60 protein-coding genes and 3 pseudogenes are annotated in these 86402 nt (G+C 68.7%); 31 read left to right on the top strand and 32 right to left on the bottom strand.

Going from position 1 to position 86402, the window contains the following annotated elements:
* Nucleotides 1–584 precede the first annotated feature (584 nt).
* On the top strand, nucleotides 585–3704 hold the full coding sequence (locus tag OG422_RS31790; RefSeq protein WP_331757264.1) for a Helicase associated domain protein: 3120 nt from the start codon (nucleotides 585–587) through the stop codon (nucleotides 3702–3704).
* Between the two features lie 255 nt (nucleotides 3705–3959).
* On the opposite strand, the gene OG422_RS31785 is transcribed toward OG422_RS31790, so the two are convergent.
* Nucleotides 3960–4553 (bottom strand): transcriptional regulator, encoded by a 594-nt coding sequence (locus OG422_RS31785; protein WP_331757267.1) that lies wholly within the window; start codon nucleotides 4551–4553, stop codon nucleotides 3960–3962.
* Complete coding sequence (locus OG422_RS31780) at nucleotides 4553–6130, bottom strand: helix-turn-helix domain-containing protein (RefSeq protein WP_331757269.1); 1578 nt, start codon at nucleotides 6128–6130, stop codon at nucleotides 4553–4555. The genes OG422_RS31785 and OG422_RS31780 overlap by 1 nt, the downstream gene beginning before the upstream one ends.
* 796 nt (nucleotides 6131–6926) lie before the next feature.
* On the opposite strand from OG422_RS31780, the gene OG422_RS31775 reads away from it, so the two are divergent.
* The 3 genes from OG422_RS31775 to OG422_RS31765 all read left to right on the top strand — a co-directional run bounded on the left by OG422_RS31775 (nucleotide 6927) and on the right by OG422_RS31765 (nucleotide 8874).
* On the top strand, nucleotides 6927–7490 hold the full coding sequence (locus tag OG422_RS31775; protein ID WP_405748214.1) for a hypothetical protein: 564 nt from the start codon (nucleotides 6927–6929) through the stop codon (nucleotides 7488–7490).
* Nucleotides 7487–7960, top strand: coding sequence for a winged helix-turn-helix domain-containing protein (locus tag OG422_RS31770; RefSeq protein ID WP_143941733.1), 474 nt, complete (start codon nucleotides 7487–7489; stop codon nucleotides 7958–7960). Before OG422_RS31775 ends, OG422_RS31770 begins: the two co-directional genes overlap by 4 nt.
* A 620-nt stretch (nucleotides 7961–8580) precedes the next feature.
* Nucleotides 8581–8874, top strand: coding sequence for a hypothetical protein (locus OG422_RS31765; protein ID WP_331757391.1), 294 nt, complete (start codon nucleotides 8581–8583; stop codon nucleotides 8872–8874).
* A gap of 191 nt (nucleotides 8875–9065) precedes the next feature.
* Here OG422_RS31765 and OG422_RS31760 read toward each other — a convergent pair whose 3' ends face one another.
* From OG422_RS31760 to OG422_RS31750, 3 genes are all read right to left on the bottom strand, one after another.
* Entirely contained in the window at nucleotides 9066–9899 is an 834-nt protein-coding gene (locus OG422_RS31760) for an AAA family ATPase (RefSeq protein WP_405748212.1), read from the bottom strand.
* On the bottom strand, nucleotides 9893–10081 hold the full coding sequence (locus tag OG422_RS31755) for a hypothetical protein (RefSeq protein ID WP_331757385.1): 189 nt from the start codon (nucleotides 10079–10081) through the stop codon (nucleotides 9893–9895). Before OG422_RS31755 ends, OG422_RS31760 begins: the two co-directional genes overlap by 7 nt.
* 128 nt (nucleotides 10082–10209) lie before the next feature.
* Nucleotides 10210–11316, bottom strand: coding sequence for a tyrosine-type recombinase/integrase (locus tag OG422_RS31750; RefSeq protein ID WP_331757383.1), 1107 nt, complete (start codon nucleotides 11314–11316; stop codon nucleotides 10210–10212).
* A 270-nt stretch (nucleotides 11317–11586) separates the two neighbouring features.
* Here OG422_RS31750 and OG422_RS31745 point away from each other — a divergent pair, with 270 nt between their 5' ends.
* Together OG422_RS31745 and mihF are read left to right on the top strand one after the other, a co-directional pair.
* Nucleotides 11587–11790 carry a helix-turn-helix domain-containing protein gene (locus OG422_RS31745; RefSeq protein ID WP_405748210.1) on the top strand — a complete coding sequence of 68 codons (204 nt, stop codon included), beginning with the start codon at nucleotides 11587–11589 and terminating at the stop codon, nucleotides 11788–11790.
* A gap of 80 nt (nucleotides 11791–11870) precedes the next feature.
* The gene (gene mihF / locus OG422_RS31740) at nucleotides 11871–12185 is read left to right on the top strand and encodes an integration host factor, actinobacterial type (RefSeq protein WP_331757378.1); all 315 of its coding nucleotides are present in this window, start codon (nucleotides 11871–11873) and stop codon (nucleotides 12183–12185) included.
* Between the two features lie 202 nt (nucleotides 12186–12387).
* On the opposite strand, the gene OG422_RS31735 is transcribed toward mihF, so the two are convergent.
* From OG422_RS31735 to OG422_RS31700, 8 genes are all read right to left on the bottom strand, one after another.
* Nucleotides 12388–12726, bottom strand: a complete 339-nt coding sequence (locus OG422_RS31735; RefSeq protein WP_331757375.1) for a MerR family transcriptional regulator — start codon at nucleotides 12724–12726, stop codon at nucleotides 12388–12390.
* A 1160-nt stretch (nucleotides 12727–13886) separates the two neighbouring features.
* The gene (locus tag OG422_RS31730) at nucleotides 13887–15293 is read right to left on the bottom strand and encodes a transposase (RefSeq protein ID WP_331757397.1); all 1407 of its coding nucleotides are present in this window, start codon (nucleotides 15291–15293) and stop codon (nucleotides 13887–13889) included.
* Entirely contained in the window at nucleotides 15290–16222 is a 933-nt protein-coding gene (locus OG422_RS31725; RefSeq protein WP_405748207.1) for a hypothetical protein, read from the bottom strand. Before OG422_RS31725 ends, OG422_RS31730 begins: the two co-directional genes overlap by 4 nt.
* Nucleotides 16156–16848: a DUF4158 domain-containing protein gene (locus tag OG422_RS31720; protein ID WP_405748205.1), complete on the bottom strand. Its 693-nt coding sequence runs from the start codon at nucleotides 16846–16848 to the stop codon at nucleotides 16156–16158. The genes OG422_RS31725 and OG422_RS31720 overlap by 67 nt, the downstream gene beginning before the upstream one ends.
* A 487-nt stretch (nucleotides 16849–17335) precedes the next feature.
* Nucleotides 17336–17656: a hypothetical protein gene (locus OG422_RS31715; RefSeq protein ID WP_405748203.1), complete on the bottom strand. Its 321-nt coding sequence runs from the start codon at nucleotides 17654–17656 to the stop codon at nucleotides 17336–17338.
* Between the two features lie 690 nt (nucleotides 17657–18346).
* On the bottom strand, nucleotides 18347–18751 hold the full coding sequence (locus OG422_RS31710; RefSeq protein WP_143941731.1) for a DUF6009 family protein: 405 nt from the start codon (nucleotides 18749–18751) through the stop codon (nucleotides 18347–18349).
* A complete protein-coding gene (locus OG422_RS31705; RefSeq protein WP_251076614.1) occupies nucleotides 18748–20268 on the bottom strand; it encodes a phage/plasmid primase, P4 family in 1521 nt (506 codons plus the stop codon). Before OG422_RS31705 ends, OG422_RS31710 begins: the two co-directional genes overlap by 4 nt.
* A complete protein-coding gene (locus tag OG422_RS31700) occupies nucleotides 20265–21386 on the bottom strand; it encodes a bifunctional DNA primase/polymerase (RefSeq protein ID WP_331757356.1) in 1122 nt (373 codons plus the stop codon). The genes OG422_RS31705 and OG422_RS31700 overlap by 4 nt, the downstream gene beginning before the upstream one ends.
* A 1764-nt stretch (nucleotides 21387–23150) precedes the next feature.
* Here OG422_RS31700 and OG422_RS31695 point away from each other — a divergent pair.
* Complete coding sequence (locus tag OG422_RS31695) at nucleotides 23151–23579, top strand: ATP-binding protein (RefSeq protein WP_331757353.1); 429 nt, start codon at nucleotides 23151–23153, stop codon at nucleotides 23577–23579.
* 516 nt (nucleotides 23580–24095) lie between these two features.
* On the opposite strand, the pseudogene OG422_RS31690 reads toward OG422_RS31695, so the two are convergent.
* A pseudogene (locus tag OG422_RS31690) lies at nucleotides 24096–24384 on the bottom strand (DUF4158 domain-containing protein); the annotation flags it as partial.
* A 185-nt stretch (nucleotides 24385–24569) separates the two neighbouring features.
* Nucleotides 24570–25154, bottom strand: coding sequence for an IPT/TIG domain-containing protein (locus OG422_RS31685; RefSeq protein ID WP_331757347.1), 585 nt, complete (start codon nucleotides 25152–25154; stop codon nucleotides 24570–24572).
* 1275 nt (nucleotides 25155–26429) lie between these two features.
* Here OG422_RS31685 and OG422_RS31680 point away from each other — a divergent pair.
* From OG422_RS31680 to OG422_RS31645, 8 genes are all read left to right on the top strand, one after another.
* Nucleotides 26430–26687: a DUF5988 family protein gene (locus OG422_RS31680; RefSeq protein ID WP_331757342.1), complete on the top strand. Its 258-nt coding sequence runs from the start codon at nucleotides 26430–26432 to the stop codon at nucleotides 26685–26687.
* A 132-nt stretch (nucleotides 26688–26819) separates the two neighbouring features.
* The gene (locus OG422_RS31675) at nucleotides 26820–28142 is read left to right on the top strand and encodes a beta-ketoacyl synthase N-terminal-like domain-containing protein (protein WP_331757338.1); all 1323 of its coding nucleotides are present in this window, start codon (nucleotides 26820–26822) and stop codon (nucleotides 28140–28142) included.
* 231 nt (nucleotides 28143–28373) lie between these two features.
* Entirely contained in the window at nucleotides 28374–34679 is a 6306-nt protein-coding gene (locus OG422_RS31670) for an SDR family NAD(P)-dependent oxidoreductase (RefSeq protein WP_405748217.1), read from the top strand.
* A 614-nt stretch (nucleotides 34680–35293) separates the two neighbouring features.
* A complete protein-coding gene (locus tag OG422_RS31665; protein WP_405748201.1) occupies nucleotides 35294–36013 on the top strand; it encodes a hypothetical protein in 720 nt (239 codons plus the stop codon).
* A 133-nt stretch (nucleotides 36014–36146) separates the two neighbouring features.
* The gene (locus OG422_RS31660; RefSeq protein WP_331757330.1) at nucleotides 36147–36962 is read left to right on the top strand and encodes an IPT/TIG domain-containing protein; all 816 of its coding nucleotides are present in this window, start codon (nucleotides 36147–36149) and stop codon (nucleotides 36960–36962) included.
* A gap of 159 nt (nucleotides 36963–37121) precedes the next feature.
* Nucleotides 37122–38621: an IPT/TIG domain-containing protein gene (locus OG422_RS31655; RefSeq protein WP_331757327.1), complete on the top strand. Its 1500-nt coding sequence runs from the start codon at nucleotides 37122–37124 to the stop codon at nucleotides 38619–38621.
* A gap of 38 nt (nucleotides 38622–38659) precedes the next feature.
* A complete protein-coding gene (locus tag OG422_RS31650; protein ID WP_405748199.1) occupies nucleotides 38660–40132 on the top strand; it encodes an Ig-like domain repeat protein in 1473 nt (490 codons plus the stop codon).
* 276 nt (nucleotides 40133–40408) lie between these two features.
* A complete protein-coding gene (locus OG422_RS31645; RefSeq protein WP_331757322.1) occupies nucleotides 40409–41422 on the top strand; it encodes an IPT/TIG domain-containing protein in 1014 nt (337 codons plus the stop codon).
* Between the two features lie 381 nt (nucleotides 41423–41803).
* Here OG422_RS31645 and OG422_RS31640 read toward each other — a convergent pair whose 3' ends face one another.
* Complete coding sequence (locus tag OG422_RS31640; protein ID WP_331757320.1) at nucleotides 41804–49012, bottom strand: Ig-like domain repeat protein; 7209 nt, start codon at nucleotides 49010–49012, stop codon at nucleotides 41804–41806.
* Nucleotides 49013–49709: 697 nt separating this feature from the next.
* On the opposite strand from OG422_RS31640, the gene OG422_RS31635 reads away from it, so the two are divergent.
* The 4 genes from OG422_RS31635 to OG422_RS31620 all read left to right on the top strand — a co-directional run bounded on the left by OG422_RS31635 (nucleotide 49710) and on the right by OG422_RS31620 (nucleotide 54550).
* Nucleotides 49710–51551: an Ig-like domain repeat protein gene (locus OG422_RS31635; RefSeq protein WP_331757318.1), complete on the top strand. Its 1842-nt coding sequence runs from the start codon at nucleotides 49710–49712 to the stop codon at nucleotides 51549–51551.
* Nucleotides 51552–51821: 270 nt separating this feature from the next.
* A complete protein-coding gene (locus tag OG422_RS31630) occupies nucleotides 51822–52001 on the top strand; it encodes a transposase (RefSeq protein WP_331757316.1) in 180 nt (59 codons plus the stop codon).
* 432 nt (nucleotides 52002–52433) lie between these two features.
* Nucleotides 52434–53879, top strand: coding sequence for a hypothetical protein (locus OG422_RS31625; RefSeq protein ID WP_405748197.1), 1446 nt, complete (start codon nucleotides 52434–52436; stop codon nucleotides 53877–53879).
* Between the two features lie 83 nt (nucleotides 53880–53962).
* Entirely contained in the window at nucleotides 53963–54550 is a 588-nt protein-coding gene (locus OG422_RS31620; protein WP_331757312.1) for a hypothetical protein, read from the top strand.
* A 392-nt stretch (nucleotides 54551–54942) separates the two neighbouring features.
* On the opposite strand, the gene OG422_RS31615 is transcribed toward OG422_RS31620, so the two are convergent.
* From OG422_RS31615 to OG422_RS31605, 3 genes and pseudogenes are all read right to left on the bottom strand, one after another.
* On the bottom strand, nucleotides 54943–55209 hold the full coding sequence (locus OG422_RS31615; RefSeq protein ID WP_331757310.1) for a hypothetical protein: 267 nt from the start codon (nucleotides 55207–55209) through the stop codon (nucleotides 54943–54945).
* 104 nt (nucleotides 55210–55313) lie between these two features.
* A pseudogene (locus tag OG422_RS31610) lies at nucleotides 55314–56161 on the bottom strand (IS5 family transposase).
* A gap of 114 nt (nucleotides 56162–56275) precedes the next feature.
* Nucleotides 56276–56389: pseudogene (locus OG422_RS31605) on the bottom strand (aminoglycoside phosphotransferase family protein); the annotation flags it as partial.
* Between the two features lie 742 nt (nucleotides 56390–57131).
* Here OG422_RS31605 and OG422_RS31600 point away from each other — a divergent pair.
* Both OG422_RS31600 and OG422_RS31595 read left to right on the top strand, forming a co-directional pair.
* Nucleotides 57132–57845, top strand: coding sequence for a tectonin domain-containing protein (locus tag OG422_RS31600; RefSeq protein ID WP_331757308.1), 714 nt, complete (start codon nucleotides 57132–57134; stop codon nucleotides 57843–57845).
* A gap of 392 nt (nucleotides 57846–58237) precedes the next feature.
* Nucleotides 58238–58537 carry a hypothetical protein gene (locus tag OG422_RS31595; protein ID WP_331757306.1) on the top strand — a complete coding sequence of 100 codons (300 nt, stop codon included), beginning with the start codon at nucleotides 58238–58240 and terminating at the stop codon, nucleotides 58535–58537.
* Nucleotides 58538–58697: 160 nt separating this feature from the next.
* On the opposite strand, the gene OG422_RS31590 is transcribed toward OG422_RS31595, so the two are convergent.
* From OG422_RS31590 to OG422_RS31565, 6 genes are all read right to left on the bottom strand, one after another.
* Nucleotides 58698–59858, bottom strand: coding sequence for an IS701 family transposase (locus tag OG422_RS31590; RefSeq protein ID WP_405748194.1), 1161 nt, complete (start codon nucleotides 59856–59858; stop codon nucleotides 58698–58700).
* 210 nt (nucleotides 59859–60068) lie between these two features.
* Nucleotides 60069–60836: a hypothetical protein gene (locus OG422_RS31585; protein WP_331757304.1), complete on the bottom strand. Its 768-nt coding sequence runs from the start codon at nucleotides 60834–60836 to the stop codon at nucleotides 60069–60071.
* Nucleotides 60836–61846: a hypothetical protein gene (locus tag OG422_RS31580; RefSeq protein WP_405748192.1), complete on the bottom strand. Its 1011-nt coding sequence runs from the start codon at nucleotides 61844–61846 to the stop codon at nucleotides 60836–60838. Before OG422_RS31580 ends, OG422_RS31585 begins: the two co-directional genes overlap by 1 nt.
* 101 nt (nucleotides 61847–61947) lie before the next feature.
* Complete coding sequence (locus tag OG422_RS31575; RefSeq protein ID WP_331757301.1) at nucleotides 61948–63765, bottom strand: hypothetical protein; 1818 nt, start codon at nucleotides 63763–63765, stop codon at nucleotides 61948–61950.
* A 323-nt stretch (nucleotides 63766–64088) separates the two neighbouring features.
* Nucleotides 64089–64862 (bottom strand): DUF721 domain-containing protein, encoded by a 774-nt coding sequence (locus OG422_RS31570; RefSeq protein ID WP_331757299.1) that lies wholly within the window; start codon nucleotides 64860–64862, stop codon nucleotides 64089–64091.
* The gene (locus OG422_RS31565; protein ID WP_331757297.1) at nucleotides 64859–66133 is read right to left on the bottom strand and encodes a hypothetical protein; all 1275 of its coding nucleotides are present in this window, start codon (nucleotides 66131–66133) and stop codon (nucleotides 64859–64861) included. Before OG422_RS31565 ends, OG422_RS31570 begins: the two co-directional genes overlap by 4 nt.
* A 1290-nt stretch (nucleotides 66134–67423) precedes the next feature.
* On the opposite strand from OG422_RS31565, the gene OG422_RS31560 reads away from it, so the two are divergent.
* The 4 genes from OG422_RS31560 to OG422_RS31545 all read left to right on the top strand — a co-directional run bounded on the left by OG422_RS31560 (nucleotide 67424) and on the right by OG422_RS31545 (nucleotide 69643).
* Nucleotides 67424–67609: a hypothetical protein gene (locus tag OG422_RS31560; RefSeq protein ID WP_331757295.1), complete on the top strand. Its 186-nt coding sequence runs from the start codon at nucleotides 67424–67426 to the stop codon at nucleotides 67607–67609.
* Nucleotides 67610–67690: 81 nt separating this feature from the next.
* Nucleotides 67691–68008, top strand: coding sequence for a hypothetical protein (locus OG422_RS31555; RefSeq protein ID WP_331757293.1), 318 nt, complete (start codon nucleotides 67691–67693; stop codon nucleotides 68006–68008).
* A gap of 177 nt (nucleotides 68009–68185) precedes the next feature.
* Complete coding sequence (locus OG422_RS31550) at nucleotides 68186–69025, top strand: hypothetical protein (RefSeq protein WP_331757292.1); 840 nt, start codon at nucleotides 68186–68188, stop codon at nucleotides 69023–69025.
* A gap of 9 nt (nucleotides 69026–69034) precedes the next feature.
* On the top strand, nucleotides 69035–69643 hold the full coding sequence (locus OG422_RS31545; protein ID WP_331757290.1) for a hypothetical protein: 609 nt from the start codon (nucleotides 69035–69037) through the stop codon (nucleotides 69641–69643).
* 294 nt (nucleotides 69644–69937) lie between these two features.
* On the opposite strand, the gene OG422_RS31540 is transcribed toward OG422_RS31545, so the two are convergent.
* Both OG422_RS31540 and OG422_RS31535 read right to left on the bottom strand, forming a co-directional pair.
* The gene (locus tag OG422_RS31540; protein WP_331757288.1) at nucleotides 69938–70981 is read right to left on the bottom strand and encodes a ParB/RepB/Spo0J family partition protein; all 1044 of its coding nucleotides are present in this window, start codon (nucleotides 70979–70981) and stop codon (nucleotides 69938–69940) included.
* Nucleotides 70978–72195, bottom strand: a complete 1218-nt coding sequence (locus OG422_RS31535) for a ParA family protein (RefSeq protein WP_331757286.1) — start codon at nucleotides 72193–72195, stop codon at nucleotides 70978–70980. Before OG422_RS31535 ends, OG422_RS31540 begins: the two co-directional genes overlap by 4 nt.
* A gap of 239 nt (nucleotides 72196–72434) precedes the next feature.
* On the opposite strand from OG422_RS31535, the gene OG422_RS31530 reads away from it, so the two are divergent.
* Both OG422_RS31530 and OG422_RS31525 read left to right on the top strand, forming a co-directional pair.
* On the top strand, nucleotides 72435–73460 hold the full coding sequence (locus OG422_RS31530; protein ID WP_331757284.1) for a restriction endonuclease fold toxin-2 domain-containing protein: 1026 nt from the start codon (nucleotides 72435–72437) through the stop codon (nucleotides 73458–73460).
* 27 nt (nucleotides 73461–73487) lie between these two features.
* Nucleotides 73488–73859 (top strand): hypothetical protein, encoded by a 372-nt coding sequence (locus OG422_RS31525; RefSeq protein WP_331757282.1) that lies wholly within the window; start codon nucleotides 73488–73490, stop codon nucleotides 73857–73859.
* Nucleotides 73860–74144: 285 nt separating this feature from the next.
* Here the strand turns inward: OG422_RS31525 and OG422_RS31520 are convergent, their stop codons facing one another.
* Entirely contained in the window at nucleotides 74145–75113 is a 969-nt protein-coding gene (locus OG422_RS31520) for a LysR family transcriptional regulator (protein ID WP_405748187.1), read from the bottom strand.
* Nucleotides 75114–75241: 128 nt separating this feature from the next.
* Between OG422_RS31520 and OG422_RS31515 the strand changes: the two genes are divergently transcribed.
* Together OG422_RS31515 and OG422_RS31510 are read left to right on the top strand one after the other, a co-directional pair.
* Nucleotides 75242–76402, top strand: a complete 1161-nt coding sequence (locus OG422_RS31515; RefSeq protein WP_331757278.1) for an iron-containing alcohol dehydrogenase — start codon at nucleotides 75242–75244, stop codon at nucleotides 76400–76402.
* 161 nt (nucleotides 76403–76563) lie between these two features.
* A complete protein-coding gene (locus tag OG422_RS31510; protein ID WP_405748185.1) occupies nucleotides 76564–76809 on the top strand; it encodes a hypothetical protein in 246 nt (81 codons plus the stop codon).
* Nucleotides 76810–77337: 528 nt separating this feature from the next.
* Here the strand turns inward: OG422_RS31510 and OG422_RS31505 are convergent.
* The 3 genes from OG422_RS31505 to OG422_RS31495 form a co-directional block, all read right to left on the bottom strand.
* Nucleotides 77338–77775, bottom strand: a complete 438-nt coding sequence (locus OG422_RS31505) for a hypothetical protein (protein ID WP_331757275.1) — start codon at nucleotides 77773–77775, stop codon at nucleotides 77338–77340.
* A 429-nt stretch (nucleotides 77776–78204) separates the two neighbouring features.
* On the bottom strand, nucleotides 78205–78678 hold the full coding sequence (locus OG422_RS31500; protein ID WP_331757274.1) for a hypothetical protein: 474 nt from the start codon (nucleotides 78676–78678) through the stop codon (nucleotides 78205–78207).
* Complete coding sequence (locus OG422_RS31495; protein WP_143940109.1) at nucleotides 78675–79259, bottom strand: hypothetical protein; 585 nt, start codon at nucleotides 79257–79259, stop codon at nucleotides 78675–78677. The genes OG422_RS31500 and OG422_RS31495 overlap by 4 nt, the downstream gene beginning before the upstream one ends.
* Nucleotides 79260–80282: 1023 nt before the next feature.
* Between OG422_RS31495 and OG422_RS31490 the strand changes: the two genes are divergently transcribed.
* Together OG422_RS31490 and OG422_RS31485 are read left to right on the top strand one after the other, a co-directional pair.
* The gene (locus tag OG422_RS31490; RefSeq protein ID WP_331757269.1) at nucleotides 80283–81860 is read left to right on the top strand and encodes a helix-turn-helix domain-containing protein; all 1578 of its coding nucleotides are present in this window, start codon (nucleotides 80283–80285) and stop codon (nucleotides 81858–81860) included.
* Entirely contained in the window at nucleotides 81860–82453 is a 594-nt protein-coding gene (locus tag OG422_RS31485) for a transcriptional regulator (protein ID WP_331757267.1), read from the top strand. Before OG422_RS31490 ends, OG422_RS31485 begins: the two co-directional genes overlap by 1 nt.
* A gap of 255 nt (nucleotides 82454–82708) precedes the next feature.
* Here OG422_RS31485 and OG422_RS31480 read toward each other — a convergent pair whose 3' ends face one another.
* A complete protein-coding gene (locus OG422_RS31480) occupies nucleotides 82709–85801 on the bottom strand; it encodes a Helicase associated domain protein (RefSeq protein WP_405748216.1) in 3093 nt (1030 codons plus the stop codon).
* Nucleotides 85802–86402 lie beyond the last annotated feature (601 nt).

Below are 86402 nucleotides of genomic sequence, written 5' to 3'. Positions count from 1 at the left end.
CGGAGGACACGACGCACGATCCTACGGATCGTAAAGACGATAAACCCCTCCGTTTAAACAATTCCTCCGAATTGTTTCGTAAATTCCTCCGGACTTACCGCCCGAGCTGGTCTCGGGGTGTGTGGTCGGTCCGGCGAGCACAGGGGAGGTTCCTGATGCGACTTCAAGCAGGCGGCCTATGGGAGTGGTGAGGGGATGTCTGCTTCTGACGGGGCGGTAGCGGGCAGTCGATGGGCCATCGGGTTCTGGCCGGTCATCACTCAACGTCCAGGCCACCTGATTCCAGTGTCTTGCGAGTCGCACCCTACCAGAGTTCGCCCCCCGGGTCCGCTTCCTTCCACCCCCCTGCATCACTACGTGATGCAGGGGTAGAATTTGTGAAACGAAGGCACCACCCCAGGGTCGGCAGACCCCTGGGTTTCCCTGCACAACATTTTCCCTCCAGTACCGGAGGGAAAACACCGAATCTCACTCCCGGCCGTCCGGTGTTTTGGTCAGCTCCGGAATGTCCCTTGATGCAGGGGGGGAATCCACGGTGTCTTTCGAGCGGTTTATTGTTGCGTTGATTTTCCTTCAGGGCGGAAATGGAGGGGCAGGGGATGGGAAACAAGATGGGTGAGATTCCGCTTTTCCCGCATCAGGTGGAGTTTGTTGATGCGGTTGTCCGGGGGCTTTCGGGGCCTCTGGATGGGGTGTTGTCTGCCCGGGGGTTGCGTGGGCAGGTGGTGTCGGCGACCGGTACGGGCAAGACGATCTCGGCGGCGACGGCGGCACTGCGGATGGTGCCCCGGGGGCTGGTGGGGGTGTTGGTGCCGACGCTGGATCTGCTGACGCAGACGGTTCAGGCGTGGCGTGCGGTGGGGCACAAGGGTCCTGCGGTGGCGGTGTGTTCGTTGGGGGCGGATCCGCTGCTGGAGGCGTTGGATGTGCGGTGCACGACGAATCCGACGCAGTTGGCGCTGTGGGCGCGTCAGGGGCCGATGGTGGTGTTCGCGACTTACGCGAGCCTGGTGTCTCAGGGTCTGGAGGACGACCAGGACGGCGACGGCGAGGGTGTGGCCGACGAGGAGCGTGCGGGGGCTCCGGGGGTGCTGGAGCAGGCGCTGCGCGGTTCGTACGGCCAGCGGATGAGTCCGTTCGACCTGCTGGTGGTGGATGAGGCGCACCGGACGAGCGGGGCGATGGGTAAGGCGTGGGCGGCTGTTCACGATCAGGAGCGGATTTCGGCGGCGCGGCGGCTGTACATGACCGCCACGCCCCGCCTGTGGGCGCCCGCTGCGGCATCCGGCGAGGCATCCGGTGGGGAGGGCGCGGAGAGCGGCTCTGAAGGCCGGTCAGAGGCGTTGGGCGGGCGGTTGGTGGCGTCGATGGACGACGTCGAGTTCTATGGGCCCGTCTTGTACGAACTCGGGCTGATGGAGGCTGTGGAGCGGGGCATCCTCGCGTCGTTCGAGGTGGATGTGCTGGAGATCCGCGACCCCGAGGCCCCGGGCGAGGGCGCCGTTGCGGAGGAGGTGCGGGGCCGGCGGCTTGCCGCTCTGCAGGCGGCGTTGCTCAAGCACGCGGATGCCACCGGGGTCCGGAATCTGATGACGTTCCACTGGCGCACGCTCGAGGCGATGGCGTTCGCGCGGGCGCTGCCGGAGACGGCCGCGGAGCTGCACGAGACGGATCCTGCGGTCTACCCGAAGCGGGTGGGGGCCGAGTGGCTGTGCGGGGAGCATTCGGCAGCCCACCGGCGGGTGGTGCTCGACCGGTACGCGAACGGGCTGGACGCCGACGGCTGGGTGACCGACCTGGGCATCCTGGCGTCGTGCCAGGTGCTGGGTGAAGGGGTCGACATCCGCGGCAGGCGCGGTGTCGACGGCGTGGTGTTCGCGGACACGCGCAGTTCGCCGGTGCAGATCGTGCAGATCACCGGCCGGGGGCTGCGGCAGGCCCCCGGTGAGGGGAAGGTCGCACGGCTGGTCGTGCCGGTCTTCCTGCAGGCCGGGGAGGACCCTGAGGACATGATGGCCTCCGCTTCCTACCGGCCCCTTGTAGCGGTGTTGCAGGGGTTGCGTGCCCATGACTCCCGGCTCATCGAGCGCATGGTCCTGCGCACCGCCAGCTCCCGTGGCAAGGCCACCTCGGTGGTGGCCCTCGATCCCGGACGCGAGGAGGACGAGCACGACGAGGGCGAGGACGGGCAGTCCGAGGAGGAGCAGCCGGCCTCCGACGGCGGCGCCGGGGAGGGCGCGGAGCAGGACGGCCGGGAGACGGACGCGGCGGCCGAGGCCGCCGGCGGCGAGGACGGGGGCCAGGAGGACGAGGACGGCCGCGGGGGTGTGCCGTTGCTGCGGTTCTCCCTGCCGCGCAACCCCGACGTCATCGCCGCGTTCCTGCGCACCCGGGTGCTGCGGCCGGACTCCGAGGTGTGGCTGTCCGGGCTCAACGCCCTGCGCAAATGGGTCGCGTCGCAGGGGCATGCCCAGGTGCCGATGGACACCGTCGTGCCGCTTGGGACGACCGAGAGCAACGGTGATGGCGGCAACGGCGGGACGTACGCGCTGGGAGCGTGGGTCAGCGAGCAGCGCCGGGCGTTTCGTGCGGGGACGCTGAAGGCATGGCGGGCTCAGTTGCTGGACGAGCTGGGCATGGTCTGGTCAGTCGTCGATGCCCGCTTCTACAAGAACCTCGCCGCCGCCCGGGGCTACTTCGCCGTGCACCGTACGCTCGCTGCGCCCAAGGACGCGTCCCTCGACGGAGTGGCGGTCGGTCAGTGGCTGGCCAACTGCCGCAAGGCGGGCGGGTTGGGCAAGGACGAGGAACGCGCGGCGGAGCGGCGCCGGGCGCTGGAGCGGATCGACCGGGACTGGAATCCGCCGTGGCCGCTCCAGTGGCAGCAGCGGTATGCCGCGCTCGCCGCGGTCCTCGACGACGGGGCCACCCTTCCCGAGATCCTGCCCGGCGTCACCGTGAGCGGCCAGGACATCGGCACCTGGCTCCGCGCGCAGCGGGAGGGGTGGCAGCAGCTGGGCGAAGGGCAACGCAAGCGGCTGGCCGAGCTCGGTGTCACGCCGCTGCCGGCCGCCGTGGAGCGGGCCCGGGCCAGGGCCGCGGAGGGCGGCTCTGCGGCCTTCGATCGGGGGGTTGCGGCCTTGGTGCAGTACAAGGCCCGTACGGGCTCTGTGACGGTGCCCAGGGCCCATGTGGAGACCGTGGTGGTCGACGGTCAGGAGCACGCGGTGAAGCTGGGGGTGTTCTTGTCGAACAGCAAGAGCCGCCGCGCGAAACTGCATGCGGACCGGCTCGCCGCGCTCGCCGCCCTCGCACTGGAATGGGCCGGACCACCACCGAGCTCACCCGGCAGCACGGAGGCGGCCGGCGACGTGCCCGGCCCGCCCGCGCCGTCAGACGCTCGGGTGCCGTCAGACGCTCGGGTGCCGGCGGCCGACGGAAACGGCGCCGGGGCAGAGGAAGAGCACAGGGCCCGGGCGGCGCGGAGCGGCAGGCGGGCGCAGCGCCTGCGTGAGCTCATGCGCAAGCACACCAAGACGGAACTGCTGCGCATGGCCTACGCGCGCGGTCTGGTGCCCTACAACTCCCCCGAGAGGTGGCGCAAGGACGAGATCGCCTCGACCCTCGTGGACCTCGAAGCCCGCGCCCAGCAGGACGAGAACCCTGCGCCGCCGGCCGAAGACCGCGCCCTCGGCACCACCTGACCCGTGGCTGCACCGGCCCGGGGAGGTTGCCCCGGGGCCGGGCGGCGCGTCCGCCCGGCCCCGGGGGGGTGATCGCAGTGGCCATTCCGGCGCCCCGAGGCCTGGCAGCTGGCAGCGCCGGCTCCGGCAGGCCGAGCGGGGCAGGTGAACGACCCAAGCAGTACCTCGTAGATCAGCGCGGGCGGGTGCGGGTTTACGGTGACGGTGAAGGGCCCGGAGTCAATTGGAGTGACTCCGGGCCCTTCGTTCGTGTGGTCAGGCGGCCCAGCCGACGGAGGAGACGTGGGTGTAGGCGTCCCAGTCGGTGCCGAGGCCGCTGCTGATGATCTCGTCCCAGATCGCGTCGAGTTCGTCGGTGTTGCCGTCGATCCAGGCGTCGACGGCGCGGTCCCACACGCCGCCGCGGACGTTGATGGAGCGGGTTTGAAGGTCGCGCTGGTGGCGGCGTTCGACCTGGGACTGGTCGACGGGGTCGATCTCGATGCGGGTGCCGCGGCCGCGGTTGTTGAGCCGGCGCTTGAGGTCGGGGACGGTGTTGCGGCGGCGCAGCTGCCAGTAGGCGGCGTCCAGGCGGGCGAGGTTGGCTTTGCTGGGGGTCTGTTCCTCGGCGAGCCAGGCGATCAGGGTGCGGGGGCGGACGTGGATGCCGGCGCGGTCCATGGCCTCGTAGCCGGCGTCGGAGGCGGTCAGGTAGCGCAGGCGGGCGGCCAGGCCGCGTGCGGTGCCGACGGGTGACTCGATGCCGGTGACCATGCGGTCGAGGCCCTCGGCCAGGGCGACCCAGCCGGGCAGGCCGCGGGCCCGGTAGGCGCCCAGGTCCCGCCAGCGGCCCGCTTCGGTGCCGGCCATCAGCGGGTCACCTTGCCGAGGGTGTACTCGCCGGAGGCCTTGGCGTCACCGTGCTTGATCTTCATCTGGGCCACGCCGCGGCCTTCGGCGAAGACCTGGCGCCAGTCGCCGGTGACGTGCAGCTCGTCGGTGCCCATCATGGCGACGACGTCGAGGCCGGCCTGGTGGGCTTTGTAGGCCTTGGCCCACAGGTTGGCGTAGGCCTGGCTGTGGATGTTGTGCATCCAGTCCGGGCGGATGACGTCGCGGTTGTGGATCGACTCGCCCATGGTGGAAACGAACTTCGAATACATCGCTTTGACGTACTCGGTGGTGACCGTGTCGTCTTCCTCGATCGCTTTTTCCCGCGCGGCGGTGAGAATCTTGCGGAGCGCGTCGAGGAAATTCTCTGTCGCGCCGGACGTCCACGATTCGTGGATTTCTGGCGCGCTGGTAAGGCCGTATTTCGGTCCGGCCAGGCGCGATAGCAGCCTGAGAGTGGCGTCGGTGACCCACAGTGCCCCGTCGGTGTCGCGGTCGCCGAGGGGGTTGGGCAGATGCGGGTGGCGCCATGGGGCGGGGGTGATCAGGTGGACTCCGGAGCGCTTGGGGTCCACGCCGTCGGCGCCGGTGGTGTGCTCCAACTTGCCGATCGGCAGCCAGCACTTGAGGGCGGAGAGGTAGGCCGCGTTGGCGTCGAGGGCGGTGACCTGGACGCTGCCGGGCAGCTTGAGGGAGAAGTCGGGGTGGTGGAAGGCGGGGCGGGCCTCCCAGATCTGGTCCGGCTCACGCTTCGAGGGCTTCTTGAGAATGTCCGGCAGCGCCGGATAGGCGGTGAACTGGTAGCGGGCGGTGGCCCGGGTCTCTTCGAACAACGTCATGACGTCCGGGATGGCGCGCTTGATCAGCGCCTTCAGTGCGGCCTCGGTGTCGCCTTCGGCGCGCTCCAGCTCCTCGTGCACGGCGCGGGTGATCAGGGTGTGGGTCTCGGCCTGGGCGCGGGCCGCGGACTTCGCGCGGCGCTGGGGACGGGTCGGCACCGGTGCCGGTACGGGCGAGGCCGTGGCGGCGGGTGCGGGAGCCGGTGTGGGGGCGGCTGTGGGCTGGGTGGCGGCCGTGGGCTGCGGGGCCGTGGGAGCCGCTGGGGGCTTGCACAGGGCGCCGGCGTGCAGGGGACGGCCGTCGGTGGACCGGTGCGGTGTGACAACGCCGCACCGGATGCACGGGCCCGGCTCCCCCTGGACGGCCAGCCCGTCGACGCCCCACGCAGTCTGGGCAGCCTGGGCGGCCTGTGGCGCGACGAACGCGGGCGCCACCGGCTCCGGGGCGACCGGGGCTGCTGCGCGGGCGGGATGGAGTCGGGCGAGGCCCTCCAGGAGGCGGAGGTACTTGCCCCGCGCGGGCGGTTGCGGCGTGCTGGAGCCGTCTTCCCAGTTGGCGACGGTCTGACGACCCACCCCCACCGCCGCAGCCACCTGCGCCCGGGACAGATCAGCGGCCTCACGCAGACGACGACGCTCCGCCGGCCCGGGCATACCCGCCGTCAACCGCGCTTCCTCCAACAAGGCTTCCACACCATCGAACTGGTCATCACTCATACACCCAACATACCGAAAATTGGACGCAAAATGGAAGCAGATTTGACATCCACTAGACACCAATTTGTCGTTCGATGAGGCGGACACAAGAAGGGCGCTGAGCGTGGCCCCTGGACAGAGGAGCAGACGGCGGACTGAGGACCGCAGGGCTAGGCACCAACCGAAGTGCCCAGGGACCCGACCTTCTTCGCCGTCAGAGCCGGACACTCCACCCCGGCCTGCACCGACGAACTCGCCCACAACCCCGGAACCTCAACCCTCGAACAGCACCCCCGACCAGCGCAACATAAACCTCCGACAATCGGAGGCACCGAAGTCGCCCGGCCCCCAGGCCGGGCAACGAAACCCACCACCCACACCAACCCCGCCCGCCCTTACAACCCACACCACCCACACCACCCCCCAACCCCACCAACACCCCCTACAACCCACAAACCACCACCAAACCACACACAAAACAGCACCAGCTGACCCCAGGCAGGCCGGTAGCTGCTGGCCCGGTCCATCACGCGGTGTGCCCAACCGATTGGTGCGGCTGAATTCCCGAGGTTGGTGTGGTGGCACCGAATTGAGGGAGAGCCAAAAAGATCAGATAGGCGCAACGCTCTGACCTGCGAAAACGAGGCCGCCGTATGCACCCTGTGCGCATACGGCGGCCTCGCAGACGGGGAGTCGTATGCATGTAGACGCATACAGGGTGACTGTCCAGGCGACACGCCCGAGCTATGCATGGATCAAGGAATAAGATATCGCTGCTGGTATGTTATGCGGCGTCAAGTTGATCAAAGGAGAACCCGTGGCCCAGCCCCAGCGGCGCAGTGCCCAGCCGCCCGCGAAGGCCGCGGTCGGCCTGACTCCTGCACCGGCGCCGCAGGACACTATTGACGGTGTCGAGTCCGCACGACAGCTGCTGACGAAACTTGAGGAGCTCGCTCGCAAGGGCGGAACGTTCAGCACCAACGCTCCGATCAAGCCGTACGCCTTCTATGGCGGCAAACACATGAGCACGTCGCAGGCCCTTCAGGAAAACCTGTGGAAGTTCGGGTTCTCTGAGACCGCCCGCAACGTGCTGGACCACCTGACGGTCCACCACGACGAAGACGCGCTGACGAAGATGACCCAGAAGACCCTGGCCTCCAAGTTCGGCTGCTCGCAGTCGAAGATCTCGCGTTCGATCGGGCAACTGACGAAGCACAACTTCGCCTGGAAGGAACGCCCCGGCCTGTACCGGCTCCACCCGCTCTACTGCTACCGGTGGGGCAGCGTGAAGCAGCGGCGGCTGCTGACGAAGCTCGGGAAGGGCACACTGACCAAGTACGAGATCGTCATCCCGACCGTCAGGAATGAGGCATCGCGGTGAACCACGACAACGTCCCCGGCTTCCACAACCCTGAGATCTGGGAGACACTGCCGAACGCGCGTCTGTCCCCCACTGCCCGAGACGTGCTCGATGTCCTCACCACCCGCCAGAACGCAGGTGGCCTCGTCGAAATCCGACAGCACGAAATCGCCAAACGCCTCGGGATCAGCCAGGCCGCCGTCTCCCGGGCCATCGGCCAGCTGAAGGACAAGGGCATCCTGGATGGCCGACACCGCCAGGGCGCGGTGCTCATCCACCCGCTGCTGGCCGGCTACGAGTCGATGACGCACATGATCAACCACCTCCAGGACCCGAGTACCTTCGTGTGGCCGTTGAACTTCCCCACCGGCGACATGCGCCCCCCGCGCGTCAGCGACGCCCGTAGCGGCACCGGCTTCGATCCCGACCCGGACGACGGCGAAGACGCACCGCTCCCCGACACCCGCCCGACGCTCCGGCTGGCAGGCTGACCCCGATCCGCGCAGATGAGGCGCCGCCCTTCCGGGGCGGCGCCTCATCTGCTGCGCGAGGTGGCTGGCCAGTCAGGGCGTATGCAGCAACTGTGCATAGAAATCGCGCGGCCCGACGGTCCCGAACCCGATGATGCAGTTCCCAGCGCTGGCGCGTGCCACCACGCAGCGGGACGCCGACCGGCAACTCGCCACCACAGTGGGCTGCTCACATCGACGCCCCCGTCGGCGGACGGGCGCGTCGCCGAGGCGCCCGGGCGGCAGGCCACAGCAGGCCACGGCAGGCCACGGCAGGCCACGGCAGGCCAGGGTTGGCAGCGCAGCAGCGTCGGCACAACCTCGGCAGCCGACCCGGCATCGTGATGCGTGTGGCCGGGGTCGGCGGAGCCGCACGGGCGGGCAGCGGGCCGACCTGGCGCTGCCGCGCCCTTGTCCTGAGGGGTGACCGTGCTATGACGAGTCCTTGACACCGCTGGCGCGGCTCGCGGGGTGGCGAGCCGCGCCAGGTGAGCAGGTACCGCGCGGGACGCCGACGGAGGGGGTCGGAGCGGTCCACCCGCGCCGGGGCCGCTATCCGAACCCGCGCCCTGGACCGGCCCGGACGGTGGATCATCATCCAGATGAAGTCGATTGTCGGAGGCTGCTGCCACGATCCGGCCATGTACATCTCCCGTGAGCGTGCGCGCTCCCTCTTCGCGGAGCTGACCCTGGGCACCGTGATCCCGCTGGTGGCGGACGACCTCGTGGACATGCCATATGCGCGGCAGCACGACCACGTCCTGTTCGGCGACGTCGCGGTACGCCGCTACAAGCACAAGTCCGTGTGGAAGTACGTCGAACGTGACATCCGCTCGGCATCCGGGCGGGAGAACCCGTCGCGGCCCATGGCGCGCAGTACGTCCAGCGGGAGGTAGGCCGGGCTGGTGGTGTGCGGGGTGGGATCGACGGTGACCCGGCCCCGGGCGGGATCGGCCCACTGGTAGGCGGGCCTGGTGCACCGCGTGGTCGTCGTCGCCGTCCAGCAGCAGCCTCACCGGCCACGCCGACGGGGCCGTCGGCGGCGCAGCGGCCTGCGGGCCGGTGGCGGGAGGAAGCGTGGGGGCGGTCACGGGCGCCGTCCGCCGTCGATCCGATCAGCCACAGCCTGCAGCATGCCCCCATCGGGCTTGCTCGCTCCGGTGGCGGCCAGAGCCCGCTGGGTGTGAAGGGTCAGCACGACCCAGCGGCGCAGACAGCCGTCGGCGAGGCGGGCGTCCAGCGCCTTCAGGTCGCCGGGCGCGACGCTCTGCCACAACGGATGCAACACGGGAATCGCCTGCGGGACCTGGTCGCGGGTGAGCGGCCAGATGTAGGGCCAGCCTGCGGTGCGGGTGGCGAGCATCCGCTGGGCGCGCAAGGAGCGTTCGCCGCGCGTCGCGGCGATGAGCACCACGCACAGCCCCTGGGGAAGGTCGTCGTGCAGGAAACGCACGTACTCAAAGCACGACGCCGACAGCCGATGGGCGTCCTCGACCACGACGATCCGCGGCTTGAGAGCCAAGGCGCGACGGATCAAGGCATCGGCGGCCCCGGGGTCGGCAGGCGCCTCGCCACGGAGCCCAAGTGCACGGTGAAGGGCGGCGCGCAGGTCCGCCGGCGCCGGCTGAGCCCGGAAGTCCAGCGGCAACAGCTCACCGAGGCGGCGGGCGGCGGTGTGGACGGCGAAGGTCTTGCCGACCCCGGCATCACCCAGCACGCACACAAACCTGCCCTGGGCGTAGGCGTCGGCGAGCGCATCGCCCACGGCGAGCATGCCCGGGGTGAGCAAGGTGCATACACCCGGGGTGTCAAGGAAGTGCAGGCCCGGTGGGGCAGCGTCTTCCATGACGGCGAAGGGCCCGGCCGCGGCGGCCGCGCCCCAGACAGCCGACGACGGGGGCAGGGGCGGGGTGGTCAGCACCGCTTCAGGGCCCAGTCCACGACCCGGTCGTCGACCTTGGCTGCCCCCAAGTGCTCCATGCCCTTGATCACGTGCTTGGTGACCTTCACCCACTCACGGAAGGAGCCGAGCGCGTACGGGGTGTCGACCCGCTTCAGCAACGCCTCATCCGCGCCCCTCCACACCGGGTGCGAGTCGGGCACGGTCTTAATAGGAGGATGCCGTCATAGATGTGACGCCCGAACAGGCCGCACTTGCGGTAGAAGGGGTCTGACCGAGATACGGGTCAAAGGGGCAACGGGATGATCTTGAAGCCCTGATCCGCTCGGCTTTACGTGCGGCGACGTGCAGCGGGGTCACGCTCGGCGACGTGCCGGGCGACCGAGTCGACTCCGGGGCGGGCGTACCGCTCCAGGGAGCGGACGGAGGCGTGGCGGGAGCGGGCCAGCAGCATCGGGGTGGAGGTGCCGTCCTCGGCGTCGTGTGTCAGGGCGCTGTGGCGTAGCCGGTGGAGTGTCCAGCCGTCCAGGTCCTCGATGTCCTCGGGTGAGGCGAGCGGGTTGGCCAGCAGCCGGGTGTTCTCCTCGAAGATCTCCTCGGCCCGGCGGTAGGAGAGCCGGGCCCGGCCGGTCTCGGGGCACACGTCGAGCGTCGGCGTTCCGGCCGGGGCCTTGCGGTCGGTGAGGAACAGCGGGCCGCGGGTGCGCCGGGCGATCAGTCGGGGCAGCAGCTGGGCAGTGCCCGACTGCCAGTGAATCCACTCCGTCGCCCCGCCCTTGGCGGTGATCTTCCCGCGCTTGTCGCCGGGCAGCAGGTCTTCCACGTTCAGGCACAGCACCTCATCGGCCCGTGCGGCGGACTCGTAGAGCATCTTCCACTGCGTCTTCTCCCGCAGTGCGACGTCGAGGCGCCACAGGGCGGCGATCTGGTTCTCGGCCAGGGCCTTGGTGCGGTCGGGCGGCGCCGGCCGCCGCTCGATGCCGATCGTCGGATCGCCGTCGATCCAGCCCTGGCGCTGCCACCAGCCGATCGCCTTGCGGGCGATGGACAGTTCCCGGTTGACGGTGTCGGCGTCCATCTCGTCCGCCCGTGCCGCCGCCAGCTCGGCCAGCACCTCCGGCAGCGCCGGGTCGTCGATCGCGGTGACGGGGAAGACGGGCGGCTTCGCGCCCCGGCGAGCCGGTCCGGTCGGCGCCGGTTCGCCGGCGAGCATCCATCCCCACGTCGTGAGGGAGATCCGGTAGATCCGTGCGGAGGACTTCGCGATGCCCGCGCCGGTGAGGTACCGCTCGACCGCAGTCGTATAAGTCGCCGGAGGGGCGGACAGGGGCACCACTCGGGCGCGTGGCAACCTGAGCGCGCCCCCGCTCCCGAGTTCGGTCACTGGTTCGATCGCCATGCCCGTCTCGCCCTCCCGGCGCTGCCGCAGTAAATGCATACACCTCACCTGCGGCGGCCGGAGAGTCCGCCGCAGGTGGTGGTGATCACGGTAGAGGCTCTGCCGCAGTAAATCCGGCATTTACTGCGGCAGCATCCTGACGGGCCGTCGGTGGACACAGGTCCGATAACCGGCTGGGGAAACGGAATCTCGACTACCGATATTCGCTGCCCCGTTGGCCCTCGCCCAGGTGTGCGGATCGGCTGCCGGACGCCGGGCCGATGCGCGATGACTCACCACTCCGAACGTCGAACGACGAAGGGACAGGCCATGGCCAAGGGAACGCGGATCACCGGCGAGGCGCGCGACAAGATCGCGGCGGATCTGAAGAAGAAGTACGACCCCGGTGCGGGCCTTCGGGCCCTGGCCCAGGACATCGGCCGCAGCTACGGCTTCGTCCACCGCATCCTCACCGAAGCCGGCGTCACCCTGCGCGGACGCGGCGGAGCCACCCGCAGCCAGCCCAGCGCGTAACCCGCCGCCGCACGGCAAACCCGCTGGTCACCGCCCCTGCGGACGCGTCATGACGACGCAAACCGAGAGGACCGCACCCCATGCTCCTGCCTGCCCTAACCGCCGAAGCCCGCGCGGAAATCCTCCGGAAGGCGGGTGCCGTCCGCCGCGGACGCAGCGAACTGCTCGACGCGCTCAAGCACGACCGCACCTCCTTGCTGGAGGTACTCGACCGCGAGGACCCGGTCGTGGGCAAGATGCTCGTCAGGCGCCTGCTGGCAGGACTGCCCAACATCGGCAAGATCCGCGCCGCCCAGCTCCTGGCCGACCTCGACATCTCCGAGCGCCGCCGCGTCCAGGGCCTCGGCTCCCGCCAGAAGGCACACCTGCTCGAACTCTTCCCGCCGCAAGCTTGACTGGCGGCGCTCTGTCGTCGCATCGCCGTAGTCCGCCACCCCAGCAGGGCACACGGGACAGGGCCCCGCAGCATGAAGCCCTGGCCCCGAGGGGAGACCAGGGCTGTCGGTCACACAGTCCGACGAAGTTGCCCAGGACGTGAAGCGTTCCGGGCAGCATGTGCGGGCGGCAACCGCGAAGCCGCTGGGGTAGTTACAGGTCTCAGGCCGAGGCCGACGGAGCGCAGGACTCGGCACCCCGGCGGTATTCGGCGTTTATGCGCTGGGCTTCCTCCAGCTGGTCTTCGAGGATGACGATGCGGCAGGCGGCCTCGATGGGCGTGCCCTGGTCGACGAGCTCCCGGGCGCGGGCGGCGATGCGCAGCTGGTAGCGGGAGTAGCGGCGGTGGCCGCCCTCGGAGCGGAGTGGGGTGATCAGGCGGGCTTCGCCGATGGCGCGGAGGAAGCCCTGGGTGGTGCCGAGCATGTCGGCGGCCCGGCCCATGGTGTAGGCGGGGTAGTCGTCGTCGTCAAGACGGCCGTACGAGTCGTCTGCTGTCATTGCACCTCTCTGTGGAACACGCTGGAGGGGCCCTGGTGCCGTTGGCACCAGGGCCCCGAAGGAACTGCTACACCATCTGCCAGCCCTGATACTGCGCCGGCCTTCTGTTTCCGCAGCCCCGACCAAGATGCTGTCGGGAGTGCGGGGATCGCGGTTGCTTGACCGGAGACCACCTCACTATCGATGTCCTGCGGTACCCGGGCTCAAGACTTCCGCCCGGGCGATCCTGATGGCGCCTGGCCCCTCCGTTCTTCCCTCTGGGATCAATCACTTACCTACTGCTGGTGATGCGAACTGCTCTGTGGCCTGCGACAGCGCCACTCTTCGGCAGCCAGCCCCGTCGCCCGTCCTGCATCTGCTCTGGCTTAGAACCCCACTGCCGAACTTCCCGGTGCGCGCGTCCGCAGCCGACGCCTTCACCGAGGTGCTGCTCACTGACTTCACTGCTGGGTACTGCGAACTGCACCTACCGAACTGCGGTACTGCTCACGGCAGCCCCTGATCACTGCGGGCCACCCAGTCCGGTCGTCAGTCCCGTCGCCGTCCTGCAACAACCCTGGCTTCGGAACTCCACCACCGAACCGTCCTGCGAACTGCAACTGCGGTACTGCTGCCCGGCAGTTCGTCTCTGCCGGGCCCTGTTGATCTCGGCTACGAGAGAAACCATAACTACGCCACCGACCAATGTCTACTCCAGCCGACATAGATTTCCGCGTGTTCGACGGTGAGGTATTCGACCTCGAACAGTGGTGGAGGGCGGGACCAAGCCGGGTTAACGGGCGGCAGCCGGGGCACAAGCCCCGGACACACAGGACCGGGCATTGGCGATCCAGAGACCAGGGGAACCTGATGGACACGATGAGCGTCAACGTCGCAACCCTCCGCTCCGCGACGTCCGTCATAGCGCCCGGGCGCCGACGCCGACCGGTTCTCCCACCTTGCTGTGCCGCAACATCGAGCGGTCCGGTGCCTGTACCTGCCGACTTTCACGGACGTACGCAGAGCAACCCGCACCCGAGCTTGCAGCGTGTACGACACCGTGAGCGCCGGGGCCTGACCGCCCGGTCACTGCAAAAGCGGCGCCCGAAGCCATAAGAGGTGGCTTCGGGCGCCGCTTCGACTGTACGACCAGTGCCCGCACAAGAAGGCTCACGGTCGGCTCAGGCGGCCTGGCCGAGTCCGGCGGCGGTCAGGTCCTGGTCGCGCAGCGGGGTGAAGTCGACGTCGAGTTTCGGGTCGTACGCGTCGGGCTGGATGCCGAGTTCGTGGGTGCTGTACTCGCCGAACCGGTTGATGTGTTCGGTCAGGTACGGCGAGATGTGCGCCAGGTCTTCCGGGTCGATCGTCCATCCCTCCTCCAGCATCTGCCGCACGATCTCCGCGATGTCCAGGGCGTTGTGGAAGATCACCGCGTTCGTGAGCAGCGCGTTGAACTTCATCGCCTTCTCCTGCTCGATGGGGTCGTTGTCGGCGATGACGCCGCGGTTGCCGAAGCCGATCCACTGGGAGAACCGGTTGAACGACTCGACCTTGTTGGTCGCCGCCGTCACCCGCCGACGTAGCGGCGCGTCCGAGAGGTAGCGCAGGAGCTGGACGGTGCGGATCACGCGGCCGACCTCGCGGAAGGCGGCGTAGGTGGCGTTCTTCCGCGAACCCGAGCGCAGGCGTTTGAGCAGTGTGGAGGAGGAGATGGTGCCCTCGCGTACGGAGACGGCCACGCGCATCAGGTGGCGGAACTGGGACTCGATCAGGTCGAAGTCGATGACGTGCTTGCCCGGCTCGCCGAACAGGGCGTCGATGTGCACGTACTCGCTCTGCTTGGAGGACCGGTAGAAGGTCAGTTCCTTCCAGTTCCTGATCCGGGGCATCAGGTCGAAGCCCAGCAGGTGGGCGAGCGCAAAGACAGGGAAGCTCTGGCCTTGGGTATCCGCGTGCACGGTGGTCGGCTGCACCTCGCTGGTGTTCTTCAGCAGACCCTCGATGATGTAGACGGCCTCCCACACCCCGCACGGGATGAAGTGCGTGAACAGCGCGATGTAGGTGTCCGAGACGTGGTGGTAGGCGATCCCGCCCGGCTTGCCGTACCGGACGCTCGTCTCGGACAGCAGGTTGTCAAGGTAGGTGTCCATGTGGGTGCCGTCCGCCGCCACGGCGGTGCCGTCGCCCCACGCCTGCGAGATGTCCAGGCGGGCGTGCGCGTTGACCAGGTCGGCGATCGCCTCGTTCAGCAGCACGATCGAGAAGTGCTTGTTGGCGACGTACGACAGCTCGTGCCCGCTCACGCCGGGGATGTGCCGGGCGGCCTCGTACGGGCCCATGTTGGTGCCCTTGACGAACGTGACGATCACGTAGCGGCCCAAAGGGTCGGTGAGCTTGGGCTCGTTGCCCGACGGCGGGCCGAAACGGCGCCACCACTCTACCCAGTACGCGGTCCGGGCCACGATCCCCATCAGAGAACGCTCCGGCATCCTCGCCTTGATCTCCTGCTCCAGCCGCTTCGCCGAGGGCCGCTGACCGTCCGCCCGGATCGCCTTCAGTGACGGGACGCCCGTCTCCGGATCGATCACCAAGCCGTCGTTCTCCGGGTACCCGGCGTCCGCCGCCGCGGCGGCGCCTCGCAGCTTGTCCTCCAGCTGCCGGCGGAAGAACTTCGCGTCGAACTCGGCACTCTCGCCCGCCTCGCACAGGCCGACTCCACCAGGTAGGACCCCAGCGTCTCCTGGACGACCTCCCAGGCCAGCAGCTGCTCGGACCAGTCGGCGTACTCCTCCGAGCCGACCACCGCGACGTCGCCGGTGCGCAGTTCCTCGGCGAGCGCGGTGAAGACCATCGCCTCGAAGTGCTTGCGCACGAACTGCCCGGTCCGGGTCTTGTCGACCACGGCCTTGCGCCAGTTCTGGGTCGGGAAGGAGAGGTCGACCTCCTTGCCCTCCTCGTTGAAGGCGGTGATGTACTCGCCGCGGGCGGCCTGGTGCCGCTGGGCGTGCGCGAGGGCGTCCAGCACCCGGCTGTCCTCGCTGGTCGCGGTGAACTTCAGCTTGTCGTTGTCGGCCAGGTCGAACATCACCGCCCGATCCCGGCTGATCTGCCCGTACAGCAGCACTTCCCAGAAGTTGCCGTGGTGGGCAGAGACCTTCTTGATCTGCTCGTACTGCTTCGCGAATCCACCGAAGCTGTCCACCGCGCGGGTGACCGCGCCGAACCCGCCGGCCTGTACCACCTGGGCCTTCACCAGGGCGAGGACCGCCGGGGAGACCCTGCCCTCCAGCCGCGTCGCGACCTCGTCAACCGACGCCTCCTCGTCCAGACCATCCAGGGCCTGGCGGACCTCGGCGGTCATGGCCGCGGCCTTCGTGAGAGCCTCCTGGGCCGGGCCGCCCTCGTCGATGTGCTTGAGCACCGTGCGGTAGTTCCCGATCAGGGACTCGACTATCTCCCGCTCGGCGAGCCGGATCTCCTCCAGCTCCGCCTTGGCCTTCTTGATCTTCGTCGCCACACGCTTGCAGAACATCGTCGCCAGGTCGTCCCGTCGCTGTCGCGCTCCTCCAGTAGCCGCATGAGCCCTGCCCGCTGAGCGACGCTCATGCGGTCGTGGATACCCGCGCAGATCGAGGCGTTCACCTCGGTGCGGATCTTCGAGGCCATCTTGTCGAAGGTGGAGAACCCCGGCAGCTCCAGCCCGGCCTCCACCACCTTCTCCAGCGCGATGTTGATCAGGTCCGCCGGGCGATTCTTCGCCGCGGCCTCCTTGCGGATCGACTGCTCGACGATCTGCCGGGCCTTGGCCTGGTCGTACGTCACGCCGGCCTGCTTGCGGACCAGGCCCCGGTGATGCTTGGCGGTCCGCTCCGCCCGGTACACCGGCAGCGTGCCCTCCGGCAGCTCCACCGCCCGCCGTACGAAGCCCACCACCATCTCCGGGACGTCCTCCAGCGCCGGGAAACACCCCATACGCCGGTACGACTTCAGCATCAGCAGCAGGGCTAGCAGATGCTCATCGCAGTCCGTGGCATCGGCCGCCCACTCCAGCTCATCGCGGCTCGGGGAGAAGAACAGATGCAGCTCATGCGCGGTGATCAGCCGCTTGAACCGCGGATACGCGGTCCGTTCAATCGGTGTCACAACCCACCCCAGGCCCCAGGCGACACTCAACATCACCACCAACGACACTGAGCCGAATGGGTGACGGGCGACGGGCGCTCAGGGCTTCAAGATCATCCCGTTGCCCCTTTGACCCGTATCTCGGTCAGACCCCTAGAACGCGCGGAAATCAATGCCGAACACGGACTGTAGAAACGTCGACGGCACGGCCGGACTGGTATGCAGCAACTGCGCATGGACCACACCCAGCCGTCACAGCGGCCTCCCGTCGCAGTCGACGGACCTCGCCGAACGGCCGGGCGCTGGGTAGCCAGGCGGTCGAGACGGGGCTCGCGCAGTTCCTCCCACGGCGTGCAGTCCTCCACGGAGCGCAGGCCGTGGGAGGCGATGTCCCCCAGAACAGCAACGAGCCGGTCCGGGAGTGCTGGGGCCCGCCCAGGCCCGAGGGGACACCTGCCTGGGCGGGCTGTCTGTGCACCCGGTCAGGTACCGGGGCCTTGCCCGGGGCTCAGCCCGCACAGCCTGGGACGCTGCCCGCGGGGACGCAGTTGTCCGGGGTGTTGCCGCGGAGGGCGGTGGCCAGCAGGTTCACCGCGTCGGAGTTGGAGGCGGTATTGCGGGTGACGCTGGTGGCGGTCAGCGTCACTGTGCCGTTGACGGTGCAGATGCCGCCGCCGTCGACGGCCGTGTTGGTCGCGGCCACCAGCGAACTCTCGCCGCACGGCACGGGGATCTGGATCTGGGCCTGCGCGGTGGACGGGAGAGCGACCAGTCCCATGGCCAGGGCACAGACGAAGAATGCGGACCGCAGAGCGTGGACAGCTGGCATGACGCCCCCAGATGAGGTTGCGTGAATGAACCGCCGACTCACCGATGCCGACGTACGGCACCGACCGGTCGGTCAGTCTCTGCCGGGAGAGCCTCCCCGCGGTTCGGCAGACAGTCGCACGGACATTCGGGCTGGGCACCCGAACGAGGCAACGGCAGGCCGAACTGTCACTCTCCCCGGAAGAAGATGGGCGTCCCACCGGATTGGAGTATCAGTAATCCACCGAACTGAACGGGGCAGCAAGGGCCACGACGCCGGGTCACCCGGACGGAAGAGCGCGCGATAAGTCGAGGCGTATCACGTACCACCACGCACGCCCCGTCTCACCTGGTGGCCCGCCCGTGCCCCCGGGCGGGCTTCGGTCGCTCCCTCCGGCCGGGGGCAGAAGCGCAGATCAGAGCCTGTACGCAGAACCAGACAGCGACCGAAGCGACTGAACGCCCATATCTATGACGCGCACGCGCGCCCGGGATGCCCTTATAGGTCGGAATTTCAGTCGCTTGCGACGCTTCCCTTGCCAAGAACACTGCTCTGACCTGCGGACTTGAGGGTTTCATGGAGCAGCGACGGGCCGCTGCTCCACTGGTGGGTTTCCGTCGCTGCTCGGGAAAGGCCCGGTGCCGTGCCCTCGCCGCCTGGCGGGCTCCGCCCTGGCAGCTCCGTCAGGCGCTGCCCGCCCGGGGACCGCGCTCAGGCATGAGGAAGAGTCATACCGAGTTCCCGCATCGCGTCGGACGGAGGCCCGCCCTCGGATCGCTGGGTTTTGTACCCCTTGACCCGGGGGGCGAGGGTGCGCGGGTCGACGGCCTCCGACGGTGCGCCGGACGCGTAGAGGCCCTCGGGCTGTCCGTCACGATCGTGGGGCAGGAGCCAGAAGACGCGGCGCAGGAAGGTACCGGAGGCGCGTGAGGAGCGCGCCGCAGAGCCGAGTACCGCATAGCCGACCATGCGGCCGTCGCGGTGGTAGGCGGGCTTCCCACGGCGGGTGTGGAGCCGGTCGAGGCTCTGGCGGACGTACTCGAGTACGTCCGTGTCCTCAAGCCAGACGAGATCGTCTTCGTGAGAGAGTTGACCGGGTTCGATGAGGGCACTCATGTGTTCTTTCCCGATTCAGGGTTCAACCCGATACCGGGGTAGAACTTGCGCTGGTTCGAAAGGATCATCTTCTTGGGAGTGGCGATGCCGACGGTTTCACGGACACGTGCGGCGAAAGCCCGTGAGGAGACCGGGCTGGCACCCTCAAGCTGGCACCAGTTCCGGTAGCTGTTGTAGAGCTGGGCCTGCTCCGCGCGTATGGCGGGATCCACCGTGCAGCATTCGCCCAGGAACCGGCCCGTGTGATCCTCGGTCTCCGCGTACGCGTTGGTGGCGGTGCGTACCTGCTGGGGGCCGGTCAGGTCACGAGGGCCGTTCAGATAGCGTCGCGCACCCATGACGAGCCAGTGCAGGATGCCGGGTCCTTCCTCGGTGACCAGGACATCGGCAAGGTTGTCGACCTTCCGATCGTCCGCGACGATCCGCTCGAACGGGATCAGCTTCATTCGGCGCCAGAACGCGTAGCCGCCGGTGCCGACCTCGGGCCGGTGGTTGCCGAGCAGCCACAGCTTGTGGGTGGGGGTGAAACTGAAGAAGTCCTGTCGCATCCTGCGGGCCTTGATCCGGTCCCCGCCGGTCAGCAGCTTGACGCGGGACTCGTCGAAGCGGTCGCCGGGCTTGAGTTCGGAACACACGATGATGCGTCGGCCATGCAGCTCGGCGAGGTCGGTGGGGTGTCCTTCGAAGGGCCGGGCCATCAGGAAGCCGGGCGGGGCGGCATCCGCGTAGTCGCCCAGAAGCTTGACCATGACGTGGAGCAGCACGCTCTTGCCGTTCTTCCCCTGCCCGTACAGGAAGGGCATGACCTGCGCGCCGACGTCACCGGTGATCGAGTAGCCCAGCAGCACATGCAGGAAGTCGATCATCTGCTGTCCGTCGGCGTCGTCGCCGAACGTGTCGGTGAGAAACCGCTGCCAGCGCGGTGTTCCTATCGGCTGGGCCTTGACGCTCGTGACACGGGAGTGGCGGTGCTTGTCCGGATCCGGCGCGGCAACCAGACCGGTGTTGAGGTCGACCACTCCCTCCGGTGTGCACAGCGCATAGGGATCCGCGTCCAGCAGCGAGGCGTTGAGGACCATCCCTGGTGCGGCCTTGGCCTGTACCAGCATGGCCTTCATCCCGGATGTCGACAGAGCTCGCCTGCGGTGCCGACGCAGTTCGGATCCGGCGTGCTGGCCGCGCGGATCGGTCTCCGCCATCGCCTCGGCCATCTCGCCGGCCGCCCACAGTACGGTGTCGTCCTCGTCGGCCTCCCACCGGTAGCCCGACCACCGGTACCAGCCCAGTCCCGGCACATGCCTGAAGTCCCGCCCGTACAGTGCCACGAACAGCTTGGCGTTGCCGCGGTCACTGAGGCTGTCGGGCAGCAGACCGTGCTCGGTGGCCCGCACCCCGGACGGCGCGGCTCTCTTGGCAGCCTGCGCCGGGACGGTGGCGGCGGGTGAGCCGAGCAGAATCTGCTGTGCGACCTCCTGAGGGTCGAACAGCTCCTCGTTGTGGCTCGGTGCGTGATTCACCTACGGTCTCCCAGCTTGAGAGGATGGCGGCTGCCCGCGTTCATCCCGGACTGGATGATGCGCAGTGCGCGGCGCTCCTGGTCCGGGCGTGCCTGAACCGCGGCCGCCACGAGGGCCGCTTCCGCGTCCGTCGCCGCCACATGGCCTGCGGCTACCAGGCCGCCCACGGTGTAGGCGGCTCGGTTGAGCTTGTGATTGAAGCCTGCCCCTTCCGCCACGGTGCCGCAGTCGAAGACCGGGGTCAGGACAGTGGCCAGAGTCGCTGCCGTGCTGCGGCCGCCGCCTGCGGCCAGGACGGCCTCCCGCGCCCGCTGCGGCACCGTTGTGCCACCATCCCGCTGGGCAGGCGGCCGCGGGCGGTGGCCGGTGCGGGCGAGTTCCACGGCAAGCCACTCCGGCAGCGGCGCGGGGCGACGCTCCGGCCCGAGCGCCCGGTACGTTCCGGCGGCTGTCCTGGTCCCGGGCGCGACGATGTAGCCGCCGTGGGCCCGTACATCCACCTGCCAGGCCAGCGCCCGGCCCGAACCTGAGCCCGCCGAACACCGCCACGCGTGCCCCGGTTCGGCGGCGTACCAGATGTGCAGCCCTCCGGACGGGGTGCGCACTCGCAGCGTTGAAGCATCCCGGGCCGGGTCTTCCGCGCCCCGGAGCGCCGCCAGCAGCGCGAGGGTGTGAAAACCGTGCTGGAGCCCGTGCAGTGACACCGAGGGGGGAATCGCGATGCCCGGCAGCACCCTGTTGCGCTCGGGCAGTGGTGTCTCGTGGGCATCGACGTCGATGACGACCAGGCCGGCCGCCCCGCACGCGACGCCCGCCCCGAACCCCGGCTGTCCGGCCCACCACCCCCGGAGGCGCTCGGCGTCGGTGGTCGCGGCGTGGAAGCCGTGACACCAGCGACCGGCCGCAATGCACGGGCATTCCCGGTGGGTGTGCCCAGGGCTCCGGCAATCGCGGCAATTGGCCGGCGGCGTCTTCTGGCCGGGGGCCAGTGGATGCGCCGGCCAGCCCTGCCGGGCGCACCACAGCGCGGTCGACAGGGCTTCAGGTAGCAAGGTTGCCGGCCGAGACGCTGCATTCCGGCCTGAGTTACTGTCACGAATCTGCAGATCAGGAACCATACCTACTTCCGTCAGCGACTGAAGCGACTCACCATCCGAATAGGGGGAGCGCAATTTGGCCGAAGATATTCAGGAACAGCCGTATGCTTTATCCACCACCTGCCGTTCCCGCGTCCCTCCGGCCGCGCGAAGCAATTGCGTCCCGGGGAACTCCCGAACCTCATGAGTGGAGACGAGAAACCCGTCCTTGTCTCATCCTCAGGGTTCAAACTGGCGATAAACCGACAGGTTGCAACCGGAAACATCTAGTTGGTTATACAGGCATGACTGAAGAGATCACCGTCAGATCCCAGCGCGATGCGAGGAGATCGCGGGCAGTCTGCCGCTCTCCTATCAGTTCCACGACCAAACCCTCTCCGTCCGCATGCCATTATTTGCTACAGCGTTGAGGCTGCACTATTCCCTATCTCAGGGTCAAACGATCACGCAAGCGGCGATCCGGTCACGCGGGCAGGCCGGGCGAAGTGCCCGCGTACAGCGTAATATGCCTGGTCACACCGGATCCGACGCTCCTCTCCGCCGTGGGGGGAGATTCATGATGCCCATGCGATCTCGCCTGCGATGGGCGGGCTTCCGCCGCTGCGCGGGCGTCGGCGATGATGCCGCGATGTGCACATGCACACAGATAGGCGAGGTCCGCGACGTGGCGGGCGCCGCGGCCGCCGCCTGCATCGCGAAAGGGAATCAGAAGAAGCGATTCACCAAGTCATCGTGATGAACCTCGCGGTTCCGAGTTCCTATCGATCGCACCTCGCATGCGCACTGATCTACTTCACCTCAAGCTGGGATGGATCAGCTCGGAGAGGTTCTCGATATTGATCCGAGTAATGCAAAGCATATTGCTACAACTGCGCCATACGGGTGATATGACGTCACTTCAGTTGCCGCAATATACGACAGGGAGGATAACTATCACTATCCAAACCGGTGGGCCGCCCACCCTCTCCGGGGGAGTAGCTGCTCATTTATCTGGTGGCTACCCAGGCGAGGTGAAGGCCTGGGCGTCCACCGGGTGGGGCTGCCGCGATGGGCACCCCCGTGGGAGGGGTTTGGATCCGCCAGTCGGCGTCAGTACACCGGCGCCGACTGGCGTGGCGGCCCATGTGACCTCTTCTGGGGGCACCATGCGAGCTTCCCGTCCTTGGCGATCCATCGTTGTTGCCTGTGCTCCGGATCCACGTTCGACGACGATTCCGGCACCTGCCGCCCGGCACCTGACTCCCGCGCTCCGCACGGAGACCGCCCTGGTCGGCGGTGAACGCCACCGGCGCGGAGCTCTCCTCGCTCACGGCGTTCTCCGCCCGTTCCCTCACCGGGAAACACGTCCGTGCGATACCGGCGGCATCACCACGAGCGGCGCCGGCAGCGCACTGTCCTTTTCTCCTTCGCCGCCGCAGGCCGGGCCTTCGGACCGGTATCCGGCACGTCACGGCACGACAGCAACGGGCAGGAACGGTCCGGCTTCGCGCCCCTCACGGAACCCGCCACCGGGCTTCCGGGGCGGGCGTCGCCTGCGTGCGAGCACATCGGCGGGGCAAGAAAAACGCAGCCGGTGGTCTGCCCCACGTCCCCCGTCCAGGAGCGCGAACCCGCCTCCCCGCCACCTGCGCACGAACCAGGAAGAGAGAAAGAGCCATGCTGTCGACTACACGATCGGGGGCACAGATCACACTGTCCCCCCGAGAGATTGAGCAGTGGCCAAGAACAGCGGCAGCCCAGACCCTGGCCGACACCTTGTCTCCCGGCAGACCGGCCTCTTTTCGCGTGCCGACATTGGAGCGGTCGGTACCGGTCTGCCGCCACTTGGCCCGGCTGTGGATGGATGCCGAGGACATCACCGATGACAGCACCCGGTCCGCGGCTCTGCTCGTGATCTCGGAGCTGATGACCAACGCCATCATCCATACGAACAGTCTTTCGATCACCAGTCGTTTACGGAAGGCCGGTGGCTGGCTTCTCGTGGAGGTACAGGACGAGGGCGGACCGGTGTTCGTCCCGCACCCGCGCCGCGCCGGCTACGCCAACGAGTACGGCCGTGGCCTGGCCCTGGTCGCACGTTCCGTCCAGGCACTGGGTACCCGGCTGGAGACCGACGGCGGGCGCACGGTCTGGGCACGGGTGTCACTGACCGGCTCCCGGCACGCTGAGGGGTTCCAGCAGTACTCGCCGAAAGACCAACGGAGTAGCCCCTGACCTGCGGAGATTCTCCGTTCTTCTTCAGACGTCGATGGCATCGATCTCCCGGACACGTTCAACGGACCCGTCCGTGTTCTTACTGGTCGGCGAGGCGGTGCCATTCGTGGGTGTGGCCTTGTTGACGGCTTGGCGTACCCGCTGGCGCCAGGCGGCCGTGCGACATGAGGGCCAGATCGAATTTTGGGTCCCTGCGATGTCCGTGTCCGTGACCTGGGATGAAGCGCTTTCCGCACACCGGGCATGCCGGGGAGACCTCGGTCTTGCGGCCGTCCAGGACGGCGAAGCCGATGTGCACCGCGTCGACCTGGTGGTGGCGTGCTCGCCGCGCAGCGGCCTTGCGGGCCCGGCCGTAAAATCGCGCCTCGGGGGTGGGCGCTCGCCCGCAGCGGCCTCCCGCACTGCAAACACCACCGACGCGCTTCCACCTCGCCCGTCCCGACCTCGCCTGGCGGACTCGGGCTGGTCTGGGCCACGTCTTCCCGGTACGCCCTCTCACTCTGACGGTCAGGTCCGGCTCAGCTCGTACTCGCACCCCAGGCGGAACAACAGCGACGGCGAGTCGTGTTCCATGGCGCGGGCCAGCAGGAACTCGTCCAGTTCCTTCAGTTCCAGCGACTTCGCCGACCGCCGCCCAGATACCTCGCCACCTGCCGCAGATAATCCGTACACGGCTGTTCCCGGGTGACCCCCGTGACCGCGCAACACCTCAACCGGCAGGCCAAGTTGTCGGGCCAGTCTGGGGACGCAGGAAATTCCGCAGGAACACCTCGTCAGCCTGGGTGAGGGTGAAGTAGCGGATCAGCTCGACGGCCCGTCCTGGATCCGCGGCTGGACCGGCCGGGTGCCGGCCGTCCAGTCCACCGGCAGTCACGGAACGTCCGCTTCCCCACGAGCGCCGACCCGCGGAGGAACTCGCGGGCCGACGCTGTTCACTGACTGGCGGTCGGCGTGGCGACGCGCCATCTGGGGCGCAGTGACGGGAGACGGTCAGACGTAGGTGTACCCGCCCGGGACGGTCGTGCTGCCGGCCCCCGTCGTTACCACGACCGGGACGTTGGCTGTGGCGGCCCCGGCCGGGCTGATGCCGAACAACAGGGTGCCAGAGGGGTCGGAACCGAGCACGGTGGCGGGAACTCCGTTGAAGGTGATGCTGGCTCCGTTCAGATTGGTGCCGACGATCACGAACGGTGTGCCGCCGACGACTGGGCCCGAAGCGGGGTTGATGCTGGTGGCGGTGGGGGGAGCGGGCAGACCCGGGTTCACGTAGGTGTACGCCGCGGGACTGCTCGTGCCGCTGCTGGTGGTCACGGTGACGGGCACAGTGCCCGCCGCGTGAGCCGGGGCCACGACGGCGACGGTGAGCCCCAGCGGGTCCTGCGAGACGATGGTGCCAGGCGTGGTACCGAACAGGACGCTGGTGGCACCGCTCAGGCCCAGCCCGAGGAGCTGAACCGTGTTGCCGCCCGCGGCCGGCCCGGAGTTGGGCAGGACCGCCAGGAGCAGCGGGCCGGAGGGGAAGGACGAGGGAGCGAGCGACCGCGACGGGTCGTTCGCGAGTACGGGTGCGGACATGATGGTTCCTCCTGCGGCAAGTGACTGCGTGCACCGGACCGTTGTGGTCCGTACGGGAACTGCCGGAAGACCGGCGGCGGGCTTCCCTGCGTGACGCAGGGCCCGGATGAGACGAGAAGGCTCTCGGTTCCTGGGAAGTCGGCCGGGCAGCGGCTCGCGGCGATGGGTCCGCTCGGACGGGGGGAGCCTCGATGGAGACTGGTGGCCGGCGGGCATCAGCCGCGGCGTGCGCACCACCGCCCGGCCTTGAACAGGCAGGCTGCTTCACCGACCGATGCGCGAACGGAAAAGCGCCCACTGGCTGGTGGCTCTGCTCAGAGAAACCCATCGTGGCAGTGGTCTGCTCGCCGAAGCCCTGCTGGTAGGGAGGGCCGAAACGGGCGGGCCGGTTGCCGAGCTCCCCGGAGAGGGATGGGCGGCCCACCGGTTCAATGAATCCAGTAATCCCAAGGAATGAAACCGACATCAACCCCTGTGATGGTTAGCCACCCGATTGGCGTAGCGCGGGGGCACCCAGGGCAGCGCCGAGTGACCCCGCAGTCGCTCGGCGCCGCCCCGCACGCAGCTCCCGCGACGTGCGCACCACCATTCCAGGGGAACCGCCGCCACCGACCATGACGCAGGACACGAAATTCGCGTGGCGCGCATTTCTTGCCGATTTTCGACATATCGGCACAAGGTGGCGTACCCCATCTTCACGATGGAGGGCTCCGGGAATTACCGACCACCGAAAATTGCGCATTCAATAAAATTGAAAATTACGCCACACGGGTGAACTGTTGGCGACTCCATTGCGGGGTTATCCACCTTCATGCGATAACCGTTCCGAATCCAAACCGGCGGGCTGCCCTTCTCTCCGGGGGCGCAGCAGCTGGTGGTCTTCCGCGGAGCTGCCTGGTCAGTCCTGGGAAGGATCGAGATCATTGCTGTCGCGATGAAGGCGCCCTCGGTGAGGAAGAGACTGCTCGCATCACCTCGTCAAGGGGGATCATGCGGGCTTGTTGTGCCACCCAATCTTTCCCCGTGAGGCACGCCCGGCACGCCCGGCATTGCCGGCGCGGCCGACGACGTCGTCAGCGCCGCCTGCGCATCAGGGGCCGCGTCCTGACCGCTGACGGGGTGCACGTTGGGATTCCTGGACCAGTTGCGCGGCCTCGCGACGCTCACTGTTCTGTGGTGGCAGCATTTCCGGTACCTCAGGCGGCGTGACAGAAAGCGGCCACGCTGACTCCGTGCTTGATTTTTTGCCGAAGCACCGGAAAGAAGCGCCGGCGAGTGATCCTGGTGCGGAATACATTCCGATACGCCCGCCTGGAGGGTACTGTGCGTCAACCTGTTCGCGTCATGCTCTGCGGAGGGCCAGACGGCTCTCCGCCGACCTGGGAAGTGGAATCACCGGGCGCTCAAACGAGAGTCAAAGTCCCTCGCGGGAACGGCTACGAACATTTTGAGTTCACGGATGAGTGCGCCGAATATGAGGGCGAACAGCTGCCTGTCTATCGCTGGTGCTATCGCACATACATCGCCGAATAGGGCTTGTCCGAATCCACCGACTGCGGCGTGGGAATCGCTTCCCCGGCAGTACACGGCCGCTTGAGGCGTGGGCGCTACCAAATGATCCGGAGGGATCACCATGACGACTTCTCTGTTGCACGTAGGTGTGTCGTGAGCGGGGCGGGCCGCGGCCGGCACGCGCGGGACGCCGTGGTCACCGGTATCGGGTTCTGCCTTCCCGGTGAGGGGCGTCCCGTCTTCACCGCAGACGACGTGTGGAACATCGCCTCCCGGGGGGCGTCCTGCTTGAGGCAGAACGACGCCTATTACGGCGCCGTCGAACTCTCGGACGCGATGTTCGACGAACGCCTGCCCGACATCCCTCCCTTCTTCTCCCGCCACTACACCGCGGCACACCGGTTCGGACTGGTGTCTTTGGCGGAGGCATGCGCGGACGCGGAACTGGATCCCCGCTCGGACGACTTGGGCGACGCGGCGATCCTGGTCGGCCGCGGCGGCGTGGACGCGAACATCAACAGCTATCTCGCCGTGCTGCGAGCCGACCCCGAAACCGTTCCCGTGACGGAGGCGATGGAGCTGTTCGTCGCAGCCGAACAGGCCGTCACCCCTTCCGACGTCGCCCTGGTGCAGGGGGCACTGACCCGTTCGAAGGGCCCCAACTACACGGTGTCGTGCGGCTGTGCGTCATCAGCTGTCCAGGTCGGCAACGCCAGACGTCTGATCGCCGACGGCGAGGTCGATGTCGCCATCGTGACCGGCGTCGATGTGTTCAGTGCCCAACTGATCCGTAACATCCAGCGCCTGCTGCAGGGTGCGCAAAAGACATATGAATCCATCCGGTCGGACGACATGCCCGAACTCCTGCCGTCCTTCGACTCCCTCATGCGCCCGTACGACCGGCGTGCCGACTGCATCAACCACGGTGAGGGATCCGTGACCCTCATCATGGAGAGCCGGGAGCATGCGTCCCGGCGCGATGCCCACCATTACGGTCAGGTGCTCGCCCAGGCCATGACCAGGGACGGGCTCGCCAACCCTCTGGCGTCCGACGAGACGGGCAACGAGCTGGTGACAGCCGTCCGCCGGTGTCTCAAAGACCGCTGGGACATCAGTGAGGTGCCCTACGTCCACGGCGGCAGTGACGGCAACGTGGTGGTCACCGCCTTCGAGGCGAACGCCATCAGGGAACTGTACGGATCAGCCGCACGGGACCTGCTGATGACGTCTCAGGAAGGCTGCTTCGGCCACAACGGCGCACCGGCGGGGTGTCTCGGTGTCGCGCTGACGCTGCTCATGATGGAGCGGGGCGAGGTGTGTCCCACCGCGAACTGCGAGCAGCCGGCGGACAACCTCCCCTTCGACCCCGTTCCCGGCGTGCAGACCCGGCCTCTCGACTTCGACTACGCGCTGAGTTTCAACTACCAGGTCGGCGGGGTGAAGAACGCGATCCTCCTGGGAAGCGCCGCCGTCTGAGATCCGTCCCCGTACCCCTCAGCCCGTCCCGGCGATGCCGGGATCAGCCGGTCATCCCCGGTCCGCGAGCGCGTCGCAGGGCCGCCCCGGACGAGACGAGGCGGCAGACCGGACCGGAGCACGGCCGCGGGCCTCCCGCTCCCTCGCGCATTCACTTCGACAAGGAGAATTCCCGTGGGCCGACACAGGCATCCCTCCAGCAAGGCGACGGATTCCCTGGCCGTGATCGGCATGGGCTGCCGGCTCCCCGGCGACATCGACTCCCCCGCGGCCCTGTGGCGGCTGCTGGCGGAAGGGCGGGAAGCGGTGGGGGATCCGCCACCGGGACGAGAGGCGCCCTGGGCACACGGCGACGCCGCACGAACTCCTGGCGGACACACCCCGCCGCAGCGGGGCGGGTACCTGAGCGACGTATCGCGTTTCGACGCGGACTTCTTCGGCGTCTCCGGCCGCGAGGCGGATGTCCTGGACCCCCAGCACCGGTTGCTGCTGGAGGTGGCCTGGGAGGCCCTGGAGCATGCCGGGCTCCCCCCGGATCAGCTGACCGGCTCACCGACGGGCGTCTTCACCGGCCTCAGCTACAACGACTACATGGATCAACTCGCCGGGCATCCCCAGGAGCTGGAGGGTTCCATCCTGACGAACGGTCACTGCGTCGCCGCGGGCCGGATCTCCTACCTCCTGGGGCTGCACGGCCCCTGCATGGCCCTCGACACGGCCTGCTCGTCCTCGCTCGTCGCGTTCCACCTCGCCTGCCAGGCACTGCTCCATGACGAATGCGATCTCGCCCTGGCCGCCGGTGTCACGCTCATGCTCCGGCCCAGAACAGCCCTGTCCTTCGCCAGGATGGGAATGCTCTCGCCAACGGGACGCTGCCACACCTTCGACGCCGCCGCGGACGGATTCGTCCGCGGTGAAGGCTGCGGCGCCGTCGTCGTCAAACGCCTGGCCGACGCGGTACGGGACGGCGATCGCGTGCTCGCCGTCGTCCGCGGCTCCGCGGTGAACCAGGACGGCCGGTCCGACGGTCTGGCCGCTCCCTCGCCCGCCGCCCAGCGTGCCCTGTTCCAGAAGGCACTCGCCCGCGCCGGGACCGACCCGCGGGACGTGGGGCTGATCGAGGCGCACGGAACGGGTACGCCGGTCGGCGACCCGATCGAGTTCTCCAGCCTGGCCGAGGTGTACGGCGAAGGCCACGGCCGGTGCGCTCTGGGGTCGGTGAAGACCAACCTGGGCCATCTGGAGCCGGCCGCCGGTATCACCGGTCTGATCAAGACCGTCCTCTGTCTTCAGCGGGGGCTCGTCCCGCCCAACGTGAACTTCACCCGCTGGAATCCGGCCATGGCCGTGGACGAGACCCGGTTCTTCGTGCCCACCGAACTGACCCAGTGGCCCCTGCCGGCGACGTCGAGACTGGCCGCCGTCTCCTCCTTCGGATTCTCCGGTACCAATGCTCACGTCATCCTGGAACAACCGCCCGAGGACGGCCACGCGGCCCTGCCGCCTGCGCGCCGGACCCCGCCGGATGCACCCGAGGTGATCGTGGTTCCGGCCGGGTCCCCGGCCGTGCTGCCGGCCGCGGCACGGCGCCTTGCCGACTGGCTGGAGGACGACGGCGCGCGGGTGCCGCTGCGCGACGTCGCGCACACCCTGGCCCTGCGACGCGGCGCGGGACGGGGACGCCTCGCGGTGGTGGCACGTACCAGGAGCGAGGCGGCCGGCGCGCTGACGTCGTTCGCGGCCGGCCAGGCGCACCCGGCCGTGGTGTCCGGAGCGACGAGTGTCACCGTTTCCCGGCAGCCGGTCTGGGTGTTCTCCGGGCAGGGCTCGCAATGGACGGGCATGGGGCGCGAGTTGCTGCGGAGCGAACCGGCCTTCGCGGCGGCCCTGGCCGAAGTCGATCCTCTGGTCTCCGCCGAGGCCGGATTCTCCGTCCTGGACGTGGTGAGAGCCGGTGAACCGGTGACCGGTTGTTCCAGGGTGCAGCCGGTGCTGTTCGCCCTGCACATCGCGCTGGCCGCCACGTGGCGTGCCCACGGAGTCGAGCCGGCCGGTGTCGTCGGCCACTCCATGGGAGAAGCCGCGGCCGCTGTCGTCGCCGGGGCACTGTCACTCAAGGACGGCGTCAAGGTGATCTGCCGGCGCTCGGCACTGCTCACCCGGATCGCCGGAGCCGGCACCATGGCGACCGTAGGGCTGGACCAGGCCGCGGTGGAGGCCGAACTTGCCGCGAACGGCGCCGAGTCCGTCTCCGTGGCCGTCCTGGCCGCACCGGACTCCACCGTCATCGCCGGCGACACCACCGAGGTGGAGCGGCTCGTCGCCGCCTGGAAGGACCGAGGCGTTACCGCGCTGCCCATCGCGGTGGACGTCGCCTCCCACAGTCCTCAGGTGGAGCCGTTGCTCGCCGAACTCCTCACCGCACTTTCCGACCTGGCCCCGCAGCGCCCCCGGATCCCTTTCTACTCCACCGTGCTGGAGGACCCGTGCGAGGTGCCGTCCTTCGACGCCGCCTACTGGTGTGCCAACCTGCGTAACCCTGTCCGCTTCTCCCCGGCGGTGGCCGCGGCCGCCGCGGACCGGAACCTGGTGTACGTCGAGGTCTCCCCGCACCCCGTGGTCACCCACGCCGTCACCCAGAGCCTGAGCGGCCTGGTCAGCGAACCGGTCGTGCTGCCCACGCTGCGCCGGGGCGAGGACGAGCCCGCCACGTTCCGAACCCAGCTGGCGGCCCTGCACTGCGCGGGCGTCGACGTCGACTGGTCACCGCTGTACGCGGGGGCCCGTCTCGTGGACGTCCCCACCACCACGTTCGACCGCAAGCACCACTGGGTGGATGCGCCGCCAGCCGTACCCGGGCAGCGGAGCACCGCGCGCCCGGCCACCGCACTGCCCGGCAACCACACCGAGGTACCCGGCGAACTGGTGCGTCACCACTGGCAGGCGGACGCCGGAACCGCAGACCTTCCCTGGCTGACCGACCATCGCGTGCACGGCACCCCCGTACTGCCCGGTGCCGCTCACTACGCCGTCGCCCTGACCACCGCTTGCGAGGTGTTCGACGCCGCCCCCGCCGACGTGGAGGTCACCGACGTCACCTTCCAGGAAATGCTCCGGCTGACCGAGCACACCGGCCTCAGCACGACGGTGACCATGACCGCCCCGGATCGGGCCACCTGTGAGATCTTCGGACGCGGAGACGACGGCCGGTGGGTACCGTACGCCTCGGCTGTGCTGCTCCGCCGTCCCGTACGCTCGCCCGCCCGCGTGGTGTCGGCCGCCGTCGCCACCTTGGCCCGGCGCCACCCCGTCCCCCTCGACCCCGCGGCCTTCTACACGAAACTCCGTGCCCGGGGGCTGGAACACGGGGCGGCGTTCGCCGGGATCAAGGAACTGAACGCCTCCCGTAACGGGGACAGTTACTGGGCACGCGTGGAGGTCCCGCCGCCCGCACGGGCCGCGGAGCACTCCTTGCGGGTCCACCCCGTCCTGGTCGACCTCTGCCTGCAACTCCTGGTTGCCGGGACGGTCGAGGACGCGGGCCAGGGGCTGATCCTCCCCGTCCGCCTGCGCTCGGTGCGGATTCTGGGCGATCCCGCGACCGCCGTGTATGCCCACGCGCGCACGATGGAGACCACGCCCGACAGCACCGTCGGGCACGTCCGCCTGCTGGACGGGGCAGGCACGCCGGTGCTGGCCGTCGACGGTGCGGAGTTCGCCCGTCGCAGCCCGCAGCGGGAGCACAGGGCTGACGAGTGGTTCCTCGAAGCCCGCTGGCACCCGGCCCCGCGCCCGCCGGCCACCCCGCGGACCGAGCCCGGGAACTGGCTCGTCGTCGGAGAGGGCGACGCGGACGCCGAGGCGCTGGCCGGCATTCTGCGCGAGGCCGGGACACGGGCCGAGGCGTGGGACCTTCCTCTGGGAGACGATTCGCTCGGGCCGCTCAGCGACGCTTTCACGGAACGTCTGGCGGCCGCCCCGGCCCCCGTGGGCGGCGTGGTGATGCTGTGCGGTACGCCGCCCCTCGCGGGCGATCCCACCGTGGGCGCCCAGCGGCGTGCCCGTCGCATCCTTGCCCTCGCCCAGGCGGTCGCGCACAGCTCCGGCCCGCTGCGTCTGTACGCGGTCACCCGCAACGCCCGCGCGGCAGAGGCGGGCGAGAGCGTGGATCTCGAACAGAGTGCTCTGCGCGGTGTGGTGCGCGTCCTGGCCTTCGAGCACCCGCGTATGCGGGCCACGCTGGTGGACACGGACGACGGCGCCCCTGGCCTGCGGAGCCTGGCCGAGGAGCTGCTCGCCGACGGACGGGAGGACGAGATCGTCCTAAGGGGCGCCACCCGGCACGTCGCCCGGCTCGACTACGCCCCGCTGACCGCCTCGGAACAGGTCACGGCCGCCACCCGCACCATGCGATACGGAGTGGACGGATTCCGCCTGCGGGCGGGGCGGCTCGGGGATCTCGGCAGTCTGGAACTCGCCGCGACCGGGCGGCGGGCACCGGGTCCGGGCGAGGTGGAACTGCGTGTCCAGGCAGCGGGCCTCAACTTCCGTGACGTGCTCACGGTCATGGACCTGCTGCCCGGCGAGGACGACGTCCGTTACCGGATCGGCTTCGAGTGCGCGGGTGTGGTGGCCGAGGTCGGACCGGGTGTGGAGCATCTGCGCGTGGGGGACCCGGTGCTGGCCGTGCATCTCGAAGGCGGCGCCTTCGCCTCGTTCGTCACCGTGCCGGCGACCGCGGTCGCCCCGGTTCCGGCCGGGCTCGATCCTGTCGCCGCGGCGGGGTTGCCCACGGCCTTCCTCACCGCCTGGTACGCGCTGCGCCACGTCGGCCGACTCCGCGCCGGGGAGAAAGTCCTGATCCACTCGGCCAGCGGCGGCACAGGATTGGCGGCGGTCGCAGTCGCCCGGCTGCTCGGTGCCGAGGTGCTGGCGACCGCCGGCAGCGAAGAGAAGCGGCGCTACCTGCGGGGCAGCGGAATCAGCCGGGTGATGGACTCCCGCTCGCTGGACTTCGTCGAGCAGACTCGCAAGGCCACCGACGGCGAGGGCGTCGACGTCGTCCTCAACTCGCTCTCCGGCGCGGCGATTCGCGCGGGGCTGGAGACCCTGCGGCCCTTCGGCCGCTTCGTCGAACTGGGTGTGCGCGACATCCTGTCCGACGCCCCTGTCGGGCTGGCCCCGTTCCGGCACAACATCACCTTGAGCACCGTTGACCTCATCGAGCTCCAACGGACTCGTCCTGATGTGTTCGCAACGATGCTGCGCGAGGTCCTCGACGAGTTCGCCGAGGACCGTCTGAAGCCGTTGCTGTGCACGACGTATCCGCTCACCGAGGCAACCGAAGCCTTCCGCCTGATGGCCCGCGCGGGCCATGTCGGCAAGCTGGTTCTGACCCTTCCGGACCAGGGAACGACCACCGCCGTCCTTCCCGACGGGCCGCCCGTCGTGCACGCCGACGGCGCCTATATCGTCACCGGCGGCCTGCGCGGCCTCGGCCTGGCGACCGCTCAATGGCTGGCCGGGCAGGGCGCAGGCCACATCGTCCTCAACGGCCGCACCACCCCGTCCCTGGCCGCCGCACGCACGATCAGGGAACTGTCCGCGGGCGGTAGCCGGGTCACCGTCGTACTGGGCGATATCGCCAAAGCCGGTACCGCCGAACGCCTTGTGGCCACCGCCACCGAGGACGGCAGGCTTCTGCGTGGCGTCGTGCACTGTGCCATGGTCCTTGAGGACGCCGCGCTCACCAATATCAGTGAGGGCCAGCTGAGGCGGATTTGGGAGCCGAAGGTCACCGGTGCGTGGAAACTGCACCACGCCACGGCGGGGCACACCGTGGACTGGTTCGCGGTTTTCTCCTCGATGGCCTCGTTGCTGGGCAACCCTGGTCAGGGTGTGTACGCTGCCGCCAACTCCTGGCTCGATGCCTTCGCCGCGTGGCGGACCCGCGAGGGCCTGCCCACACTCGCGGTCAACTGGGGGCCGTGGGGCGAGACGGGTGTGGCGACCGATTTCAGCAGCCGGGGCTACCAGACGATCCCGACCGACAAGGGGCTACAGGCGCTCAAGGCGCTTCTGGCACACGGCCGTACCCAGACCGGGGTGGTCCCCGGGGAGCCGAGCACCTGGATTCCCGCCGCCGGACGGCAGGCGTCCTTCTTCAGCCTCCTGGCCCCGAGCGACGAACCCGCGCCCGGCGCGCCGGACGACTCCCGCGGTATCCAGGCCCGCCTTGAGGGTCTCGCGCCGGGCATCGCCAGGCGCGAGGCCCTTGAGACCTATCTGAGCGATCACATCCGCGGAGTTCTGCGCCTGGGCAGCACGACCCTTGACCCCCAGACGCCGCTCAAGGCGCTGGGTTTCGATTCGCTGTTGTCGATGGAATTGCGGGTCCGTCTGGAATCCGACCTCGGCGTCAAGCTCGCAAGTAATTTCGTCTGGCAGCACCCGACGGTATCGGCGCTCGCGGCCGGCCTCGCCGAGTGCATGGGTCTGGAACTGCGGAACGCGGACCAGTCAGTCTCACATGGGTAAAGGCGCGATCGGATCTAAAGGGCTGTCCCGTCATCCCTGGCGGGACAGCCCTTAGGGTCCTGGCACGGACCTCGCCGGGCCGCGTTGCAGGTGCGCGAGCCGCCACCCAGGCAAAGACGTGACGGCCGCCGACGGCTGGCTGGGCGAATGCGGATCGCGCAGGGCGGGGACGGAGGTGGATTCGTCCGCGGTCTGAGCGGCTCTGCGGGCCTCCGGATAGTCCAGCTCCAGACGGATTCCACACTTGGCGATCAGGCATTCACGCCGGCGCGTTGTGGGTCAAGGGCACTTCCTGCGTTTCCGATCAGCTCCTGGAAAGCCCACCTCGTGAAAGCGCGGGGTTAACGAAAAACCGACGACATCGGTGGTGCGCTCCGCCAATTGGATGAATCGTCGTCAACCCTCTTGTTTGCAGGGCAGTTCAGATGACGTAATTATGGCATCCGATCAAGTGGGCTGCCCATCCCTCCATTGGGGAAAGCGGCCTATTCAGGGTTGTGGTGGTGCCATGCCTGCCACGGGTCCGCACGACACCCACCGGAGGAAAGCGTCCGCCGATGTGCTCATTCGGTGCACTGGCTGACGTGGGTGGCTCATACGTCCGAGGAGGCGTTTTGCGAGCCATCACCACACTTCGACTGCTGTTGGGGACCGGCGCCGTCGGTGCGCTCATGCTCACCGCCCCGGCGGCGCAAGCGCATTCCACGCATCCGGCGCAAACGCATTCCGCGCAGGCGGCGCAGGCGGTGATCGTGCCCTGTAGCGAAACCGCGTTGGTCAACGCGGTCAACGGGGCCAACGCCGCCGGCGGCGGCGACCTCATCCTGGCACCGTTCTGCACCTACACCCTCACCAGCGCCCACGGTGCGGAGGGCGCCGGTGGACCGGCGGGGCTGCCGAACATCACCACTCCGATCACCATGACCGGGCTGGCCACCGAGATCACCCGAGCGCGGACCGCGCCCGCGTTCCGCATCATCGAGGTGGACGGGCCCTCTCAGCACCCCGACGACAGCGGTCAGCTCACCTTGACCACGGTCACCATCAGCAACGGTGACGCCGGTATCGGGGTGGGTGGCGGCATCGCCAACCTCGGCGGGTCGGTCACCGTGACCGCCGGGGGCGTCCGGGGCAGCCACGCCTCGTTCGGCGGCGGGATCTACAGCGACACCGCGCTGACGATGACCGGCAGCAGCGTCACGGGCAACACCGCCACGTCCGACGGCGGCGGCATCTTCAAGAACGCCGGCTCCGTCACGCTGCTGGCCACCAACGTGTCCGGCAACAGCCCGAACAACTGCGCCGCCAAGCCGCCCCTGACCTCGCCCTGTTGAGGCAGTGGGCGGGCACCCCGGTGCCCAGCTCGGCCACAGGGCACAGGTTTACGGCGAGGTAGAAGCACTCCGCCGTGCTCACGTCCCATGCCCTGTGACACCCAACCGATCGCAACAACAAAGCAGAGGAATCATGGCACCTTCCATCAGTTTGATCTCCCCCACCTCGGGCCACGCAGGCCAGACGATGACCATCAGCGGCACTGGCCTGGGGACCTTGAGCACCACCAAGATCAACATCGGTACCAAGACGGTCACCCCCACCACCGCCACCAGCACCACCGTCACCCTCCCCATCCCGTCAGGGTGCAGCGGTCAGGCCAACGTCATCGCGACCGTCTCCGGTGTGAACAGCAACAGCAGCGCCTTCTTCTACGTCGCCGGCCCCTCCGTCACGTCGGTGAACCCCAGCACGGGCCCGGCCACGCCCACCAGCCCCATCGACGTCTTCGGTAGCGGTTTCGCGACCGCGACCTCGGTGGCCTTCGGCGCGATCGGCACCGCCTCCCCCACCGTCCTGTCGGACAGCCACCTCACCGTCACCCCACCGGCCCACACCGGCGCCTTCACCGCCTGTACCGACTCCGCGGACGTGCTCGTCACCGCCACCGGCGGCACCAGCACCCCGATCGGGGCACCCGGTGAGTTCACCTACTTCGATCTGCCGACGGTCACCAACGTGACTCCCGCCACGGGATCGGCGAGCACTCCTCCCACCGGTGTCATTGTCGCTGGTTCCTGCTTCGTGGACGTCAGCGCCGTCACGTTCACCCCGGTCGGCGGTGGCACGGCCGTGCCGGCCAACAACGTCAACGTCACGGATCTGGGCACTCTCACTCTCGACGCCCCCGCCGGCCTGACGTCGGGCATCACCTACGACATCCAGGTCACCACCCCCGGCGGCCCCAGCACGCCCGTCGCCGGCGACCACTTCGCCGTCACTCCCTGACGCTTGGGCCGAGCCCAGGCACAAAGGAGCGGGCGAAGCGGTCAGCCTCGCCACCGCGGCCATCGACGTGGACTTCACGGGCCGCGACCGCGGACCCGCTGTGCCCTGGCCGCCCAGCGGCCAGGGCACACTTCATTCACCTCATGGAGGAGTTCCACGATGGCCCCGGTCATCAGCAGCCTCAACCCCAACCACGGGTCAGCCGCGGGAGGCACCGCCGTCACGGTCAACGGCAGCGGCTTCACGGGTGTCACCACCGTGAAGTTCGGCACCGTGCCGGTGGCGTCGTTCACGCTGGTCAGCGACAGCCAGATCACCACCACCGCCCCCGCGGGCACCGGGTCGGTCGCGGTCACCGCCACCTCGCCGCTCGGCACCAGCAACGGCGTCACCTACACCTACAGCGCCGGTCCGGTCATCACCGGCCTGAACCCAGCCTCGGGACCGACCAGCGGCGGCAACACCGTCACCATCACCGGCACCAGCTTCACCGGAACCACCTCGGTGCACTTCGGGACCGCCTCGGCCCCGTTCACCGTCATCAGCGACACCCAGATCACGGCGACGGCGCCCCCGGGCACCAGCTCCGTCCCGATCACCGTCACCACCTCGACAGGCACCAGCAACAGCGTCACCTACACCTACGTCAACGTCGCGACACCGGTCATCACCAGCCTGAACCCAGCCTCGGGACCAACCAGCGGCGGCAACACCGTCACCATCACCGGCACCAGCTTCACCGGAACCACCTCGGTGCACTTCGGGACCGCCTCGGCCCCGTTCACCGTCATCAGCGACACCCAGATCACGGCGACGGCGCCCCCGGGCACCAGCTCCGTCCCGATCACCGTCACCACCTCGACAGGCACCAGCAACAGCGTCACCTACACCTACGTCAACGTCGCGACACCGGTCATCACCAGCCTGAACCCAGCCTCGGGACCAACCAGCGGCGGCAACACCGTCACCATCACCGGCACCGGCCTGTCCGGCGCGACCTCCGTGTTCTTCGGCAGCCACGCCGCCACCATCACCGCCAACAGCGCCACCCAGATCACCGTCACCGCACCCGCCGGAGCCGCGCAGTCGGTCAACGTCACGGTCACCACAGGAGCGGGCACCAGCAACCCACTGCCCTACTTTTATGTCGCTGCCCCCGCCATCACCGGCCTGATCCCGGCCATGGGTCCGAGCGGCGGCGGGAACACCGTCACCATCACCGGCACCGGTCTGGCCCTCACCAGTGCCGTGCACTTCGGCTCCACCCTGGCCACCGCCATCACCGTCAACTCCGACAGCCAGATCACCGTCACGGCTCCGCCCGGCACGGGGACCGTCCTGGTCACGGCCACCACACCGGGCGGCACCAGCACGGTCGGGCTGGGCAACGCCTACTACCTCTACGTCGCACCACCGGTCATCGACTCCCTCAGCCCTGCCCAGGGTTCGGAATCCGGCGGGGATGACGTCCTGATCAGGGGAAGCAACCTCACCTACACCGACGCCGTGTTCTTCGGCACCGCCCCGGCATCCTTCGCCGCGGTCTCCGACACCATGGTCGTCGCCACCTCGCCGGCCGGCGCCGTCGGCCCGGTCACCGTCACCGTCCACTCCCCTGGCGGCACCAGCAACGGCGCCACCTTCCAGTACCAGCCGTAGCGCATCCCGAATCCCAACGTCACAGCAGAGGAGGACCTGTGCAGGCCGAAAAGCGGTGGATGACGAGACGATCGGCTACGGGTCCTCCGGCGACGGGCACGGTGGTTGCCTGGGGAGACGACACCTACGGTCAGACCGCAGTTCCGGCGGGATTGACCGGTGTGGTGGCGGTGGCCGCGGGGCAGTTCCACACACTGGCGTCGAAGTCCGACGGCACCGTGGTGGCCTGGGGACGCAATGACAGCGGCCAGACCAACGTCCCGGCGGGCCTCGGCAATGTGATCGCCATCTCGACACACCGCGACCACAATCTGGCACTGAAATCGGATGGCACAGTCGTCGCCTGGGGTAACAACACCAATGGCCAGACAACTGTGCCGCAGGGCTTGAGCGGAGTCGTGGCGGTGGCCGCAGGCTCGACCCACAGCCTGGCGCTGTGCTCGGACGGCACGGTCGTCGCCTGGGGCAGCGACCTGATGGGGCAGGTGAGCGTCCCCTCAGGTCTGACCGACGTCGTGGCCATCGCCGCGGGCGGATACCACAACGTGGCCGTGAAGTCCGATGGCACGGCCGTCGCGTGGGGGTGGAACCGGTATGGCCAAACGACGCTCCCGCCGTGCCTGCCGCCCTCGGTCGGCGTCAGTTGCAGCCGGTACAGCAGCCTCGTGCTGCTGGCCGACCAGACCCTCTTCGGATGGGGCAGCGACCAGAACGGCGAGACGACCATCCCCTCCACCTGCGGCGTGAGCGGTTTCGCTGCCGGCGGCTACCACCTTCTGGCGGTCACGGCGGGTCGTGTGCTGGTGGGTTGGGGATCCAACGCCAACGGGCAGATCGACATCCCGCCGGAATTGACCAACGTGCTCGCCATCGCCGCGGGATTCCACCACAGCGCCGCGGTGATCGGACCGGGCACCCGCGCCGCGACCGCCACCACACTGACCAGCACCCCGAACCCGTCGGTGTACCACCAGCCGTTCACCGCAACGGCGACCGTCACCCCCACGTCCGCCACGTCGCACACGTCGACAGGGACGGTGGACTTCTTCATCGACGGCTTCGACATCGATTCCGTGCCGCTCAACCAGGCGGGAACGGCCAGCACCCAAATCTCCGCACCCGCAGTCGGCACACACTCCCTGATCGCGGTCTACAACGGCGATGTGAACTTCGCCGGTTCGGAAAGCGGGACGGTCGCCCAACGGGTCAACGCCGGTGCTACGGCGACAACACTGACGTCCGCTCCGAACCCGTCCGCGGTGGGGCAGCCGGTGACGTTGACCGCCCACGTCACCGCCGTACCGCCCGCGGGCGGAATTCCCGTCGGCACCGTCACCCTCACCGTGGACTCCACCGTGTTGGAGACCGTTGCGGTGGACTACCGCGGGGTGGCGACCACGACGACCTCCGCACTGACCGCGGGAACCCACACACTCGGCGCCACATTCCAGGACAGCTTCTACTACACCACGTCCAGCGCCACCCCCGTCACTCAGCAGGTCAATCCCTGAACCGCACGGCAACACCCCTTCCAGTCCGGGCCACCGGACACGCGGACCCACGACCGTCCACACGCCCGCAGCCATTTCCCGACCCCCGGCGAGAGCGGCCGTGGCTCCTGCGACATGTGCCGACAGGATCAGCGCATCCGCACACAGTGATGTCGAAACCGCTCCCTCCGCTCGAAGTCCAGGTCGGCCACCTCCGCCTGGAATTACCGTGAAGCGATCACCGGTCGTGAGGGGGCTGCCCTCATCGAACTCTTCGCAGCCAAGGAGGCACCGACCATGGCAGTGCCCACGATCACCGGGCTCAGCCCGTCGTCCGGCACGACCGCCGGCGGCAACCCGGTGGTGATCACGGGAACGAACTTCCACACCCCCGCAGTCACCAGCGTGACCTTCGACGGCAACAGCGCCGTCTTCACGATCAACTCCGATTCGCGGATCACCGCGACCGCGCCCACGCACGCGGCGGGCTCGGCGACCGTCACCGTCACCGTCACCAACGCCAGTGGCAGCGCCACCACCCGCTACTCCTACGGCAGTGGCTTGACGCTGAGTCCGACTCAGGGGCCGACCGGCGGGGGGACGATCGTGGACATCTACGGCGCGGACCTGGCCGGTGCCAACGCGGTGCTGTTCGGCAGCACCGCGGCCAGGTCCTTCACACAGCTGTCCGCGACCCACCTGCGGGCGGTGAGCCCGGTCGGGGGTGGCGGGGTCCACGCCGTGGTGGCAGCGGGAGGCAGCACCAGCTCCCCGGGGTACTTCTACTACCTTCCCGCGCCCTTCACGTCCCGCATCAGCCCGACTGCCGGGCCCCTGGCCGGGGGGACAGCGGTGACGATCACGGGCGTGAACCTGTTCACCACCAACGCGGTTGCTTTTGGTGGTGTCCCGGCCACGTCGTTCGCCGTGGTGTCCGACAGTCAGGTCACGGCGGTGTCCCCGGCTGGAGCAGTCGCGGGTGCGGTCCAGGTCAAGGTGACCACCGCAGGCGGTGTCACGGTCGGCCTGTCGTTCAGCTACGACAACCCCCCCACGGTCAGCGGCCTCAGCCCCGTCTCGGGCTCCGCCGGCGGCGGTGACACGGTCACGATCAGCGGCACCGACCTGGCCCACACCGAGACGGTGGCCTTCGGCGGAATCCCGGCCCGCTTCGGCGTTATCAACAGCAACACGGTCGCCGCGGTCACGCCCCCCAGCCCCGTAGGGCCCGCCGACGTGGCCGTCACCACCTCCGGTGGCACCGCGACCAATCCGGGTGCCTTCTCCTACCAGAGTCCGCCTGGCGGCTGAGGTGAGCTTCCCTCAAGATGCGGGGATGTTGATGGTGATTCCGATGGGACTCATGAGAGGACCATTGACCATGGCTGTCCGTCCCGAGGAAATACTCACTGAGTTGCGGGAGTGCGCGGTGCGGAAGTACCGGACCGCGGAGCCGAGGCCGTAGATCAAGCGTCTGGCCATCGAGCTCGGCGCCCACCCCGAGGCCCTGCGGACGTGGACCGACGGTGATCCCGCCTGGGGTCGGGTGCGTACCGCGGGAACTGCACATCCCCTCCTCCGCCTGCTGCTGCCGCTGGCACCGGTCCGCCTGGTGCTCGCAGCCGCCTGACCCGTACCGAGCGGTGCCCCGACCAGGGGAGGCTGGTCGGGGCACCGCTCGGGCGGGAGGGGTCACGGTGTCACGGTCTGGGTGTCCACCGGTGAGGTGGAGGTGTTGAAGTTGCCGCTTCCGTTGTAGACGGCGGTCAGGGAGTGGGTGCCGATGCCGAGGGTGGAGGTGGTGAACGACGCCACCCCACCACTAAGAGTCCCGGTGCCCAGCAGGGTGGCTCCGTCGAAGAAACTCACCGTCCCCGTCGGGGTACCCGATCCGGGCGGCACCGCCGTGACGGTCGCCGTCAGCGTCTTCGCCTGGCCGAACACGGACGGATCCGGCGCCGAGGTGAGGGCGGTGCTGGTGTTGGCTTTGTTGATGGTTTGGTTGCTGGTGGTGGAGGTGGAGGCCGTGAAGTTGGTGTCGCCGTTGTAGGTGGCCCGGATGGATCGTGTTCCGACCGGCAGGTTGGAGACGGTCAGGGTGGCGACGCCGCCGGAGAGGGTGACGGGTGCCTGGGGGACGCCACCGACGAAGAACGTCACGGTTCCGGTGGGGGTGCCGGCTCCGGGTGCCACGGGGGTGACGCTGGCAGTGAGGGTCACCGGTTGTCCGAAGACGGACGGGTTGGGGGCTGAACTCGCGGTGGTCGTGGTGCTTGCCTTGGTCACCGTCTGGGTGTCCACCGGCGAGGTCGAGCCCGTGAAGTTGCCGCTTCCGTTGTAGACCGCGGTCAGCGAGTGACTGCCGGTTGCCAGGGTGGAGACGGAGAGCGTGGCCACCCCACCGCTGAGGGTCCCGGTGCCCAGCAGGGTGGCCCCGTCGAAGAAGCTGACGGTCCCGGTGGGGGTCCCGGCCCCAGGCGCCACAGCGGAGACCGTCGCCGTCAGCGTCTTCGCCTGGCCGAAGACGGACGGATCCGGCGTCGAAGTCAACGCCGTCGTGGTGTTTGCCTTGGTCACCGTCTGGGTGTCCACCGGCGACGTCGAGCCCGTGAAGTTGCTGTCCCCGCTGTAGACCGCGGTCAGCGAGTGCGACCCCGCCCCCAGAGTGGAGGTGGTGAATGTGGCGACCCCACCGCTGAGGGTGCTGGTGCCCAGCAGGGTGGCCCCGTCGAAGAAACTCACCGTCCCCGTCGGGGTACCCGATCCGGGCGGCACCGCCGTGACGGTCGCCGTCAGCGTCTTCGCCTGGCCGAACACCGACGGATCCGGCGCCGAAGTCAACGCCGTCGTCGTGAGGTTCTTGGTCACGGTCTGGGTGTCCACCGGTGAGGTGGAGGTGTTGAAGTTGCCGCTTCCGTTGTAGACGGCGGTCAGGGAGTGGGTGCCGATGCCGAGGGTGGAGGTGGTGAACGACGCCACCCCACCACTAAGAGTCCCGGTGCCCAGCAGGGTGGCTCCGTCGAAGAAACTCACCGTCCCCGTCGGGGTACCCGATCCGGGCGGCACCGCCGTGACGGTCGCCGTCAGCGTCTTCGCCTGGCCGAACACGGACGGATCCGGCGCCGAGGTGAGGGCGGTGCTGGTGTTGGCTTTGTTGATGGTTTGGTTGCTGGTGGTGGAGGTGGAGGCCGTGAAGTTGGTGTCGCCGTTGTAGGTGGCCCGGATGGATCGTGTTCCGACCGGCAGGTTGGAGACGGTCAGGGTGGCGACGCCGCCGGAGAGGGTGACGGGTGCCTGGGGGACGCCACCGACGAAGAACGTCACGGTTCCGGTGGGGGTGCCGGCTCCGGGTGCCACGGGGGTGACGCTGGCAGTGAGGGTCACCGGTTGTCCGAAGACGGACGGGTTGGGGGCTGAACTCGCGGTGGTCGTGGTGCTTGCCTTGGTCACCGTCTGGGTGTCCACCGGCGAGGTCGAGCCCGTGAAGTTGCCGCTTCCGTTGTAGACCGCGGTCAGCGAGTGACTGCCGGTTGCCAGGGTGGAGACGGAGAGCGTGGCCACCCCACCGCTGAGGGTCCCGGTGCCCAGCAGGGTGGCCCCGTCGAAGAAGCTGACGGTCCCGGTGGGGGTCCCGGCCCCAGGCGCCACAGCGGAGACCGTCGCCGTCAGCGTCTTCGCCTGGCCGAAGACGGACGGATCCGGCGTCGAAGTCAACGCCGTCGTGGTGTTTGCCTTGGTCACCGTCTGGGTGTCCACCGGCGACGTCGAGCCCGTGAAGTTGCTGTCCCCGCTGTAGACCGCGGTCAGCGAGTGCGACCCCGCCCCCAGAGTGGAGGTGGTGAATGTGGCGACCCCACCGCTGAGGGTGCTGGTGCCCAGCAGGGTGGCCCCGTCGAAGAAACTCACCGCCCCCGTCGGGGTACCCGATCCGGGCGGCACCGCCGTGACGGTCGCCGTCAGCGTCTTCGCCTGGCCGAACACCGACGGATCCGGCGCCGAAGTCAACGCCGTCGTCGTGAGGTTCTTGGTCACGGTCTGGGTGTCCACCGGTGAGGTGGAGGTGTTGAAGTTGCCGCTTCCGTTGTAGACGGCGGTCAGGGAGTGGGTGCCGATGCCGAGGGTGGAGGTGGTGAACGACGCCACCCCACCACTAAGAGTCCCCGTACCCAGGAGAGTGGCCCCGTCGAAGAAACTCACCGTCCCCGTCGGGGTACCCGATCCGGGCGGCACCGCCGTGACGGTCGCCGTCAGCGTCTTCGCCTGGCCGAACACCGACGGATCCGGCGCCGAAGTCAACGCCGTGGTCGTGGCGGCCTGGCCCACCGTCTGGGTGTCCACCGGCGACGTCGAGCCCGTGAAGTTGCTGTCCCCGCTGTAGACCGCGGTCAACGCGTGGGTGCCGATGCCGAGGGTGGAGGTGGTGAACGACGCCACCCCACCGCTAAGGGTCCCGGTGCCCAGCAGGGTGGCTCCGTCGAAGAAACTCACCGTCCCCGTCGGGGTACCCGATCCGGGCGGCACCGCCGTGACGGTCGCCGTCAGCGTCTTCGCCTGGCCGAACACCGACGGATCCGGCGCCGAAGTCAACGCCGTCGTGGTGGCGGCCTGATTGACCGTCTGGGTGTCCACCGGCGACGTCGAGCCCGTGAAGTTGCTGTCCCCGCTGTAGACCGCGGTCAACGCGTGGGAGCCGATGCCGAGGGCGGAGGTGGTGAACGACGCCACCCCACCACTAAGAGTCCCCGTACCCAGCAGGGTGGCTCCGTCGAAGAAACTCACCGTCCCCGTCGGCGTACCCGATCCGGGACTGACAGCCGAGACCGTCGCCGTCAGCGTCTTCGCCTCACCGAACACCGACGGATCCGGCGCCGAAGTCAACGCCGTCGTCGTCGCTGCCTGGCCCACCGTCTGGGTGTCCACCGGCGACGTCGAGCCTGTGAAGTTGGTGTCCCCGCTGTAGACCGCGGTCAGGGGGTGGGTGCCGATGCCGAGGGCGGAGGTGGTGAATGTGGCCACCCCACCGCTAAGGGTCCCGGTACCGAGGAGAGTGGCTCCGTCGAAGAAGCTGACGGTCCCGGTCGGCGTACCCGATCCGGGACTGACAACCGAGACCGTCGCCGTCAGCGTCTTCGCCTGGCCGAACACGGACGGATCCGGCGCCGAAGACAACGCCGTCGTCGTGGCAGCCTGGCCCACCGTCTGCGTGTCCACCGGCGACGTCGAACCAGCGAAGTCGGTGTCCCCGCCGTAGACCGCGGTCAACGCATGCGACCCGACCGACAGGGAAGACGTGGTGAACGACGCCACCCCACCACTAAGGGTCCCGGTGCCGAGGAGGGTGGCTCCGTCGAAGAAGCTGACCGTCCCGGTGGGGGTACCGACCCCAGGCGCCACGACCGTGACGGTGGCCGTCAGCGTCTTGGCCTGGCCGAACACGGACGGATCCGGCGCCGAAGACAACGCCGTCGTCGTCGCAGCCTGGCCCACCGTCTGCGTGTCCACCGGCGACGTCGAACCAGCGAAGTTGCTGTCCCCGCTGTAGACCGCGGTCAGAGGGTGGGAGCCGACGGCGAGGGTGGAAGTGGTGAACGACGCCACCCCACCACTAAGGGTCCCGGTGCCCAGTAGGGTGGCCCCGTCGAAGAAACTCACCGTCCCCGTCGGCGTACCCGATCCGGGACTGACAGCCGAGACGGTGGCCGTCAGCGTCTTGGCCTCACCGAACACGGACGGATCCGGCGCCGAAGTCAACGCCGTCGTCGTGGCAGCCTGGCCCACCGTCTGCGTATCCACCGGCGAAATCGAACCAGCGAAGTCGGTGTCCCCGCTATAGACCGCGGTCAGGGGGTGGGTGCCGATGCCGAGGGCGGAGGTGGTGAACGTGGCCACCCCACCGCTAAGGGTCCCGGTACCGAGGAGAGTGGCTCCGTCGAAGAAGCTGACCGTCCCGGTGGGGGTACCGGCCCCAGGCGCCACGACCGTGACGGTGGCCGTCAGCGTCTTGGCCTCACCGAACACGGACGGATCCGGCGCCGAAGTCAACGCCGTCGTCGTGGCAGCCTGGCCCACCGTCTGCGTATCCACCGGCGACGTTGAGCCCGTGAAGTTGGTGTCCCCGCTGTAGACCGCGGTCAACGTATGCGACCCGACCGACAGGGAAGACGTGGTGAACGACGCCACCCCACCACTAAGAGTCCCCGTACCCAGGAGAGTGGCCCCGTCGAAAAAACTCACCGTCCCCGTCGGCGTACCCGATCCGGGCGCCAGGACGGTGACAGTAGCCGTCAGCGTCTTCGCCTCACCGAACACCGACGGATCCGGCGCCGAAGACAACGCCGTCGTCGTCGCAGCCTGGCCCACCGTCTGTGTATCCACCGGCGACGTCGAACCAGCGAAGTCGGTGTCCCCGCCGTAGACCGCGGTCAACGCATGCGACCCGACCGACAGCGAAGACGTGGTGAACGACGCCACCCCACCACTAAGGGTCCCGGTACCGAGGAGGGTGGCTCCGTCGAAGAAACTCACCGTCCCGGTGGGGGTTCCGACCCCAGGCGCCACGACCGTGACGGTAGCCGTCAGGGTCTTCGCCTCACCGAACACCGACGGATCCGGCGCCGAAGACAACGCCGTCGTCGTCGCTGCCTGGCCCACCGTCTGGGTGTCCACCGGCGACGTCGAACCGGCGAAGTTCGTGTCCCCGCCGTAGACCGCGGTCAACGCGTGGGAGCCGACGGCGAGGGCGGAGGTGGTGAACGTCGCCACCCCACCGCTAAGGGTCCCGGTACCGAGGAGGGTGGCTCCGTCGAAGAAACTCACCGTCCCGGTGGGGGTTCCGACCCCAGGCGCCACGACCGTGACGGTAGCCGTCAGGGTCTTCGCCTCACCGAACACCGACGGATCCGGCGCCGAAGACAACGCCGTCGTCGTCGCTGCCTGGCCCACCGTCTGGGTGTCCACCGGCGACGTCGAGCCGACAAAGTCGGTGTCCCCGCCGTAGACCGCGGTCAACGCATGCGACCCGACCGACAGCGAAGACGTGGTGAACGACGCCACCCCACCACTAAGGGTCCCGGTGCCGAGGAGAGTGGCCCCGTCGAAGAAACTCACCGTCCCCGTCGGCGTACCCGATCCGGGACTGACAGCCGAGACCGTGGCCGTCAGCGTCTTGGCCTCACCGAACACCGACGGATCCGGCGCCGAAGACAACGCCGTCGTCGTCGCTGCCTGGCCCACCGTCTGCGTATCCACCGGCGACGTCGAGCCGACAAAGTCGGTGTCCCCGCTGTAGACCGCGGTCAACGCATGCGACCCGACCGACAGCGAAGACGTGGTGAACGACGCCACCCCACCACTAAGAGTCCCCGTACCCAGGAGAGTGGCCCCGTCGAAGAAGCTGACGGTCCCGGTGGGGGTCCCGGCCCCAGGCGCCACAGCGGAGACGGTGGCCGTCAGCGTCTTCGCCTCACCGAACACCGACGGATCCGGCGCCGAAGACAACACCGTCGTCGTCGCAGCCTGGCCCACCGTCTGCGTATCCACCGGCGACGTCGAGCCGACAAAGTCGGTGTCCCCGCCGTAGACCGCGGTCAACGCATGCGACCCGACCGACAGCGAAGACGTGGTGAACGACGCCACCCCACCACTAAGAGTCCCCGTACCCAGGAGAGTGGCCCCATCGAAGAAACTCACCGTCCCCGTCGGGGTACCGGCCCCAGGCGCCACGACCGTGACGGTAGCCGTCAGGGTCTTCGCCTCACCGAACACCGACGGATCCGGCGCCGAAGACAACACCGTCGTCGTCGCAGCCTGGCCCACCGTCTGTGTATCCACCGGCGACGTCGAACCAGCGAAGTTCGTGTCCCCGCCGTAGACCGCGGTCAACGCGTGGGAGCCGACGGCGAGGGCGGAGGTGGTGAACGTCGCCACCCCACCGCTAAGGGTCCCGGTGCCGAGGAGAGTGGCCCCGTCGAAGAAACTCACCGTCCCCGTCGGCGTACCCGACGAGGAAGTCACGGTGGCTGTCAGGGTCTTCGCCTCGCCGAAAACCGACGGGTCCGGCGCCGAGGTCAGCACCGTCGTGGTGGGGAAAGGGACGGCGGCGGTGACGGTCACGCTGTTGTCGGCGTTGTCGGCGACGTAGATCGTCGAACCGTCCGGTGTGATCGCCACCCCGAACGGTCCTGGCCCCACAGGGATGGTGAAGGTCACGGTGTTGGTGCCGGTGTCGATGACGCTGACCGTGTCGTCACCGTTGTTGGCCACGTACGCGTGGGTGCCCGCGACGGCTACTCCGAGAGGCGCGGTTCCGACAGCGACGGTGGCGGTCACGGTGTTGGTGCCGGTATCGATGACGCTGACCGTGTCGTCACCGTTGTTGGCCACGTACGCGTGGGTGCCCGCGACGGCTACTCCGAGAGGCGCGGTTCCGACAGTGACGGTGGCGGTCACGGTGTTGGTGCCGGTGTCGATGACGCTGACCGTGCCGTCACTGTTATTGGTCACGTACGCGCTGGTGCCCCCGATCGCCACCCCGAAAGGCGCGGTGCCGACGGGAATGGTGGCGGTGACCGTGTTGGTGCCGGTGTCGATGACGCTGACCGTGCCATCGCTCGCGTTCGTCACGTACGCGCTGGTGCCCCCGATCGCCACCCCGAGGGGAGTGGTGCCGACGGGAATGGTGGCGGTGACCGTGTTGGTGACGGTGTCGATGACGCTGACCGTGCCATCGCTCGCGTTCGTCACGTACGCCCGAAGACCGTCCGGAGTGATCGCCACCCAGAAGGGCGTTGTCCCGACGGGCACGGTGGCGGTGACGGTCAGGCTGGTGGTGTCGATGACGCTGACGTCGTTGCTGCCCTCGTTGGCTACGTAGGCATGCAGCCCGTCTGGGGTGATTGCCACCCCTGTCGGCGTAGTGCCCACCGTCACGGTCGGGTCCGATGAGACCACTGCGAGGGGGCGATGTGAGCCGCCCCATGGGAGTCCCACCAACTGCCGCCAGCTGGGCTGAAATGCCTTGGCCATGATTCGCCCTTCCAGATCACCGGTCTGCCTGATCTGGATGGGCTGCCTTGAGGCTGGTTGCACAGACGTGCAGCCGCGTCCCGCAGACAAAGGGATTGCCGGCGTCCGTAAGCCCATCCATGTATCGGTCGACCTCGTGGCAGATCGACCGGAACAGTCCCCGAGAGGGATGGGCGGCCTCCGGATTCCGCTAGCACAAGTAACCCACTAGGACCGAGATGGAATAACCGATAGAACGAAACACCACTCTAACGGTTGATATATATCATCTTTGAGTGCGCGAATGGATCACCATGCCGACGGCCGGCGCGTGGGCCATTCGGGTGGGGCTTACTTCTATGGGCTTTTCATAACCGGATGGCAGTGGGTTACTTGTGCCGATGAAGAGCCCGGTGGGTTGCCCATCCCCTTCGGGACTGTGGGCGTCGGTCTGGCGACAGCCCGACGTCAAGCGGATGGGAAATACCTGAAGCCTGTGCATCTGCCCTTGCCCAAGGCACGCTGGCCGCACAGCAGGCAGTTCTCGTGACAGCCCCATCCAGATCAGACCGGACATCTATCTTGAGGGGCCATCATGACGGAAGTATTTCAGTCGAGTTGGCGGCAACTGATCGGACTGACGCAGGACAGGTCTCGTCTCGGCCTCGTCGCGATGTCATCGGACCCGACCGTGACGGTGGGCAGCTTCCCCACAGGAGTGGCGATCACTCCGAATGGGCTGCGGGCTTACGTAGCCAACGAGGGCAGCAACAACGTCAGCGTCATCGCCACCACCAGCCTGACCGTCACCGCCACCGTTCCCGTCGGGGCAACGCCTTTCGGGGTGGCGATCACTCCGGACGGGCTGCACGCCTACGTGACCAACAGCGGCGGCAACAGCGTCAGCGTCATCGCCACGGCGACCAACACCGTGACCGCCACCATCCCCGTAGGAAGCACTCCCCTCGGGGTGGCGATCACTCCGGACGGGCTGCACGCCTACGTGACCAACAGCGGCGGCAACAGCGTCAGCATCATCGCCACGGCGACCAACACCGTGACCGCCACCGTTCCCGTCGGGGCAACGCCTTTCGGGGTGGCGATCACTCCGGACGGGCTGCACGCCTACGTGACCAACAGCGGCGGCAACAGCGTCAGCATCATCGCCACGGCGACCAACACCGTGACCGCCATCACCCTCGTAGGGGCGATTCCCCTCGGAGTGGCGATCGCGGGAACCCGCGCGTACGTGGCCAACAACGGCGACAACAACGTCAGCGTCATCAATACCGTCACCAGCACCCTGATCACCACCGTCTCCGTGGGGATCGCCCCGCTCGGGGTGGCCGTCTCCCCGGACGGAGCGCACGCCTACGTCGCGAACAACAGCAACAACACGGTCAGCGTCATCGCCACGGCGACCAACACCGTGACGGGCACGGTTCCGACCGGTCCCGGACCATTCGAGCTGGCGGTCACCCCCGACAACTCGACCCTTTACATCACCGACAACGCTGACAACAGCGTGACCGTGACCTCGGCGGGACCCGCCTCCACCACGACGGGGCTGGTCTCCGTCCCAGACCCGTCGGTGTTCGGCCAGACGAAGATCCTTACCGCTACGGTGACAGCGCTGTCCGGTACCCCGGCCGGGACGGTCAGCTTCTTCGACGGCGCCACTCCCCTGGGCACCAGCGCCCTGAACGGAAGCGGCGTGGCGACACTGCCGATCTCCACCCTCGGCGTTGGCTCGCACGCACTGACCGCGACGTACAACGGAGGCGCTGGTTTCAACCCGTCGACATCGCCGGTGGACACCCAGGCGGTCAACAAGGCGAGCACCGTCACCGTCCTCATCGCCGCGCCCAATCCCTCCACCCCTGGCCAGACGGTGGTGCTGACCGCGACGGTGGCCGCCATCCCTCCAGGGGCAGGCACGCGGACCGGTACCGTCAGCTTCTTCGACGGCGCCACTCCCCTGGGCACCAGCGCCGTCAGCGCGGGCGGAGTCGCGACCTTCACGACCGCGACTCTCAGCGCCGGTTCGCACACCCTCACGGCCGTCTACAGCGGAGACGGCAATTTCACCGGATCCTCCGGCACCTACGTCACCCAGGTCATCGTCGGGACTGTCCCGACCTCGCTGACCGCCACGCCCGCGGTCGTCAATCTCCGCCCGCCCCGGCCCCACGAGGGAATCCTGACCGCGACCCTGACCAACGCGGTCACCAAACACCCCATTCCGGGGCAGCCCATCACGTTCAGCACCGGCAACGTCCAACTGGGCACCTCAACCACCAACGCCCGGGGAACCGCCACCTGGAACGCAACCCTGCAGTTGCCGCTGATCATCCTCAACCGCGGATACACCGCCACCTACCCGGGCAGCTCCGTCTACCGGCCCGCCACCGCCCACGCCGGAATCATCTCCGACTGACAGCACATCCCCCGCACTGCGGCCATCATCGCGGCGTACCGCCTCACAAGAGCCGACCGCAGGAGAGCCATCCGCCGCCGCTCCGCCCCACCGGGCGGGGTGGCGGCTGCGGGTATGCCCTCGTGGCCCCGCACAAACAACGGAAGCCGGGCGCCGTCGTCCTCAGAAGCCTGGTCCTCCCGCCGCCTCGGCCGGGCGTTCAGTTGCACACCTACCCGGTTCACCGTGATGGCGCCGAACGGCGTACCGGGTATACCCATGTGCCGACGCATGACCCGTGAATACCCCGACGAGCTCCGCGAGCGCGCGACCCGTGAGGTCCGCGCCACCGGTCGGCCCCTCACCCACGTCGCGAAGGACCTGGGCATCCACAAGGAGGCCCTGCGCGGCTGGGTCCGCCAGGCCGAGGCCGACCGCGGCGAGCGCGATTGGGTCGACTCGCGCCTGTAGCAGGGGAACCGCAGGGTCACTCACGGCGATAAGGCCGTGATAACGCTGGCCTGCCCTGGCAGAATGCCCATCGACTGCCCTGACGTGGCCCTCCTCGTCAACCTGACGCATCAGAGATTCACGTGATCGGGTGGCGTTTTCCTGCTCTCCCGGGCAGTGTTTCAGCCATTGGTTACGGCAACCCCTTGTGAGTGCGGGGCGCATGGGCCTCCTGTTCTCCGATCGCCGCTGTCCGCGAAAATGAAGGATCGCGCTCATGGGCATATGCGCATGAAACCCGCTGTGCGGGATTGGCCAGAGCGCGGGATCTGCCACTTCCGACAATCTCGGGTATGCGCTGTCCTTTTCGCGCAAGCAGCTGACGTTCCGGGTCTGCACACAACAGGCCCCGTCGGCAGCACAACCATGCAGCATCGAACAAAGGGGAAGGCCGTGACCTCACCCGCCCCCACCCAAATCGCCCTGATCAACGGCAGCTTTGAGCAGCCCGCCGTCTCCGGCAACGCGCTTCTGCCCGACGCCTCGCAGCTCCAGAACCCGCAGCACGTCCCGGGCTGGCTGACCACCGCCACCGACCACCTCATCGAGATCTGGCACGACGGCTTCAACGGCGTCCCGTCCGCCGACGGCGCCCAGTTCGCCGAGCTCAACGCCTACCAGGTCTCCACTCTCTACCAGGAACTGCCCACCACTCCCGGTACGAAGCTGTACTGGCGGCTGTACCACCGCGGGCGCCTGGGGCAGGACACCATGGCGCTGGACATCGGCGCGCCGGGCACGGTGGTCCAGCAGCGCCAGTTCACCGACGGCAACACCGCCTGGGGCTTCTACACCGGCACCTACACCGTCCCGCCCGGGCAGGCCACCACCCGCTTCGCCTTCCGCTCCGTCTCCGCCGCCGGCGGCGACCCCACGGTCGGGAACTTCCTCGACGGGATCTTCTTCGGCACCGCCCCGTCCGTGACCCTCACCAAGTACGCCATCCCGGACGGGCCGCTTGAGGTGGGTGATGTGATCACCTACCGCATCGTCGCCAAGAACCGGGGCGGCGGCAACGCCGAGGCGCTGCGCCTGACCGATGCCATCCCGGCCGGCACGACGTACCTGCCCAGGTCGCTGCGGATCGTCAACGGCCCCAACACCGGAGCGAAGACCGACCAGTCGGGCGACGACCAGGCGTACTTCGACCCGGCGGGCAACCAGGTGGTGTTCCACCTGGGCAACGGCGCCACCAGCACCCAGGGCGGCAGCCTGCCCAACACCGACACCCTGCCGGACGGCACCACGGTCGAGTACCGGGTCACCATCGACGAGGCCAGCGCCGGCGGCCAGGTCGCCAACACCGCCACCGCCACCTACGAAAACCGCCTCGGGCCCACCCCGGAGACGCTGACCGCCACCTCCAACGAGGCCGACACCCGGGTGCTCCCGGCCGCCGACCTGAGCGTAACCAAGTCGGCCGACACCACGACGGTGACCGTGGGGCAGACGGTGACCTACCGCGTCACCGTCCGCAACGCCGGCCCGAACACGGCCACCGGCGTCGCCGTCACCGACCCCCTCCCCGCCGGCCTCACCTTCGTTTCCGCCACGCCCTCGGCCGGCAGTTACAACCCGGTCACCGGCCAGTGGAGCGTCGGAACCCTGGCCGTCGGCGCCAGCGCCACCCTCACCCTCCGGGCCAAAGCCACCACCACCGGCCCCGTCACCAACACCGCTACCACCCACGCCAACGAAATCGACCTCCGCCCAGGCAACAACACCGACACCGTCACTGTCTGCGTCAAACCCGCCCCCATCTGCCGGCCCTGCCCCCCGCCCTCGGGCAGCGGCGGACCCTGCGAGCCCTGCCCGCCGCCCGCCATCGGCCCCGCGTAGGCGGGCCCCTCCAGGTCCGCGCCGTCGCCGTCGGCGGCACCTACGAGGACGACAACCTCGCTGTCAAGGAGGCCGCGCAGTGCATGCGCATCCGCGGCCCCCTCGCCCAGACCCTGTACTCACTGCCCGACGGAGCCCACTTCCAGATGACCTCCACCCCGCCCCCCACCGACCCCGACCTGCTCTCCCACCACGAACTCAAGGTTCGCGCTGATTACTCCACCCTGTTGATCATGGATGCCGATGCCTGCCTGGACGAACCCGAACGCGCCTGGTTCGATGCACTGGTTGCGAATTGGATCAACACTGCTCCCGGTGTCGTCAGTATCGGAGCTGCACGCCCCTTCAGCGTTCCCGTCACCGTGGACGTGCGCCGCACACCGCCGACCGACGACACCGAACTTCACCAGGCCGACCACGTAACCCAGGCCACCCTCGCGCTCCCCTCCGGGCGCCTACTGATCTCCATGCATGACGTCGACGACGCCCTGCCCCGCATCCCCCTCACCCCCGGCACCTACACCGTGCGCATCTACTCCCACGGCCTGGGCACCCTCTCCGAGGACGGCCTCGACGGCGACGACCGATACCACGTAGTCCTCTGGCCCACCGACGAAGACCACCCCGCCCAAGTCCTCAAGCGCTACCCCGAACCCCTCCCCGGCGGCTGATATCTGTGAAGCGCGGCGAGCGCCAGCGGGGCGATGGCGTCCACCGGGCGAACCCTTCCGCGGAGGCGCTCATCAACGTGGGAGGACAGGTCGGCGTCCCCGTCGAACAGACCCCACTCCCAGGAGGGCAGTTGGTCACCGACGGGGGTGGTGGGCACGATGAGGGTGCCCAGGGCCCATTCGATGGCGAGGGCTTCGGCGGTGCGGCCCAGGATGGCGGCGAGGTCGCGGAGCAGGGCGGCGCGGCTGCCGGTGACGGCGACGCGGGCGACGATCTCCAGTCGCCGGTCGGCGGTTCGTCGGCGGGCTGGTCGCTCAGGGTGCTCTCCTCAGCTCGGCAGTCCCAGTGTCCCGCTTCTCGGGGCCGGCCGGGCGGGTCAGAGCGCGGGCTTCTAGCGGTTCTGCGCCTCGCGGACCGGCGCCAGGCAGGTCTCGCACAGGGGATTCTCTGGGGCGGCAGGCGTGGCGCGAGGCGGGTTGCGCAGCTCAGCGCCGGTTCCGTCGGCCCCGGAGTCGCTGCTGTTGAGGTTGCCGACCTTCCTGCGGTACCGGCCCTGAGCGGCCTGCTCGGATCCTACGTCGAGCGCCGCGGCGATCTGCTTGAAGGTGAGCAGCGGCTTGCCGGTGCGGGTGCTGGTGGAGCGGGCGGCCAGCAGCATTGCGGCCTCCAGGCCGTCTTCCGCCGTATTCCGGTTGGCCTCCCGGGGCGGTACTAATCGGCAGCCGGCTTGTCAGTAGTTCTCAGAGGGTGTTCGATACTGATTCAGGCTGCCGCGGGCGGTTTCGGGCGGAGGTATTGCCCGACTTTGTTCGGGCTGGCGGTCAGCCGGTTACTCATGGAGTTGACTATGGCCCAGTGGATCATCGACCGGGACCGGGGCGGCAGTGCCTCGTAGTCGCGGTGCAGACGCCGGTACCAGCTCATGATCCCGAAAGTCTGCTCCACGCACCATCGAACCTTCTGGACCATGAAGCGTTTGTGCTCCGCATCCCGTGAGACGACCTCCACGTCGATACCAAGGCTCGCGGCGTGGGCGATCATTTTTGTCTTGTAGCCGGCGTCCACCCACGCTTTCGTCACGGTGGGCAACTTCGTGGAGAGTTCGTCGACCACGATTTTGCCACCGTTGGTGTCCTGCACACCCGCGGCCGTGATGATCAGGACCAGCAGCAGCCCCAGGGTGTCGGTGGCGATGTGCCGCTTGCGGCCCTTGACCTTCTTGCACCGCCCCAGCCCCGGGTGGCCTCCGGTGCGTTCGGTGAGGCCTTGACACTCTGAGCGTCGATGATTGCGGCCGTGGGCAGAATCCGGCGGCCCTTCTTTTTCCGTAACTGCTCACGGAGCGTGTCGTGAATCTCCTCGGCCGTTCCGTCCGCCTCCCATGCCCGGAAATAGCCGTAGACCGTCGTGTGCGGGGGCAGATCGTGCGGCAGATACCGCCAGGCGATGCCGGTTCGGGCCACATAAAGGATCGCGTTGACGACCTCATACAGGTCGGTGGTCGGCGCCCGGCCCTCGGCGCGGGCTGCTCGCCACTGCACCAACAACGGCTCGATCAGCCCCCACTGGTCGTCCTTCAAGTTCGATGGATACACACGGCGTTCAGTCACCACATAGTCAGTACAGCCCCGCCGCGGCATCCGCTACGAGATCACCAAGACACGTCCATCCTGCTACAGCAAGGATCGGACGGATAGGGGGATACCTACATCAAGCACCCTCTTAGCATGCAGAGCCCGCGCGTTGCGCGGCGCCGGGCGCTCAACCAGCGCACCCCGGCGGAAGACCGCCCCCGAGTTCGCCATCCCGCCGACCAGCGCCTCACCTTCAGCTGTCATGGCGATCACGCTATCGCCGGATCGCCCCCCTTGCGGGCCGGTCTCTGTTCATGACCTACACCACCGTGACGCATCCGCCGCTTGCCGACCGCCCCGTCTTCACGACGCTCTCGAGTCGGACTCGGCGTACGGCACGAGCGGCAGCGGCGCTCGCTACGGCGGCGTCGAACAAGGCGCGGCGGTGAGGCAGCGCCGATAGGGCGGCGGGATCAGTGCCGGCAACGTGGTGCGCGGCAGGGGGTTCTCTGGGGCTGTCCGTGTCGTGCGAGCTTTCGTAGACGTGTTCGCGCAGCTCAGCGCTGGTAGGAGTGACGGTATCGGATGCAACAGGTGTGGTGCCATCGCTCGTTAGGGGGTGGCCTCGGAGTGCCTACCTCAGGCACGGAGATAGGTGGTGCTGTCTCTGGAGGCTGTCGAGGATGGGTGAGAGATGTATCCGTTCGGGTCCTGCCGCTGCCGTCGCCGGATCGCTTATGTCGGCCCGCACATCCCCGGCTGGCGGGGCGTCCCGGCGGGAGGCATGAACCTGCAGGCGTTTCGATCCCCCGGGGGTGGGACAGCACTTCAAGCCGAAACGCTGTCGGCCGAGCCGTTCCGGTCTCCGAGCCTGCAAGGCGATAGCCGTTAAAACATTAATTTACAGGCTTATTCAGTATTAAGACAAGCATTCGCTCGCTCTGTCAGCTCATCTTTTCACCCAGGATGGCCGGGTCAGTAACGGCTCAGGGAAGGGTGTTTTGGCATGGCGGATTGGGTGAAGGTCGCAGGGGCTCTCACGGCCATCTCGGCGGGGTCCAGGACGACGGTGTGGGGTGTGAACGCAGCCAGCGCGATCTACCGGTACACCAACTACGACGCCAGCCCGTGGATCAACATCCCGGGAGGACTCAGCGACATCGGGGCGGCCTCCGACGGTACGACATGGGGTGTCAACGGCGGCAATCAGATCTACCGGTACACCGGGGACACCGACGGCGCCAACCCCTGGAAGGGCATCTCCGGAAGCCTGGTCCGCATCGACGCGGGCTCGCGGACGAACGTGTGGGGCGTGGACTCCGCAGGCGGCATCTTCCGGTACACGAACCACGACGCCAACCCGTGGCTCAAGATCCCCGGGGCCCTGAGCGACATCGGCGCGGGCGCCGACGGCACCGTGTGGGGGGTCAACGGCGGCAACCGGGTCTTCCGGTACACCGGGGACCAGGACAGCGCGAACCCGTGGAAGAGCGTCAACGGCAGCCTCAAGCGCATCGCGGTCGGCTCCCGGACGAACGTCTGGGGCGTCGACCCCGCTGGCAGCATCTACCGGTACACCAACAACGACGCCAGCGGCGGCAACCCGTGGATCAAGATCCCCGGCACGGCCATCGACATCGCCGCTGGCGCTGATGGCACCGTGTGGCACATCAACAGCGGCGCCGAGATCTACCGGTACATCGGCGACCAGCCGAGCTGATTGCTGCCCCGGCCCGGCACCTCACCCTGACAACGGTCCGGGCCCCGGCGGGAGACGCCAAGAGGGCCTCTACTCCTCGTCGTCCTCGTCGGGCCCGAGCCAACCCCGTGTGCCCCTGGCCAGCAGGCCCGGGGCACACCCGCGTTCCGGGCCCCACGCCCGGAAAGGGCCCGACCCCGCCCGCCCGGCGGGCACTCCCTGGGGGCCGCCCTGGGCCGTGGCGGGTTCGCGCGCGTTCGGCACATGGGAACGAGCACACACGTGCACACGAGGACGCCGCCCGGCCCGGATCGGCGGCTGATCACGTTCTCGCGGACAGAGTCACAAGGTCCTATCCGCGCTGCGGCTGTGTCGGCTCCGATCGGCAGGCGCCGGCCGAGCCTGTACGCCTTGTGGTTGTCGTAGATGAGGACGTCGGAGCCGTCCGGGTCCTGGGCCAGGCAGTTGAGGGCGAGGGTGTTGATTTCGTCAGGGCGCCGCCCGGTGTCGATGAGCAGTTCGGTGGCGACGCGGACCTCGATGCTGCTCATGGCCTCCAGCTCGTCGAGGTGGGCGCACAGCTCACGCATCACCTCATCGGGGAGGTCGCGGCCGGCCTCGGTGTCCTCGGGCTCGTCGGGCATGTCATCCGGTCCGATCGCGAACTCGGCCGGCACCCCAGCCAGCACCTGTCCCGGCGCGGTGAGCCCTAGTACTGCAACGACACTCCGTGATGTTGTCTGCGTCTGTAGTGACTGGTGCGGGCGCGGGCCTGGCTTCTTCTTCGCCATAGGGACCAGGCGATTACGTGCTGGATCCCATAATGGATGGGAGAGGAGACGCGGTTGAAGAGCCGTCGGGCTTCGTTCATGGTCACGGGTATGAGGGATTGGCCGATGGCGGTGTCCGGATCCCCTTTTTTGCCTCTGCCCGCAGGATGGCGAGGAAGGCAAGGGCGGCCATGGAGAGGGTTATGTGGCGGTACCACGCGGTGTAGCCGCGGACCTGGTAGTGGTCAAGTCCCGTCTCGTTCTTCGAGGTCTGGAAACATTCCTCGACCATCCACCGCGATCCCGCGATCCGCACCAGGTCCTCCAGGGAGGTCCCGGCGGGGCAGAAGCAGATGTAGTAGGCGATGTCCGTGGAATCGGTGAGGCTGCGTCGTGCCAGCAGCCAGTGATCCCAGCCCTGGCGCCTCCAGGGCCGGATCGCCGCCGCGGCCCAGTCGTAGATCCTCGGCCCATGAGCACCGTCGCCGCAGCTCAGAGGCTTCCACGCATCGTCGGGAAGCTGGCTGACCAGCTCGTGGGCGCGCGCCTGGCCAAAGAATTCCATGGTGATGACCATCTGCGATTTCGGGACCGCGAGGACATGAGGGATGTCGTGTTCTTCCAGCCACAGCCGGATTCGCCCCGTCTGGCCGTAGAGTTCGTCGGCGGTCACCCAGCCGAACGGGATCCCGGAGTCCAGGGCGCGTTTCAGCATGCGCAGGCCCAGGTCCGGTTTGGTGGCGAACTCGACATCGTTCCCGACGCCAGCTGCCCGGCAGCGCTCACGGTCCGAAGTCCAGTCCTTCGGGAGATACAGCTCGCGGTCGATCAAGGCACGGCCCTGGTCAGAGCCGTAGGCCAGGAAGACCGCGACCTGGGAATTCTCGATCCGGCCGGCCGTCCCGGAATACTGCCGGGCCACGCCCGCCGACCGGACGCCCTTCTTCAGGAATCCCGTCTCGTCGAGAATGAGAACTCCCCGCTCGGGATCTCCGATATGTTCCACGACCGCGTCGCGGACATCGTCACGCAGCGCGTCGACGTCCCACAGGTAGTGGTTCAGCAGACGTTGCATCCCCTGGGGGCCATCGTCACCAGTGGCCTCGGCCAGGGTCCAGCCGTTCTTCCGTTCCGTCTCGCTGAGCAGTCCCCGCAGGTAGGACACCATCCGACGCCGGGACTCCACCCGCCCGAATCGGCCTGCGAACCGCGCCACGAAGTCTTCGAACGCGCCTGACCAACCGTCAGTTATCTCTTCCCGCACACGGCGATCAACGAGATCACGCGCACCACGTCACGGAGTGTCGTTGCAGTACTAGGTGCGGGCGTACTTTCCTGCGCGCTGCGGGGGGGCCAGTGGGGAGGTGGATACGCTGCCCGGCGTCCATCGGTGTGGACGCCGGGCGGTGCCCGCGGTGGTGGGTGTTCGTCGTCGGCGGTCAGCAGTCTGGCGGCGAGGTGACGCGTGCGGGCGTCATTCCGTATCAGACGACGCTTCCGTGCTGGCGGTGGGTTCGACGGTCCAGGTCAGTTCGCCTGTCGCCGGGTCTGTGTGCTCCACGAGGGTGAGGCCGTCGTGGTCGGCGCCGGCGCGTTGGATGAGCCAGCGTTCGAGGTGGTCGCGGTGGACGTCGCCGTACGTGGTGCGGGGCAGGAACTTGCGGAGGTTCACCTCGTCGATCAGCTCAGAGGCGGTGGCCGGCCCGAGGCCCCCACGCTTCCAGATGCCGATGAAGTTGGCCCACAGCCGCTGGGGCCATACATCGGGCTGCTCTTCGTCTGCGTTCTGGTCGAGGGGGTGCGGGGCCTTCTGACAGCCCTGGTTGTTGTGGCTGTCCACCCACCGCCATTTCTCCAGCGGGCCTTCCAGGAGGCGGTGTTCGAGGTACGTGCCGCAGTACCGGCACGGCCTGGCACGCAGGCCGTCGATGTTGCATCGGGGGCACCGCTTCTCTGCGGCGTGAGTCCAGTTTTCCAGCTCGACTTCACGGCTGCGGGGGTCCGAGCACTCCTGGCACCAGGGGATGCCGGGCTCGTGGCTGCCGGGGTAGATCGGCAGCGGGGTGTTGCTGGTGACCGCGCGGGCGGTGTACGCGGCGGTGGCGAGGGCGGCGAAGGCGGTGGCCGCGTCGTACTCGCCGACGGTGACGTGCTGGTGCGCACGTGCGAGGAGGGCGTCGGCATCGTCGGCGGCGGGCGGGGTGGAGGTGGTGTCGTCGGTGGTGCTCTGGGCGGGGAGCATCAGTCTCCTGGTCGTGGTCGGCGGGTCTTGTCGATGCGGGCGCGGGCGAGTGCGGCACGGCGGATCGGGTCTTGGTCTGCGGTGTGACGGGCTGCGCGGGCCGCGAGGATCACGCTGTCGTCGGTGCCGGGTTCGGGCTGGAGTGGGGGCTCGGTGAGGCGTGGTTTCGTGGGGTCTGCCAGGCGTTGGCGGACGTGGTGCAGGGCCTGGTCCATGGCGTCGGATGTCAGGCGTTGGGACTTCGTGGTGCGGCGTCCGTTGCCGGTGCGGTAGGGGCTGGAGCGGACGGTCTCGCGCATGGAGGCCAGGGCGGCGGTGCGGGTCTGTTCGCTGGAGGGTGTTCCGTTGTCGGCGACGAAGCGGTGTTCGGGCTGTCGGCAGCGGGAGCAGACCTGGTCGGTGTTGATGATGGTGCCGTCCTCGCACTCGTTGACGGGGCACGGGGCGGGGAGGACGAGTTGGAGGGCGATCTGGTCGGGGCTCCAGCGCAGCCGGTGGTCTTCGTCGACTTGGTTGAGGGCGTGGGTCCAGCGCCCGTACCAGCGGCGGTCGATGCGGTCGGCGAGTTGCTGGGGGGTGCGGCGGGCGAGTTCGGTCTTGACGGACTGGTAGACGGCGGCGGGGACTTGGCCGTGCATGGCGTCCATCAGGCTGCGCGGGGTGCGGCGCAGGACGAAGGTGACCGGGTCGCGGCCCGGCCGGGCCAGGGGGACGGAGCAGGCGGCACACTCAGGAGTGTGGGCGGCGCCTTCTTCTGGGGTGAGGGGGTGGTTGCAGCGTTGACATCGGCCGCGGCAGGGTCCGCACAGGCCGTCGGGCAGGCCGTCGACGTGGGGGGCGGGGCGGCGTCCGCATTCGCGGCAGCACTTCGCGCACAGGTCGCAGAGGCGTTCCGGGCCGACGCGGGTGTTCCACGGGCGGGTCTGGCACCGGCAGCACAGGGCGCTGTCGCAGTGGTCCTCGTGCCGGACGTGACGCCCTGTTTGGGGGTCTGGCTGGTGGGAATGCATCGTGCTTTGCCCGTCGGACGTCTTCCTATGCCGTAGATCAGTTCTCCGCCAGAGTTTCCTTGCATCCCGGATTCCGGGATGCAAGGAAACCTCGGGGAGGATCAGCGAGGGGATTTTTGATTTTCTCGCAGCTTTGCTACCTGGTGAGCGGCCTGCAGCATCTCTTGCTGCTCCGTGTCCAAGCTTTTCATTGTGCGGCTGTGTGCGTCGCAGCCGTAGAAGGCAAGCGGTCCGGAGAAAGTAGGCAGGGGGTATCCGAGTAGATCGATCATTTCTGTCGCTACTGGGTTTTCAGGCCCTACTTCTTCGTCGGCCAGACATGCCTCGAGCGTCGGGGTTTTGGTGGGGAAGATGCGCACTACCGGCGGGATAGCTCCTGCCGTAACCCGTTCTCTCATTTTCACGGCGCTCTCTGTGTGGAATGTGAGAGCGCCATCCGGTGTGGCCAAGGCGTAGGTGAGGGGGGTCATCGGATCGAAGGCTTCATCTTCCGGGACCGGGGAATTATTCACCGAGGCTTCTTCGGATTCTGAAGCATCTGCGAGATCGCTGTCGATTTCGAAGGCTTCTCCGATTCCGATGCGCTGCTGCAGCGCTCGGAACCGGCTCAGCGTCTTCCGTTCGTCCTGGTGCTGGTCCAGGAACCGGTGCAACGTGGACCGCATGGCCGGCGGTGTCACCCAGCGCGGCACGTCGTACTCAGGGACTACCCGGTCAGAAGCGTGCGCAAGGCGCCGACTGAGGGTGGTTACTGCCGCGGACGAGACGCTGCCGGGTTTGAGCCCCGGGGTCCGCTGCCCCCAGGCCACAGCGTTGCCTGTGGCGCCCCAGGCAACGGTGATGAGCTGTCCGAGGGTGTACCCGGTGCGCAGGGATTTCTCGAACGCGTCGTGTGCTTCTTGGAGCCGGTGTTCGGGGATGGGGCCCTCGTCATACTTCCGCACCAGAAGGCTATCCAGGTACAAGACGGCCGTAAGCCTGTCCATTTCCTGGGTCAATTCATCCAGTTCACCTGGGGTTTCCAGCAGAATTCGCCACAGCGTGTCAACGGTGAATTTCCGTGCTTGCTTCACCTGGCCGCCGAGAGCGTGCGCCAGGCGCCACGGAACCGCCGCGAGATACACCCCTTCGACATTATTATTCTCATCGAAGGCGAAATCGCCGATGGTGGCAGGAAGCGTCGGGGTGATCCATGATTTCGCATGGAGGTTTTTCAGCGATTCGAGGTCAGCGTTGCGCGACGCGCCAATCTCGTAATCGAGAGCGTCGAGGGGGCCGAACGACTCGGCGTCCTTCTGCTCCATGATGTCAATCATGGTCAGGAGAGTGAAGCTGTCGCGCACCGACGGTGGCTCATCAGGGAAGGGGCGATCGCGGTGGCCGGCGATCCATGCGCCCGCGTTGGCGACCTTTGCCTCGACCGCTTTGCGCTGCTGCTCCTCGGCCCGCTTCTTTGCTTGATGCTGGGCTTCAGCTTCCCGCTGCTCCGTTTTGCGTCGTGCTTCGGCTGCAACCTCGTGACAGGTCTCGCAGGGGATCTTGGCGTTGCGTTCCTCACGAGGGAAGAGGTCGGACCGCCAGACTCGCATGGCGGCGAGATCGGAGCGTGAGCGGACCACGAGGGGGCTGGTGCACTGCGGGCATAGCACCGTCAGCAGGCAGGCATGGCTGGCGGCCTTGACAGTCCGGGAGACCAGAGCGCTGGAGCCGATGTCGGCGACCTTACTGGTCCAGGTGCCGGGCTCGGTGAATGCCCAGTACGCCAGGCACAGCTCCTTGTCCCCGCCGGACGTGCCGTCCTCGAAATGCACCTCCAGCAAGGGCCTCTCAGCGTTCGGGAACAGGTAGCGGACCACGGCCCGCTGCTGCTTCCTGCGCTTGGTCTGTTCACGCTGACGTCGACGCTGACGTTTCCCCATCGCTGCTCCTCCCGAGGCCCGAATGCTCACGCTAGTGGAACGCAGACGCCTCAACAGGACGTCCCTCAACGGGAGTTGACGCAGGTAGACGGCTCGTCAGCTAGCCGTTTGCGGCGTGGTCGGGCGGCGCGTGGGCAGCATGACCGGGACCACCAGTCCGGCAGGACGTCGGCCTCGACCGGTGCGGCCGCCGGCGTGGCACGACCGGGGACGCGGCCGCCGGATGAGGCTGGTGCCACTCGTACGCCCCTGCCCGCCTGACCGATATCTCCGGCCGCAGCCGTTGCTCGGCGGCCAGGGACGCGCTCTCCGGGCTGTGCGCGTCACGCGAGGCGGTGGAAAGCGGCGGGGACAGGCGCAGCGCGGTCGGCCTTCTGCGCGTGGGCCAGCCGACGGACGGTCCGGTCTCGTTCGGCGCGGCCCCGGCGGTCGGCCTCGGTGGCCCAGGCGGCTTCGGGCTGAGCTTCATCGCTCTCGCGGTGGACACGCAGGGCATTCACTTGCCGCTCGGCCGCGGCCTGGACACGCTGCTGAAGATCGGTGGCCGTGCGGTCGGGTTTGTGGGCGCGGTGGGCGGCGAGGGCCACCTCGTAGCCGGTGGACGTCCCGGCACGAATACGGACGGCGGCCTCCGGCTGCGCGGGCCGGGGCGTGGCGGCGCCTACCGGGATGGCGCCGGGTAGGGGGCCGGGCTGCAGGAGGCGGATCGTACGGACCGGCGCGCCCTTGGTCTGGAGGCGGGCGACGAGCTGCGGGCCGAGGAGGCGCAGGTGGGTGGCGAAGGCGGGTGAGGCGGGTCGCAGGTCGAGGCGACCGGTGGCGGCGTCGAAGTGCACGGGGGCGACCTTGCCCTCGAGGTCGGGGCACAGCTCGGGCCATTGGTCGAGGAGGGAGCCGCCGTCCACCGATGCCTTCCAGTCCTGTTCGGTGGTGAGCTGGGCGAGGACGGCGTTGAGGCCGACGGGGTCGCGGCCGTCGCGGCGGGTGCGGCGCCGCACCCGGGGCTTTGTCGACGGGCGGGTTGCGGCGGTGGCCCTCCAGGTGGCGAGGGCCTGGCGGGCGAGGTCGGCGCCGGAGGCGGTGTGCGGGTCGCTCACAGGTAGTTCCCTTCACGGCGGGCCTGACGGTCGGCGACGATGCAGAGCTTCTCGCCGTAGAGGTCGAGGGCGTCGTACGGGTCGTCGGCGTAGTGCTCGGCGACGCGGGCGAAGTCCCCCCAGCCGTAGGCGCGGGCGGTGCGGCGGTCCTCGTCGGTGTAGCCGCCCTCGGGCTTCTTGTCGGCCGCTGGGGCAGTCGGGGTGGTGCCACAGACGGCTTCCCAAGCGGCGTTGTCCATCTTCTCGTTGCTGCGGCCGCTGGCGCGCAGTTGCTCGGCGAGGTGCTGCTGCTCGCGGTTGCGGAGGTGGGTTGCGAGGAGGGTGTGGGGGCGCCTGGGCTGCCACAGGATGCCGGCACCGCGGTGGACGATGGCGGCGTCGGACGCGAACTGGAAGGCCTGCTGGAGCGTCCAGCCGCGTTCGCCCATGTCGGCGCAGACCCAGCGGACCTGGTCGTGCGAGGCACGGCGCAGCCACGGGACGGTGCTGCGGAGGGTGCGGGCGAGACGGTCGGCGAGCTGGGCACCAGCCGCGGTGACGGCGGCTCCCAGGATGGTGGAGCGCTTCTTGTCGCGGCGCTTCGAGGGGGTCTTTGCGGGGGTGGTGGAGGTGTCTGCCACCGGCTTGCCGGTAGTAGTTCCACCCCCCACCATCTTCATCTTCCCCACTACCTTTACCCCAGTGAGGGAAAGGGGCTCACGGACAGATTCGGCGCCAGGAGTATCCACAGGGTTGTCCACAGGCCTCCGGTCACGCTGGTCGACGACGATGCGGGCGTCGTAGCCCTCACCGACGAGCTGATGGCCCATGGCGCGGTCGTAGACCGGGGGGATGGCGGCGGCGTAGGTGGTGGCGGTCGCCGCGTAGCCATCGAGGCCGCGGGCCGCCCGGCTGTTGCGCTGGCTGCCGTGGGCGACGAAGACGAGGGCGCCGAGCTCGCGGAGGTAGCGCACATGGCGCGTGGCGGTCGCCCGGCTGATACGCAGCCGGGCAGCCATACGATCCAGGCCGTAGAGGACGTGCCCGAGGTCGTAGTCCATGCGCGCAGCGAGATCCTCGGCAACCCGCAGCGTCGTCGCGTTGGCACGCGGATGCAGCCCGGCGGAGACGAGCCAGGTCACCGAACGCAGCCAGCGTCGCGGCCCGCTCCGCCGGGAGACGGTCGTAGCGAGTTCCTGCTCCTCGTCGCGCACCAGCGTCCATGCGCAGCCGGACTCGGGAGGCGTGGAGACCCCGGTGTCGTCGACCGCCGAGCGTGGGGAAGGGAGCATCGCGGCAGCCGGCGCCGCGACAGCACTCACCGAGCATCCCGGAAGGGGGGGAAGAACATCCATCCGGCGACCATGGATCGAGGCGCCTGTAGGCAGGGCCTGGTCAGCCCGAACGGTTGCGGAGGCTCCCGCGGGTTGAGAGAAAACTTTGGGATCGGTCCCGGCAGGCGGGACGACACTCCCGCGAGCGCGGGTCGCCCGGCGGGGGGTGAGAGAGACGGATGCCGAGGAAACCGACCCGACGGAACGCAAAAAGTGCCCATTTCCCGCCATCCGGGCATGAGCAATCTGGAAAAACGCAGCCGCGTGCTGCATGATGGCTTCGCAGTCCTTTCTGGGCATGCAAAAGCTCTGCTTCGGTGGGGCGCTTCGTGGAGAAGCAATCGCCTCCGGGTGGCACCGGTGGCCTTCGCTCGGCTGTGGCAGGCCGAGCTGTTGGAAGGGGCCGCAGGTCCGGTGGTGCCGGCAAGCACCAGGTGGATCAGCGGCCAGCGGTAGAGGACACGCTCCCCGGCAAGGGGGCGGGAGACCTCCCGCAGGTAGGGCTACGTCATATCCGATCCTCATCGTCCGTAGGGGCGTGCCCCGCGCGTACCCCGCGCGGGTGGTTCGTGGAAGCGCGCGGCAGCTCGGCGACACGCACGTGTGCGGTGTCGTGGACGGCCTTGTGCTGTGCCGGGGCGGCCTCGGCGGGGGTGTGGCACCCGCCGGTGGAGGTCACTGAAGGCCGTGGGTCGTGGGGACAGGGGCTCCGCTCTGGGGCGCCGGTGTGATCTTCACGGCGCTGACGGGAGTCCCACTGTCTGCAAGCCCGGATGTCCGGGTACTCTTTGCCATAACGCTGGCCCTTTTCCCTTTTCTGGCTGGCGATGGCCGGGGTTCACTCCCGGCAACGACCCCGCGTCGATCCCGGTTACCAGCCGGGGGAGCGGGGTCGCTCCATATGTGGTTTGAGTCGCCGTCAGGACCTGCATGGTCATCTGGCGTACAGCGCAGCCTACCCCCTGCACCTGCAGCCCCTCCACCTTCTGACAACGTGTCTGATGATCCGGCTGCCACTCGTCGAACGTGCGTGGCAGCCCCGGGGAGCCGGAGCGGTGTAGATGGTTACGTAACCGACCGCCCCGTTACTCGGCCGGCGTCCATGGGCTTGGCGGAGTGGTACTCGTCCCCCCGCAATCCCAGCAGTCGAACTCTTCGGGGTCCTCGAACCGGGTTCCCCAAAATCCCGCGCGGGGGCAGTAGACGACGTTCTCCGCCTCGCACCAACCGCACACGAACAAAAACTCCATGCCCACCTCTCTTCCCCCACCCGGCACGCCGCCTACCGGCTGCCCGCCCCAGCATGACAACTCCATCGGCGTCGGCGCCTCCGACGACAGCAAAGCCCGCGAGGTCCTCGTAGCAGCCGACGCCGGCGGCGACGCCCTGCACGAGCTGCGCCAGGGCCTGGGCCTCCTTGAGCCCACCGACTGACGGCCGCGGCCCTCCTGGGCGGGAGGCACCAGCCCTCCCGCCCAGTGCACCCACCCATCCCACCGACCCTGTGAGGGCCTCGTGCAGAACCTCATCAGCGCACCCGCCAGACCACCCACAACCAGCGAAGCCTCCCCGGAACTCTCCCTTGAGGACCGGCTGACCGCCATCGACGCGGAGATGACCGTCAAGCTGGACGAAGCCGCCGTGACGTTCGAGGTGAACACCGCACACATCCCGGCCGAACCCATGGACCTGGCCGACGCCGTCACCGTCCCCGCCGAAACCACCCCTCACCCACTGCCGGACCTGTACCCGACCCCCGTCGCCGCCCTGCTGCAACGCGCCCACCACCGACTCGTCACCACCTGGATCACCCTGCGCACCAGCCGCCGATAGCTCCCGCCGACCACGAGGACGCGGTTCGCGCATGAGCCGGACCGCGGACTACCCGAGCCCCCTCATACCTGGCCGAGATGAGGGGCGGCATGACCGGCCACCGGCCACTGCCGCCCCAGGACGGACGCGCTGGCCTCACCGCGCACCGTCGAACTGTCCACCAACGGCACCATCGAGATGTCCCGCCAGGCCGGGACACCGATCAGCCTCGCCGACAACATCGGCCAGGTCATCGACCACCCCAACCCCTGCCGCAACAAGTGGTTCGACGAGAGCGACTTCTCCTACTTCCGCATGGTCAAGCGCGTCGGTGAGGCACTGGAGGACACCCGCATCTGGCCCGTCACCTGGCCGATTCGCCTGTGGATCGTCGAACCGCTCGGCGACACCGGCAACTGGGACCAGCGCCACTACCCCTACCGGCTCCTCTCCCACCAGATCCGCGTCGCCCAGGAGACCGACGCCTGGCCTGCCCTCGGGGCCGGCGGTCGTGAGGTCCTGGACGTCATCCGCCATCAGATCCCCGAACGGGCCGCCCAGTGGGCCGCCGACTGGGACGCCGACCCTGAGGGCATGCGCGAGCGGCGCCGGAACTGGGAGCAGTGCGGCGGCCGTACCTGCGGCAGCGGCAGGTGGGCGCAGTCGGTGGCCTACGCGACCTCGCGCGCTCGCCGCGAGTCGGCCGCGCAGTACTGGGCCGAGCGTCTGGCCGTCGACACCGTCAACCAGCTCCTCGCCGACACCGACGTCAGCCCGGCCGCGCTCCACTACGCCCGCAACCGTGCCACCGACCTGACCGTGGCCGCCCAGCACCAGGCTCGGCTCGACGCGTATGTCCTCGACGCCCTGCGCGGTGACGCCCTCGACACGCCGTGGTGTGAGCGGGGGCATCGCCGCCGCCATCGCCGCGTCGAAGTGACCCTGATCCACCTGGCGGCCCCCTGTGCCGCCCCGACCGCGACCACCGCGGCCGGGGCGGTGCAGAGGACCGGACAGCCCCGGCCCGCACCAAGTTGAGGAGCGTTCGTGACCCTCTCGAATTCCACCACCGCGCGCACCATCGGCGCGGACGTGCTCGACCACCTGAGCATCGTCGGCGGCGTGGTCGTCGGGACCGCCGTCGGCCGCTTCGCTCACGCCCGCACCACCGAGCGGCACGGTCCCATCAGCCGCCTCGCCGCCGGTGTTGCCGCCGGGGTGGCGGCCGCGGCCCTCACCGACAGTCTGCTGGCCACCGCCACCGGCCCCGTGCGCCGCGCCCTGCGCGACACCGAGCCCGCCGCCCCGGCCGCCTCCCGGGACGAGGCCCGGCCCCGCGTCGCCGCACAGGCGGCCACCGACGTCGCGTACAAGGCCAAGTCCCGCTGGTACTGGAGCGACCTGCGCAACCCCGCCGCCACCGACGACCTGTGGCAGGGCTACGAGGACGGCACCGCCACCTACTACCTGGCGCCCGGCTTGTACCTGCGCTTCCAGCCCCACCACGACGACCTCGGCACCAAGCACTCGGTGGGCTGGACGGAGCAGTACACCCTGGAGTCCGGCGAGGGCACCACCGTCCTGTCCGGACCGGCCCACCTGCTGGAACTGCTCGACTCCCTGGACATGGCCGACCCGGACACCACCGGGATCTGACACACGCCCCGGGGCAGGCGCCACGGTGTCCAACCAGCCGCCGGCGACCTCCCCAACCCCGACGAAGGCGCGCCCGCGACCTGGGCCGTCTGATCTCCGCACCACGCACGAAGGCCCGTAGAAAGCGCCGTTCGGAGATACGGGCCTTCGTGCGTTCCTGGGGCTGACGGCTATTACGCCGTAATAACCACAGCGGGTCCTGCGTCTGCGTCTGGCTGGTGATGCCCTCGATCCGGCGCTGCCGGTTATTACGCCGTAATAACCAAGCGGTAGCTCCGGCTCTGCTCAGGAGCTTCAGCGCTGCAGTTCCTGAGCGGCTTCGCGGAGGAGCTGCTCGAAGAGGGGCTCCTCCATGTGTTGACGCAGGATCGTCAAGACGGTGGCGGGGCGGTCGAAGGGCCAGCCTTCGACGGATGCGGCGGTGGTTTCCGACTGCTTGGGCTCAGGGGCTGAAGCTGGCGCCGGAACCGGGGCAGTGGCTACGGCACTGGCAGTTGGCGCCGGGACGGGGTCCTGTGGGCCGGGTTCGGCTGCCCCCGCGGGGGCGGTGCGTACGCCGCTCTCGGTCGGTGCCACGGAGGACGGGGTCTGCCTCTTCCGCTGCTGGGCCTTCTTCTCCGCCGTCGCGGCCCGTTTGTCCGCCTCGTCCTTCTGCTGCTGTGGGGGGAACTTGCTGAGGCCGCGGACATGCTCGACCTTGCGCTTCCCGGCGTCGAGGTCGGCCTGGAGCGCGGGGTCCAGCTTGAGCAGGGAGAGCCGCTGCGAGATGAATCCCTGGGAGATCCCGAGCCGCTGCGATGCCTTGTTCTGGGAACCGTAGAACTTGACGAGGCGCTCGAGAGCCGTCGCCTCGTCAAGTTCGGTCATGTCCTCCCGGTGGACGTTGGCGACGTAGGCGGCCTCCAGGAGCTGCTCGTCGGAGGTCGCGAACGCATCGTCGAGGCTGTACTTGAGGGCTTCGAGTCCAGCTTCGCGTGCTGCCGCGAGGCGCCGGTTGCCGTCGACGACCACGTACTCCGTGCCGGGCCGGAGTTCTTCCGCTCGGCCAGGCCGATCCGCGAGATACGCCTCCACGGTCACGACGGTGATGGCGTTGACCAGCCCTACCTCAAGGAGGCTTTGGCGGAGGCCAGCGAGGTCCCCTAGCTCTTCGCGGGGATTGCCAGGGTTCTCGCTGATCAGCTTCAGAGGCAGCGTCTGCGGGTACTTCGGCTGACCTCCGTAACCGTCGAGGGTGGTGCCGGTGGCCTGAGCGATGGCTGCCCGACGGTCGCTGACGGAGTGGTTGGCTCGTGAGAAGCTGCGGGACTTTCCGAGCTTGTCGGCCTTGCGGCTCACGCGATCTCCCTGGCCAGCGCTCGCAGGTTCATGGACTGCTCACATGCCGGGGCGTAAGACAGGAGTGGCTCCTTGACGCGGACGGCTTCACGCTGCTGTGTGCGATCGGGGAGGACCGCGATGACCCTCGGGTCCTTTATGGCCTTCCACTCTTCAAGCGAGCTCGTGGCGATGTAGCCGCGGCGCGCGTCGTACTGGTTGACGATCAGGCCGAGGTAGTCAATGTCGATGCGCAGATCGTTGCGTGCGTCTTCGATCTGCTCGACGAGAAGCTCGTAGGCGTCGGCGCTGCTGTCCTCGGCGAGGACGACGATGCCGATGCCTGAGGCGCCGGGACGCTCGCCGTCGCGGCGTCGGCCGTAGTAGATCGCGGTGTCCATGGACAGCCCCAGGCTCGGCGGGCAGTCGATGATGATCGTGTCGAAGTCGTCCTCAAGTGGGGCGAGAGCACGCTCAAGAGCCGCTTCCCTCGCCCGGGCGCGGGCGAGGCCGAGGTCGATGAGGAAGGCGTCGTGACAGCCGGGGAGGAGAGCCAGGCGCCCGCCGAAGCTTTCCTCGGCAACGGGCACGACCAGGTCGCGGATGTCGCTCTTGCTCTCCCCGATCATGTGCTTGGCCAGACTGTCCTCGTCACGCGGGATGATGTCCTGGCCGAGCTGCTTGGTGAGGTGACACTGCGGGTCGAAGTCCACGAGCAGAACACGGTGGCCAAGGCCCGGGAGTTCGGCGACATCGGCCTCGCGATTGTCGTCGAACAGGTACTTCAGAGCCCGCACGGCATAGAGCTGTTCGCTGTCCTCCGCGCAGGCCTCCCCCAGCCCAGCGGTGACCATGGTCTTGCCCACGCCGCCCTTCTGGTTGCAGATGATCATCCGCCGGGCGAACGCCGGGCGCTCCACTGTGGGAGCAGGGTTGGAGTCCAGCCAGAGTTGGACCGACTGGGCAAGCCCCTGGATCAGGGAGACACCGCGTGCAGACGCGTCGGCACGGAACTGCTCCCACTGCCCGGTGGGAAGCCAGGTGGAGAAGGATTCCGCTCCCGACGTGTCGAGGGGCTTGAGGTTGGATCCGAGGGCCTGCCACGAGGCGATGCCTTCTGCCGCGGCGTCCTGGAGCGCGATCCCGAGCTGGGCGGCGCGGACCTTGAGTAGCTGACGGAGGCCAGCGGGAAGCTTGGATACGACCTTCTCACGGTCGCTTTGAGGACTCGTCATGGAGTGCACTTTACTAACGTCGATGAGGTTAATAGCGTTAGGGGCGTTAGTGTCTCCATTCGGCTGTGCGCCTACCGCATCCCGCAGGTCCACGGCCAGCGCGAATCGATGCTGGCAAATTCTGAGCGATCGGGGCGACCTGTGTAATCCCGCCCGCCGCCCGCCGCGCTGGTGGCTCTTCAGCCCGCGCCATCCCGGCCGTCGCCCACCTCGGGGGCACGGCCAACAGCCTCTACACGATGGCCATGAACTACATCCGCACCGACGCGGACGTCTCGGCGAGCATGATGAAGCCACAGCAGCTCCCGGCCTCCGCCGATCCGCAGTGCAGCAGCGAACCCCGCGCCGTCGACATCCCCACCACCGTCGGACGCGCCAACTGGACGGTGCGCGAGATCATCGCCACGTTCTGGCCACAAGGCGACCCGGACAAGCTGCGCCAGGCGGCCCGCGACTGGCAGCATGTCGGCGAGCTGATCACCGTCGGCGCCTCCGACGCGGTGGCCGCCGGCGGGGAGGCCGCGCTGATCGCCGAGGCCGGTGCCGCCGCCGCAGCCATGACCGCCGAAGTCGAAGCCAGCGCCGAGCTCGCCGTCCTCGCCGAGGCCGCCGCCGTCGTTGACTCCGCCGCAGCACGCATCGTCATCCCCGCAGCCACTACCGCCGCAATGACACTGGCCGCGACACCTGCCGCAGCCAGCACCCCTACACCGGCCGGTGGTCTGCCGCCCCTTCCCCGCTCCCCGAACAGTGCTTTCCCGCCCCTGTCGCCTGCCGGCCAGCAGCAGATGCACGGGTGGATGAGCCAGATGGACGCCGACGGCCGCACCAGCCCTGCTGTGCAGCCGACCGGTAAGAAACCGAAGGTCGACGCCCGGCGGGCCTACCAGATACGGGTGGCCGGATCCACGGAGTACAACCTCTACACTCCCGTGACCACGGACAGCGGACGCGAACGCGGGATGAACGCCGACGGCGTGCGCGCCGAGGACGGCGCCGCGATCGACGCCAAATACATCGGCCAGCAAAAGAGCTGCCGCTCACCCCTGCGCGTGGGCAACATCGACAACGTCCCCGACTTCGTCTACGAGTCAACGATGAAGAGCCAGGAGGACGAGGCGAGACGCTACGCCGAGGCTTTCAAGGACCCTCGCAACAAGGTCAACCACCTTGAGGTCATCACCAACGACGAGAAGGCCGGCGCCTACTACGACGCCATGCTGGCTGCCGAACACGTGCCGGGCGAGACCCGCATCGAGAAGTAACCGCCATCACCGAAAAGGGACGAGCCCGTGGGAACCCACTACTACATCAGCGCCGACCAGCAACGCGGCGCCCGCTGGTCGTTCACCGCCGAGGACCTCGCTGCCACCGCCACCCGGATCTGGCCCGACACCACCGTCGACACCTACGACGGCGACACCACCGAGCTGCAGATCCACCTCGACGACGAGACACTCACCTTCATTTGGGACGACGAGTACAAGGTGCTGCGCTTCCCCGACCACCAGGACCTGGAGGTGCCGGCCCGCGTCGTCCACCGCCTCTTGCGTGAGCTCGCCCCCGATGTTCCGGCTGTGTGGTGGAGCGAAGCCGATGCCACCTTGGAGCCCGTCGACCTCTCACCCGATCCCGAGCCCTTCGCCCAGTCCTTCGGCGGCTGAGACCGGCCGCGGATGGGCACGGCCCCGGACCGGTCAAGGGCACCGGCCCATGGACGTCGTCACCGCATGCGCGCAGTTGGGGCGGGCCCGGAACATTCCAATCCGCCCTGCGCCGACGACGCTGGAGCGGTTGCTGCCTACGCCCATGCTCACCTCCGCGGTGCGACGGCTCCGGACCGTGGGCTCGGATGCCTGATGGCGCCCACCGTCGCCGCCCAGAAGCCGTGCCCGTCCAGCGCGTTCTGCATCCCGCAGGACGACGGTTCATCTTGAGCAAGAGCAGGTTCATTCCGGGAGCAGTTCGGCGGTGCGTTCGGCGACCTCGTGGTGCAGGGCGTCGCGCACGGCCCGTACGGCAGGGTGCGTGACCGCTTCCCGCCGGACCGCCAGCGTGATCGGCAACCTGATGTCGACCTGGTCGGCCAGCAGCCGTCGCAGCTGGGCCCGGTGGGCCAGGAAGGCCGGCAGCACCCCGATCCCGGCCCCCAGGCGGGTGGCTTCGACCTGGGCGAAGACGTTCGTGGAGGAGAATGCGGTGGTGGCGCCCGGCAGATGGCGTTCGATGTCGAGGTCGCCGACCTGGAGCATCGACTCGATGTAGAAGACCAGTGCGTGCTCTCGCAGGTCGGCGAGTTCCTCAGGGGACCCGCGCCGGGCGAGGTACTCGTCACTGGCGTACAGCCCCAGTGCGTAGTCGGTGAGGTGTTCCGTCACCAGCCGGTGACCCGTCGGCCTGCCGATGGCCAGGGCAAGATCGAATCCTGAGGCGTGCAGGGTCAGCTGTCGGGTCGCCGTGACGAGTTCGACCTGGAGCCGGGGATGCTGACGGCGTACCCGGGCCAACGCAGATGTGGCGAAGACGGTGCCGAACCCGTCGGGAGCGCTCACCCGCACGGTGCCGTGCAGGGCGGGCGCGCCCTGGCCGGCCACGGCTTCGACGACGCGGGCCAGGGCGTCCTCGATCGCGCGGGCGCTCTGCGAGACGGCCTTTCCGGCGTCCGTCAGGGCCCAGCCCTCCGAGCCGCGTTCGATCAGCCGGGTGCCGAGGCCCTTCTCCAGGGCGGCGATACGGCGGGACACGGTGGTGTGGTCGACGCCGAGGGCATCAGCCGCGGCCACCAGACGGCCCGTACGCGCGACCGCGAGCAGAAAGCGCAGGTCGTCCGCGCGAAGCCGACGCGGATCGACCGTGCCGCGGCTGCTCTCCACAAGCGGGGCCAGATGCTCGGTTGCTGGGCGGGGACCTGGATGCACGAGGTGACCGTATCTGCATTTGTGCAGACCGGATCTGCGTCATTGGCGCTTGAACGCACAGGCGCACGGGCGTCACAGTCGAACCGCCCGGCCGGAGCCCCATCCCATGAACAGTTGAGAGGCCCTCCATGGTTGCCAGTCTTTCCCTGCCACAGATCATGCGCGTCGGCCGCGGCGCAGCCGACGAGTTGGGCGACGTCCTCACCGGACTGGGGCTGAGCCGCCCCCTCCTGGTGACAGACGGCTTCCTGGCCGGCTCGGGCGCGGCGGAACGCCTGCTGGCGGCGTTGAAGGGCGCCGGACTGCACCCGCGGCTGTTCTCCGGCACCGTGCCCGACCCGACGACTGACTCCCTGGCACCGGGCCTGACAGCGCTGCGCGCTCACGAGGCGGACGCGGTGATCGGCTTCGGCGGCGGCAGCCCGATGGACACGGCCAAGGCCCTCGCGCTCCTCGGCGTCCAGGGCGGCCACATGCACGACTACAAGGCCCCGCGCGTCAACCTCGGCCCCGCGCTCCCGGTGATCGCCGTCCCCACCACCGCCGGCAGCGGATCGGAAGCCACCCAGTTCACCGTCATCACCGACAGCGCCACGGACGAGAAGATGCTCTGCCTGGGCCCGGCGTTCCTGCCGCTCGCCGCCGTCATCGACGTCGAACTGACCATGTCGATGCCGCCCCGGCTGACCGCCGACACCGGCCTCGACGCCCTCACCCACGCCGTCGAGGCGTACGTGAGCCGCAAGGCCAACCCCTTCTCCGACAGCCTCGCCCTCACCGCGATCACCACCATCGGCCGCCATCTGCACCGCGCGTACGCCGACGGCGCGGACGCACCGGCCCGCGAGGCGATGATGCTCGCCGCGACCCAGGCCGGCATCGCGTTCTCGAACTCCAGCGTGGCCCTCGTGCACGGCATGAGCCGCCCCATCGGCGCCCACTTCCACGTCGCCCACGGCCTGTCGAACGCCATGCTGTTCCCCGCCGTCACCGCCTTCTCCGTGCACGCGGCGCCCGGCCGCTACGCCGACTGCGCCCGCGCCCTGGGCGCCGCGCCCCCCACGGACACCGACGCCGTGGCCGCCGGCAAACTCGTCGACGCACTGCGCTGCCTGTGCCGTGACCTGGAAGTGCCCACACCCCGCGCCTACGGCATCGACCAGGACGCCTGGGCCCGCCTGACGCCCCTGATGGCCGAGCAGGCCCTCGCCTCCGGCTCCCCCGCCAACAACCCCGTCGTGCCCACCACCGACCAGATCCAGGACCTCTACACCCAGATCTACGGCTGACATCCCGTCAGCACACTTCAGGATCTGTGGCCGCAAACACCAGGAGGTCTGCCGCCGAGGCACACGAACTCGCTCGGCGTTGGTGCGAGGTCTGACGGTGGCACCGCAGGGTAGACCTGGGTATGCGCATCGAATGGCGACGCTTCGCCACCACCAAAGGCATGACGCCTGACGCATACCGGGAGTTCTGCTGGGGTGCTCAGCTGCCCGAGGTGGCCGGCGGTTATGGGCTGCTCTTCGGCTACGACCCCGTCGGTGGGCTGCTGTTCACCGCGGTGGTCGCGGATGTCGATTATGCGCGGCTCCTGGGTCAGAGCCAGGGCGTCACTGTGCCCGGCGAGAAGATCACCAAGCTGCTGTCCGACTGGCCCGCCCTCGATCCGAGCGCGGAGAGCGTCTGGAGTTGAGGCGCCCGGCGCCGCCGTCCGCGGGAGGCGGTGGGATCTTCCCGTGCGCCGGTGCTGCTCGGCACGCTGCGGCGGCGACGAGTTGGAGGGCGGGATGCGAGCTGGTGCTGGCCTTCCCTCCGCTGTCGCAGAGCTTCGAGCGCGGCAGCCGGGAGGACCGGCAACTGGGGGTGTGGCGCGGGTGGGAGACCGCCCGGGTTGTCCGAGGCCAGCTCATCCGTACGGTCTGCGACGACGGCGACGAACCCGTTGGCGTGTCGGTCGCCCGGGCCCGGGAGCTGGTGCCCGCCGCGCTGCGGGTCGCCGGCTGGGATGCCGCGCGCGCCCTGGACATCGTCGAGCCGAAATCGACAGGATCTGGAAGAACGTCGGAAACCGCGCTCGTAGGCGAGGAGGCACGCCCGTACCGATTTTTTTCGGCTGACGGGGGCCAGTACGGAGCCGCACGTACAGGTCAGCGACGCGGCCCTCTATGGAGAGAATGTCCCGTCCGGCAGCGCGGTGGGCAGGCGCGCCGTGGAGCGTCGGCTACGGGGCAGGCTCAACGATCGACGTCGTGACCCCGCGCCGGTCGGTGCTACGCCTGCATGCCCGGGCGGCGCAGTCGAGGTACACATCCCAGGTGTCGACGCCATCGCCTCGCACGAACCCGTACGGTGCGGTCAACGCCGCCCAAGCGGCTCTGAAGACGAGTTCTGGTCCGCGCCGCATGTTGTCGAGCTCCATCTCAAGGAGGTCGTGGAAGCTGAACTGGTAGGAGCCGACCGTAGCTGCGGACGCCGCCTGGTGGTGAGCTCGGCGGGCCGCCTCGAACCACTGCGCTGCCCGCTCCTGGTCTTCCAGCACGTTGACGACGATCGTGAAGAACGACGCGGTGGGCCCGGCGCTGGCAGGCCACCGGTCTGTCGGCAGTCCGAAGTGATTGCCCATCTCCAGGGCGAGGCGGAAGCCAAAGTCATGGGTCACGCCACACAACTACCGCGCCCGACCTGCCGCCCGATGCGTGGCGCGCAGCTCAGCAACCAGGGGAACGTCCGTACGGGGCCTCCCCCGGTCAACGCGCAAGGCTCCCTTCGCTGCGGCCCGCTCCCCGCAGCTGCGCGACCTCCAGCGGGAGGTCGAGGGGGCCTGAAGGTGATGGAGTCCTCCAATGGCGCCAACTCCGTCGGTACGGGCGTCCGCCAGCACCTCGTCTACCTGTAGAACGCGGACGGTGCTGCACCGGGGTGCAGCACCGTCCGCGTCGTACGGTGGGCCAGGTCCTGTCGCGTCGGGCGGTCGCCGACGTTGCTCACCGTGTTCTCCAGGCGCTCGTGGAGGACGCTGGTCGTTCGGTGCCGAAAGAAGGGGCGGCATCGCGTCGGGAGCGAATCAGGGCCCCGGCCTGGTGGAAGGTCAGCGCTTCCGGCGGGAGGCGAGGTCGATCGGCTCGGTCGGCCGCTGCCGACGGACGGCCTTCTCCAAGCGCTCTTTTTCGTACTCGGCGACGCGGTGCTCGTAGCGTTCCTGGAAGTGGGGGTGGTCGAACCGGTCGTCGTCGTCCATCTCCCCGATCGCTGCCAGCTGCTCCGCGGGGGTGCGGAAGCCGGCGATGAGCGGGCTGAGGCGGTAGACGCCGTTGCCCTCCTTCCACACCATCTGCGCGAACCCGAGGTGCTGCAGGCCCCGCGTGACCTGCGAGCGGCTCATGCCGACCCAGCTGGCGATCACATCCTGCACGGCCACAACACGTCCGCCGGGCTCCTGGTTGCCCAGGAGCTTTGGAATGAGCGGGTAGGCGGCCAGGGGCATGCCCGTCGGGGTGAACACGAGGGCGTTGTTGGCGGTCCAGACGTAATCGGGAACCATGCTCTGCACAGCGACGGTCATGACGTCCTATCCTCCTCCGGCCGCGCCTTCTTGGCGGCGGCGCGGGCCCGCGCCCGGGCCTTGTCCTCCCGGGGTGGCTTCTTCTCCGGGTCCGGCAGGTTCCGCAGGTGGCGGAATGCCTCTGGCAGATCCTCATTGTCTTCGATCGCGTCCAGCAGGGAGAGCTGGTCCACCTTCATGGTGCCCTGGGCTCGCAGGCCCGGCTTCGACTTGACCGGGACCCGGCCGCCCTTGAGGGTCAGCCGGGGGTGCAGCTGGTAGACACCGCCCTTGACCTTCACGACCACCCCGATCTGCCCAGCTTCCTTCAACGACCGCGAGATCTGGGACTGCTTGACCTTCAGCAGACCCGCGAGGCGGACCTGGGTGGCGACCACGATGCCGCCGGGCTTCTGCATGCCCATCATCCGGACGATCAGCCGCAGGGAGACCAAGTCGTCGCGGTAGTAGTCGGCGAGCCAGCACAGGAACGTCTGGCTGTCCATGACGAAAGCCTCATCGAGGAATCCGTCGCTGGTGACCGGCGGCTCCACCGAAGCCCGGTAGCCCTCCGGCAGGTTGACCACGTTGGCCTGCCTCAACGCTCCTGGTTGCCGGAACGCGCTCGGAGGCGGTGCCGGGGGAGCGTTGGCCGGAGTGGGCTTCCGGCGCGGCTGGTAGGGCTGGGCCGACATCGGGACTCCGCTCCTCATGATCACGCGGTGGGAGCCGCAGCATACTGGATTGTGCCTCTGGCGCACATTTCTGTACTCGTGGCGCACTTTCCGCGTGTCGATATCACCCCCAGGTGATATTCGAGCGCGAAGTGAACCTCCAGCGCGCCCGCGCGTTTTGTGCGCGTGGTGCACAAAACGCGCGACGCCCTCTGAGGCCCTCTCTCTTGAAATGTGCACCTGCTGCACAAACTGGCAGGGTTTTACAACCCCTGGGTGATATCCAGGACCCTCCGATATCACCCAGGGGTGATACCCCTGAAGAGCAAAAGAGCCCCTGACCTGGGGAAACGTACATCTCTCTACCCCCTCTAGAACGTGCGCGCGCGTGATACTGGATCTTGCTGCCGTTATCAACTACCGGCACGCGGCTATCTGTGGGTGGGCACCTTCAGGTGACATGCGAGCTGTCACCTGGGGTCAGCTGGTGCTGTTTTGTGTGTGGTTTGGTGGTGGTTTGTGGGTTGTAGGGGGTGTTGGTGGGGTTGGGGGGTGGTGTGGGTGGTGTGGGTTGTAAGGGCGGGCGGGGTTGGTGTGGGTGGTGGGTTTCGTTGCCCGGCCTGGGGGCCGGGCGACTTCGGTGCCTCCGATTGTCGGAGGTTTATGTTGCGCTGGTCGGGGGTGCTGTTCGAGGGTTGAGGTTCCGGGGTTGTGGGCGAGTTCGTCGGTGCAGGCCGGGGTGGAGTGTCCGGCTCTGACGGCGAAGAAGGTCGGGTCCCTGGGCACTTCGGTTGGTGCCTAGCCCTGCGGTCCTCAGTCCGCCGTCTGCTCCTCTGTCCAGGGGCCACGCTCAGCGCCCTTCTTGTGTCCGCCTCATCGAACGACAAATTGGTGTCTAGTGGATGTCAAATCTGCTTCCATTTTGCGTCCAATTTTCGGTATGTTGGGTGTATGAGTGATGACCAGTTCGATGGTGTGGAAGCCTTGTTGGAGGAAGCGCGGTTGACGGCGGGTATGCCCGGGCCGGCGGAGCGTCGTCGTCTGCGTGAGGCCGCTGATCTGTCCCGGGCGCAGGTGGCTGCGGCGGTGGGGGTGGGTCGTCAGACCGTCGCCAACTGGGAAGACGGCTCCAGCACGCCGCAACCGCCCGCGCGGGGCAAGTACCTCCGCCTCCTGGAGGGCCTCGCCCGACTCCATCCCGCCCGCGCAGCAGCCCCGGTCGCCCCGGAGCCGGTGGCGCCCGCGTTCGTCGCGCCACAGGCCGCCCAGGCTGCCCAGACTGCGTGGGGCGTCGACGGGCTGGCCGTCCAGGGGGAGCCGGGCCCGTGCATCCGGTGCGGCGTTGTCACACCGCACCGGTCCACCGACGGCCGTCCCCTGCACGCCGGCGCCCTGTGCAAGCCCCCAGCGGCTCCCACGGCCCCGCAGCCCACGGCCGCCACCCAGCCCACAGCCGCCCCCACACCGGCTCCCGCACCCGCCGCCACGGCCTCGCCCGTACCGGCACCGGTGCCGACCCGTCCCCAGCGCCGCGCGAAGTCCGCGGCCCGCGCCCAGGCCGAGACCCACACCCTGATCACCCGCGCCGTGCACGAGGAGCTGGAGCGCGCCGAAGGCGACACCGAGGCCGCACTGAAGGCGCTGATCAAGCGCGCCATCCCGGACGTCATGACGTTGTTCGAAGAGACCCGGGCCACCGCCCGCTACCAGTTCACCGCCTATCCGGCGCTGCCGGACATTCTCAAGAAGCCCTCGAAGCGTGAGCCGGACCAGATCTGGGAGGCCCGCCCCGCCTTCCACCACCCCGACTTCTCCCTCAAGCTGCCCGGCAGCGTCCAGGTCACCGCCCTCGACGCCAACGCGGCCTACCTCTCCGCCCTCAAGTGCTGGCTGCCGATCGGCAAGTTGGAGCACACCACCGGCGCCGACGGCGTGGACCCCAAGCGCTCCGGAGTCCACCTGATCACCCCCGCCCCATGGCGCCACCCGCATCTGCCCAACCCCCTCGGCGACCGCGACACCGACGGGGCACTGTGGGTCACCGACGCCACTCTCAGGCTGCTATCGCGCCTGGCCGGACCGAAATACGGCCTTACCAGCGCGCCAGAAATCCACGAATCGTGGACGTCCGGCGCGACAGAGAATTTCCTCGACGCGCTCCGCAAGATTCTCACCGCCGCGCGGGAAAAAGCGATCGAGGAAGACGACACGGTCACCACCGAGTACGTCAAAGCGATGTATTCGAAGTTCGTTTCCACCATGGGCGAGTCGATCCACAACCGCGACGTCATCCGCCCGGACTGGATGCACAACATCCACAGCCAGGCCTACGCCAACCTGTGGGCCAAGGCCTACAAAGCCCACCAGGCCGGCCTCGACGTCGTCGCCATGATGGGCACCGACGAGCTGCACGTCACCGGCGACTGGCGCCAGGTCTTCGCCGAAGGCCGCGGCGTGGCCCAGATGAAGATCAAGCACGGTGACGCCAAGGCCTCCGGCGAGTACACCCTCGGCAAGGTGACCCGCTGATGGCCGGCACCGAAGCGGGCCGCTGGCGGGACCTGGGCGCCTACCGGGCCCGCGGCCTGCCCGGCTGGGTCGCCCTGGCCGAGGGCCTCGACCGCATGGTCACCGGCATCGAGTCACCCGTCGGCACCGCACGCGGCCTGGCCGCCCGCCTGCGCTACCTGACCGCCTCCGACGCCGGCTACGAGGCCATGGACCGCGCCGGCATCCACGTCCGCCCCCGCACCCTGATCGCCTGGCTCGCCGAGGAACAGACCCCCAGCAAAGCCAACCTCGCCCGCCTGGACGCCGCCTACTGGCAGCTGCGCCGCCGCAACACCGTCCCCGACCTCAAGCGCCGGCTCAACAACCGCGGCCGCGGCACCCGCATCGAGATCGACCCCGTCGACCAGTCCCAGGTCGAACGCCGCCACCAGCGCGACCTTCAAACCCGCTCCATCAACGTCCGCGGCGGCGTGTGGGACCGCGCCGTCGACGCCTGGATCGACGGCAACACCGACGAACTCGACGCGATCTGGGACGAGATCATCAGCAGCGGCCTCGGCACCGACTGGGACGCCTACACCCACGTCTCCTCCGTCGGCTGGGCCGCCTGACCACACGAACGAAGGGCCCGGAGTCACTCCAATTGACTCCGGGCCCTTCACCGTCACCGTAAACCCGCACCCGCCCGCGCTGATCTACGAGGTACTGCTTGGGTCGTTCACCTGCCCCGCTCGGCCTGCCGGAGCCGGCGCTGCCAGCTGCCAGGCCTCGGGGCGCCGGAATGGCCACTGCGATCACCCCCCCGGGGCCGGGCGGACGCGCCGCCCGGCCCCGGGGCAACCTCCCCGGGCCGGTGCAGCCACGGGTCAGGTGGTGCCGAGGGCGCGGTCTTCGGCCGGCGGCGCAGGGTTCTCGTCCTGCTGGGCGCGGGCTTCGAGGTCCACGAGGGTCGAGGCGATCTCGTCCTTGCGCCACCTCTCGGGGGAGTTGTAGGGCACCAGACCGCGCGCGTAGGCCATGCGCAGCAGTTCCGTCTTGGTGTGCTTGCGCATGAGCTCACGCAGGCGCTGCGCCCGCCTGCCGCTCCGCGCCGCCCGGGCCCTGTGCTCTTCCTCTGCCCCGGCGCCGTTTCCGTCGGCCGCCGGCACCCGAGCGTCTGACGGCACCCGAGCGTCTGACGGCGCGGGCGGGCCGGGCACGTCGCCGGCCGCCTCCGTGCTGCCGGGTGAGCTCGGTGGTGGTCCGGCCCATTCCAGTGCGAGGGCGGCGAGCGCGGCGAGCCGGTCCGCATGCAGTTTCGCGCGGCGGCTCTTGCTGTTCGACAAGAACACCCCCAGCTTCACCGCGTGCTCCTGACCGTCGACCACCACGGTCTCCACATGGGCCCTGGGCACCGTCACAGAGCCCGTACGGGCCTTGTACTGCACCAAGGCCGCAACCCCCCGATCGAAGGCCGCAGAGCCGCCCTCCGCGGCCCTGGCCCGGGCCCGCTCCACGGCGGCCGGCAGCGGCGTGACACCGAGCTCGGCCAGCCGCTTGCGTTGCCCTTCGCCCAGCTGCTGCCACCCCTCCCGCTGCGCGCGGAGCCAGGTGCCGATGTCCTGGCCGCTCACGGTGACGCCGGGCAGGATCTCGGGAAGGGTGGCCCCGTCGTCGAGGACCGCGGCGAGCGCGGCATACCGCTGCTGCCACTGGAGCGGCCACGGCGGATTCCAGTCCCGGTCGATCCGCTCCAGCGCCCGGCGCCGCTCCGCCGCGCGTTCCTCGTCCTTGCCCAACCCGCCCGCCTTGCGGCAGTTGGCCAGCCACTGACCGACCGCCACTCCGTCGAGGGACGCGTCCTTGGGCGCAGCGAGCGTACGGTGCACGGCGAAGTAGCCCCGGGCGGCGGCGAGGTTCTTGTAGAAGCGGGCATCGACGACTGACCAGACCATGCCCAGCTCGTCCAGCAACTGAGCCCGCCATGCCTTCAGCGTCCCCGCACGAAACGCCCGGCGCTGCTCGCTGACCCACGCTCCCAGCGCGTACGTCCCGCCGTTGCCGCCATCACCGTTGCTCTCGGTCGTCCCAAGCGGCACGACGGTGTCCATCGGCACCTGGGCATGCCCCTGCGACGCGACCCATTTGCGCAGGGCGTTGAGCCCGGACAGCCACACCTCGGAGTCCGGCCGCAGCACCCGGGTGCGCAGGAACGCGGCGATGACGTCGGGGTTGCGCGGCAGGGAGAACCGCAGCAACGGCACACCCCCGCGGCCGTCCTCGTCCTCCTGGCCCCCGTCCTCGCCGCCGGCGGCCTCGGCCGCCGCGTCCGTCTCCCGGCCGTCCTGCTCCGCGCCCTCCCCGGCGCCGCCGTCGGAGGCCGGCTGCTCCTCCTCGGACTGCCCGTCCTCGCCCTCGTCGTGCTCGTCCTCCTCGCGTCCGGGATCGAGGGCCACCACCGAGGTGGCCTTGCCACGGGAGCTGGCGGTGCGCAGGACCATGCGCTCGATGAGCCGGGAGTCATGGGCACGCAACCCCTGCAACACCGCTACAAGGGGCCGGTAGGAAGCGGAGGCCATCATGTCCTCAGGGTCCTCCCCGGCCTGCAGGAAGACCGGCACGACCAGCCGTGCGACCTTCCCCTCACCGGGGGCCTGCCGCAGCCCCCGGCCGGTGATCTGCACGATCTGCACCGGCGAACTGCGCGTGTCCGCGAACACCACGCCGTCGACACCGCGCCTGCCGCGGATGTCGACCCCTTCACCCAGCACCTGGCACGACGCCAGGATGCCCAGGTCGGTCACCCAGCCGTCGGCGTCCAGCCCGTTCGCGTACCGGTCGAGCACCACCCGCCGGTGGGCTGCCGAATGCTCCCCGCACAGCCACTCGGCCCCCACCCGCTTCGGGTAGACCGCAGGATCCGTCTCGTGCAGCTCCGCGGCCGTCTCCGGCAGCGCCCGCGCGAACGCCATCGCCTCGAGCGTGCGCCAGTGGAACGTCATCAGATTCCGGACCCCGGTGGCATCCGCGTGCTTGAGCAACGCCGCCTGCAGAGCGGCAAGCCGCCGGCCCCGCACCTCCTCCGCAACGGCGCCCTCGCCCGGGGCCTCGGGGTCGCGGATCTCCAGCACATCCACCTCGAACGACGCGAGGATGCCCCGCTCCACAGCCTCCATCAGCCCGAGTTCGTACAAGACGGGCCCATAGAACTCGACGTCGTCCATCGACGCCACCAACCGCCCGCCCAACGCCTCTGACCGGCCTTCAGAGCCGCTCTCCGCGCCCTCCCCACCGGATGCCTCGCCGGATGCCGCAGCGGGCGCCCACAGGCGGGGCGTGGCGGTCATGTACAGCCGCCGCGCCGCCGAAATCCGCTCCTGATCGTGAACAGCCGCCCACGCCTTACCCATCGCCCCGCTCGTCCGGTGCGCCTCATCCACCACCAGCAGGTCGAACGGACTCATCCGCTGGCCGTACGAACCGCGCAGCGCCTGCTCCAGCACCCCCGGAGCCCCCGCACGCTCCTCGTCGGCCACACCCTCGCCGTCGCCGTCCTGGTCGTCCTCCAGACCCTGAGACACCAGGCTCGCGTAAGTCGCGAACACCACCATCGGCCCCTGACGCGCCCACAGCGCCAACTGCGTCGGATTCGTCGTGCACCGCACATCCAACGCCTCCAGCAGCGGATCCGCCCCCAACGAACACACCGCCACCGCAGGACCCTTGTGCCCCACCGCACGCCACGCCTGAACCGTCTGCGTCAGCAGATCCAGCGTCGGCACCAACACCCCCACCAGCCCCCGGGGCACCATCCGCAGTGCCGCCGTCGCCGCCGAGATCGTCTTGCCCGTACCGGTCGCCGACACCACCTGCCCACGCAACCCCCGGGCAGACAACACCCCATCCAGAGGCCCCGAAAGCCCCCGGACAACCGCATCAACAAACTCCACCTGATGCGGGAAAAGCGGAATCTCACCCATCTTGTTTCCCATCCCCTGCCCCTCCATTTCCGCCCTGAAGGAAAATCAACGCAACAATAAACCGCTCGAAAGACACCGTGGATTCCCCCCCTGCATCAAGGGACATTCCGGAGCTGACCAAAACACCGGACGGCCGGGAGTGAGATTCGGTGTTTTCCCTCCGGTACTGGAGGGAAAATGTTGTGCAGGGAAACCCAGGGGTCTGCCGACCCTGGGGTGGTGCCTTCGTTTCACAAATTCTACCCCTGCATCACGTAGTGATGCAGGGGGGTGGAAGGAAGCGGACCCGGGGGGCGAACTCTGGTAGGGTGCGACTCGCAAGACACTGGAATCAGGTGGCCTGGACGTTGAGTGATGACCGGCCAGAACCCGATGGCCCATCGACTGCCCGCTACCGCCCCGTCAGAAGCAGACATCCCCTCACCACTCCCATAGGCCGCCTGCTTGAAGTCGCATCAGGAACCTCCCCTGTGCTCGCCGGACCGACCACACCCCGAGACCAGCTCGGGCGGTAAATTCGGAGGAATTTACGAAACAATTCCGGAGGAATTGTTTAAACCCGGAGGGGTTTATCGTCTTTACGATCCGTAGGATCGTGCGT

It is taken from the genome of Streptomyces sp. NBC_01525 (genome assembly GCF_045040405.1).
Lineage (GTDB): Bacteria > Actinomycetota > Actinomycetes > Streptomycetales > Streptomycetaceae > Streptomyces > Streptomyces benahoarensis.
Note: the sequence above shows the minus strand (reverse complement) of the source record. Positions and strands in the feature narration are given on the sequence as shown.

Coding starts and splice junctions, on each gene's coding strand:
- OG422_RS31790 (WP_331757264.1), top strand. CDS start 585: ATGGAGGGGCAGGGGATGGGAAACAAGATGGGTGAGATTCCGCTTTTC.
- OG422_RS31785 (WP_331757267.1), bottom strand. CDS start 4,553: ATGGCCGGCACCGAAGCGGGCCGCTGGCGGGACCTGGGCGCCTACCGG.
- OG422_RS31780 (WP_331757269.1), bottom strand. CDS start 6,130: ATGAGTGATGACCAGTTCGATGGTGTGGAAGCCTTGTTGGAGGAAGCG.
- OG422_RS31765 (WP_331757391.1), top strand. CDS start 8,581: ATGAAGTCGATTGTCGGAGGCTGCTGCCACGATCCGGCCATGTACATC.
- OG422_RS31750 (WP_331757383.1), bottom strand. CDS start 11,316: ATGCATTTACTGCGGCAGCGCCGGGAGGGCGAGACGGGCATGGCGATC.
- OG422_RS31745 (WP_405748210.1), top strand. CDS start 11,587: ATGGCCAAGGGAACGCGGATCACCGGCGAGGCGCGCGACAAGATCGCG.
- mihF (WP_331757378.1), top strand. CDS start 11,871: ATGCTCCTGCCTGCCCTAACCGCCGAAGCCCGCGCGGAAATCCTCCGG.
- OG422_RS31735 (WP_331757375.1), bottom strand. CDS start 12,726: ATGACAGCAGACGACTCGTACGGCCGTCTTGACGACGACGACTACCCC.
- OG422_RS31715 (WP_405748203.1), bottom strand. CDS start 17,656: ATGCCAGCTGTCCACGCTCTGCGGTCCGCATTCTTCGTCTGTGCCCTG.
- OG422_RS31710 (WP_143941731.1), bottom strand. CDS start 18,751: ATGAGTGCCCTCATCGAACCCGGTCAACTCTCTCACGAAGACGATCTC.
- OG422_RS31700 (WP_331757356.1), bottom strand. CDS start 21,386: ATGGTTCCTGATCTGCAGATTCGTGACAGTAACTCAGGCCGGAATGCA.
- OG422_RS31685 (WP_331757347.1), bottom strand. CDS start 25,154: ATGTCCGCACCCGTACTCGCGAACGACCCGTCGCGGTCGCTCGCTCCC.
- OG422_RS31670 (WP_405748217.1), top strand. CDS start 28,374: ATGGGCTGCCGGCTCCCCGGCGACATCGACTCCCCCGCGGCCCTGTGG.
- OG422_RS31660 (WP_331757330.1), top strand. CDS start 36,147: ATGGCACCTTCCATCAGTTTGATCTCCCCCACCTCGGGCCACGCAGGC.
- OG422_RS31655 (WP_331757327.1), top strand. CDS start 37,122: ATGGCCCCGGTCATCAGCAGCCTCAACCCCAACCACGGGTCAGCCGCG.
- OG422_RS31645 (WP_331757322.1), top strand. CDS start 40,409: ATGGCAGTGCCCACGATCACCGGGCTCAGCCCGTCGTCCGGCACGACC.
- OG422_RS31635 (WP_331757318.1), top strand. CDS start 49,710: ATGACGGAAGTATTTCAGTCGAGTTGGCGGCAACTGATCGGACTGACG.
- OG422_RS31630 (WP_331757316.1), top strand. CDS start 51,822: ATGACCCGTGAATACCCCGACGAGCTCCGCGAGCGCGCGACCCGTGAG.
- OG422_RS31620 (WP_331757312.1), top strand. CDS start 53,963: ATGCGCATCCGCGGCCCCCTCGCCCAGACCCTGTACTCACTGCCCGAC.
- OG422_RS31615 (WP_331757310.1), bottom strand. CDS start 55,209: ATGCTGCTGGCCGCCCGCTCCACCAGCACCCGCACCGGCAAGCCGCTG.
- OG422_RS31600 (WP_331757308.1), top strand. CDS start 57,132: ATGGCGGATTGGGTGAAGGTCGCAGGGGCTCTCACGGCCATCTCGGCG.
- OG422_RS31585 (WP_331757304.1), bottom strand. CDS start 60,836: ATGCTCCCCGCCCAGAGCACCACCGACGACACCACCTCCACCCCGCCC.
- OG422_RS31580 (WP_405748192.1), bottom strand. CDS start 61,846: ATGCATTCCCACCAGCCAGACCCCCAAACAGGGCGTCACGTCCGGCAC.
- OG422_RS31575 (WP_331757301.1), bottom strand. CDS start 63,765: ATGGGGAAACGTCAGCGTCGACGTCAGCGTGAACAGACCAAGCGCAGG.
- OG422_RS31565 (WP_331757297.1), bottom strand. CDS start 66,133: ATGCTCCCTTCCCCACGCTCGGCGGTCGACGACACCGGGGTCTCCACG.
- OG422_RS31560 (WP_331757295.1), top strand. CDS start 67,424: ATGCCCACCTCTCTTCCCCCACCCGGCACGCCGCCTACCGGCTGCCCG.
- OG422_RS31550 (WP_331757292.1), top strand. CDS start 68,186: ATGTCCCGCCAGGCCGGGACACCGATCAGCCTCGCCGACAACATCGGC.
- OG422_RS31535 (WP_331757286.1), bottom strand. CDS start 72,195: ATGACGAGTCCTCAAAGCGACCGTGAGAAGGTCGTATCCAAGCTTCCC.
- OG422_RS31530 (WP_331757284.1), top strand. CDS start 72,435: ATGGCCATGAACTACATCCGCACCGACGCGGACGTCTCGGCGAGCATG.
- OG422_RS31515 (WP_331757278.1), top strand. CDS start 75,242: ATGGTTGCCAGTCTTTCCCTGCCACAGATCATGCGCGTCGGCCGCGGC.
- OG422_RS31510 (WP_405748185.1), top strand. CDS start 76,564: ATGACGCCTGACGCATACCGGGAGTTCTGCTGGGGTGCTCAGCTGCCC.
- OG422_RS31500 (WP_331757274.1), bottom strand. CDS start 78,678: ATGACCGTCGCTGTGCAGAGCATGGTTCCCGATTACGTCTGGACCGCC.
- OG422_RS31490 (WP_331757269.1), top strand. CDS start 80,283: ATGAGTGATGACCAGTTCGATGGTGTGGAAGCCTTGTTGGAGGAAGCG.
- OG422_RS31485 (WP_331757267.1), top strand. CDS start 81,860: ATGGCCGGCACCGAAGCGGGCCGCTGGCGGGACCTGGGCGCCTACCGG.
- OG422_RS31480 (WP_405748216.1), bottom strand. CDS start 85,801: ATGGGTGAGATTCCGCTTTTCCCGCATCAGGTGGAGTTTGTTGATGCG.